Annotated in this window: 106 protein-coding genes, 2 tRNA genes, 2 pseudogenes and 1 riboswitch (2 of these 111 only partly in view); of the genes and pseudogenes, 70 read left to right on the top strand and 40 right to left on the bottom strand. The window is 57.5% G+C overall.

The features are described 5' to 3' along the window. Positions 1–1,160, top strand: partial view of a glycosyltransferase family 4 protein gene (locus RYA97_RS15170; protein ID WP_005746186.1) — the 3' portion only. It extends 61 nt beyond the left edge of the window; 1,160 of the gene's 1,221 nt are visible here — the last part of the coding sequence; its start codon lies off the left edge, out of view; its stop codon occupies positions 1,158–1,160. Here RYA97_RS15170 and RYA97_RS15165 read toward each other — a convergent pair. The 3 genes from RYA97_RS15165 to RYA97_RS15155 all read right to left on the bottom strand — a co-directional run bounded on the left by RYA97_RS15165 (position 1,129) and on the right by RYA97_RS15155 (position 3,523). Then, positions 1,129–2,232 carry an NADH:flavin oxidoreductase gene (locus RYA97_RS15165; RefSeq protein ID WP_117139493.1) on the bottom strand — a complete coding sequence of 368 codons (1,104 nt, stop codon included), beginning with the start codon at positions 2,230–2,232 and terminating at the stop codon, positions 1,129–1,131. The two genes, RYA97_RS15170 and RYA97_RS15165, sit on opposite strands and share 32 nt — an antisense overlap. 184 nt (positions 2,233–2,416) lie before the next feature. Beyond that, positions 2,417–2,905: a glutathione peroxidase gene (locus RYA97_RS15160; RefSeq protein ID WP_002552206.1), complete on the bottom strand. Its 489-nt coding sequence runs from the start codon at positions 2,903–2,905 to the stop codon at positions 2,417–2,419. A 132-nt stretch (positions 2,906–3,037) separates the two neighbouring features. Continuing rightward, positions 3,038–3,523, bottom strand: a complete 486-nt coding sequence (locus tag RYA97_RS15155; protein ID WP_002552205.1) for a peptidylprolyl isomerase — start codon at positions 3,521–3,523, stop codon at positions 3,038–3,040. A gap of 14 nt (positions 3,524–3,537) precedes the next feature. Here RYA97_RS15155 and RYA97_RS15150 point away from each other — a divergent pair, with 14 nt between their 5' ends. From RYA97_RS15150 to RYA97_RS15140, 3 genes are all read left to right on the top strand, one after another. Beyond that, complete coding sequence (locus RYA97_RS15150) at positions 3,538–3,843, top strand: DUF3565 domain-containing protein (RefSeq protein WP_005733216.1); 306 nt, start codon at positions 3,538–3,540, stop codon at positions 3,841–3,843. A 77-nt stretch (positions 3,844–3,920) separates the two neighbouring features. Continuing rightward, a complete protein-coding gene (gene pta, locus RYA97_RS15145; protein WP_002552203.1) occupies positions 3,921–6,011 on the top strand; it encodes a phosphate acetyltransferase in 2,091 nt (696 codons plus the stop codon). Positions 6,012–6,074: 63 nt separating this feature from the next. Continuing rightward, positions 6,075–6,986, top strand: a complete 912-nt coding sequence (locus RYA97_RS15140; RefSeq protein WP_005778018.1) for an acyltransferase — start codon at positions 6,075–6,077, stop codon at positions 6,984–6,986. A 150-nt stretch (positions 6,987–7,136) separates the two neighbouring features. On the opposite strand, the gene RYA97_RS15135 is transcribed toward RYA97_RS15140, so the two are convergent. From RYA97_RS15135 to rutR, 6 genes are all read right to left on the bottom strand, one after another. After that, entirely contained in the window at positions 7,137–7,826 is a 690-nt protein-coding gene (locus RYA97_RS15135) for an OmpA family protein (RefSeq protein ID WP_005733218.1), read from the bottom strand. Between the two features lie 113 nt (positions 7,827–7,939). Beyond that, positions 7,940–8,866, bottom strand: coding sequence for an ABC transporter permease (locus RYA97_RS15130; protein WP_044294090.1), 927 nt, complete (start codon positions 8,864–8,866; stop codon positions 7,940–7,942). Next, positions 8,866–9,981, bottom strand: coding sequence for an ABC transporter permease (locus tag RYA97_RS15125; RefSeq protein WP_117139492.1), 1,116 nt, complete (start codon positions 9,979–9,981; stop codon positions 8,866–8,868). Before RYA97_RS15125 ends, RYA97_RS15130 begins: the two co-directional genes overlap by 1 nt. Beyond that, the gene (locus RYA97_RS15120; protein WP_117139491.1) at positions 9,974–11,485 is read right to left on the bottom strand and encodes an ABC transporter ATP-binding protein; all 1,512 of its coding nucleotides are present in this window, start codon (positions 11,483–11,485) and stop codon (positions 9,974–9,976) included. Before RYA97_RS15120 ends, RYA97_RS15125 begins: the two co-directional genes overlap by 8 nt. After that, positions 11,482–12,573 (bottom strand): BMP family ABC transporter substrate-binding protein, encoded by a 1,092-nt coding sequence (locus tag RYA97_RS15115; RefSeq protein ID WP_004659938.1) that lies wholly within the window; start codon positions 12,571–12,573, stop codon positions 11,482–11,484. The genes RYA97_RS15120 and RYA97_RS15115 overlap by 4 nt, the downstream gene beginning before the upstream one ends. A gap of 221 nt (positions 12,574–12,794) precedes the next feature. After that, a complete protein-coding gene (rutR, locus tag RYA97_RS15110; protein ID WP_005752985.1) occupies positions 12,795–13,523 on the bottom strand; it encodes a pyrimidine utilization regulatory protein R in 729 nt (242 codons plus the stop codon). A 270-nt stretch (positions 13,524–13,793) separates the two neighbouring features. Between rutR and rutA the strand changes: the two genes are divergently transcribed. The 6 genes from rutA (at position 13,794) to RYA97_RS15080 (ending at position 18,848) form a co-directional block, all read left to right on the top strand. Further along, positions 13,794–14,876 (top strand): pyrimidine utilization protein A, encoded by a 1,083-nt coding sequence (gene rutA / locus RYA97_RS15105; protein WP_002552196.1) that lies wholly within the window; start codon positions 13,794–13,796, stop codon positions 14,874–14,876. Continuing rightward, the gene (rutB, locus tag RYA97_RS15100) at positions 14,876–15,613 is read left to right on the top strand and encodes a pyrimidine utilization protein B (RefSeq protein ID WP_044294096.1); all 738 of its coding nucleotides are present in this window, start codon (positions 14,876–14,878) and stop codon (positions 15,611–15,613) included. Before rutA ends, rutB begins: the two co-directional genes overlap by 1 nt. 10 nt (positions 15,614–15,623) lie before the next feature. After that, the gene (gene rutC, locus RYA97_RS15095) at positions 15,624–16,007 is read left to right on the top strand and encodes a pyrimidine utilization protein C (protein ID WP_002552194.1); all 384 of its coding nucleotides are present in this window, start codon (positions 15,624–15,626) and stop codon (positions 16,005–16,007) included. Between the two features lie 44 nt (positions 16,008–16,051). Continuing rightward, entirely contained in the window at positions 16,052–16,831 is a 780-nt protein-coding gene (gene rutD / locus RYA97_RS15090; RefSeq protein WP_044294100.1) for a pyrimidine utilization protein D, read from the top strand. A 13-nt stretch (positions 16,832–16,844) separates the two neighbouring features. Continuing rightward, entirely contained in the window at positions 16,845–17,381 is a 537-nt protein-coding gene (gene rutF, locus RYA97_RS15085) for an NADH-dependent FMN reductase RutF (protein ID WP_044294102.1), read from the top strand. Positions 17,382–17,666: 285 nt separating this feature from the next. Further along, positions 17,667–18,848, top strand: coding sequence for an HD-GYP domain-containing protein (locus RYA97_RS15080; protein WP_010192903.1), 1,182 nt, complete (start codon positions 17,667–17,669; stop codon positions 18,846–18,848). 24 nt (positions 18,849–18,872) lie between these two features. Here RYA97_RS15080 and RYA97_RS15075 read toward each other — a convergent pair whose 3' ends face one another. The 5 genes from RYA97_RS15075 to RYA97_RS15055 form a co-directional block, all read right to left on the bottom strand. Beyond that, the gene (locus RYA97_RS15075) at positions 18,873–21,602 is read right to left on the bottom strand and encodes a LuxR C-terminal-related transcriptional regulator (protein ID WP_046832677.1); all 2,730 of its coding nucleotides are present in this window, start codon (positions 21,600–21,602) and stop codon (positions 18,873–18,875) included. Positions 21,603–21,811: 209 nt separating this feature from the next. After that, positions 21,812–23,176 (bottom strand): DUF1329 domain-containing protein, encoded by a 1,365-nt coding sequence (locus tag RYA97_RS15070; RefSeq protein ID WP_005746200.1) that lies wholly within the window; start codon positions 23,174–23,176, stop codon positions 21,812–21,814. A gap of 28 nt (positions 23,177–23,204) precedes the next feature. After that, positions 23,205–25,142 (bottom strand): DUF1302 domain-containing protein, encoded by a 1,938-nt coding sequence (locus RYA97_RS15065; protein ID WP_005778004.1) that lies wholly within the window; start codon positions 25,140–25,142, stop codon positions 23,205–23,207. A 311-nt stretch (positions 25,143–25,453) separates the two neighbouring features. Next, positions 25,454–27,136, bottom strand: coding sequence for a fatty acid--CoA ligase (locus RYA97_RS15060; RefSeq protein WP_004663926.1), 1,683 nt, complete (start codon positions 27,134–27,136; stop codon positions 25,454–25,456). Between the two features lie 168 nt (positions 27,137–27,304). Further along, positions 27,305–27,937, bottom strand: a complete 633-nt coding sequence (locus RYA97_RS15055) for a LysE family translocator (RefSeq protein ID WP_002552186.1) — start codon at positions 27,935–27,937, stop codon at positions 27,305–27,307. Between the two features lie 319 nt (positions 27,938–28,256). Here RYA97_RS15055 and RYA97_RS15050 point away from each other — a divergent pair, with 319 nt between their 5' ends. Together RYA97_RS15050 and RYA97_RS15045 are read left to right on the top strand one after the other, a co-directional pair. Further along, a complete protein-coding gene (locus tag RYA97_RS15050; RefSeq protein ID WP_002552185.1) occupies positions 28,257–29,255 on the top strand; it encodes a class I SAM-dependent methyltransferase in 999 nt (332 codons plus the stop codon). A 39-nt stretch (positions 29,256–29,294) separates the two neighbouring features. Then, positions 29,295–29,488, top strand: a riboswitch (yybP-ykoY riboswitch). A 13-nt stretch (positions 29,489–29,501) separates the two neighbouring features. Beyond that, the gene (locus tag RYA97_RS15045; RefSeq protein ID WP_002552184.1) at positions 29,502–30,086 is read left to right on the top strand and encodes a TMEM165/GDT1 family protein; all 585 of its coding nucleotides are present in this window, start codon (positions 29,502–29,504) and stop codon (positions 30,084–30,086) included. A gap of 51 nt (positions 30,087–30,137) precedes the next feature. Here the strand turns inward: RYA97_RS15045 and RYA97_RS15040 are convergent, their stop codons facing one another. The 4 genes from RYA97_RS15040 to RYA97_RS15025 all read right to left on the bottom strand — a co-directional run bounded on the left by RYA97_RS15040 (position 30,138) and on the right by RYA97_RS15025 (position 32,240). Beyond that, positions 30,138–30,956, bottom strand: a complete 819-nt coding sequence (locus RYA97_RS15040; RefSeq protein ID WP_004663924.1) for a M48 family metallopeptidase — start codon at positions 30,954–30,956, stop codon at positions 30,138–30,140. Between the two features lie 182 nt (positions 30,957–31,138). Then, the gene (locus RYA97_RS15035) at positions 31,139–31,768 is read right to left on the bottom strand and encodes an SOS response-associated peptidase (RefSeq protein WP_044294108.1); all 630 of its coding nucleotides are present in this window, start codon (positions 31,766–31,768) and stop codon (positions 31,139–31,141) included. A 29-nt stretch (positions 31,769–31,797) separates the two neighbouring features. Then, positions 31,798–32,058, bottom strand: coding sequence for a DUF2007 domain-containing protein (locus RYA97_RS15030; RefSeq protein ID WP_002552182.1), 261 nt, complete (start codon positions 32,056–32,058; stop codon positions 31,798–31,800). Next, the gene (locus RYA97_RS15025) at positions 32,058–32,240 is read right to left on the bottom strand and encodes a CPXCG motif-containing cysteine-rich protein (RefSeq protein ID WP_002552181.1); all 183 of its coding nucleotides are present in this window, start codon (positions 32,238–32,240) and stop codon (positions 32,058–32,060) included. Before RYA97_RS15025 ends, RYA97_RS15030 begins: the two co-directional genes overlap by 1 nt. A gap of 106 nt (positions 32,241–32,346) precedes the next feature. On the opposite strand from RYA97_RS15025, the gene RYA97_RS15020 reads away from it, so the two are divergent. Together RYA97_RS15020 and RYA97_RS15015 are read left to right on the top strand one after the other, a co-directional pair. After that, entirely contained in the window at positions 32,347–33,510 is a 1,164-nt protein-coding gene (locus RYA97_RS15020; RefSeq protein ID WP_010192881.1) for a 1-acyl-sn-glycerol-3-phosphate acyltransferase, read from the top strand. Between the two features lie 280 nt (positions 33,511–33,790). After that, positions 33,791–33,997 (top strand): hypothetical protein, encoded by a 207-nt coding sequence (locus tag RYA97_RS15015; RefSeq protein ID WP_002552179.1) that lies wholly within the window; start codon positions 33,791–33,793, stop codon positions 33,995–33,997. 89 nt (positions 33,998–34,086) lie between these two features. On the opposite strand, the gene RYA97_RS15010 is transcribed toward RYA97_RS15015, so the two are convergent. Continuing rightward, positions 34,087–34,668, bottom strand: a complete 582-nt coding sequence (locus RYA97_RS15010; RefSeq protein ID WP_002552178.1) for a YajG family lipoprotein — start codon at positions 34,666–34,668, stop codon at positions 34,087–34,089. A 228-nt stretch (positions 34,669–34,896) separates the two neighbouring features. On the opposite strand from RYA97_RS15010, the gene RYA97_RS15005 reads away from it, so the two are divergent. Both RYA97_RS15005 and mqo read left to right on the top strand, forming a co-directional pair. After that, on the top strand, positions 34,897–35,130 hold the full coding sequence (locus RYA97_RS15005) for a hypothetical protein (protein WP_004659896.1): 234 nt from the start codon (positions 34,897–34,899) through the stop codon (positions 35,128–35,130). Between the two features lie 721 nt (positions 35,131–35,851). Beyond that, positions 35,852–37,360 carry a malate dehydrogenase (quinone) gene (gene mqo, locus RYA97_RS15000; RefSeq protein ID WP_117139489.1) on the top strand — a complete coding sequence of 503 codons (1,509 nt, stop codon included), beginning with the start codon at positions 35,852–35,854 and terminating at the stop codon, positions 37,358–37,360. Between the two features lie 102 nt (positions 37,361–37,462). Here mqo and RYA97_RS14995 read toward each other — a convergent pair whose 3' ends face one another. Continuing rightward, complete coding sequence (locus RYA97_RS14995) at positions 37,463–38,359, bottom strand: homocysteine S-methyltransferase family protein (protein WP_054083671.1); 897 nt, start codon at positions 38,357–38,359, stop codon at positions 37,463–37,465. 111 nt (positions 38,360–38,470) lie between these two features. Between RYA97_RS14995 and RYA97_RS14990 the strand changes: the two genes are divergently transcribed. Both RYA97_RS14990 and RYA97_RS14985 read left to right on the top strand, forming a co-directional pair. Continuing rightward, on the top strand, positions 38,471–39,292 hold the full coding sequence (locus RYA97_RS14990; RefSeq protein ID WP_002552174.1) for an ABC transporter substrate-binding protein: 822 nt from the start codon (positions 38,471–38,473) through the stop codon (positions 39,290–39,292). After that, complete coding sequence (locus tag RYA97_RS14985; protein WP_057405219.1) at positions 39,289–40,122, top strand: amino acid ABC transporter permease; 834 nt, start codon at positions 39,289–39,291, stop codon at positions 40,120–40,122. Before RYA97_RS14990 ends, RYA97_RS14985 begins: the two co-directional genes overlap by 4 nt. A 158-nt stretch (positions 40,123–40,280) precedes the next feature. Here RYA97_RS14985 and RYA97_RS14980 read toward each other — a convergent pair whose 3' ends face one another. The 3 genes from RYA97_RS14980 to RYA97_RS14970 form a co-directional block, all read right to left on the bottom strand. Further along, complete coding sequence (locus RYA97_RS14980) at positions 40,281–40,568, bottom strand: PA4642 family protein (RefSeq protein ID WP_002552173.1); 288 nt, start codon at positions 40,566–40,568, stop codon at positions 40,281–40,283. 66 nt (positions 40,569–40,634) lie between these two features. Next, a complete protein-coding gene (locus RYA97_RS14975) occupies positions 40,635–41,138 on the bottom strand; it encodes a hypothetical protein (RefSeq protein ID WP_005746210.1) in 504 nt (167 codons plus the stop codon). 66 nt (positions 41,139–41,204) lie between these two features. After that, positions 41,205–41,762, bottom strand: coding sequence for a hypoxanthine-guanine phosphoribosyltransferase (locus tag RYA97_RS14970; RefSeq protein WP_002552171.1), 558 nt, complete (start codon positions 41,760–41,762; stop codon positions 41,205–41,207). A 207-nt stretch (positions 41,763–41,969) separates the two neighbouring features. Here RYA97_RS14970 and upp point away from each other — a divergent pair, with 207 nt between their 5' ends. Next, positions 41,970–42,608, top strand: coding sequence for a uracil phosphoribosyltransferase (gene upp, locus RYA97_RS14965; protein ID WP_002552170.1), 639 nt, complete (start codon positions 41,970–41,972; stop codon positions 42,606–42,608). A gap of 4 nt (positions 42,609–42,612) precedes the next feature. Beyond that, positions 42,613–43,890, top strand: a complete 1,278-nt coding sequence (locus RYA97_RS14960; protein ID WP_002552169.1) for a uracil-xanthine permease family protein — start codon at positions 42,613–42,615, stop codon at positions 43,888–43,890. Between the two features lie 188 nt (positions 43,891–44,078). Here RYA97_RS14960 and hemH read toward each other — a convergent pair whose 3' ends face one another. Further along, on the bottom strand, positions 44,079–45,101 hold the full coding sequence (gene hemH, locus RYA97_RS14955) for a ferrochelatase (protein ID WP_004660393.1): 1,023 nt from the start codon (positions 45,099–45,101) through the stop codon (positions 44,079–44,081). A gap of 22 nt (positions 45,102–45,123) precedes the next feature. Continuing rightward, the gene (locus tag RYA97_RS14950; RefSeq protein WP_002552166.1) at positions 45,124–46,026 is read right to left on the bottom strand and encodes a TIGR01777 family oxidoreductase; all 903 of its coding nucleotides are present in this window, start codon (positions 46,024–46,026) and stop codon (positions 45,124–45,126) included. A 288-nt stretch (positions 46,027–46,314) separates the two neighbouring features. Between RYA97_RS14950 and RYA97_RS14945 the strand changes: the two genes are divergently transcribed. The 12 genes from RYA97_RS14945 (at position 46,315) to RYA97_RS14890 (ending at position 56,376) form a co-directional block, all read left to right on the top strand. Further along, entirely contained in the window at positions 46,315–47,301 is a 987-nt protein-coding gene (locus tag RYA97_RS14945; protein ID WP_004660400.1) for an NAD(P)/FAD-dependent oxidoreductase, read from the top strand. Then, the gene (locus RYA97_RS14940; protein ID WP_044294115.1) at positions 47,298–47,513 is read left to right on the top strand and encodes a TIGR02450 family Trp-rich protein; all 216 of its coding nucleotides are present in this window, start codon (positions 47,298–47,300) and stop codon (positions 47,511–47,513) included. The genes RYA97_RS14945 and RYA97_RS14940 overlap by 4 nt, the downstream gene beginning before the upstream one ends. Positions 47,514–47,746: 233 nt before the next feature. Then, complete coding sequence (locus tag RYA97_RS14935; RefSeq protein ID WP_004663916.1) at positions 47,747–48,703, top strand: YbgA family protein; 957 nt, start codon at positions 47,747–47,749, stop codon at positions 48,701–48,703. Positions 48,704–48,706: 3 nt separating this feature from the next. After that, on the top strand, positions 48,707–49,609 hold the full coding sequence (locus RYA97_RS14930) for a MerR family transcriptional regulator (RefSeq protein ID WP_005733601.1): 903 nt from the start codon (positions 48,707–48,709) through the stop codon (positions 49,607–49,609). Between the two features lie 9 nt (positions 49,610–49,618). Continuing rightward, positions 49,619–51,067, top strand: coding sequence for a deoxyribodipyrimidine photo-lyase (gene phrB, locus RYA97_RS14925; RefSeq protein ID WP_057405220.1), 1,449 nt, complete (start codon positions 49,619–49,621; stop codon positions 51,065–51,067). Further along, a complete protein-coding gene (locus RYA97_RS14920) occupies positions 51,060–51,482 on the top strand; it encodes a nuclear transport factor 2 family protein (protein WP_005746214.1) in 423 nt (140 codons plus the stop codon). Before phrB ends, RYA97_RS14920 begins: the two co-directional genes overlap by 8 nt. Beyond that, positions 51,479–52,267, top strand: coding sequence for an SDR family NAD(P)-dependent oxidoreductase (locus tag RYA97_RS14915; RefSeq protein ID WP_044294119.1), 789 nt, complete (start codon positions 51,479–51,481; stop codon positions 52,265–52,267). Before RYA97_RS14920 ends, RYA97_RS14915 begins: the two co-directional genes overlap by 4 nt. After that, positions 52,264–53,511, top strand: coding sequence for an NAD(P)/FAD-dependent oxidoreductase (locus RYA97_RS14910; RefSeq protein ID WP_005746217.1), 1,248 nt, complete (start codon positions 52,264–52,266; stop codon positions 53,509–53,511). The genes RYA97_RS14915 and RYA97_RS14910 overlap by 4 nt, the downstream gene beginning before the upstream one ends. Beyond that, positions 53,508–54,308: a DUF1365 domain-containing protein gene (locus RYA97_RS14905; RefSeq protein WP_316892630.1), complete on the top strand. Its 801-nt coding sequence runs from the start codon at positions 53,508–53,510 to the stop codon at positions 54,306–54,308. Before RYA97_RS14910 ends, RYA97_RS14905 begins: the two co-directional genes overlap by 4 nt. After that, positions 54,295–55,563 carry an SAM-dependent methyltransferase gene (locus tag RYA97_RS14900; protein ID WP_005746219.1) on the top strand — a complete coding sequence of 423 codons (1,269 nt, stop codon included), beginning with the start codon at positions 54,295–54,297 and terminating at the stop codon, positions 55,561–55,563. The genes RYA97_RS14905 and RYA97_RS14900 overlap by 14 nt, the downstream gene beginning before the upstream one ends. After that, positions 55,556–56,065 (top strand): DUF2878 domain-containing protein, encoded by a 510-nt coding sequence (locus RYA97_RS14895; protein WP_002552155.1) that lies wholly within the window; start codon positions 55,556–55,558, stop codon positions 56,063–56,065. Before RYA97_RS14900 ends, RYA97_RS14895 begins: the two co-directional genes overlap by 8 nt. Next, positions 56,020–56,376, top strand: coding sequence for a YkgJ family cysteine cluster protein (locus tag RYA97_RS14890; protein WP_044294123.1), 357 nt, complete (start codon positions 56,020–56,022; stop codon positions 56,374–56,376). Before RYA97_RS14895 ends, RYA97_RS14890 begins: the two co-directional genes overlap by 46 nt. A 441-nt stretch (positions 56,377–56,817) precedes the next feature. On the opposite strand, the gene RYA97_RS14885 is transcribed toward RYA97_RS14890, so the two are convergent. The 6 genes from RYA97_RS14885 to hemA all read right to left on the bottom strand — a co-directional run bounded on the left by RYA97_RS14885 (position 56,818) and on the right by hemA (position 62,217). Next, complete coding sequence (locus tag RYA97_RS14885; RefSeq protein ID WP_002552154.1) at positions 56,818–57,336, bottom strand: acyloxyacyl hydrolase; 519 nt, start codon at positions 57,334–57,336, stop codon at positions 56,818–56,820. Positions 57,337–57,454: 118 nt separating this feature from the next. Next, entirely contained in the window at positions 57,455–58,270 is an 816-nt protein-coding gene (gene murI / locus RYA97_RS14880; protein ID WP_002552153.1) for a glutamate racemase, read from the bottom strand. Further along, positions 58,263–59,033 carry a molybdopterin-synthase adenylyltransferase MoeB gene (locus RYA97_RS14875; protein ID WP_162266881.1) on the bottom strand — a complete coding sequence of 257 codons (771 nt, stop codon included), beginning with the start codon at positions 59,031–59,033 and terminating at the stop codon, positions 58,263–58,265. The genes murI and RYA97_RS14875 overlap by 8 nt, the downstream gene beginning before the upstream one ends. Beyond that, on the bottom strand, positions 59,027–59,860 hold the full coding sequence (gene prmC, locus RYA97_RS14870; protein ID WP_005746222.1) for a peptide chain release factor N(5)-glutamine methyltransferase: 834 nt from the start codon (positions 59,858–59,860) through the stop codon (positions 59,027–59,029). The genes RYA97_RS14875 and prmC overlap by 7 nt, the downstream gene beginning before the upstream one ends. After that, entirely contained in the window at positions 59,861–60,943 is a 1,083-nt protein-coding gene (gene prfA, locus RYA97_RS14865) for a peptide chain release factor 1 (RefSeq protein WP_002552150.1), read from the bottom strand. Continuing rightward, positions 60,940–62,217 carry a glutamyl-tRNA reductase gene (gene hemA / locus RYA97_RS14860; protein WP_002552149.1) on the bottom strand — a complete coding sequence of 426 codons (1,278 nt, stop codon included), beginning with the start codon at positions 62,215–62,217 and terminating at the stop codon, positions 60,940–60,942. Before hemA ends, prfA begins: the two co-directional genes overlap by 4 nt. Positions 62,218–62,443: 226 nt before the next feature. Between hemA and RYA97_RS14855 the strand changes: the two genes are divergently transcribed. The 23 genes from RYA97_RS14855 to RYA97_RS14745 all read left to right on the top strand — a co-directional run bounded on the left by RYA97_RS14855 (position 62,444) and on the right by RYA97_RS14745 (position 89,204). Continuing rightward, positions 62,444–64,171 carry a tetratricopeptide repeat protein gene (locus tag RYA97_RS14855; protein WP_316892627.1) on the top strand — a complete coding sequence of 576 codons (1,728 nt, stop codon included), beginning with the start codon at positions 62,444–62,446 and terminating at the stop codon, positions 64,169–64,171. A gap of 4 nt (positions 64,172–64,175) precedes the next feature. Then, positions 64,176–64,793, top strand: a complete 618-nt coding sequence (lolB, locus tag RYA97_RS14850; protein ID WP_316892626.1) for a lipoprotein insertase outer membrane protein LolB — start codon at positions 64,176–64,178, stop codon at positions 64,791–64,793. A 20-nt stretch (positions 64,794–64,813) separates the two neighbouring features. Next, positions 64,814–65,662 (top strand): 4-(cytidine 5'-diphospho)-2-C-methyl-D-erythritol kinase, encoded by an 849-nt coding sequence (gene ispE / locus RYA97_RS14845; protein ID WP_044294212.1) that lies wholly within the window; start codon positions 64,814–64,816, stop codon positions 65,660–65,662. Between the two features lie 37 nt (positions 65,663–65,699). Beyond that, positions 65,700–65,774 (top strand) — tRNA-Gln (locus tag RYA97_RS14840). 45 nt (positions 65,775–65,819) lie between these two features. After that, the gene (locus RYA97_RS14835; protein WP_002552145.1) at positions 65,820–66,761 is read left to right on the top strand and encodes a ribose-phosphate pyrophosphokinase; all 942 of its coding nucleotides are present in this window, start codon (positions 65,820–65,822) and stop codon (positions 66,759–66,761) included. Positions 66,762–66,885: 124 nt separating this feature from the next. After that, positions 66,886–67,497 (top strand): 50S ribosomal protein L25/general stress protein Ctc, encoded by a 612-nt coding sequence (locus tag RYA97_RS14830; protein ID WP_002552144.1) that lies wholly within the window; start codon positions 66,886–66,888, stop codon positions 67,495–67,497. A 164-nt stretch (positions 67,498–67,661) separates the two neighbouring features. Continuing rightward, positions 67,662–68,246: an aminoacyl-tRNA hydrolase gene (gene pth / locus RYA97_RS14825; protein ID WP_003317127.1), complete on the top strand. Its 585-nt coding sequence runs from the start codon at positions 67,662–67,664 to the stop codon at positions 68,244–68,246. A 21-nt stretch (positions 68,247–68,267) separates the two neighbouring features. Then, complete coding sequence (gene ychF / locus RYA97_RS14820) at positions 68,268–69,368, top strand: redox-regulated ATPase YchF (protein ID WP_044294126.1); 1,101 nt, start codon at positions 68,268–68,270, stop codon at positions 69,366–69,368. Between the two features lie 305 nt (positions 69,369–69,673). Further along, complete coding sequence (gene rfbB, locus RYA97_RS14815) at positions 69,674–70,747, top strand: dTDP-glucose 4,6-dehydratase (protein WP_316892622.1); 1,074 nt, start codon at positions 69,674–69,676, stop codon at positions 70,745–70,747. Beyond that, positions 70,747–71,652, top strand: a complete 906-nt coding sequence (gene rfbD / locus RYA97_RS14810) for a dTDP-4-dehydrorhamnose reductase (RefSeq protein WP_044294130.1) — start codon at positions 70,747–70,749, stop codon at positions 71,650–71,652. The genes rfbB and rfbD overlap by 1 nt, the downstream gene beginning before the upstream one ends. After that, positions 71,649–72,539 carry a glucose-1-phosphate thymidylyltransferase RfbA gene (rfbA, locus tag RYA97_RS14805; protein WP_057424274.1) on the top strand — a complete coding sequence of 297 codons (891 nt, stop codon included), beginning with the start codon at positions 71,649–71,651 and terminating at the stop codon, positions 72,537–72,539. Before rfbD ends, rfbA begins: the two co-directional genes overlap by 4 nt. A gap of 41 nt (positions 72,540–72,580) precedes the next feature. Beyond that, complete coding sequence (locus RYA97_RS14800; RefSeq protein ID WP_044294133.1) at positions 72,581–73,492, top strand: glycosyltransferase family 2 protein; 912 nt, start codon at positions 72,581–72,583, stop codon at positions 73,490–73,492. Positions 73,493–74,183: 691 nt separating this feature from the next. Next, positions 74,184–74,729 carry a dTDP-4-dehydrorhamnose 3,5-epimerase gene (gene rfbC, locus RYA97_RS14795; RefSeq protein WP_316892620.1) on the top strand — a complete coding sequence of 182 codons (546 nt, stop codon included), beginning with the start codon at positions 74,184–74,186 and terminating at the stop codon, positions 74,727–74,729. Beyond that, entirely contained in the window at positions 74,729–75,556 is an 828-nt protein-coding gene (locus tag RYA97_RS14790) for an ABC transporter permease (protein WP_003365652.1), read from the top strand. The genes rfbC and RYA97_RS14790 overlap by 1 nt, the downstream gene beginning before the upstream one ends. Continuing rightward, positions 75,546–76,910: an ABC transporter ATP-binding protein gene (locus RYA97_RS14785; RefSeq protein WP_044294140.1), complete on the top strand. Its 1,365-nt coding sequence runs from the start codon at positions 75,546–75,548 to the stop codon at positions 76,908–76,910. The genes RYA97_RS14790 and RYA97_RS14785 overlap by 11 nt, the downstream gene beginning before the upstream one ends. Continuing rightward, positions 76,903–81,534, top strand: coding sequence for a glycosyltransferase (locus RYA97_RS14780; protein WP_316892617.1), 4,632 nt, complete (start codon positions 76,903–76,905; stop codon positions 81,532–81,534). Before RYA97_RS14785 ends, RYA97_RS14780 begins: the two co-directional genes overlap by 8 nt. 63 nt (positions 81,535–81,597) lie before the next feature. Further along, positions 81,598–83,475 carry a glycosyltransferase family 39 protein gene (locus tag RYA97_RS14775; protein WP_316892615.1) on the top strand — a complete coding sequence of 626 codons (1,878 nt, stop codon included), beginning with the start codon at positions 81,598–81,600 and terminating at the stop codon, positions 83,473–83,475. A 14-nt stretch (positions 83,476–83,489) separates the two neighbouring features. Next, on the top strand, positions 83,490–84,593 hold the full coding sequence (locus RYA97_RS14770) for a DegT/DnrJ/EryC1/StrS family aminotransferase (RefSeq protein ID WP_031596082.1): 1,104 nt from the start codon (positions 83,490–83,492) through the stop codon (positions 84,591–84,593). Then, entirely contained in the window at positions 84,590–85,540 is a 951-nt protein-coding gene (locus RYA97_RS14765) for a glycosyltransferase family 2 protein (RefSeq protein WP_316892612.1), read from the top strand. The genes RYA97_RS14770 and RYA97_RS14765 overlap by 4 nt, the downstream gene beginning before the upstream one ends. After that, the gene (locus RYA97_RS14760; RefSeq protein WP_044294149.1) at positions 85,527–86,477 is read left to right on the top strand and encodes a WxcM-like domain-containing protein; all 951 of its coding nucleotides are present in this window, start codon (positions 85,527–85,529) and stop codon (positions 86,475–86,477) included. The genes RYA97_RS14765 and RYA97_RS14760 overlap by 14 nt, the downstream gene beginning before the upstream one ends. Before the next feature lie 7 nt (positions 86,478–86,484). Next, on the top strand, positions 86,485–86,886 hold the full coding sequence (locus RYA97_RS14755) for a GtrA family protein (protein ID WP_044294150.1): 402 nt from the start codon (positions 86,485–86,487) through the stop codon (positions 86,884–86,886). Between the two features lie 211 nt (positions 86,887–87,097). Beyond that, positions 87,098–87,577 carry a hypothetical protein gene (locus tag RYA97_RS14750; RefSeq protein WP_002552121.1) on the top strand — a complete coding sequence of 160 codons (480 nt, stop codon included), beginning with the start codon at positions 87,098–87,100 and terminating at the stop codon, positions 87,575–87,577. Between the two features lie 52 nt (positions 87,578–87,629). Beyond that, positions 87,630–89,204: a membrane protein gene (locus RYA97_RS14745; protein ID WP_002552120.1), complete on the top strand. Its 1,575-nt coding sequence runs from the start codon at positions 87,630–87,632 to the stop codon at positions 89,202–89,204. Positions 89,205–89,277: 73 nt separating this feature from the next. Here the strand turns inward: RYA97_RS14745 and RYA97_RS14740 are convergent, their stop codons facing one another. Both RYA97_RS14740 and RYA97_RS26555 read right to left on the bottom strand, forming a co-directional pair. After that, a complete protein-coding gene (locus RYA97_RS14740) occupies positions 89,278–90,279 on the bottom strand; it encodes a glycosyltransferase family 2 protein (RefSeq protein ID WP_410478506.1) in 1,002 nt (333 codons plus the stop codon). Positions 90,280–90,455: 176 nt separating this feature from the next. Next, positions 90,456–91,481, bottom strand: a complete 1,026-nt coding sequence (locus tag RYA97_RS26555) for a methyl-accepting chemotaxis protein (RefSeq protein WP_371875229.1) — start codon at positions 91,479–91,481, stop codon at positions 90,456–90,458. A 1,370-nt stretch (positions 91,482–92,851) separates the two neighbouring features. Here RYA97_RS26555 and RYA97_RS14730 point away from each other — a divergent pair. Then, entirely contained in the window at positions 92,852–93,973 is a 1,122-nt protein-coding gene (locus RYA97_RS14730; RefSeq protein ID WP_316892606.1) for a J domain-containing protein, read from the top strand. A 117-nt stretch (positions 93,974–94,090) separates the two neighbouring features. Continuing rightward, a tRNA-Met gene (locus tag RYA97_RS14725) sits at positions 94,091–94,167 on the top strand. Between the two features lie 214 nt (positions 94,168–94,381). On the opposite strand, the gene RYA97_RS14720 is transcribed toward RYA97_RS14725, so the two are convergent. After that, positions 94,382–96,466 carry an ATP-binding protein gene (locus tag RYA97_RS14720; protein ID WP_316892604.1) on the bottom strand — a complete coding sequence of 695 codons (2,085 nt, stop codon included), beginning with the start codon at positions 96,464–96,466 and terminating at the stop codon, positions 94,382–94,384. Continuing rightward, entirely contained in the window at positions 96,456–98,003 is a 1,548-nt protein-coding gene (locus tag RYA97_RS14715; protein WP_410478505.1) for an ATPase domain-containing protein, read from the bottom strand. Before RYA97_RS14715 ends, RYA97_RS14720 begins: the two co-directional genes overlap by 11 nt. A 268-nt stretch (positions 98,004–98,271) precedes the next feature. Here RYA97_RS14715 and RYA97_RS14710 point away from each other — a divergent pair, with 268 nt between their 5' ends. Next, positions 98,272–98,535 (top strand): hypothetical protein, encoded by a 264-nt coding sequence (locus RYA97_RS14710; protein ID WP_005747060.1) that lies wholly within the window; start codon positions 98,272–98,274, stop codon positions 98,533–98,535. A 77-nt stretch (positions 98,536–98,612) separates the two neighbouring features. Here RYA97_RS14710 and RYA97_RS26550 read toward each other — a convergent pair whose 3' ends face one another. Further along, a complete protein-coding gene (locus RYA97_RS26550) occupies positions 98,613–99,401 on the bottom strand; it encodes a methyl-accepting chemotaxis protein (protein ID WP_371875228.1) in 789 nt (262 codons plus the stop codon). 117 nt (positions 99,402–99,518) lie between these two features. After that, positions 99,519–100,493, bottom strand: a pseudogene (locus RYA97_RS26545) (cache domain-containing protein); the annotation flags it as partial. A gap of 326 nt (positions 100,494–100,819) precedes the next feature. Here RYA97_RS26545 and RYA97_RS26540 point away from each other — a divergent pair. Together RYA97_RS26540 and RYA97_RS26535 are read left to right on the top strand one after the other, a co-directional pair. After that, positions 100,820–101,890 (top strand): annotated as a pseudogene (locus RYA97_RS26540) (methyl-accepting chemotaxis protein); the annotation flags it as partial. A 39-nt stretch (positions 101,891–101,929) separates the two neighbouring features. Beyond that, positions 101,930–102,793 (top strand): methyl-accepting chemotaxis protein, encoded by an 864-nt coding sequence (locus RYA97_RS26535; protein ID WP_371217771.1) that lies wholly within the window; start codon positions 101,930–101,932, stop codon positions 102,791–102,793. 138 nt (positions 102,794–102,931) lie between these two features. Here RYA97_RS26535 and RYA97_RS14695 read toward each other — a convergent pair whose 3' ends face one another. Beyond that, on the bottom strand, positions 102,932–103,696 hold the full coding sequence (locus RYA97_RS14695; RefSeq protein ID WP_005777922.1) for an SDR family NAD(P)-dependent oxidoreductase: 765 nt from the start codon (positions 103,694–103,696) through the stop codon (positions 102,932–102,934). Between the two features lie 465 nt (positions 103,697–104,161). Between RYA97_RS14695 and RYA97_RS14690 the strand changes: the two genes are divergently transcribed. From RYA97_RS14690 to RYA97_RS14655, 8 genes are all read left to right on the top strand, one after another. Beyond that, positions 104,162–105,430 (top strand): OprD family porin, encoded by a 1,269-nt coding sequence (locus RYA97_RS14690; RefSeq protein WP_010192718.1) that lies wholly within the window; start codon positions 104,162–104,164, stop codon positions 105,428–105,430. A gap of 191 nt (positions 105,431–105,621) precedes the next feature. Next, positions 105,622–106,449: an NAD-dependent epimerase/dehydratase family protein gene (locus tag RYA97_RS14685; RefSeq protein ID WP_005777917.1), complete on the top strand. Its 828-nt coding sequence runs from the start codon at positions 105,622–105,624 to the stop codon at positions 106,447–106,449. 56 nt (positions 106,450–106,505) lie between these two features. Next, positions 106,506–107,390, top strand: a complete 885-nt coding sequence (locus tag RYA97_RS14680; protein ID WP_016980933.1) for a glucurono-1,5-lactonase — start codon at positions 106,506–106,508, stop codon at positions 107,388–107,390. A gap of 56 nt (positions 107,391–107,446) precedes the next feature. Next, positions 107,447–108,472, top strand: a complete 1,026-nt coding sequence (locus RYA97_RS14675) for a TRAP transporter substrate-binding protein (RefSeq protein WP_002556154.1) — start codon at positions 107,447–107,449, stop codon at positions 108,470–108,472. A 62-nt stretch (positions 108,473–108,534) separates the two neighbouring features. Beyond that, the gene (locus RYA97_RS14670) at positions 108,535–109,062 is read left to right on the top strand and encodes a TRAP transporter small permease (protein ID WP_002556153.1); all 528 of its coding nucleotides are present in this window, start codon (positions 108,535–108,537) and stop codon (positions 109,060–109,062) included. Then, complete coding sequence (locus tag RYA97_RS14665) at positions 109,063–110,343, top strand: TRAP transporter large permease (protein ID WP_005746510.1); 1,281 nt, start codon at positions 109,063–109,065, stop codon at positions 110,341–110,343. 82 nt (positions 110,344–110,425) lie between these two features. After that, complete coding sequence (locus RYA97_RS14660) at positions 110,426–111,409, top strand: EamA family transporter (RefSeq protein ID WP_005777914.1); 984 nt, start codon at positions 110,426–110,428, stop codon at positions 111,407–111,409. After that, positions 111,384–112,253, top strand: a complete 870-nt coding sequence (locus tag RYA97_RS14655; RefSeq protein ID WP_010192706.1) for an aldose 1-epimerase — start codon at positions 111,384–111,386, stop codon at positions 112,251–112,253. The genes RYA97_RS14660 and RYA97_RS14655 overlap by 26 nt, the downstream gene beginning before the upstream one ends. Before the next feature lie 33 nt (positions 112,254–112,286). Here RYA97_RS14655 and RYA97_RS14650 read toward each other — a convergent pair whose 3' ends face one another. Continuing rightward, entirely contained in the window at positions 112,287–112,856 is a 570-nt protein-coding gene (locus RYA97_RS14650; protein ID WP_162181468.1) for a hypothetical protein, read from the bottom strand. Positions 112,857–113,190: 334 nt separating this feature from the next. On the opposite strand from RYA97_RS14650, the gene RYA97_RS14645 reads away from it, so the two are divergent. Continuing rightward, entirely contained in the window at positions 113,191–113,703 is a 513-nt protein-coding gene (locus tag RYA97_RS14645) for a sigma-70 family RNA polymerase sigma factor (RefSeq protein WP_004642487.1), read from the top strand. Continuing rightward, on the top strand, positions 113,703–114,365 hold the full coding sequence (locus RYA97_RS14640; RefSeq protein ID WP_005733971.1) for a ChrR family anti-sigma-E factor: 663 nt from the start codon (positions 113,703–113,705) through the stop codon (positions 114,363–114,365). The genes RYA97_RS14645 and RYA97_RS14640 overlap by 1 nt, the downstream gene beginning before the upstream one ends. Positions 114,366–114,386: 21 nt before the next feature. Here RYA97_RS14640 and aroA read toward each other — a convergent pair whose 3' ends face one another. Continuing rightward, positions 114,387–114,850 carry the end of a 3-phosphoshikimate 1-carboxyvinyltransferase gene (gene aroA / locus RYA97_RS14635; protein WP_005746506.1) on the bottom strand. 793 nt of this gene lie beyond the right edge of the window, so only the last 464 of its 1,257 coding nucleotides appear in the window; its start codon lies off the right edge, out of view; its stop codon occupies positions 114,387–114,389.

The raw sequence follows: 114,850 nt of genomic DNA, 5'->3' as shown, positions 1-114,850 counted from the left end.
TTGCCAATACCCTAGGGCGTCTTTGTGAAGGGTTGCGGTTGCGCGGGCACCGGGTCGAGCTGGTTCGGCCGCGCCAGAATGACGAGACCCATGCAGGTGCCGCAGAAGACCTGTTGCTGTGCCGGGGCTGGCCGATACCGGGCTATCCAGGGTTGCAATGGGGCCAGTCTTCGATGCACAAACTGCTGCGCCGCTGGCAGCGGCGTCGACCGGATGTGTTGTACATCGCCACTGAAGGTCCGCTGGGGCTGTCGGCGCTACGGGCAGCACGGCGTCTGGGTATAGCGGTGATCAGCGGCTTTCACACCAACTTTCCACAGTACACGCAGCAATACGGCATGGGTTTTATCACCCGGCTGCTGACACACTACCTGCGCTGGTTCCACAATCGCTCGCGCATGACGCTGGTGCCGAGCATCAGCCAGAAGATGGAACTGGAGCGGCGCGGCTTTGAAAGAATCGAGTTGTTGTCTCGCGGCGTGGACAGCCAGATGTTCAACCCGTCCAGGCGTTCGCAGGCTCTGCGCGAAAGCTGGGGCCTGCAAGCGGGTGATATCGGCGTCATACACGTCGGCCGCCTGGCACCCGAGAAAAACCTGGGCCTGCTCAAAGCCAGCTTCGAAACGCTCAAGGACAGTTACCCGCAACGTAATATCAAACTGATTGTTGTCGGCGATGGGCCTCAGCGCCAGCAGCTTGAGCAGCAGATTCCGGATGCGATCTTCTGCGGCACTCAACGCGGTGAAGTGCTGGCCATGCACTATGCCTCGGCAGATATGTTTCTGTTCCCCAGCCTGACCGAAACGTTCGGCAACGTGGTCCTTGAAGCGCTGGCCTCAGGGCTGGGTGTGGTTGCTTACGACGAAGCCGCTGCCGGGCAGCATATTCGTCATGGCCACAATGGGGCCTTGGCCATGCCGGGTGACGAGGCGGCGTTCATCGACGCAGCACGCTGGTTGCTGGAAGACAGCGAAACGTTGCGCAGGGTGCGCCTCAATGCCCGTCAACACGCCAGTCGCCAGGGCTGGACGGCGATCATCGATCAGTTCGAACGACAACTGCGTGAGGCCTGCCCTGGCGAAAAACCTGTAAATGCCAAAGAGACCAGGCAGGTGGCTACCAAGAAGATCAGACCAGTGTCGTCAGTGCCTCTCGACTGAATGGCAGGATGTCATGCTCGCGCCCCTCACGCACTTTCAATGCCCAGTCCGGGTCGACCAGCAAGGCACGTCCCACCGCAACCAGATCAAACTCGTCGTTGCCCAGCCGCTTCAGCAGATTTTCCAGGCTGGCCGGCTGTGCGACCTTATCGGTGTTGACCATGAACTGCAGAAACTCACCGTCCAGCCCGACACTGCCGACGGTAATGGTCGGTTTGCCGGTCAGTTTGCGCGTCCAGCCTGCGAGGTTCAGGTCAGAGCCTTCAAACTCGGATTCCCAGAAACGACGCGTAGAGCAATGGAAGATATCCACTCCGGCGTCAGCCAGCGGTTGCAGGAATTCGCCCAACGCCTCGGGCGTCTGCACCAGACGTGCGGTGTAATCCTGCTGTTTCCATTGTGAGAAACGGAAGATGATCGGATAGTCCGCCCCTACCGCGACGCGCACTGCCTTGATCAGCTCGATGGCAAACCGCGAACGGTTGGCCAGGCTGCCACCGTACTCGTCACTGCGCTGATTGCTGCCCTCCCAGAAGAACTGATCAATCAGATAACCGTGGGCCCCATGAATTTCGACACCGTCCATGCCAATCGCCTTGGCATCGACAGCAGCCTGAGCAAAAGCGGCCACAACATCATCAATGTCCTGTTTGCTCATGCCATGCACCAGCACTTGACCGTCCTTGACCTTCTCCATCGGCCCATAGGCAGGCACGCTACCGTCCGGCTCGGTACCGGGACGACGAACCGCACCTACGTGCCAGAGTTGCGGGACGATCTTGCCACCCTCTGCGTGCACCGCCTCAACAACCTTGCGCCAGCCCGCCAGTGGCGCATCACCAAAAAACTGCGGAACGTTCGGGTAGCCGTTGGAAGCCTTGTGGTTGACCGTCGTTCCTTCGGTGATAATCAGCCCGACACCTGCCGCCGCCCGACGCCGGTAGTACTCGATCACCTTTGAGTTGGGTACATGTCCCGGCGAGAACGAACGGGTCATGGGTGCCATCACCACCCGCGACGACAATTCCAGGCTGCCCAGACGGAAAGGCGTAAACAAGGCTTCTACCGACATGCGAAACTCCGGAAAAATGGTCGATTGCACTACGGCGACAAGCGCCGGATCAGGCGCGCAGAATATCGCTGGGCATCAGCGCTGGCCCAGTACTATTGATTTGGCTGATTTGAGTGCAAAAGCCGCCAAGGCGCAAGACAGCCGGGCAAGCACACGCTAACCCGGTGCTACCTCGACGAGGTGATCAGCTTTGTGCCAAGGCTTTTTCAATGGCCTGAATCACTGCGGGATCATCCGGTGCAGTACGCGGAGAGAAACGCGCGCTCACGCCACCGTTCTTGCCGACCAGAAACTTTTCGAAATTCCAGGTGATATCCCCGGGAAACTCGGCGCCTTCGCCAGCCAGCAGGCGATAAAGCGAATGCCGGTCAGGGCCATTGACGTCGAGTTTTTCACCCAGCGTAAAGGTCACGCCGTAATTGAGTTCGCAAAATTCGGCGATCTCTTTTTCGCTGCCCGGTTCCTGCCCGGCAAACTGGTTGCACGGCAGCCCGAGAATCTCCAGGCCCTTGTCCTTGTATTGCTGATAGAGGTTTTCAAGTGCTGCGTATTGCGGTGTCAGCCCGCATTTGGACGCGACGTTGACCACCAGAACCACTTTGTTCTTGAAACCCGCCATCGGCAGTTCCTGACCACCCAGCGCTTTCAATTTGATGTCGTGAAAAGCACTCATGAGAACCCCTTTTGAAACAAGTAACCCAAAGCCACAACCTGAAAAAAGGCACCGTGACCGCACGCGTAACGAAAGTCGTCATCGCAGAACAGCCAGGGCGCCTTTTCAGTGACCTGAGCTTAGCAGCACAAATCAGTGTTGATGACCGCCTTCACCGTGAACATGGCCGTGAGCCATTTCTTCTTCACTGGCGTCGCGGATAGCCACAACCTTTACGTCGAAGTTCAGGCGCTGGCCCGCGAGCGGGTGGTTGCCGTCAACAGTAACGTCATCGCCGTCCAGATCGCGGATGGTCACGATCTGCATGCCGCCGTCCGGACCGGATGCGTGGAACTGCATGCCGACTTCGAGTTTGTCGACACCTTCGAACATGCTGGCGCTCAGGGTGCTGACCAGTTCGGCGGAGTATTCACCATAGGCATCTTCCGGCTCGACGGCTACCTTCAGCTCGTCACCGACGTCCTTGCCTTCCAGCGCCTTTTCCAGGCCCGGGATGATGTTGCCTGCACCTTGCAGGTAAACCAGCGGCGCACCACCGGCAGAGCTGTCGATGACCTCACCAGCGTCGTTGGTCAGGGTATAGTCAATGGAGACAGCCTTATTGGCGGCGATCGGCATGGGGACAAGACCTTTTGCTTAAGATTGAAGAACGAGCAAGTTTAACCAAGCAATCGCCCGAAAGCGAACGCAACTCTGACAAACGGCCCAGAATGGAAGGTTCAACTGTTATCAACTTGCAACAGGATCAAGAAGGGCACTGGATTGCCGTGCTGTCCTGCGGCCACACTCAGCACCTGCGCCATCAGCCGCCATGGCAGTCGCGAGCCTGGGTTCTTGACCCGATAAAACGCCAACAGATGACAGGTCAGGCCTTTCGCTGCGGCTGGTGTGCTAACGCCGCAGATAACGATAGTCTTGCCGCAGAGAAATCGCGTTAGACGATTTCCGGACTTTTTTGGTCAGCAGCTGTTCCCTATGTGCTGCGACCCTTGCACTGCTCAATCGAGAAGCCAGTATGCAGACTTTTTTTATCGCCCCCACTGACTTCGGCGTGGGGTTGACCTCTATCAGCCTGGGCCTGGTGCGCACACTGGAGCGCGCAGGCTTGAAAGTAGGTTTTTTCAAACCGATTGCCCAGCCGCACCCCGGCGATCTGGGCCCCGAGCGCTCGACTGAACTGATGGCCCGCACCCACGGCCTGAAGCCGCCCAAGCCTCTGGGGCTGGCGCATGTCGAGCGCATGCTCGGCGATGGTCAACTGGATGAACTGCTCGAAGAGATCATCAATCTTTATCAACAGGCAGCTGTCGGCAAGGACGTGCTGGTGGTCGAAGGCATGGTCCCGACCCGCAGCGCGAGCTATGCCGCGCGGGTCAATCTGCATCTGGCCAAGAGCCTGGATGCTGACGTCATTCTGGTCTCTGCCCCGGAAAACGAAGTGCTTGCCGAGCTGTCGGGCAGGGTCGAATTGCAGGCCCAGCTGTTTGGTGGCCCCAAGGACCCGAAGGTGCTGGGCGTGATACTCAACAAGGTGCGCACCGAAGAGAGCATGGAAGTCTTCTCCTCTCGCCTGAAAGAGCACTCTCCACTGCTGCGCAGTGGCGATTTCCGACTGCTGGGCTGCATTCCCTATCGTGCTGAACTCAATGCCCCGCGCACTCGTGATGTGGCCGAACTGCTAGGCGCGCAGGTACTCAACGCAGGCGATTACGATCAGCGGCGCATGTCCAGAATCATTATCTGTGCCCGAACGGTGCTCAATACCGTTCCACTGCTCAAGCCGGGCGTGCTGGTCGTGACGCCGGGCGACCGTGACGACATCATTCTGGCAGTGAGCCTGGCGGCAATAAATGGCGTACCGCTGGCGGGCCTGTTGCTGACCAGCGATACCGTGCCCGACCCGCGCATCATGGAACTGTGCCGAGGTGCATTCCAGGCCGGTCTGCCTGTGCTGTCGGTCAGCAGCGGTTCCTATGACACGGCAAACCGGCTCAATCAGTTAAACAAGGAAATCCCCATCGATGACCGCGAGCGCGCGGAAAACATCACCGATTTCGTGGCCGGCCATCTGGACGCCGGCTGGCTGCACCAGCGTTGCGGAACACCCCGCGAGCTGCGCCTGTCGCCTGCCGTGTTTCGCTATCAACTGATCCAGCGAGCGCAGGCAGCCAACAAGCGTATTGTCCTGCCCGAAGGCAACGAACCGCTGACCATTCAGGCGGCGGCCATCTGCCAGGCGCGCGGTATCGCCCGTTGTGTGTTACTGGCCAGACCCGAGGAAGTTCAGGCCGTGGCTCAGGCACACGGTATCGAGCTGCCACCGGGGCTGGAGATTCTTGACCCGGAGCTGATTCGCGAGCGCTATGTTGCGCCGATGGTGGAACTGCGCAAAAACAAAAGCCTGAACGCGCCCATGGCCGAGCAACAGCTCGAAGACCCGGTGGTTATCGGCACCGTAATGCTGGCGCTGGACGAAGTCGACGGGCTGGTATCGGGTGTCATTCACTCCACCGCCAACACCATCCGGCCTGCCCTGCAACTGATCAAGACCGCGCCGGGCTGCACGCTGGTGTCTTCGGTATTTTTCATGCTGTTCCCCGAGCAGGTGCTGATGTACGGCGACTGCATCATGAACCCGCATCCGAGTGCCAGCGAGCTGTCCGAGATCGCCTTGCAAAGCGCCGACTCAGCCACTGCGTTCGGCATTTCGCCACGGGTAGCGATGATCAGCTATTCCAGCGGCAACTCGGCCAGCGGCGAAGAAGTGGAGAAGGTCCGCGAAGCAACGCAACTGGCACGGGAAACCCGGCGCGATCTATTGATCGACGGGCCGCTGCAGTATGATGCGGCCGCCAACGAACATGTCGCCCGACAGCTGGCTCCGGACAGCCCGGTGGCAGGACGTGCCAACGTGTTCGTGTTCCCGGACCTCAATACTGGCAATACCACTTACAAGGCGGTGCAACGCAGTGCCGACTGTGTAAGCCTTGGCCCGATGCTGCAAGGCCTGCGCAAGCCGGTGAACGACCTGCCACGTGGCGCACAGGTGGATGACATCGTCTATACCATCGCACTGACGGCGATACAGGCCGACACGCTGTCCTGATACCTACTCATGATGCCGCAGACCCATCTGCGGCTTCCGACAACTTCCGGAGCCATCTCCTTCATGGATTTCCTGCCTGCCCCGTTGCGCGGCGTCATCGCATCGCTGTTATTGGCGCTGAACACCATCGTCTGTTGCACGGTGCTGTTCGCGGTCACGATCCTCAAGATCTGCCTGCCTTTCTCTGCGGCACAGCGCTTTACCGACTGGCTGATGAGCCACATCCATGAAACCTGGATCGGCAACAACAATGCCTGGATCAAGCTGCTCTGCCACACCCGCTGGCACCTGAGCGGGCTGGAAGGGCTCGATTACAAACACTCGTATCTGGTCACCAGCAATCACCAGAGCTGGGTCGACATCATGGTCTTGCAATACGTGCTCAACCGGCGCATTCGTCCGTTGAAATTCTTCCTCAAGCAGGAGTTGATCTGGGTCCCGATCATCGGTCTGGCGTGGTGGGCGTTGGGTTTTCCGTTCATGAAGCGTTACTCCAAGGCGTACCTTGCGAAACACCCGGAAAAGAAAGGCAAGGATCTGGAAACCACCCGCCGCACCTGCGCGAAGTTTCGTCACAACCCGGTGGGGATTTTCAACTTCGCAGAAGGCACGCGCTTCACCGCTGGCAAACACGCGCAGCAGAACTCGCCCTTCCGCCACTTGCTCAAACCCAAGGCTGGCGGCATTGCCTTCGTGCTCGATGCGATGGGCGAACAGCTGGAGTCGATCATCAACGTGACCATCCACTACCCGGGCGGGCAACCCGGCTACTGGGACCTGTTGTGCGGCAATGTGAGGGAAGTGGTTGCCCACTTCGAAGAGATCAAAATCCCGCAGCAGTTTCTCGGCAGGAACTACGACCAGGACGGCGAGTACCGCCTGGAATTCCAGCAGTGGATCAATGCGCTATGGGAACAGAAAGACCGGCTGCTGGACAGCTTGCATGAGCAGTATCCAGCACAGCCGCGAGCGTGAGGCACGATAATATCCCTATCGTGCGACGCTCCGCGTCGGCATGCCTTTCAGGACGCTCTGCGTCCTCTTGCGACGCAGAGCATTGCGAACTGCAGTTCACTGGAGCGTAAGGAACGAGAAACCAATATCGTGCCAACGCAACGTTGTTGATCAGTACTGCTGACCCGGAATCGGCTTGAGGTTTACCTCGACACGGCGGTTCTGGGCGCGGCCATTGACATCGGCGTTGCTGGCAATCGGTTGGTCGGGGCCCGCGCCGCGCACTGACAGGTGCGATTGATCAACGCCCTGCGAAGTCAGGTACGTCGCAACGCTTTGTGCGCGCTGCTGCGACAGGTCCATGTTGTGCTGGCGGCTGCCGGTGCTGTCGGTGTAACCGACGATTTCAATGTTGTTCTGGTTGAACTGCTTGAGTGAATTCGCCAGGTTGTTGAGCGGCGAATAGAAGCTGCTGGCGATTGCCGAAGAGTCCGTTGCGAACGTTATGTTACCCGGCATGATCAGTTTGATCTGGTCACCCTGACGCTGCACCTCGACGCCAGTATTGGCCATGCTCGCGCGCAATGCTGCTTCCTGCTTGTCTGCGTAATAGCCATACCCCGCCGATGCAGCGCCCGCAACGGCAGCACCAATCAATGCGCCCTTGCCACGATGATTGTGGTCGATGGCGGCACCTGCTACTGCACCGGCCAATGCGCCGAGTCCGCCGTACTTGGCTGTTTTGCTCATGCCACCGGAGCTTTGCGCTTGGCCTTGATTGTCATAGGGATTGGATGTTGCACAGCCCGACAGCATGGCTACGGCGGTGGCAACAATGATCAAACGACGCGAGGTAAACATTCAGGAGCTCCTGGTTTTGACGAACGCTGGTAACCGGATTAGAGCATGCCAGCTGTCAAAAATTCCTTAACCCCTGCTGAACCGCCCGTATTACGGCGCTTGACGTGTTTTGCTCAGCGTCGTTCCTCACGAATATAAGGCTCGCCCAACGCACCCGGCTGACTGCTGGATTGACGCTTGCCGCTTGCCACCCAGACCATCACCAACAACGTGACCGCGTAGGGCGTCATCAAGACGAAATACTGAGGCAGGCGCACCCCCGTGGCCGCCAATTGCGGAATCAGCGCCTCGATGCCACCGAACAGCAAAGCACCGGCCAACGCACGCCAGGGCGACCAGCGCGCGAAGATCACCAGCGAAACCGCAATCCAGCCGCGTCCGCCTGTCATGTCCGCGATCCACATCTTGGTACTGAGTACGGCAATGAAGCCGCCCGCCAGCCCCATCAATGCAGAACCGGCGACAATTGCCGCCAAGCGGTAACCCAACACAGAAATGCCTGCGGCATCGGCGGCCTGCGGGTTCTCGCCAACCGCCCGCAAACGCAGCCCGGTTCGGGAGCGGTCAAGCAGCCAGACCACCGCAATGAAAATCACCACGGTCAAATACACCAGTGGGTTCTGAACAAACACCCTGCCTACCACCGGCAGCTCGGACAAAGGCCATAGTTCCAACGCCTGCAAGCCGCTGACTGGCCGGTTGGTCCAGCCAAGCAGCGTACCCAGCAGACCGGTCAAACCCTGACAGAAGAACACCAGCGCCAGGCCGGCAATCACCTGATTGATCCGCAGCACCAACACCATCAGCGCAAACAGCAACGAAACCAGGCCTGCCGCCACCATCGACGCCAGCAGCGAAAGACCAGGCGAGCCCAGGCTCAACTGCATACCGATGCCCGCCAACGCGCCGACCAGCATCAGCCCCTCGACGCCCAGCGCCAGTACACCGCTGCGCTCGATGAGGATCAGGCCCAGTGCGGCCAGCGCAAACGGCACGGCGAAATCCGGTGCGCTGCCCAACCAGTGGGAAATAAGCTCCATCAACATTCTCCTGCCTGAATGCGCCGCAGGCGATGGCGGATGAAAAAGTCCGACGACGCGACGCAGATCACCAGGATTGCCTGGATCAGTTGCACCATCGAAAACGGAATCTGATAGAACACCTGCAGGTTGCGCCCGGCCACGAACAGCATGGCGATCAGCAGCGCGACCACGGTAGCGGCCACTGGGTTATTGCGGGCCAGAAAGGCGATGAGAATCCCGGAAAAACCGTAGCCCTGATAGAACGACTGGGTAAGGCGCCCTTCCTGCCCGGACGTCACAACGAAACCTGCGAGCCCTGCCAGTGCACCTGAAAGCAGCACAGTGCCGATAATCATCTTGCGCACCGGCACACCCACAGCCCCGGCGACCTTCGGGTTGGCATCGACGAAGCGCAGGTACAGCCCGGCCCGCGAGACGCCGACAAACCACAGAGTCAGGCCGGTGACCAACAGCGCCAGGGGGATCGCTGCGTTATACCCCGCAAACAGATCAGGCAAACGCTCAAAGCTTTGAAACGCAGGCGAGTAGGGAAAGTTGTCTCGCGGGTCCTTCCAACTGCCATAAACCAGATGCAGAAGGAAGTTGGCGGCGATGTAATTGAGCATCAGGGTCGAGATGATCTCGTTGACCTGCCACTTTAGCTTCAACAGTACCGGCCCCAGGCTCCACAGCAACCCGCAGATCACAGCCGCCGCCATCATTAGCGGCAGGCGCAGAACTTCCGGCCCCACCTGGAACAGCGAAATCGCCGTGGTACCAATCGCTCCCCAGATCATCTGGCCCTCCAGCCCCAGGTTCCAGAAGCGCGCACGAAACGCCATGCACCCGGCCAGGCCGACCATAATCATCGGCGACGCCTGAAACAGCACAGCCTTGAAGTTTTGGGCATCGAACACCGTTTGAACGACGAATTCGTTGAGCAACTCGTCAGCAGGCACCCCGGCAAGAATCAGGATAGTGGTACAGATCGCCAGGCCGACCAGCAACGCCAAGGCTATGATCAGCGCCTGCAAGGGCCAGCCAGTCTGCTGACGAAGTTCCAGCGTGTAGCGGCGCGACAGCAACGGTTGGCGTACTGGAGCAGTCTGTTGCAATGCAGTTGTGTCACTCATGGCTCACCATCGCTTTGCCGATAGCCTGACGGTCAGCGGGGTAATCGAACTCGGCGACGACACGCCCGCCGTTCATTACGCCGATACGGTCAGCCAGGCTCAATACTTCGTCCAGGTCTTCGCTGATCACCAGCACCGCAGCGCCTGCATCGCGTGCCGCGCGCAGGCGGGCATGCACTGCCTGTGTGGCACGCACGTCCAGGCCACGGCTCGGGCTATGCACCAGCACCAATTGCGGGTCGCGGCTGAATTCACGGGCGATCACCAGTTTCTGTGCGTTGCCGCCCGACAGCAGTGCAGCTTTCTGATCGAGAGAGCGCACGCCCTGCACATCGAAGTCCGCCACCGCGCTTTGCGCGTCCTGTTTCAGGCGCTTGTAGCCCAGACGCCAGAAAGAACCGTATTGCCCGCTATGGATGTTGCCGATGCCGAAGTTCTCGGCCACCGACAGCGACCCGGCCAGCGCCGCGCCGTAGCGGTCCGCCGGGATGGAAGCGATGCGCAGTTGCCGACGCTGATCAGCCGACGCACTGCGCAGGTCGCCAAAAGAGGCCATGTGGATTTCGCCCTCGGTGGCCTGCGGCAGCCCCATCAATGCGTTGGCCAGTTCGGCCTGACCATTGCCGCCAACGCCTGCAATACCGTAGATCTGCCCGGCGTGCAGGGTCATGTTCACGCCGTTGAGTGCGCCGCTGCCGACGCTGCGCAAATCGCGTACCTGTAAACGCACCTCACCAGGCGTTGCGCAATGATGTTCTGCGACCGGCACCGACTCGCCCACGGTCAGTTGCACCAGTTGCTCGACACTCACCTTCTGCGGGTCAACAGTCTGCACGGTGCGCCCGCCGCGCATCACGGTCACACGGTCGGCATAGCGTTTGACGTCGGCCATCTTGTGCGTCACCAGAATCACCGCAGCGCCCTGCCGCGCAAAGGCCTGAACGGTCAGCAGCAAACGTTCGGCCTCCTGATCGGTCAGGACTGCGGTCGGCTCATCAAGGATCAGAATGCGCGCACCGGCCAGCAGCACCTTGAGAATCTCGACGCGCTGCTGCTCGGCGACCGACAGGCTGTCGACGGTCCGGGCCGGGTCAATCGCAAACCCCAGTTCGTCCGCCTTGCTGACAATCTCTTGCTCCAGCGCACGCAGACGCTTTCGATAGCTGCCTTCGCCCGGTTGCTCGGGCAGTGCCAACAGAATGTTCTGCGCCACTGTAAAGGGCTTCACCAGCTTGAAGTGCTGGTGAACCATGCCAATCCGGTAACGGCTGGCGTCCCTGGGCCCCTGAAGCCGAACCGGGTTGTCGTCCAGCAGCAGCGTGCCGGTTTCCGGTGCGTACAGCCCGGCTGCAATGTTCATCAGCGATGACTTGCCTGCACCGTTCTCGCCCAGCAACGCATGCACTTCGCCCCAACAGGCGGTGAAATCGGCATCGATCAGCGCCTTGAAGCCATCGAACGATTTACTGATGCCGGTGAGTTGCAGCGCGTTGACCTGACTCATTGCTGAGTCTTCACGCCTTCGACAAACCAGTCCATCTTCCACAGATCCGGGTCAGACAATTGCTGACCGGCCGCAACCCGCTCCTTGCCGTCACGGTCCGCCAGCGGTCCGCTGTAGATGATTTTCCTGCCTGCCAGCAGTTCGTCACGCTCGGCCATGATCTTCTTGCGATTGTCTTCCGAAATGATCGGGTCTTTGCTCAGCGTGATATCGGTGCCGCCCTGCTGCATCGACAGCAGTGCACCGTTGGCGGGCGGGGTCCAGTTGCCCGCGATGACCTTTTTGAGCTCTGGCCCCAGGAAGCGGTCCCAGACCCACAACGAGGAACAGACGGTTGCCTTGGGGGCAAACTCGCTCAGATCCCGATGGTGGCCGGTGCCATGAATGCCGCGCTCCTGAGCGACGATCTGCGGTGTCGGGCTGTCGACGTGCTGGCCGACCACATCGACGCCGTTGTCGATCAATGCCATGGTTGCCGCGCGCTCCTTGACCGGGTCATTCCAGGCGCCGGTATAAACCACAGTGACGGTGGCTTTCGGATTGATCTGCCGGGCACCCAGTTCGTAGGCGTTGATGGTCCAGTTGACCTGGCCGAACGGGTTGGCGGCGACGAAGCCCAGCTTGCCGGTTTTCGACGCAGCACCAGCGGCCATGCCGCACAGGTACTGGCTCTCGTAGGTACGGCCATAAAACGATTCGAGGTTGGCCGCGTTGGTGGTGCCCGAGCCGTTCAGGAACGCGACATCAGGGTATTTTTTGGCCAGCGCAAGGAAGGTGTCTGAGTAACCGAATGCAGTGCCGACGATGATGTTGGCACCGCGTGCGATGAGTCGGTCGACCACGGGGGTAATGGCAGCGGCGTTCTCGGGCACGCTTTCCACGAACTGGATTTTTGTGTCCAGATCCTTCTCAAGCTTCACGCGCGCCTCATCGAATGCCTGAGTCCAGCCGCCGTCATTGCGCGGGCTGATGTAGACCATGGCGATTTTCGCAGGTCCCTTCAGGGTCAAGCCCTCGGCCTGAGCGAAGCCGGCGGCCCCGAACGCTACAGCCGCACACAATGTCCCGGGCAACAGTTTCTTGTACATAGACGTTTTCCTGAGGGTAATGGCCGATGAGGGCAGCACGTGGCCGACTCTCAGGCCGTAGCAGCATCCATGCCACTACCGGGAAAACGCTATGGAACAACGGCATGACTCGATTTCACCGCGCAGAACAGATCAAATGGTCTGAATCAGAGCACTTGGTTTGTGCATGACCTGCATTCACTGCGCGTCCAGGGTGCGCGTGTCGGGGCCCGCGCAATTTTTCAGGCAGTACGCGGCAGGATGCCGTCCAGGATCATGCTGCGCAGGCTCGCCAGCACTTCTTCGAAAAACACCGGGTCGTCCAGCGTCTTGCCGGTAACGGCCTCGACCTGAGTGCGGAAATCGGCGTAATGCTGAGTGGTCGCCCACAGGGTGAAAATCAGATGGTGCGGGTTGATCGGGGCCAACTGGCCGCTGTCGATCCAGTGCTGAATGACTGCCACCTTGGCCTGCACCGTGTCGCGCAACGGGTGCTGCAACTCGCCCTGAATCAGCGGCGCGCCCTGCATCACTTCCATACAGAACAGCCGTGATTCGGCCGGGTGATCACGGGACATTTCCAGTTTGGCCTTGATGTAGGCGCCGATAGCCTGCACCGGCTCCTTGTCGGCAGTGAAATGCACCAGCGGGCTCAGCCAGACTTCAAGCAACTGACGCAGTACGTTGAGGTACAGATCATCCTTGCTGCTGAAGTAATACAGCAGGTTGGTCTTGGAAACATCCGCCAGGCTCGCGACCTGGTCCAGGCTGCTGCCGTGCACGCCATAGCGGGAAAATATCTCCAGCGCCGCATCGAGAATCAGCGTGCGCTTGCCTTCCATCAGGCGCATGCGCCGCTTCAGTGAAGTAGCGCTGGGCTCGCGAGTGGTCTTGACCACGGTTTCGGGCTTGACCTTGCGTCCGCGCTTGCTCGCGGGCTCCGTCACAGGAGGTTTCTTGTTCACGCACATCCATCCAGTGATGCCGAAATGAGCGGGCATCTTAACGGGCGCAGCTGTTTTGTCGATATGGGTTACCCAGCCGGTCGACTCTGCCCCATCTGCGTGCGCCCTGCACAAACCAAGTGCTCTGATTCAGACCAAATGGTCTGCAAAAAATGAGTTTTATTTGTAAGCAATTGAATAAAAACAATAAAAATTTATGGCCCACTTAATGCAATGGCGAATTAAGAGATGAATCAAGTGCTCTGGCACGCATCGACCAACGCAGAGAGGCCTTATATGGACATCGGTATCTTCATCCCCATCGGCAACAACGGCTGGCTGATTTCCAGCAACGCACCGCAGTACATGCCGACTTTCGAGCTGAACAAACAGATCGTGCAGACGGCCGAGGGCTACGGTTTCGACTTTGCGTTATCGATGATCAAACTGCGCGGCTTCGGCGGCAAGACAGAGTTCTGGGAGCACAACCTGGAGTCCTTCACGCTGATGGCGGGGCTGGCGGCAGTGACCAGCAAGATCCAGCTGTTCGCCACCGTGGCCACTCTGACCATTCCACCTGCCATCGCTGCACGCATGGCCTCGACCATCGATTCGATCTCCAATGGCCGCTTCGGGATCAACCTGGTCACCGGCTGGCAGAAACCCGAATACGAGCAGATGGGCCTGTGGCCCGGCGATGAGTTCTTCCATACCCGCTATGAATACCTGGCCGAATACGCCCAGGTTCTGCGCGACCTGTGGGCCACCGGCAGCAGTGATTTCAAGGGCGAGCATTTCAGCATGCAGGACTGCCGCGTCAGCCCTCGTCCAAAGGCTGACATGAAGCTGATCTGCGCCGGTCAAAGCGAAGCAGGCATGGCTTTCTCAGCGCAGTACGCCGATTACAACTTCTGCTTCGGCAAGGGCGTGAACACCCCTACTGCGTTTGCGCCCACCGCACAGAAACTGATCGAAGCCAACGAAAAGACCGGCCGCAACGTTACCTCCTGCGTGCTGTTCATGATCATCGCCGACGATACCGATGAAGCGGCAAGGGCTCGCTGGGAGCACATCAAGGACGGAGCCGACGAAGAGGCCATCGCCTGGTTGAGCGAGAAGGGCTCGGCGGATAAGAGCGCCGGTTCGAACCTGCGGCAGATGGCCGACCCGACCTCGGCGGTCAACATCAACATGGGCACGCTGGTCGGCTCTTGGGCCACTGTGGCGCGAATGCTTGATGAAGTCGCCAGTGTGCCGGGGACTCAGGGCGTGATGCTGACCTTCGATGACTTCGTGAAAGGCGTCGAGGATTTCGGCGAGAAAATCCAGCCGCTGATGACCAGTCGCAAGCACATCGCGCAGCTCAAGGAGGTGGTCTGATGAATGCTTCGGCAACTGTCGCAGGCGTCGACCTGCCGGACGGGCAACCCGCCCGTGTGCTGCCCGCCCGTCCCGAGCCGCTGCGCATGAAACCCGGCGAAACAGCGCTGGTGGTCGTCGACATGCAGAACGCCTACGCATCGCTGGGGGGTTATCTGGACCTTGCCGGGTTCGATGTCAGCAGCACCGGGCCGGTTATCGCCAATATCAACAAGGCCTGTGCCGCAGCGCGTGCAGCAGGCATCCCGGTGATCTTTTTCCAGAATGGCTGGGACCCGGCCTATGTCGAGGCGGGAGGGCCCGGCTCGCCGAACTGGCATAAGTCCAATGCACTGAAAACCATGCGCAAGCGCCCGGAGCTCGAAGGGCAACTGCTGGCCAAAGGCGGATGGGACTATCAACTGGTCGATGAACTCAAGCCACAGCCTGGCGACATTGTGGTGCCGAAAATCCGTTACAGCGGCTTCTTCAATTCCAGTTTCGACAGCGTGTTACGCAGCCGCGGCATTCGCAACCTGGTATTCACCGGCATCGCCACCAATGTGTGCGTTGAATCCACCCTGCGTGACGGTTTCCACTTGGAGTACTTCGGCGTAGTGCTGGCCGATGCAACCCATCAGGCAGGCCCCGACTTCGCTCAGCAAGCTGCGCTATTCAACATCGAAACCTTCTTCGGCTGGGTTTCCAGCGTCGATGACTTCTGCACCACCTTCAGCCCTGTCGGGCAACCCTCGTGAGGACATACGCATGACCAAGAAAGCGATTATTCCTGCTGGCACCACCAAGCCCATTGCTCCGTTTGTGCCGGGCTCCATGGCCGATGGCGTGCTCTACGTTTCGGGCACGTTACCGTTCGACAAGGACAACAACGTGGTGCACGTCGGCGATGCGACCGCCCAGACCCGTCATGTGCTGGAAACCATCAAAAGCGTGGTCGAAACCGCTGGCGGGACAATGGACGATGTCACCTTTAACATGATCATGATTCGCGACTGGGCCGATTACGCCAAGGTCAACGAGGTGTACGCCGAATACTTCGCGGGCGAGAAACCGGCCCGTTACTGCATCCAGTGCGGTCTGGTAAAGCCCGAGGCGCTGATCGAAATCGCCAGCATCGCCCACATCGGCTGAGCACTGACTTAAAAACCGACCTGAAGCCCACCCGGAGAACGTGCATGTTTCATGAAATTCATCGATGTCAGCATGCCGATGCGCCCCTGTTGGTGCTCAGTTCCGGGTTGGGCGGATCCAGCCGTTACTGGGCGGATGACCTGGCGGCGCTGACCCGCGACCATGACGTACTGGTCTACGATCACGCCGGGACTGGACGCAGCCCTGCGGATTTGCCGGCAGACTATTCGATCCGCCATATGGCCATGGAATTGCTGACCCTGCTCGACTCGCTCGGTATCCAGCGTTGCCATTTCATAGGCCATGCGCTGGGCGGGCTGGTGGGCCTGGAGATTGCGCTGTTGCGCCCCGAATTTTTGCAAAGTCAGGTGCTGATCAATGCGTGGAGCAGCCCCAACCCACACAGCGCGCGCTGCTTTTCAGTGCGCAAAAAACTGCTGTTGAACAGCGGGCCGGACGCCTACGTGCAAGCGCAGGCACTGTTTCTGTACCCGGCAGACTGGATCGCCGCCAACGGTGCCCGGCTGGCCGATGACGAGGCCCATGCGCTGGCGCATTTTCCCGACACCGACAACCTGCTGCGACGTATTCATGCACTGCAAACCTTCGACGTGGAGGCCAGTCTGGCTCGTATCCAGACGCCGACCCTGCTGATTGCCAACCGCGACGACATGCTGGTGCCCTGGCAACAATCGCAACATCTGGCCGAGGCACTGCCCAACGCCAGGCTGGTGCTGCTGGAATATGGCGGCCACGCCTCGAACATCACCGACCCATTGCCCTTCCAACGCACCCTGCTCGACTTTCTCAACGCACAGACCTGAAAGGACTCATCCCATGCATGCCGACTCTGAAGCCCTTGCCACCCTCCCCGCTGACCCGGTCAGCCAGCTGGCGTTTCGCGATGCAATGTCCAGCCTCGCCGCAGCCGTCAACGTCATCACCACCGATGGCCCCGGCGGCCGCGCCGGTTTTACTGCGACAGCGGTCTGCAGCGTGACCGATCAGCCTCCCACGCTACTGGTTTGTATCAATCGCAGCGCCTCGGTGTATGAAACCTTCATCGAGAACGGCCTGTTATGCGTCAACACACTGGGCAACGGTCAGCAGGACTTGTCCAACCTGTTCGGTGGCAAGCGCTCACAGCAGGAGCGTTTTGACGGTGGCCAGTGGGAAAGCGGGGTGACGGGTGCGCCGATACTGAACAGCGCCAAACTGGCCCTCGACTGCAGGGTGACCCAATCCGTCAGCGTCGGCACACATGACATTCTCTTTTGCCAGGTGCTGGATATAAGGGATCAGGGTGAGTCAGACGCCTTGGTGTACTTTGCCCGTCAGTATCATCACTTGCCAGGTGCGGCACCGGCTGCCTGAAAATACTTTTCAGCACTTGAACGCGTCAGGAAATCTACACTGCGCCTGTTTTGCACAGGGCACTGCGGGCTGCCTGACGGGTTGCTGACACAACAAATAGACAAGATTTTTTCGCAGGCAGCGCCCTATACTGGCACCTTGAGATCAGGATGATCCTTGCAGTCAATGAGGTGAAATCATGTCGATCGGTAGCTCTTGCACTCTGCTGGCCTCATCTGGCAGTTGGCCGTCTGCTTTCTTCGCTTGCCCGTTGCCTGCCGTGCCAACACACCCGGGTGACTGAGCATGCTGAAAAAAATCCCTGTCGCTGAGCTTGCCCTTGGCATGCACATCCATAAAATCTGTCGCCGCTGGACCGACGATCCATTCTGGATAGGCTTGGTCGAAGTCATGCTTGATGACGTCGAGGTGCTCAAGCGCATCCAGCAATCGGGCACCCGGGAAGTCTGGATCGAAACCGGCAAAAGCCGTGTACTGGCACCCCAAACAGCACCAGCACCCTCCATACATGACACCGCACCAGCCAGTCTGGACAAGGAAGTCCTGCGCGCCCGGGCCATTTGCGGTAGAGCCAGAAACGCCGTCATGGCCATGTTTACCGAAGCCCGCATGGGCCAGGCGATGGATGTCGACAACGTGCAGTTGCTGGTGGAAGAAATCTCCAGTTCGATCCTGCGCCACCCGCATGCGCTGATCAGCCTGTCACGCTTGAAAACGTCCGACGAGTACACCTACATGCATTCGGTGGCGGTCTGCGCGCTGATGGTTGCGCTCGCCAGACGCATGGGCCTGCCTGATGATCAGGTGCGCGAAGCGGGTGTGGCCGGGCTGATGCACGATGTCGGCAAAATGATGATTGCTCCGCAAGTGCTCAATAAACCGGGCCGCCTCACCCATGACGAATTCGAGATCATGAAGGCTCACCCCGAACTGGGTCTGAAGATACTCAAGGAAAATCAGCCCGTGGCGGCGACGGTAATGGATGTGTGCTTGCACCACCATGAGAAGGTCGACGGCTCGGGCTATCCCCACGGCCTGAAAGGCGACCAGATCAGCATATTTGCGCGCATGGGCGCAGTCTGCGATGTGTATGACGCCATTACCTCCGACCGCCCCTACAAAAAGGGCTGGGGCGTTGCCCATTCGATTCGCGAGATGGCTTCATGGAAAGGCCATTTTGATGATGTGGTGTTTCAAAGCTTCGTCAAGACCGTGGGCATATACCCGACCGGTACGCTGGTGCGTCTGGAAAGCGGGCGTCTCGGCGTTGTGGTCGAGCAAAGTGATGCGTCGCTGTTGAAACCGAGGGTGAAGGTCTTCATGTCGGCACGGACCGGCAAGACGTTCGCCGCGCAGATCATAGATCTGGGCAGTTTTGCCGACCCGGACGTGATCGTCAAAATCGAAACGCCGACCGACTGGGGGCTGGAAGAGGTTGATACGCTGTGGGCGGGCAGCCCGGCCTGATCAGTTGATGAGTCGCCCTGCTGGCTAACCCAGCAAGCCCAGTACCTTTGCCCTCGCCACCGCCTGGGTACGCCGCTCGACGCCCAGTTTGCTGTTGATGTGGCTGGCGTGAGTCTTGACGGTGTGCAGGGAAATGAACAGTTGCTCGCTGATCTCCTGGTTGGAACAGCCCTGTGCAATCAAATGCAGTACGCCCAGCTCACGCACACTCAGGCAGTCGCTGCCATGCGCAGGTTCGAGTGTCGGCGTGCAGGAGGCCGGGAGTTCTTCCAGCAAGGCATCGCGAACCTTGCAGGATGGCAGTTGCAGCAGTTGCTCATGCAGCCACTGGGAATGCTCGCCCAGCAGCGTTTTGAAGGGAATAAGAGCCCCTCCGGCCGCTGACTGCAGGCTGCGCAGCAGCAGCTCTCGCGCTTCGTCGCGACGCGTCTGGCTCAGCAGCAGACCTATCTGCTGAGTCATCGCGATAAGCCCGAGCAGTGGCGCGCCCACCTCCCGGGCATGCCGCTCCAGCGCCTGCAAACGTTGCTCGCTGGCAACATCATCACCCTGCAGTCGATCCAGCACCGCACGCTGCAATTCGATGTGTTGTGGCAGTTGCGGATGACACTCGGGGGCCGCAGCGCCCGGCTCGCCGTTGTAGGACTGAGTCAGGCGCAACAACCAGGCTTCGGCGAGGTCCATGCGCCCTTGCAGCAGCCACAATTCGCATTTCACCAGAGTCACCATCGCCAGATAGTAGATCGGTGGCACATCCCAGATGTGCATCAAACGTTCGACCTCGGCGAGTTCGGCGAAAGCCTCGGCAAACCGGCCGGCGCAGCCCTCCATGGTGGCAATCACGCAGTGGCCGATCAGCACACTGATGTCGCGACAGGCGCGCGCTTCGGCCAGCCCGGCCAGCAATAAAACCCGTCCTTGGTCCACTTGCAGGCGCAGGGTCAGCAAATAGCCTTCATACAGCGTCAGGCGCGCGCGAACTGCGTACAAGCGCACGGTGGACAACCCTTTGAGGCGCTGCTGCCCTCGGCGTACCTCATCAAGCGCACGCAGAATTTCGCCTCGAGCCTGCAAGACCCTGGCGCGATCGTAATGCGCCAGCGCTTCGAACAGTGGATTGGCAACCCGCTGTGCCAGCTCCAGCGCATCACGATTCAACACGCGGGCGCGCCACAGATCACCATTGGCAACCGCAAGGTTGGCCAGCGTCGACAGGCAGACAAGCCGTTGGCCATAGCGTTTTTCCGGCAAGGTCAGCAGGGCTTCAGTGCAATAGCGTTCGGTCTTTTCACTGTCTCCACGGCCACGCGCGATGATGCCGCTGAGCGCCAGCCACTGGGCGAGCATGGATTTTTGCGCAGTCGCCGAGGGCGCTGGCAGGAACCGGCTCAATTGATTGGCCAGTTCCTCGGCGGCGTCCAGTTGGCAGGCCAGCCCCAGCGCCCAGGCGTAGAGCACAATCAAGCGTGGCGTGCTGGTCAACAGATCATCCGGCAAGTCCATCTTCCAGCGCAGCAACATGCCGACATTCTGCTCGGCCAGCAATTGCTCTTCAGAGAGGCTCTGCACCAGATTGGCGGCCACATCCAGATGCCCGGCGCGCAATGCCTGTTCCACCGCTTCATCCAGCTGGCCCTGAGTGCTGAACCAGCGACAGGCGTTAAGGTGCAGCCGGGTCGGTTGCGCGCCGCCAGCCTGACGCGCGCGCAACAGATCGGAAAACAGATGATGATAGCGAAACCAGTGGCCCTGCTCGTCCAGCGGCACCAAAAAGACCTGATGCGCCTGTAGATAACGGATCATCTCGACGCTGTCATGGCTGTCCCGCGCGGCGTCGCACAGCCCGGCGCAAAAACGCTCAAGACACGCAGTGTCATAAAGAAACGCCTGAACATCGGCCGGCAGGCAGTCGATCACCTCTTCAAGCAGGTACTCGCGAATCAGCACCTCACTGCCGCGCAGCGCCTGCGACAAAGCGCTTTCATCACCCGCTTCAGACGCTGCCAGCAACCAGAATCGCAACCCGGCCACCCAGCCTTCGCTACGCTGAATCAGGTTTTGCAGCACCTCACTGTCGAGCGAGCTGCTATGGCGGTCCAGCACTGCCATTGATTCCGCGTGCGTCAGGCGCAGATCCTGCTCGTTGATTTCCAGCAACTGGCGCGTCAGACGCAGGCGTGCCAGGTGCCAGTCCGGGCGCTGTCGGCTGGTCACCATGACCACCAGCCCAACCGGCAAATGATTGAGAAAAAACTGCAGGCAGCGGTCAAGCACCGGGCCTTGGGCCAGATGATAATCATCCAGCACCAACAGCAGCGGTTTGCTCAGCATCAGGTGCATGGCCAGTTCGTCGAGCAGACCGTCGAGCCATTCCTCGAACGCGAACGGCTGATGGCGCTGACGCATTTTCAGCAGGCTCATTGCCTGCGTGCCCAGTTGCGGGAAAAACTGCTGCAGGCTGCCCAGCAAACGCTCCAGAAAACGACCCGGGTCGCTGTCCCGCGCGCTCAGCCCCAGCCATACGTTCTGCCATTTGTCCGGCAAGCCCTGACAGAACTCGACGGCCAGCGAACTCTTGCCAAACCCGGCCGGGGCGCATACCAGCAGCAGCCTGCCGCTCAGCCCGTCCTCGAGGCGTTGGCACAGGCGGGAACGAGGGACGTAACCCTCAGGGAGTGGCGGGCGAAAAAATCGCCCCTCCAACGCAGGAATCGCGCTGTCTGCGAACCCTTGCATTCGGGACAGATCAGTCATGGCCGGCTCGTGTGAAAATCGTTGTCGCGGCATAGCGGTGTTCGGAGACTAGCGGGTAAATCGCCTCTTTTGAAAGGTCATCACGGAAAAGACTGTAACAAAATTCCTACAGCTTATAAGACCATGTCCTCTACGTGAAAAAGCCCCATTAAAGGGGCTTTTCAAGCACATGGCCATGACATTGATTTACAGCGTGTATCGGTCAGGTATCAACGAACCCCTTCCTGACGCAGCGCGTTGGGGGTGAAGTCGCTGGTGCCGGCAGTGAAGCCGAACTCATACGCCCTCTTCTCTTCGTTTTTCATGCCCAGTGCCACGTAGCGACCGGATTGCAGGTCGTACAGGGTTTCAATCGCGTACCAAGGCACTTGTTTGTCGTAGTAGTTTTCCGAGTGTGCCTCGGCAACGCGCCACAGCTGGCCACGGCCGTCATAGTGGTCGATAACGGCGGCCTGCCAGGTGTCTTCGTCGATGAAGAAGTCACGTTTGGCGTAGATATGACGCTGACCTTCCTTGAGGGTGGCGGTCACGTGCCAGACGCGACGCAGCTCATAGCGGGTCAAGTCCTGGTTGATATGGCCAGCCTTGATGATGTCAGCGTACTTGAGCGTCGGATCGTCCAGCTTGTGGCTGTTGGAGGCGATGTACATTTCCTGCTTGCCGATCAGTTTCCAGTCATAGCGATCAGGCGCACCGTTGTACATGTCCAGGTTGTCGGAAGTACGCAGACCATCCGACGCGGTGCCCGGCCCGTCATACGAAACCTGCGGCGCACGCCTTACACGGCGCTGACCGGCGTTATACAGCCATGCCGAGCGCGGTTCGGCGACCTGATCCAGGGTTTCATGCACCAGCAGCACACCGCCCGCCAGACGTGCTGGGGCGGTCACCTCCTGTTTGAAGTAGAACAGGATGTTGCCCGGGTTTTTCGGATCGAAATCCCTCATCTTGTCGCGAAACACGAATTGATCGGAGAAATACACCAGGCTGTACGAGCCATTGGGCTGCGGCGTGGCCTGGGTAACCAGACGCTTGACGCTGCCGCCCCGGTAACGGGTGATGTGGTTCCAGATAACCTCGACGCCACTGGCCGGGATCGGAAACGGGATGGCCGTATCGAAGTTTTCCAGACCGCTGCCGCCACCGACCAGTTTGGTGGTCGTCGCGTTCTTTTTGATGGCGGCAAACACTTCATCCGGCACGGTGGCACCGCGATGGGTCGGGTAGACCGGAATCCGGTAGCTGTCCGGATAACGTTTGAACATCGCGTACTGGCCCGGCGCGAGTTTGTCCTTGTACTGCTCTACATTGGCCGCGGTGATGGTAAACAACGGCTTTTCGCTGGCATACGGGTTGGCGAGGAACCCTTTGCTGTCTACCGCTCCGGCATTTTTCGGCAGCGGGCTCCAGGCAGGGATGGTGTTGGCCGCATTGCCGGCCTTTTCAGCGCCCATCGGCGTCAGCGAGGTACCCAGCTTTGCCGCTTCGGAGGCGGAGACCGCCGCCATCACGCTGGTCGCCAGCAACGACATGCCCAGAACCCCGGCTTGCAACAGACTTTTTGTTATTTTCATATTCATCGTCATCCTGAAAACCATGCTCTTAGAAGTTCATGCCAAAGCTGAGCGCCACGAAATCCCGGTCATCAACCGTGGTGTACTTGCCATCAAAGAAGTTGGTGTAGGAAAGGTTCGCGGTGTAGGTGTTCTGGTACTCGGCATCGAGCCCCAGGCTGACGGCCTTGCGTCCCTCTTCGAAGTTGCCGCCAGGGCCCGGCGAATAGCCTTTGACGTCGTGCGACCAGGCCACGCTCGGCTTGAGGTTGACCCCGGCAAACACACTGTTGTAATCCCAGATGGCACGGGCGCGGTAGCCCCAGGAGTTGGCCGTGGTAAAGCCGTCGTCTTCGCAATAACGGGTCAGGTTGTTCTGCTCGGCACCGGTGAGCGTGCCTGCGTTGAGCGTCGCGCATTGGCCGCCAGGCAGCGGTCCAGGACCGTACACAGGGTCACGGCCGTAGCGAATTTTGGAAGTGCTTTCCAGGCCACCCACGTGGGTCCAGCCCACTTCACCGACCACCGTCAGACGCTCTGCGCCCATGACCTGGTCGAAGAACTGTGTGAACGTGGTTTGCAACTGAGTGATTTCCTTGCGGCGATAACCGGGCTGATCGGTATTGGGCTGCCCGCTCAGCAGCGAAACGTTGGGGTTGAGCGGCGAAATACCCGAATACAGGATGTCGGTGGTGTTGACCTGAATCGGTGCATTCGGGCGGTAGCTGATCTCGCCGCTCCACGCGGTGCCGGTAGGCAAGGTGGTCGAGAAGCTCAGACCGTACAGACGGATGTCTTCCGGGTATTCGACGTAGTAACTGGAGTTGCCTGCCACGACAACCGGCAGTAGCGTGGGTGCGAGTCGCGTCGCCGTTGCTGCCGGTATACCGTTACGGACCAGCGAGCCCACCAGGCCTTGAGGGCTGAACGAAGCAGCCGAGCCGCCGCGTCCGCTGAAGATCGGCGCACGGCTGTGGTAATTCATCATGTAGGCACCGAACTCGGTATCCAGCGGCTCAAAGTTGTAACGCAAGGCAAAGCCGAACTGGCCACTGTCACGCGCATCGCGGTCAGGCCCACGGCGCACCACAGCGCCCTCATCCGGGTTACCGAACACTACGCCCTGCTGCGACAACGAGTTGAACACCGCGCCGCGTGCGCCTGCTGGCAAACCGGCAGCCGTCAGCGAACTGTTCAGGCCGCTGCGGCTGCGCAATACCGCGAGGTTGTTGTTGCAGCCATCGGCGATCACGTCCGGCTGCGAGAAGAAGGTGCCGCAGTTGTCGACGACAGTCTGGTCCCATTCAAGCTGGTAGAAGCCCTCGGCAGACAGGTTGTCGGTCAGGCTTTGCGACAGGTAGAACATGTTGACCGGGATCAGGCCTTCCTTGATTTCAGAGCCTGGACGCCGAAAGGCCGAGACATCGACTGGGTTGACGCTGTTGATGCCCCCCTGAATGAAAGTGCTTTCACCCCAACTGATAACCTGCTTGCCGAAGCGCACCGCACCCGGCTGATCGGCAATCGAATAGTTGTGGTAGACAAACGCATCCAGCAACTGAAACCCGGACGACTTGGCGCCCTCTTTGCGGCCCGAGTCGCTGATGTCCTTGAACTCGCGGTTTTCATCCTTGAGCTCAAAGTCGTACCAGTATTTGCCACGCAGGAACACGCCGGTATCGCCGTACTTGAGTTCCAGGTCATGGATGCCCTTGAAAATCTTCGAAAACGTCTCCCCACGTTTGAAGTTCAAGTGGCCGTCATCGGAGGTCTGCGACAGACCACGCCCGCCATTGTTGGCACCGATCAGGTTTTTATTGGGGTTTGCAGTCGACCAGCTGGCACCTACCGACAGCGATGAGTCGAAACTGCCTTCGATCTCACCGACGTTGAAGGTCACGCCAAAGGCCGGGCCGGCGAGCGAGGAAGCAAGGCTGACGGCCAGAGGCAGCCTGGCCCGACGCCAGAATGGGGGTGTGCTTGTCATCGACGCTACTCCTTGTGTTTTATTGTTATGGCAGTGGGAAAATCCAAAAACGACTCTGTCTTCGAATCACTACACACAGCCAGCTCCGCTCTTGCTCATTCCCTGTGCTGACTATAGCCAGCACGCCCTGACGCTAGATCCCTCTAAAGTGTGATTTGCAGGACCAACGCCTCTGGCCCGCCCGTTTCCGGAAGGCCGCTAAAAAACCTGTGGCAGGGAGAATGGATTAAATTGGAAATTTGGCAAGTCGCAGAACAGGACCTGCGACGCAGACACTTGCCGCGCCCGACGGGCGCGGCAAGCAGACGGTGTCAGAGCGTGGAAAGGAACGTGCTGTTGCTGTTCTGCCATTCCACAATGTCCAGACGCATGCGCTTCTTGTCTAGCTTGCCGACGCTGGTCTTGGGAATTTCAGTAACAAGCGCGATCTGGCTGGGAATTGCCCACTTGTTGATGTGACCTTGCTCGACGAACGGTTTTAGATGCTCCTTCAAGCCCTTGGCATCAAGCTGATGGCCGTCGCGAATCACCAGCAAGGCAAAAGGCCGCTCACCCCATTGCGGGTCGGCGATACCGACCACAGCCACTTCGCGCACAGCCGGATGCCGGCTGCACAGGTCTTCAAGCTCCAGCGAGGAAATCCATTCGCCACCGGTCTTGATCACATCCTTGATGCGGTCGCGAATATCGATGAAGCCCATATCGTCCAGCGTTGCCACATCGCCAGTGTGCAGCCAGCCGCCCGCCCACAACTCAGCACCTTTCTCAGGCTCGCGGAAATAGCTTTCGGTCAGCCAGGGCGCACGCAGGACCAGCTCACCCTGGGTTTCGCCATCGGCCGGAAGGAAGTTGCCTTGCTGATCGACGATGGCTGCTTCTACCAGCATGCCAGGCACACCGGCCTTGATGCGGTAGGTAATCTGCTCGTCTTCGCTGCTGGCCTTCAGTTCGTCGTTGATGTGCGCGACAGAAATCAGTGGCCCGGTTTCAGACATGCCATACGCGGCGCTGAGCTGGATGCCTCTGGCCTTGGCAGCCTGATACAGGCTGCGGTTCAGCGAGCTGCCGCCAATGATGATTTTCCAGCCGCCAAAGTCCGCATCCTGAGCAGACTTGGCGTTAAGCAGCATCTGCAGGATGGTCGGCACGCAATGGGAGAAGGTCACTTTCTCCTTGCGCCAAAGCTCTACCAGCAATTCGGGCTCATAGCGGCCGGGATACACCTGTTTCAGGCCCTGCATGGTCGCCACATAGGGAACGCCCCAGGCATGCACATGGAACATCGGTGTGATCGGCATGTAGACGTCATCGTTGCCCAACTGCCGCGGACTTTCGACGCATCCCAGGATGGCCGCCACACCCATGGTGTGCAGTACCAACTGGCGATGCGTGAAATAGACGCCTTTAGGGTTGCCCGTGGTGCCTGTGGTGTAAAACGTGGTCGCGACCGAGTTCTCGTCGAAATCCTCGAAAGCGTACTCGGGGCTGGCTGCCGCCAGCAGGGTCTCGTACTCGCCGACGAGGTTTGGCAGGTCGGCGGTCTTGTCGGGCAGGTCCGTCAGCAACAGGGTCTTTTCAACGGTGGTCAAATGTCCGGACATCGCCTGATACAGGCCCGTGAAGTCGCTGTTTATCAATACGAGCCGGTCATCGGCATGATTGATGGTGTAGGCGATCTGCTCGGGCGATAGCCGCACGTTGACGGTGTGGATCACTGCACCAATCATCGGGATCGCGAACATGCATTCCAGATAGCGATGGCTGTCCCAGTCCATGACCGCCACGGTGTCGCCAGCTTTCACGCCTGCCGCCGTGAGAACGTTGGCCAGGCGGCAGATGCGCTCGTTGAGGGTCGGGTAGGTATAGCGAACGGAGTCGCGGTAAATAATTTCACGCGTCTTTTCATAACGACTGCCGGACGACAGCAGGCGCTTGATCAACAGAGGGTACTGGTAAGCGCCATCGGCGGGCGCAAGAACGCGAGTCTGTAACATATGAGTCCCTCTTCAAAGTCCACAGGCGGAGCTCGAAATATGGACTCTAGAGCCCCCGCCTGCCAGTGAAATCAGTAAAAGGGATGATTTTTCGAAGCGCCTCTCGCTGTCTGCAAGAGGCACTCATACTCGGTATACGCTCGGTAAAAGCGTTGTTGAATGCAGGCTTCAGTGCACTTCAGTGAACGCCAGTTTGATACCCAGCGCGACCAGAACTCCGCCCATGGCCCGATCAAACCAGTGGCCCATGCGCGCAAAACCCGCGCGTACCCGCGCCTGGCTGAACAGCCGCGCCACCAGGCAGAACCACGCGGCCGTCGCCACTGCGAGGTAGACCCCATAGCCGCCCTGCACCAGCAGCGGCGTGTGCGGATTAATCACTACGGTGAACAGCGATAGGAAAAACAGCGTTGCCTTGGGGTTAAGGCCGTTGGTGACGAAACCGCTGATGTAGGCACTCTTTGCTGTGCGCTCGCCCGGGATTGCCTTTATAGCGGCATCGCCCGTCGCAGCCGCCGGCCTGGCGCGCAGGGCCTTGATACCGATGTACAGCAGGTATGCAGCTGCCGCCCATTTCAGCGCGTTGAACAGCACGATGGACTGGGAAACGATAATCCCGATACCCAGCAGCGAATAGCCCACATGAAGAAAGATGGCCGAGCCGACGCCAAGCGCTGACCAGGTACCGGCCTTGCGCCCATGCGTGACGCTTTCACGCACCACCACCGCGAAGTCCGGACCGGGGCTAGCGACGGCCAGCAGGTGGATCAGCGCAACGGTAAGAAATTCTGCCCAATACATGTGGGACCTCCTGGAGGATTGACGTCAGACCCGGCAGATTACGCTGTCTGATGTCTGCGCAACAGTTACTGGCAACGATCACCTCAACTATCGTGCGGCGCTCCGCGTCGCATGCCGTTCCGGACGGCTCCGCGTCCTCTTGACGACGCAGAGCGTCGAGACCTGCATTCCCACGCTGGAGCGTGCGGAACGATCATCTCAACTGTCGTACGATCATCTCGAATATCGTGCGGCGCTCCGCGTCGCATGCCGTTCCGGACGCTCCGCGTCCTCCTGACCCATATCCTGTTAGACTGCGCGCTTTTTCAGGAGCCATTCCATGGACCCGCGCAGTGAAGTGTTACTCCGTCAGGCCGAGCTGTTTCAGGGCTCGCTGTTGCTGGTCGGGCTGCCCGCCGATGACCTGCTCGGAAAACTGCCGGACGCGCGTGGATGGTGCTGGCATGCCGGTGATCAGGCCGCGCTGGATGCGCGGTTCGAGGGCCGTGTGGATTTCGGCGTTGAAGCGCCAGAGGCCGCCTTCGAAGCCGCCGTGCTGTTCCTGCCCAAAGCCCGCGACCTGACCGATTACCTGCTCAACGCCCTGGCCTCACGCCTGGCCGGGCGCGAGTTGTTTCTGGTCGGCGAGAAACGTGGCGGTATCGAAGCGGCTGCAAAGCAACTGAGCCCCTTCGGCCGCGCGCGCAAGCTAGACAGTGCCCGCCACTGCCAGCTCTGGCAGGTCACTGTCGAGAACGCACCACAAGCCGTTACGCTGGAAAGCCTCGCCAGGCCCTACCAGATCGACCTGCAGGACGGCCCGCTCACAGTCGTCAGCCTGCCCGGCGTTTTCAGCCATGGCCGACTTGATCGTGGTTCGGCGCTTTTGCTGGAAAACATCGACAAGCTGCCGAGCGGCAACCTGCTCGACTTCGGCTGTGGTGCCGGCGTACTCGGTGCAGCGGTCAAGCGTCGCTACCCACACAACGACGTCATCATGCTGGACGTGGATGCGTTCGCAACCGCAAGTTCGCGCCTGACCCTCGCCGCCAATGGCCTGCAAGCCCAGGTTCTGACCGGTGACGGAATCGACGCAGCGCCAATGGGTTTGAACACGATTCTCAGCAACCCGCCGTTCCATGTGGGGGTTCATACCGACTACATGGCAACGGAAAACCTGCTGAGAAAAGCACGCCAACATCTTAAATCAGGCGGCGAACTACGCCTTGTCGCGAATAACTTTCTGCGTTATCAGCCACTGATCGAAGAGCACGTCGGGCAATGTGAAGTCAGGGCTCAGGGCAGCGGTTTTAAAATCTACAGCGCCAAACGCTCCTGAAATAAGCACTTGCCGAAACGTTTTTGCGGAGGCAGAATCCGCTCCGTCCTAGGGGAGTAGTCTCCCACGAGCGCCATGCTCGTCCGGCACGTATCAACATACTTGGTCCTCAGACCATGGTACGTGCGACCCGGAATCCGCTCAGACGGATCGGTGGTTTGACAAGACCTATGACACGAACACCTTACCCGGGGCGGGGAGGTCGTACGTGTCATAGCCGTGTCGACCCGCCCCTTAGGAAACCTGATGCTGGAATCATTCTTAATCCCTACCGCTGTGGTTGCGCTCGCCGAAATCGGTGACAAGACGCAATTGCTCGCACTCATTCTCGCCGCACGCTTTCGCAAACCCTGGCCGATCATTGCGGGCATTGTCGCCGCAACGCTGGCCAACCACGCGGCAGCAGGCGCTGTAGGTGCATGGTTCAGCAGCTTCCTGTCAGACGCAGTGCTGCACTGGATCCTCGCGGCCAGCTTTACGGCGACGGCGCTGTGGACACTGGTTCCAGACAAGATGGACGATGACGAAGCCAGCACGGCACGTAAATTCGGCCCGTTCATGACTACGTTGATCACCTTCTTCATCGCCGAAATCGGTGACAAGACGCAGATCGCCACAGTCATGCTGGCAGCGCAGTATTCCTACCTGTGGCTGGTTATTCTCGGCACCACGGTGGGCATGCTGCTGGCCAACGTGCCGGTGGTGCTGGCGGGCAATTTTGCCGCCGAGAAATTGCCATTGACCCTGATTCGCCGCTTGGCTGCCTGTGCGTTTTTCGTGCTGGCACTGGTGGCGGTGTACAAGGCAATGCAGGTCAGCGGCTGGGTTTGATGCATTCCCGTGGCGTTGCAAGACGCGCAACGCCACGGGTGTTTCAGCCGATCAGGATTTGGGGGCTGCCTGATACAGCGGCATCACTTTGGGAATCGCGGCCTGCAGCGAAGCAATACGACTCTGCGATGCCGGGTGAGTACTCATGAACTCTGGCTGCGAACCCCCGGAGTTCTGAGTCATTTTCTGCCACAGGGTAATGGCCGCATTCGGGTTGTAACCCGCACGCGCAGCCAGCTCCAGGCCAATCAGGTCGGCTTCGTTTTCATTACTGCGGCTATTGGGCAGTGTCAGGCTGTAATTGACCACAGTGTCGGCCAACGCCAGGCTGTCTTGCCCAAGCCCCAGAAAGGCACCCGCCCCCTGTTTGGCCATCGCCACACCGTAAGCCTTGGACATCGCCTCACGCCCGTGCTCACGCAAGGCATGTGCGATCTCGTGTCCCATGACCGCAGCGATTTCATCGTCGCTCAGCTTGAGGGTGTCGATCAGACCGGTGTAAACGAAGATCTTGCCGCCCGGACCACAGTTGGCGTTCAGTTCGTCACTTTTGATCAGGTTGACTTCCCACTGCCACTGAGCCGAATCAGGACGCAGTTTCGGGGCCTGGGCGATCAGCCGATCAGCGATTGCGTGAACACGTTTGGCGTTGGCGCTGGTGGTATCCAGCACACCTTTGCTGGTCGCTTCGCCGACGGTCTGCTGATAGGACTGGGCGTACATTTTGTTGACTTCATCGGTGGAGAGCATGCTGAACATGTACTGCTTGCGCTCCACACCAACCGAGTCACCACTGGTGGTATTGACTGCCTGACACCCGCCGAGCAGCAACGCAGCGCTCAAGGCACAGAGGGCAAATGACTGACGCATGGTGAATCTCCTTGTTTGTGAAACGGCCATTGCGGGGCAGATCTCTGCGCCAGATGCCGGCCAACTGGCATCTTGGTCTTTGAGAGAGGTGGATGGTTCCCGCACGTATGTCCAGTTTGTATCAGATGCGCTTCAAGGCGGATATCGGATTTGTCTGATTCATCGGTCTTATCCCTGCCCGTCTAACTCAATGGCGTCAGACATTCAGGTGCATTGAGCTTCGGATCGTTGACCAGATTGGCCAGTGGTCGCTCTCGCAATGCGGTCTGCGGAGCTGCCAGCAACGCTTGCAGGGTCGGCAGCGGTGTGTCGGTAGCCAGCCAGGCTTTCTGGCCGATGGCATCCAGAATCAGCGGGCGACGCTGAGTCGCAGCCGCCTGCGTGACCACCGCCACGCTCAGGTAAGTATGCCCCTGCACCGGATAGGCTTCCCAGATGGCGGCGAAAAACAGCGCGGCGCCCTCCCCCGGCGTCAGCCAGAACGGACGCTTGCGCAGCGTGCCGCGCCACTCGTAAAAGCCGTTGGCGGGCAGCAGGCAGCGGCGATGGGTAAAGGCGTCACGAAACATGGGTTGCTCGGCCACGGTTTCGGCGCGTGCATGGGCGGGTGTTTTCGACAGATCGGTGAGCCAGGCCGGGGTCAAACCCCAACGCGCACGCACCAGCTCGATCCCGCCCTCGTTTTCAGCGGCACGCATGATCAACACCCAGTCGGCTGGCGAAATGTTCCATTGCGCCTGCTGGTCGGCGGGAAAACCGGGCAAGGCGGCAAAGGCAGGGGTCCAGCGAAACAGGGCGAAGCGTCCACACATGGGGGCTAATCAGACTCTATTGAAGGTGCTCAGCACACCAGTACATCGGGAAAGTCGTCCGGCTCATCGCCAGACAAGGGCGAAGCGCTATTGTACGCAGTGATCAGCTCGCGTGCCTGTTCGACCTGTGCGTCGTCGACCTTGAGCGCCAGAAGCCCCAGCCCCGGCAGCTCGCCCATCGCACCGAGCAGGTCGCGACCGGCCAGATGCGCCTCGATGCCTTCGCTGGCGAGCATCGCCAGCAGCAACTCGGCCTCCATGAGGTTCTCGGGCTCGTAGATCTTTTGCATCACTCGTTCTCGCTGCGAACATCCAGGTTCCAGTCTTCGCCGTCGGTCTGCAGATCGAAAATGATCGGGCGGCAACAGACCGGACAGTCTTCAATGTACTGTTGATCGCCACCGGACAGGTCCAGTACGGCCTCGACAGGTTCGCCGCAATAAGGGCAGTCGTAACTCTGTAATTCCTGCATCACGGTCTCCGGGATCAGTTATGCGTATAATTGCCCCATTCTTCAGAAGGCTGTTTTAACAAGTACGTCTTCTTTTTACCCTATCCGATTCCAACAAGAGAGCATGATGGGCGAATTTGATGCCATCCGACCGTACAACGATGCAGAAGTCCCCGCCGTCTTGGCACGCCTGCTGAGCGACAAAGCCTTTCTCGCAATTCTGACCCGATTCCGTTTTCCCCGCCTGGCGGGCGCATTCGGCTGGCTGCTGCAGCCGACCCTGGCGCGCAAGCTGCGTCGCGAGTTTGCCGGTATCGACTCGGTCGCCACGCTGCAGGACAAAGTCGAATATTACGTCGACCACACCATTGAGCGCGCCACGGACGGAGTCACCTACACCGGCGTCGAGCAGCTCAAGTCCGGTTGTGCCTATCTGTTTCTGGCCAACCACCGCGATATCGTCATGGACCCGGCGTTCGTCAACTATGCCGTGTACCACGCAGGCCTGCCAACTCCGCGCATTGCCATTGGCGACAACCTGCTGCAGAAGCCGTTTGTCAGCGATCTGATGCGCCTGAACAAGAGCTTCATCGTTCACCGTTCGATTATAGGGCGGCGCGAGAAAATGGCGGCTTACCAATTGCTGTCGGCGTATATCAACCACTCGATCACCAAGGATTGCCAGTCCATCTGGATCGCCCAGGCCGAAGGCCGCGCGAAGGATGGTGACGACCGCACCGAGTCGGCGATCCTCAAGATGTTCCACATGAGCCGCAAGGATGAACCGTTTGGCGACGTGATTCGTTCGCTGAACCTGATCCCGGTGTCGATCAGCTATGAGTACGATCCGTGCGACAGCGCCAAAGCGCGCGAGCTGTACATTCGTGCGACCACCGGCTCATACACCAAGACGCCGGGCGAAGACGACGTGAGCATTGCATTGGGCATCACTGGCTATAAAGGTCGCGTGCATGTGAACTTCGCGCCGCCGATCACCGAGCACTTTGAGGACACCAAGCAGCTGGCTATCGAAATGGACCGGCAGATTCTAGGCGGCTATCGTCTGTTCCCGGTGCATTACCTGGCGTACGCGCAATGGAGCGACGCCGACCCGAGCCTCGACGTACCGCCAGCGTCCGCAGTGTTTGCGGCCGACGAACTCGAACGCGCCAAAGATGAATGGGAAGGTCGCCTGGCAGGCGTGCCGACCGAGCATCGCCCTTACCTGATTCAGCAGTACGCGACACCGGTACGCAACCAATATCGGGTCAAGGCCGGGTTGGCGCTTTAAGAACCGGAACGTCTATCGTGCCCATGCTCCGCGTGGGTACGCCGTTCTGGACGCTCGTCAGCGCGCCGTGACGCAGAGCGTCACCCAAGGCATTCCTACGCTGGAGCGTGAGGAACGATAGGTGTACGGGAGAGCACGTATCATGTCCGTGCTCCGCATATTCATGCAGCCCCCGAAACATCCCGCATGACAATTCGCTGCCGCTGTCACCCAAGCGTAACGTGACACCCTCATTGTGTGGCTCCTCGAGAAACGGACTTCCCTCTTTTTGGAGCTTGTCATGCTGCACGCAAAAAATCAGGATCGCCTTTACCTCATCGCCCAGAGCGATGAACAGCAGGAGTTGATCGACGGTCTGGCCTTCAACGTTCAGGACCGCCACTGGCTGGTCTATTGTGCACTGGGCGGGCACGTTCATCATGACCTGCCGGATATGGATCAGAACACCGGTTTCAGTTTTCTGGATTTTTATCAGCAGGCGGCTTGAGCCTGACCACGGCCTCACGGCCTATACCGAATAAAGCAAAAAGCCCGGCCCCTTCAACAAGGGCCGGGCTTTTTGTCTAGCGCTGAAGCTTACTGCGCCAGGGTCGAACCGATGGTCGGGTCCTGGAAGACGCGGGTCAGTGCATCGCTCAACACGTCACTCACCAGCTTGGTGTTGGTTTCCTGGTTCGGAGCCATGCCGAAACGCTGATCCAGCGATGCTGCGTAACGGCCACTGTAGCTGCGACCGTTATTACGTACGTCAGCGCGGAATGTCGAGCTGATGGTGGCTTCAGTCACGTACAGACCTTCTTTGGGCGACTGGTACTTCAAGTCTGCCAGGGTCACGGTCAACTGCGGAGCGTTGCCACCCTGAGTCGGCGTAAAGCCCAACAGGCGTACTGCCGCCTCGGCCTGAGCCTGGAGCTTGGGAACGATATCCGCACCGTTGACGCTGATGGCGCTGGTTTCCGGGTACATACCGCCACGCGTGCCCAGCGTCGGGCCAGGACGGCCATCGACTACGCGCACCACCACAGGCTGACCACGTCCTACGGCCGCAAGCTGTGCGTTGAGCTTGGGAGTGGGGCTGAGTTGTTGCGGACTGTGGGCACAGCCCACCAGGGTCAAACTGCTTACAGCAAGCAAACCGAACAAAATGCGACGCAGCATGCTCATTTCTCCATGGGCCAGACACTGAATGTGCCGCAGTATAGCGGCCAGCAACAGCCGCTAACCAGAGGGCGCTGACCGTTAAGCCTCGGACATTCGGCACGTCTCGGGGTTCAGGCAGCAGCTCAGGCAATGATTCGTGCAGCGCAGTGTAATCAGGGCGTCACATCCAGTCGGCAGACTCGCCCTCATCGCACAGACGCTCATCCACGTCACAGGAGCTGCGCCATGAATCTGTTCCGGTCTTTGTTCACCACACGCCACCAGCATCGCCATTACGCACGCATTGATCAGACGGGCATCTGCCGCGCATTCAAGCATTGTGCGCAACGCCCGTCTGGCGTCGAATGGGTGGAAGTGAACGAGCAACGACTTGCCTGGCTGAACCAGCCACTGCCCGCCAGCGCCCGAGTGGCGCAGCGTAGCGCGCGTTCAACGCGCGGCCAGCTGCTCACCGCCTGACCCGACAGCGAATAAAAGTCATTTAAAGCGATCAATTCCTGCCATTTCATCGCTATAATCTCCCCCCGATTATAAGGACGTCTCCTGATCGGGCCTCGCAGCATTGCTAATCGCCGTATTAGCGCCTTCGTACTGCCCACAGAGAGCCGCCCATACAGGTCATGTGCGCACGAGTGTGCTCGATGAAAGGTGAAGAATGCTCGAATCGTATCGAACCTTTCTCGCCCGCCAGCGCCTCACTCTTGGTGCCCCTGACCTGCCAGCGCTGTCATCGCAGCCATTTTGAGGTTTGGTTCACGTTCCCAAAAGGACGTGAAAAACGGGTTTCACTACTTCACAAGAGTGTGGCGAGCAAATGAATAGGTACGCGTTTGTAAATGCACCATCAGCCTCTGAACCGGCTCTCTTGAACAGGACTGACCGCGACTGCGCCTCCATGACCGGAGCCTGACGCCATCGACAGGAGCCCATCGGGCGATGGGCTCTCTGACGATGGTCGAATGGCCTTGCAGGCCTGGAAATGCGTTCATGAAACATTGATGAACCATGACCGGGCCTGACCGGGACCTGCGCTTTAGATGCGGAAAATTGCGAAGAATCGGTCAGGCGATCCTGGCCAGGAAAGCGAGGGCACCCTTTTGATCCAGACCCCGAACACCTGGCAACCAGCCTCAGGATCGTATGCCGTCAATTTGGTGCTGCAGATTTTGGAGACGCGTTAATGGCGCATAACGAAGCAGTCGACGTAGTACTGGTCGGAGCGGGCATCATGAGTGCCACTCTGGCGGTATTGCTCAAGGAGCTCGACCCCGGCCTCAAGCTGGAAGTCGTTGAGCTGATGGACTCCGGTGCTGCGGAGAGTTCCAACCCGTGGAACAACGCCGGTACCGGCCACGCTGGTCTGTGCGAGCTGAACTACACGCCGCCTGCGGCTGATGGCTCCATCGACATCAAGAAAGCGGTGCACATCAACACCCAGTTCGAAGTCTCGAAACAGTTCTGGGCTTACCTGGCGCGCAAAGGCACCTTCGGTTCAGCCCGTTCCTTCATCAATCCGGTCCCGCACCTGAGCTTTGTGCAAGGCGAAAACGGCATCTCGTTCCTCAAGACCCGTTTTGAAGCCATGAGCAAGCATCACGCCTTCTCGTCGATGGAATACACCGAAGACAAGGCAAAGCTGGCCGAGTGGATGCCGCTGATGATGCCTGGGCGGCCTGCTGATGAAAGAATTGCCGCAACACGCATGATGAACGGCACCGACGTCAATTTTGGCGCACTGACCAATCAACTGCTCAGCCATCTGTCCAGCGCTCCGGGCACGCAGATCAAGTACCGCAGCCGGGTCACCAACCTGACCCGCAACGGCGCAGGCTGGACAGTGAGCGTCAAGGACGTGAATGGCGGCGGCACACGTGAGATAGATGCCAAATTCGTATTCCTCGGTGCAGGTGGCGCAGCATTGCCGCTGCTGCAACTGTCGGGCATCGAAGAGAGCAAGGGTTTTGGTGGCTTCCCGGTGAGCGGCCAGTGGCTGCGTTGCGACAACCCGGAAGTGGTCAAACACCATCAGGCCAAGGTCTATAGCCAGGCAGCCGTGGGTTCGCCGCCCATGTCGGTGCCGCACCTGGACACCCGCGTCGTCGACGGTAAGAAGTCCCTGCTGTTCGGACCGTATGCCGGCTTCACCACCAAGTTCCTCAAGCACGGTTCGTTTCTCGACCTGCCGTTATCGGTACGCGTCGCCAACATCAAACCGATGCTGGCAGTGGCCCGTGACAACATGGACCTGACCAAGTACCTGGTCAGCGAAGTGATGCAATCGATGGAGCAACGCCTGGAATCGCTGCGCCGCTTCTATCCGGAAGCGAAAGCCGAAGACTGGCGTCTCGAAATTGCCGGCCAGCGGGTGCAGATCATCAAGAAAGATGCAAAAAAAGGCGGCGTGCTGCAATTCGGTACCGAGCTGGTGTCCGCAAAGGACGGCTCACTGGCCGCCCTGCTGGGTGCTTCGCCGGGGGCTTCTGTCACCGTGTCGATCATGCTGGAACTGCTGGAACGCTGCTTCCCGGAGAAAACCCGAACCGAGTGGGCTGCCAAACTCGACGAGATTTTCCCGGCTCGGGAAAAGATCCTCGAAACCGACGCGCAGTTGTATAACCGCATCAGCGCCCAGAATGACGAGGCGCTGGAGCTGATCGAGAAAAGCAGTCAGGAACAGAGTTTCGCCTGAGCTGATTGCGGTGCCATGAGAGCCCTGCGCATCTGACACGCTGTATAAACAAAAAGCCCCGTGGCTCTGCCGAGTCACGGGGCTTTTTGTTGCGAATGTCAGTCAGAGGCTTTTGGACAATACAGCGATGTGCTCCGGACCAATTCCGCAGCAGCCGCCGATGTGTGTGGCACCGCGCGTTACCCAATCTGCCGCCCACTGTTGATAACCCTGCGGGTCAAGGTCTTCGCGCAGCTCATCCAGACCGTCGTTGGCCTTGGCGTCCTTGGGTTGCGGCGGGAAAGCGTTGGCGTAGGCACCAATGGCAATGTCGACGTTCAGGGCTTTGAACACCTCACGCGCCGCATCGATTGCACCGCCGATCACCTCTGGCTGGCTGCAATTGAACAGCAGCGTCGCCACGCCCATCCCGGCGGCAGCCTTTGCCGCGTCGGCAACGGGCTCGCCTGAACGCAAACGCGGCACCTCATCGGTGTCTTCATCCTGAAGGGTAAACGACAACCAGAACGGTTTGCCGTCATTGGGCAGCCCGGCGCGGATGGTTTGCGCTTCAAGAATGCAGCTTTGCGTCTCGGCCAGCCACAGATCGACATACGGCGACAAGCCGGCCACCAGCGGCCTCAGGACATCGGCGGCCAGCTCCGGCTTGTACAGGTCAGGGCGATAGGAGCCGAACAATGGAGGAATGGAACCTGCCACCTGTGCACGTCCGCCAGAAGCGTCGGCCGACTCACGCGCCAGTTGCCCGGCCAGCGCAGCCAATGCCTGACCTTCACGGGCAAAGCGCTCTTCACCAATATGGAAAGGCACGACGGCATAGCTGTTACTGGTGATGACCTGAGCACCACTTTCGATGTAAGCGGCGTGTACCGCACTGACGGCCTCAGGTGCCTCGCTCAATGCCAGAGCCGACCATTCAGGCTGGCGAAACGGGGCACCGCGACGCTGCAGTTCACGGCCCATGCCGCCATCAAGAATTACAGTTGTGCCTTGCGTCATATGTGATCTGCTTATATGTATATGAAAAAAACTCATTATGAGTCAGTCTTGTATAACGTATTTAATACGGCCCTTTAATCAAACTACAAACACTTTTTTCAGGGGATATCTGTGAATTATCGCGCTCTGCTGGGCATTGGCCTGGTCACTCTGGCTGCCTCCACTCAAGCCCTGGCCGGTGCCACGCTGGATCGCGTGCAGAAAAACAAAGAGCTGGTCAACGTCCTGATGGAAAGTTACCCGCCCTTCTCTTTCCTGAATGACAAGAACGAACTGGACGGTTTCGACGTGGATGTCGCCAAGGCCGTGGCGCAAAAGCTGGGCGTCAAGTTGCGCCTCGAAACGCCCTCCTGGGATGTCATCGCCGCAGGCCACTGGAGCGGCCGTTACGACATCTGCGTATGCTCGATGACCCCGAGCAAGGCACGCGCTGAAGTCTTCAACTTCCCGGTCGAGTATTACGCATCGCCTGCGGTGATTGTGGTCAACGCCTCGGATGATCGCATTCATTCGGCCAAAGACCTGAGCGGCAAGAAAGTCGGCCTGACCAGCGCCTCAAGCTACGAAAGCTACCTGAACAAGAATCTGGTCATCGATGGTGCGGAAGACAAGCCACTGCAGTACCCGTTCGACGACGTGCAGATTGCCCCGTACGACAACGACAATGTGGCGTTTCAAGACCTGGGGCTGGGCGCTGGCAAGCGGCTGGACGCCATACTGACCAATCTGGTGACGGCAAAACCGCGTCTGGACCAGGACAAGCGCTTCAAGCTGGCAGGCGAAACGCTGTACGAAGAACCCAACTCCGTGGCCATCGAAAAGGACGACCCGGAATGGGACGCCAAGGTTCGCGAAGTGTTCGCCGAACTCAAGAAAGACGGCACGCTGAGCAAGCTGTCGCAAAAGTGGATCGGTGCTGATATCAGCAAATGACTTCTTTCCAGCCCCAGCGCCCACCCGAGCAGGCTGATCAAGGCCTGCTCAAGCGAGTTTTCGGTTTCCGTACGCGGCTGTACCTGACCTGGCTGGTCATGTTCGCGCTGTTCGCCGGCTTCTTTCTGAGTTTCGATCTGAAGCTGTCGATCATCCTCGACAAACTGCCGAATCTGATCGGGCTGCATCTGGCCCCCAACGGCTTTCTGCAGGGCGCGGCGCTGACATTGTTCGTGTCAGTGTGCTCGATCGTGGTCTCGGTGGCGCTCGGCTTTGTCACGGCACTCGCGCGGCTTTCCAGCAGCGCGGTGGCGTTCGGCATCGCCAGCTTTTACGCCTCGTTCTTTCGCGGCACGCCGCTGCTGATCCAGATTCTGCTGATCTATCTCGGCTTGCCGCAACTGGGCATCGTGCCCGGCGCCATCACGGCGGGGGTTATTGCGCTGTCGCTCAACTACGGGGCTTACCTGAGCGAGATTTTTCGCGCTGGAATCATCGGCGTCGCAGCCGGACAGCGAGAAGCCGCACTGGCCCTGGCATTGCGCTCTGCGCAGATATTCTGGCGCGTCACCCTGCCCCAGGCCATGCGCACGATCATTCCGCCGACCACCAACCAGTTCATCTCCATGCTCAAGGATTCGTCACTGATTTCAGTGATGGGCGTCTGGGAGGTGATGTTTCTGGCCCAGTCGTATGGCCGCTCCAGCTATCGATACATCGAAATGCTGACCACCGCAGCGGTGCTGTACTGGATCATGTCGATCGGCCTGGAGCTGTTGCAGTCCAGGCTGGAACGGCATTACGGCAAGGCGTATCAGGCGCGCAAATAGGGCTGAAACGTTGGTTGATTAACTGATAATACATATTACTGTGGGAGCGAGCTTGCTCGCGAAGAGGCGCGTCATTCACAAAGGATTTATCGTCCGAAATAAAGCCTTTGCGAACAAGTTCGCTCCCACCTGAAAAGCGTTTCAGCCAAATTCAGGTTTCAACTACGGGCTTTTTCGATCAGTTCGATGTATTCATCGGCGTTGCGCTGATCCTTGATCAGGGCAATGAAGTCGTTGCCGTGCTCGTCCTTGCCATCAAAGTCGTGGCCCGCTTCCCTGAAAAAAACCAGAAAGCGCTCAAAATCGTTGATGCGCAGCCCACGGTAGGCCTTGATCAGTTTGTGCAGCGACGGCGAGGTAGCATCATAGGGCTCGAAGTCGAGGAACAGTTTGATCTGCTCATCGCCGATCTCATCGCCAATCAGCTGCTTCTTATCTTTACGCATTACAGGCTCCAGCAGGTCGCAGACACTTTCACGGGCGGGCAGTTTACCCCTCGGCAAGCACAGCGCTCAACGCGCACGTGCAGAGGTGGTATGCAAATCGGCCCAGATATGCCCGTTGGCGTAACTGAGGAACTGGCAATAAACCTTCTCGTTGCGCAGCAAGTCGACCAGCACGCGGTACTGGGCCAATGGGTAATAAAGCGTCAGGGTGCTGGTTGGCTCGTCGTAGGTCGGTTTTTTCAGGCTTTTGCTGTCGCCACCATCAAAGTGCACAAGCACTTGAGAAATGGACGCGCCCTTGTTCAGCGACTTGCCTTTGAGGCGCAACGACAGCGGGGAAGTAACCGGAATCGGCTGCTGGCTGGATTGCCGCTGGTTACCGGCAACGATGGTGTACTCGGTGACACGCATCAACTGTTGCTGCTCGGGCGCACCCTCACGCAGGCTCAGGTCATCAGGCGGCAGATATTGCTCATGCATCGGGCTGGCCGATACCGGCGCAGCAGGTGCAGCAACTGCCAGACCAGACAACAGCACCAACACAAAAGCGCCGGGAATCAGTAGCTTCATTGAGGGTTTCCAGATAATTGCGAATCGACAACCGCTCCTTTTTGCAGAAGCGGTCGTCAGAATGCCTTACATCCCTTTGACGGCATAGATGCCGGCAGCATTACGCCAGTAGCCTTTGTAGTCCATACCGAAACCGAAGATGTAACGGTCGATGCATGGCAGGCCTACGTAGTCGGCTTTCAGGTCCGGGCGGGCCTTGCGGTCGTGGTCTTTATCGATCAGCACGGCAGTGTGCACAGCGCGGGCACCGGCGTGTTTGCAGAAGTCGATGATGGCGCCCAGGGTGTGACCTTCATCGAGGATGTCGTCGATGATCAGCACGTCACGGTCGATGAACGATACTTCGGGTTTGGCTTTCCAGAACAGATCGCCGCCAGTGGTTTCGTTGCGATAGCGTGTTGCGTGCAGGTAGGACGCTTCCAGCGGGAAGTTCAGATGAGTCAGCAGCTTGCCAGAGAAAATCAGGCCGCCATTCATCACGCAGAACACAACCGGGTTGCGTTCGGCCAGTTCGGCATTGATCTGCGCGCCGACGCGGGCAATGGCAGCATCCACTTCGGCCTCGGTGTACAGGCAGTCGGCTTCGCGCATGATTTGACGGATATGCTCGAGATCAGCGGACATGACGCTCTCCAGGTAAGGCAGTTTGAGAAAAGCGGGCAAAGGTACGCATCCGTTCAAGCCAGAGCAAGTGATTCTGGACTAACGTTGCGAGTGTCTTGCAAAAGCCGCGAACGTCGAAGCTTCGTAACGATACTGCACGTGCTTTAAGACAGTAACAGCTGAATAGATTAACCTAGACCGATTTTTGCCCCGCTGGAGCCTTTCCCCATGCCTATTCGTGAGATCCGTCACCCACTGATCCGCCACAAACTCGGCCTTATGCGCCGTGCCGACATCAGCACCAAGAATTTTCGTGAGCTGGCTCAGGAAGTCGGCGCACTGCTGACCTACGAAGCCACCGCCGACCTGACCCTGGAAAACTACGACATTCAGGGCTGGGCCGGTACGGTTTCAGTCGAGAAAATCGCGGGCAAGAAAATCACTGTCGTGCCGATCCTGCGCGCCGGTATCGGCATGCTCGACGGCGTCCTCAGCCTGATTCCGGGTGCCAAGGTCAGCGCGGTCGGCGTGGCCCGCAACGAAGAAACTCTGCAAGCGCATACCTATCTGGAAAAGCTGGTGCCGGAAATCGACGAGCGCCTGGCAATGATCATCGATCCGATGCTGGCCACCGGCAGCTCGATGGTCGCCACCATTGACCTGCTGAAGAAGGCTGGCTGCAAGGAAATCCGCGCGATGGTTCTGGTCGCGGCACCTGAAGGCATCGCGGCCGTAGAGAAGGCACACCCGGACGTGATGATCTACACCGCCTCCATCGACGAGCGTCTGAACGAACACGGTTACATCATTCCGGGCCTGGGCGATGCCGGTGACAAGATTTTCGGCACCAAACAGAAGGACGCGTAACCCGATGACGCAGCAGGAGTTCAACGATCCACTGTGGCGCACGATTCTTTCCGGCGCGCAAATGCTGTTCGTGGCCTTTGGCGCACTGGTATTGATGCCGCTGATCACCGGGCTCGATCCAAACGTGGCGCTGTTTACGGCAGGCCTTGGCACATTGCTGTTCCAGATTGTCACCGGGCGTCAGGTGCCGGTGTTTCTGGCCTCGAGCTTTGCGTTCATCACCCCGATCATCCTCGCCAAGGGCCAGTTCGGTCTGGCCGCGACCATGGGTGGCGTGATGGCGGCAGGCTTCGTCTACACCTTTCTCGGTCTGGCGGTGAAGATCAAGGGCACAGGTTTCATCGACCGGCTGCTGCCTCCGGTGGTGATAGGGCCGGTGATTATTTCCATCGGTCTGGCCATGGCCCCGATTGCGGCCAACATGGCGATGGGCAAGACCGGCGACGGCGTAGTGCTGATTCCTTATCAGACCGCCATGCTGATTTCGATGCCCGCGTTGCTCACGACTCTGATCGTGGCGGTGTTCGGCAAAGGCATTTTCCGTCTGGTGCCAATTATCTCAGGTGTGCTGGTGGGCTTTGCGCTGTCGTTCTACTTTGGCGTGGTCGACACTAAAAAGATTGCTGACGCGGCCTGGCTGGCACTGCCGCACTTCACCGCACCGGAATTCAATTGGCAGGCGATTCTGTTCATCGTCCCGGTTGCTCTGGCCCCGGCCATCGAGCACATCGGCGGCGTGATCGCAGTCGGCAGTGTGACCGGACGCGACTACCTGAAAAAGCCGGGCCTGCATCGCACGCTGTTCGGTGATGGCATCGCCACGACAGCGGCAGGCCTGTTTGGCGGCCCGCCCAACACCACTTACGCCGAAGTGACCGGCGCAGTGATGCTGACCAAGAACTACAACCCGCAGATCATGATCTGGGCGTCGTTCTTCGCCATAACACTGGCATTCATCGGCAAGTTCGGTGCGTTGCTGCAGAGTATTCCGGTGCCGGTAATGGGCGGGATTCTGTGCCTGCTGTTCGGTTCGATTGCAGCGGTGGGGATGAACACGCTGATCCGCCACAAGATCGACCTGGCCGAAGCACGCAACCTGGTCATCGTCTCGGTGACGCTGGTATTCGGGATCGGCGGCGTACTGATCGGCACCGGCAACGGTCCGAACGACTTTGGCCTGAAGGGCATCGCCCTGTGCGCCATCACCGCGATCATCCTCAATCTGGTCCTGCCGGGACATGACAGCTGGAAGCGCAACAAGCCGGATGATCAGTTGCTGTAATGGCTGGAGCGTGAGGCACGATAGTTTGACTATCGTGCGACGCTCCGCGTCGGCATGCCGTTCTGGACGCTTCGCGTCCGATTTTGAAGCTGTGGCGCTGCACAGACCTGTGACGCAGAGCGTCACCCAAGGCATTCCCACGCTGGAGCGTGAGGAACGATAGTTCTGCGACTATTGCGTGCGGCGCATCACAGCATCAGCGGTGCGCGCTCGCATAGTCTGTTCAGCTCTTTCGCCCAGTTGGGGTCGTCGTTCAGGCACGGCACCAGCACCAGTTCCTCTCCCCCCGCTTCCTTGAACTGCTCGGCACCACGGTCGCCGATCTCTTCCAGGGTCTCTATGCAGTCAGCCACGAATGCCGGGCACATGACCAGCAGCCTTTTCACGCCCTGCGCAGCCAGTTCGTCGAGACGCGCCTCGGTGTAGGGTTCGATCCACTTGGCACGCCCCAGACGTGACTGAAACGACACAGACCATTTGCCGTCAGGAATGCCCATGCGCTTGGCGAACGCCGCCGCCGATTGTATGCACTGGGCGCGGTAGCAGGTGGCAAGTACTTCGGCAGGCGCGGTCATGCAGCAATCGTCCTTGAGGCAGTGCTTGCCGGTCGGGTCGAGCTTGTGCAGATGCCGCTCGGGCAAACCATGAAAACTCAACAACAAGTGGTCGTAAGGTTGTTCCAGATGCGGCCTCACGCTCTCCACCAGCGCACTCAGGTATTCAGGCTGATCGTAGAACGGCTGCAAAACCGAGAACTGCATCTTCAACGATTTGGCGCGCACCACGCGCTTGGCCTCTTCAATCACAGTGGTCACTGTGCTGTCGGCAAACTGTGGATAGAGCGGCGCCAGAGTGACTTTCTTGAAGCCCTGCTCTGACAGGCGCGTCAGCACCGTTTCGATAGACGGCTCGCCATAGCGCATCGCCAGCTCGACCGGCCCGTGCGACCACTCTTTTTTCATCGCCTGCTGCAGGCGCTTGCTCAGCACCACCAGCGGCGAACCTTCATCCCACCAGATGGACGCATAGGCATGCGCGGACTGCTCTGGTCGTTTGATCAGAATCAGCGAGACCAGCAGCCTGCGAACGGGCCACGGCAGGTCGATCACATAAGGATCCATCAGGAACTGGTTCAGATAGCTGCGCACATCTGCCACTTGAGTAGAAGCAGGCGAACCCAGATTGACCAGCAACAAAGCGTGATCGGTCATGCAACATCCTATTTCAAAGCGTTCAGTGGCGACCCAGCAAATCTTGCAGGGCAGTGTCGAGTTCGGTGTACTTGAATGTGAAACCGGCTTTCTGCAAACGCTCTGGCCGGGCACGCTGACCACCGAGCAGCAGCACCGAAAGCTCGCCCAGCAATACTTTCAGGGCCAGCGCAGGCATAGGCATGAATGCCGGTCTATGCAGAATACCTGCCAGTGCCTTGGCAAACTGACGATTGCGCACCGGTGATGGCGCACAAACATTATAAGGACCCTTTGCTTCATTCAGATTCAACAGAAAATCAATCGCCGCAATTTGATCGTCAATATGAACCCAGGGCATCCACTGCCTGCCATTGCCAATAGGCCCGCCCATGCCGAATTTGAAGGGCGGCAACAGGCGTTGCAGGAAGCCGGCGCGGTCCGACAGCACCAGCCCGGTACGGATCAGCACCACGCGCACACCCAGCGACTCGGCACGTTGCGCGGTTTCTTCCCAGGCGTTGCACAGCTGACTGGCAAAATCTTCTTTGGCAGGCAGTGAAGTTTCATCGATTTCACGCTCGCCGCTGTCGCCGTACCAGCCGACCGCAGAACCGGAAATCATCAGCGCAGGTTTTTGCGAGCGGGTGCCCAGCCAGGTCAGCAGTTGTTCGGTCAGCCCGATGCGGCTGTCCCACAGCAGCAGGCGACGCTTGCGGGTCCAGGGGCGATCCGCAATAGGCGCGCCCGCCAGATTGACGATTGCATCCACCGGCTGCGCACCCAGCTCATCAAGGCTGGCAATGCCACGCACCGAGGCGCCGCATAGCTCGGCGACATCGGCGGGTTTTCGGCTCCATACCGTCAGTTCATGGCCCTGAGCAGACCAGAAACGGCAGAGCGCTCGTCCTATCAAACCAGTACCACCGGTCAGCAATATGTGCATGGCAGATAACCTCGCGTGGCGTACGTGACAATTGAGTAGTCTTATTTTTACCAGTGACGATCTCCGTGACGCTTGTCCGGAAAACGAAACTGTCAGTTGAACCATAGGCCACAGCTTAATGGAGCGCAGCCATGAGGCCCTTGCCTTTATGGCTGCCCCGTTCGACCCTCAAAGCAGCAATGTGACTCAACAGGCAAATTCCAAAACCACTGCAAGTTATACCAAAGAAGAAGATTGTACAGGTTTTAACTACGGCGTAGTCTGTACAGACAAGGTAACGAGGCCCCTATGACTGTCCCTATCGCAATCATCGGTACCGGTATCGCCGGACTCTCAGCAGCCCAGGCGCTTACATCCGCCGGGCATCAGGTGCACCTTTTCGACAAAAGCCGCGGCAGCGGCGGTCGAATGTCCAGCAAGCGCAGCGACGCAGGTTCGCTGGACATGGGTGCACAATATTTCACCGCTCGTGACCGGCGTTTCGCCACCGCCGTGAAGCAATGGCAGGCTCAAGGGCATGTCGCCGAGTGGACGCCCTTGCTCTACAACTTTCACGGCGGCAGGCTCAGCCCATCGCCGGATGAGCAGGTGCGCTGGGTGGGCGAGCCAGGCATGAGCGCCATCACCCGGGCCATGCGCGGCGACTTGCCAGTGTCATTCTCGTGCCGCATCACCGATGTGTTTCGCGGGGAGCAGCACTGGAACCTACTTGATGCCGAAGGCGAAAACCACGGCCCTTTCAGCCATGTGATCATCGCCACCCCGGCGCCGCAGGCCACTGCTCTGCTGGCTGCCGCACCGAAGCTGGCAAGTGTCGTGGCAGGCGTCAAGATGGACCCGACCTGGGCAGTGGCCCTGGCCTTCGAAACACCCTTGCAAACGCCCATGCAGGGTTGCTTCGTGCAGGACAGCCCGCTTGACTGGCTGGCCCGCAACCGCAGCAAACCGGGGCGCGACGACACGCTCGATAGCTGGGTCCTGCACGCCACCAGCCAATGGAGTCGGCAGAACCTCGACGCTTCCAGAGAACAGGTTATCGAACACTTGCACGGCGCATTTGCGGAATTGATCGATTGCGCCATGCCCGCGCCGGTATTCAGCCTGGCGCACCGCTGGCTGTATGCACGACCTGCCGGCTCTCATGAATGGGGCGCGCTGTCGGATGCCGACCTGGGCATTTATGTCTGTGGCGACTGGTGCCTGTCGGGTCGCGTCGAAGGCGCCTGGCTGAGTGGCCAGGAAGCGGCACGCCGACTGCTGGAACACCTGCAATGAATCAGATCAACCCTCGCAAACTGCTGCTGTCGAAATGGACCGCAGCCACCCCGCTCAACCGGGAAAAACATTTTCTGGTGACTGAGCTGTTCAAGGATGAAGAAGGCACTGTGCTGGAAATCGCACTGCAGGCCGTGCTGACCCAGCGCAGCGAACGACTGCCGTGGCAGGTGCTGCAGCAGGCGGATACATGGCGGATGGGCTGGAAGTAGCGGGTTTGCCCGGATTCAGATGATTATCGTGCCGATGCTCCGCGTCGGCACGCAGTTCGTGACGCTCTGCGTCACAGGATGCGTGCGAACGCAGCTTTGGCACTGGCCAGTTCAGAGCAGTCTTCAAAACCCTCTACAAAGAATTTGACTTGTACACCTATCCCCCTATGATGAAGACAAGTTGTACAGCGCGAACTATCTGTACAAGTCTTCTGTAGAGGTGACCGATGCCAATGTCCGCAATCGAAAAACCCAAGCTCGGCATCAGTGCCTGCCTGATGGGTGCCGAGGTTCGTTTCAATGGCGGCCACAAGGAGTCCCATCTGTGCACGCGGGCACTGAGCAAGTATTTTGATTTCGTCCAGGCGTGCCCCGAGGTCGCTATCGGCATGGGCATCCCGCGCGAGCCGATCAGGCTGGTGGGCGACGCGGAAAACCCCAAGGCGCTGGGCACCGTCAATCGTGAGCTGGACGTTACCGAGGCGCTCGCCAATTACGGCATACAGATGGCCGAGGAGCTGGGTGATATCTGTGGTTACATTTTCATGCAGAAATCCCCGTCCTGCGGCCTGGAGCGAGTCAAGGTCTACCGCGAAAACGGCGCCCCGGTAGACGGTGGCGGTCGTGGTATCTACGCGCAGGCCTTTTGCGAGCGCCACCCCAACCTTCCGGTCGAGGAAGACGGGCGTCTGAATGACGCTGTGCTGCGGGAAAATTTCGTGACCCGCGTGTTTGCCTATGCCGCCTGGCAGCAATTGTTGAAAGACGGCGTCACCCGGCGTGCACTGACCGAATTTCACTCGCGCTACAAATACCAGCTGATGGCCAATGACCCGGTGCAATACAAGGCACTGGGCAAAATGCTTGGCAGCATGGGCCGCACCGACCCGAACGAAATCGCACCGCTGTATTTCAGCGAGCTGATGGCGGCGCTGAAGAAGTGCGCAACGCGTCGCACTCATACCAACGTCCTGCAACACCTGTGCGGCTACTTGAAACAAACCATCAGTGCCGAGGACAAGCAGGAAATTCAGGAAGTGATCAGCCAGTATCACCAGGGCATCGTCCCCCTGATCGTACCGCTGACCCTGCTCAAGCATCACTTTCGCCAACATCCGGATCCGTATGTAGCGCTGCAGGTGTACATGCAGCCCCATCCGGAAAACCTCAGCCTGCGTAATGCGATTTGACTCATGAATGAAACAGACACAGAGGTGCCGGGCGACTGGCTGCCTATACGCGAGGTCGCAAGGCAGACAGGCGTCAACGCCGTTACCTTGCGCGCCTGGGAACGCCGTTACGGACTGATCGTTCCGCACCGCACCGCCAAAGGCCATCGGCTGTATTCGGACGAGCATGTGCAGCGCGTCATGAAGATTCTGACCTGGCTCAACCGTGGCGTCTCCGTGAGCCAGGTCAAAGGCCTGATCGATGACAACCGTCAGGACGCCCTGCCGCCGACCAACGACTGGGACGCCTTGCGTCAGACCCTGCTGGTGGCGATCGGCGAGTTGGCTGAACGCCGGGTTGATGACGTGTTCAATCAGGCGATGTCGCTGTACCCGCCACGCACATTGTGCGAACAGCTGCTGTTGCCGCTGCTTGCCGAACTGGAGCAGCGCTGGCAAGGCAAGTTCGGCGCACAGCTGGAGCGCACTTTTTTCTACTCTTGGCTACGCAGCAAGTTTGGCGCGCGAATCTATCACAACAATCGCCAGCTCAATGGCAGCCCTTTGCTGCTGGTCAATCAGTCCGATCTGCCGCTGGAACCACACCTGTGGCTCGCGGCCTGGCTGGTGAGCAGTGCCGACTGCCCGGTCGAGGTGTTCGACTGGCCATTGCCGGTCGGTGAGCTGGCGCTGGCCGCGGAATACCTTAAGCCACGTGGCATATTGCTCTACTCCAGCAAAGCCCTGAATGTGGCCCAACTACCCCGCTTGCTGGCCAATATCACCTGCCCCGTGGTGCTGAGCGGACCAACGGTGCAGATCCATAACGCCGAGCTGCTCGTACAGGCTAGCGAGATAGCTGGACTGACCCTTGCCCACGACGCACTCGGCGCGCAGATAGAGCTGGGCAAGCTCGGACTTATCTAAGGACTTCTCATGCAACTGATCTGGCTGCGTAGCGACCTGCGCGTTCACGATAATACTGCCCTGACCGCTGCCATGGAGCGCGGTCCGACGCTGGCGGTTTACCTGCTCAGCCCGGCACAGTGGCGCAGCCACGACGATGCTGACTGCAAGGTGGATTTCTGGCTGCGTAATCTGTTCGAGCTGGAAAAGGCACTGGGCGCGCTGAACGTACCGCTGTTGATTCGCGAGGCCGATACCTGGGATCAGGCACCTGAAGTGCTGTCGACACTGTGCACGCAGCTCAAGGTCGAAGGCCTGCACCTCAATCAGGAATACGGCATCAACGAAACATGCCGTGATCAGGCGGTGCAGAAGGCGCTGGAAAAAGCCGGTGTGCAGGTCACCAGTTACCTTGATCAGCTGTTGTTCAAGCCGGGCAGCATACTGACCAAGACCGGCAATTATTTCCAGGTGTTCACTCAGTTCAAGAAAGTCTGCTACAACCGGATGCACCAGGCCATGCCGCAGCCGGTGCGCACACCCAAAGCGCAGCAATCACTGTCGATCAAGAGCGATTCGATCCCTGATCAGGTCGAGGGCTTTGCCACGCCCTCGAAAGCATTACGTGACCTGTGGCCAGCAGGCGAGGCCGAAGCCAGGCGGCGCATGGCGACCTTCGCCGACGCGCAAATCAGTTACTACAAGACCGAACGCGACTTTCCCGCCAAACCCGGCACCAGTCAGCTGTCAGCGTATCTGGCGGCAGGGGTGATTTCGCCGCGCCAGTGCCTGCATGCGGCGCTGGGCAGCAACCAGGGGGAATTCGAGACCGGCGACGTTGGCACTGTGACCTGGATCAACGAGCTATTATGGCGAGAGTTTTATAAACACACGCTGGTCGGCTACCCTCGTGTATCACGGCATCGTGCCTTCCGCCCGGAAACCGAGGCGTTGAAGTGGCGCGATGCCCCCGAAGAACTGCTGGCGTGGCAAGAGGCGCGTACCGGTCTGCCGATTATTGACGCAGCGATGCGCCAGTTGCTGGAAACCGGATGGATGCACAATCGGCTAAGGATGGTCGTTGCGATGTTCCTCACCAAAAACCTGTTGATCGACTGGCGCGAGGGCGAGCGCTTTTTCATGCGCCACCTGATCGACGGCGACCTGGCGTCGAACAATGGTGGCTGGCAGTGGAGCTCGTCCACCGGCACCGACTCGGCGCCCTACTTCCGTATTTTCAATCCGTTGTCGCAGTCGGAACGCTTCGACCCAGAAGGCGTGTTCATCAAACGCTGGCTGCCGGAGCTCGCCGATCTGAATAAAAAGCAGATTCATGACCCCGCGTCCATCGGCGGCCTGTTTGGCGCTGCCGACTACCCGAAACCTATCGTCGATCTGAGCAAAAGCCGCGCCCGCGCCCTGACAGCGTTCAAAGCGCTTCCGGCCCGCCAACCCGCTGCGGGAATCGAACATGACTGATTTCCTGCATCGCTTCGCCGAAGGTTTTGCCGCGCTGAACAAGGACAACCTTGATCAGATCGCCGAGCTGTACAGCGACGACGTGTCGTTCAGCGACCCGATGCATGACATCCATGGCCTTGCAGCCATGCGACGTTATTTCGACGAGCTGTATGCCAACGTCCAGGATCTGCACTTCGACTTTCATGCCTTCGATGAAGTGCGCCCCGGCGAGGGCTATCTGGTCTGGACCATGAGCTATTCGCACCCGCGCCTGGCTGGCGGCCGGACGATTCGTGTCGAAGGCTGTTCGCACCTGAAGTGGCACGACAAGGTTTATCGACACCGGGATTACTTCGATGCCGGTGCATTGCTCTACGAACATCTGCCCATCATGGGTCGAGTCATCCATTGGCTGAAGAAGAGGTTGGGATGAGCACTCCTGTTGCACGACGCATCTGGTTGACCGGAGCTAGCAGCGGCATTGGTCTGGCGCTGGCCAAAGAACTGCTCAACGCAGGACATCGGCTGGCGTTGACCGCCCGTACGCTTGAACCGCTGCAGAACCTGGCGACTGTTTACCCGACCCAGGTGCTGCTGGTGACAGGCGACATCACCGAGCCTGCGCAGGTCAAGGCCATGGCCGACCTGATCGCGCAGCAATGGGGCGCGCTGGACACCGCCATCTTCAACGCGGGTACCTGTGAATACATCGACGTGCGGCAGTTCGAAGCGGCAATGGTCGAGCGCGTGGTGCGCACCAACCTGCTGGCCAGCAGTTATTGCATCGAGCAAGCACTGCCGCTGTTACGCAAGGGGCATCAGCCGCACCTGGTCGGCGTGGCCAGTGCGGTGACCTACCTGGCGCTACCTCGCGCAGAAGCCTATGGCGCCTCGAAAGCCGGCCTGCGTTATCTGTTCGAAGCGCTGCGTCTGGACCTGGCCAGCGAGAACATCGACGTGACCGTGGTCAGCCCAGGATTCGTCGACACGCCCCTGACTCAGAAAAATGATTTCCCCATGCCGATGCGCTGGCCTGTCGAGAAGGCCGCCAAACATATCGCCAGCAAACTGGGGCGCAACAAACGCCCACTGGATATCGCGTTCCCGGCGCTGTTCATTTTCAGCATGCGCGCGCTGGCAATGCTCCCGGCACGCGCCAGACTGGCCCTCGGCAAACGTATGGCGCGGACCGAGTCGTCGAATAAGGATGCGCAATGAAAATCGCCGTCATTGGTAGCGGGATCGCTGGCCTGACCAGTGCCTACCTGCTCAACCGCGCGCATGAGGTGACAGTGTTTGAGTCCTCCGACTGGGTCGGCGGGCACACTCATACGGTGGACGTGCAGGTCGAAGGCCGGGCTTACGCCATTGACACCGGTTTCATTGTATTCAACGACTGGACCTACCCCAATTTCATTCGCCTGCTGAGTCAGCTGGGTGTTGGCTTCAAGCCCGCCGAAATGAGCTTTTCGGTGCATGATCCGCGCACTGGCGTGGAATATAACGGCAACAACCTTAACAGTCTGTTCGCCCAACGCAGCAACCTGCTGTCGCCCAGGTTCTGGGGCATGCTGCGCGATATCCTGCGTTTCAATCGTCAATCGGTCGACGACCTGGAAAACCAGCGTATCGCGGCCGACACCACGTTGGGCGAGTACCTGAAGAGCGGCGGCTACGGGCAGCGTTTCATCGATCATTACATCGTGCCCATGGGCGCGGCCATCTGGTCGATGTCGCTGGCCGACATGCTCGGCTTTCCCCTGCAGTTCTTCGTGCGCTTTTTCAAGAATCACGGCCTGCTCTCGGTCACCCATCGGCCGCAATGGTGCGTGATCGAAGGTGGCTCCAGAAGTTATGTCGAACCGTTGACGGCGTCGTTCCGCGAGCGGATTCGTCTGTCATGCCCGGTTACACGGGTCGAGCGCGACAGCGACGGTGTGACGCTACACAGCGCCATGGGCAGCGAACGCTTCGACAAGGTGGTGTTTGCCTGCCACAGCGATCAGGCCCTGGCCCTGCTGGCTGAGCCGTCAAGTGCCGAGCAGTCGGTGCTCGGCGCACTGCGCTATGCCGAAAACGACGTGGTGCTGCACACCGATACACGACTGCTGCCCGAGCGCAAACTGGCCTGGGCCAGCTGGAACTACAGGCTCGGCGGCAGCGAACAGCAATCGGCAGCCGTCACTTATGACATGAACATCCTGCAAGGGATCGACAGCGACACAACCTTTTGCGTCAGCCTCAACCAGACCGCTGCCATCGACCCGACAAAAATCCTCGGCCGCTACCGTTACGCGCACCCGCAATACAGCCTTGATGCAATCGCCGCGCAAGCGCGCTGGGAAGAAATCAATGGCGTCGACCACACGTCGTACTGCGGCGCGTACTGGGCCAACGGCTTTCACGAAGACGGCGTGGTCAGCGGCTTGCGTGTCGCCCAGGCGTTTGGTGAAACGCTGTGAACAGCGCGCTCTACAGTGGCTGGATCAGCCACCGGCGATTTGCGCCGCGTGCCCATGAGTTCACCTATCGGATAGGCCTGCTTTATCTGGATCTGGATGAACAGGACAGCGTGCTGGGGCTTTCGCCACTGGCTGGCAGCAAGCGTTTCGCGCCCTTCTCGTTCCGCGAACGTGACTACCTGCCAGCGCTGACCGGGCAAGGCATGAGCCTCATAGAGGCGGTCCGCGAGCAGGTTGGCAAAGCGCTGGGCCGCGTACCATCAGGTCGTGTCTGCCTGCTGACCCAGGCACGTAGCTGGGGCTTGTCGTTCAATCCGGTAAGCTTTTTCTACTGCCATGAGGCAGACGGCACACTGGCAGGCATTCTCTGTGAAGTCACCAACACACCGTGGGGCGAACGCTACAGCTATGTACTGCCCGCTACGGGTGAAGGGCATCAGTATTTCGCAGTGGCCAAGGCCTTTCACGTTTCACCGTTTTTGCCGCGTGACCTCGAATACCGCATGAGTTTCAGCCAGCCCGCCGAGCGGATTGGTGTGCACATGGCTGACTGGCAAGGCGAACTGAAAATGTTCGATGCCACGCTCAACCTGACCCGCCAGAACCTCAGCCGCCAGACGCTGCATCGTTACCTGATCACTTACCCGTGGATGACCGCCAAAACCTGTCTGGCGATTTACTGGCAGGCGATGCGTCTGCTGGTCAAGCGCATCCCCATTTTTTCTCATCAGGCCGCCGACGGCGAGTACCGTGCTGCCGCCGCTCAAACCAAGGACTCACGCCATGAAAAGCAGTAGCAGTAGTTTTTCTGCCAATCTGGGCACCAATGGTCTGACGGCCAATATCCTGCGCCGAGGTGTGTTACGGCAATTAGCAGGACTGCGCAACGGCCAGTTGGTGGTTATCGAACGGGGTGAGCGCCATGTGTTCGGCAAGAACAACGCGCTGATTCAGGCTGAAATCCACATTCTTGATTCGGCAGCCTGGGGCATGGTTGCCAGCAACGGCTCCATCGGCGCTGGCGAGGCGTTTATTCACGGCTACTGGACTACCCCGGACCTGACGGCAGTGGTGCGGGTATTTGTCAGCAATCTGGATGTGCTGGATGCAATGGAAGGCGGCGTGGCTCGCCTGACCCGTCCGTTCATTCATGCCCTGCACTGGCTAAATCGCAATACACGCGAAGGCTCGCAGAAAAACATCGCTGCCCATTACGACCTGGGCAACACGCTGTTCGAGCAGTTTCTCGACCCGACGATGATGTACTCCGCCGCACAGTTCCTCAGCGAAGACGACACGCTGGAACAGGCGCAGTTGAATAAACTGGAACGCATCTGTCAGAAGCTGGCCCTGAAACCTGAAGATCACCTGCTGGAAATCGGCACAGGCTGGGGCAGCATGGCTATTTATGCTGCGCAGCATTACGGCTGCCGAGTGACCACCACGACCCTGTCCAGAGAACAGTTCGCCTACACCGAGCAACGCCTGATCGAACTGGGCCTGCAGGAACGCGTCACGCTGCTGCTGACCGACTACCGGGACCTGACCGGTGAATATGACAAGCTGGTGTCCATCGAGATGATCGAAGCGGTCGGCCACCGTTTTCTGCCGACGTACTTCAAGCAATGCGCGAACCTGCTCAAAAGCAACGGCATGATGCTGCTGCAGGCGATCACCATCCGCGAGCAGCGTTATGCTCAGGCCAAACGCAATGTGGACTTCATCCAGCGCTACATCTTCCCCGGTGGTGCTCTGCCCTCGGTGGCGAAGATGCTGGACATTGTCGGCAGCGATACCGACATGAACCTGCTGCACATGGAAGATTTCGGCCTGCACTACGCGCGCACGCTGCGCCTGTGGCACGACAACTTCAAACACGCGCACGGCAAACTGGCCGAACTGGGTTACGACGAACACTTCCTGCGCCTTTGGGAGTTCTATCTGTGCTACTGCGAAGGCGGCTTTCTGGAGCGGACCATCGGTACGGCGCAGTTGCTCCTGGCCAAACCCGATGCCCTGCGCGAACCCTTGCTTGGGCGCTTCAATGCTTAAATCAATCGCCAACGCGCTGCTCTTTCAGATCGGCTGGTTCGCCTGCGTATTGGGCGGTAACAGTTACTGGCTGCTGATTGCAGTCGGCGTGCTGGCGGTGCATTTTCTGTGGACCAGCTCATGGGCAGCGGAAGGCCGGCTGATCCTGACGGTTACGTTAATCGGGATCGTGCTCGACAGTGCCTTGATGACACTCGGCGTTTTCGACTTTGGCAGCGGCGGCTACCTGCTGCCGCTGTGGCTGGCGGTATTGTGGGCGGTGCTGGGCACGACGCTCAATCATTGCCTGGCGTGGACCGCAAAGCCGCTATGGCGCGCCGCCGTGCTGGGCGCTATTGGCGGCCCGATGTCGTACTATGCCGGCTCACAACTGGCTCAGGTCCACCTTCCTCTCGGAGTGTGGCCTGGCATGCTGGTGCTGGGGCTGGTCTGGGCGGGGCTGTTTCCCTTGCTGCAATGGCTGGCAGCACGCGCAGCCAGACAATCGGGAGAAACGCTCTGAACGCTACGCTCATTCCGCTCGCAGACATTCACAGCGAAACGGAAGTCACCTGCTCGACCTGCGCAGCTTGCTGTTGCCAACTGGAAGTGATGCTCATCACCGACACGGGCGTGCCTGAGCGCTACATTGATACCGACGAGTGGGGTGGCGAGGTCATGCTGCGTCTGGACGACGGCTGGTGTGCAGCACTGGATCGCAACACCATGATGTGCACGATCTACGAGAAACGCCCGCTGATCTGCCGTGAGTTCGAAGCCGGAGCAGAAGACTGCCTGAACGAACGCAAAGGGATTGCGACGGCTTATCTGTAATAAATACTGCTGACTTGACGTTCATTATCGTTCCCACGCTCCGCGTGGTAATGCAGTTCGTGACGCTCCGCGTCACCCAGCAGTTCTGCGACTTCAGGTGGATTGAGGTTCGACTCAGGTCACCTTTTCGCCCCTCGGCGAGTTACTTTGATGAGACCAAAGTAACCAAAGCCTTTCGCTCCTGTTTCCGGCCCGACTTCGTCGGGTTCCTTCGCCCTGTCACTGATCCGGGGGCCGCCGCAACGGGCCATCCTTGGCCCGGTGCGGCTTGCTCGGCGTCCTGCCTCGCATCCCCCAGATCAGCGTCAGAACTCAGCCGTCACTAACGTCGCACTCTGCGTTGTCAGTGCCATCGCGATAAAAAAGCATTTTATGCGCAATGGCTTTGTACAGGGCATTACGTTGTGCTGCAGCGAAGCGTTCGCACGAATGCCAGTCAAATCAGAACGGCATCTTGTAGTGCAGTGCGTAGCTTTCTATACCGTCGTTCGGCTCTTTGATGCCGGCGTTGGAATAGTGAGTCGCGCGGATGCCGACTTCATGCCCGCCCGCGAAGCGCAGACCAAAACCAATGCGGTCTTCGAAGTTGAAGGCAGAACCGAACTTGCGATCTTCAACCTGGGTGTTGGAGAACACCGAGACGCCGATACCGGCTTCTACGTAAGGCTTGACGTTGCCGTTGCCGAACTCGTAGACCAGAACCGGGGAGAACGACAGGCTGTGGTTATCCTTGTAGTCCTTGCCATCCCAATAGGTGTAAGCGCCATCCCAATAGCCGGTCAAACGGCCGATGTCGCTTTGCAGCCAGGTTTTATCCCAATCGAACTGCACGCCCAGACGATAAGTCATGGTCGACTCGCCGGTCTGACCGACCGAAAACTCAACACCATCAGCCTGCGCGATTGAAGCTTGCCCTGCCAAAGCGGCCGCAATCACGGCCAGGCAAAAGAGTCTCTTCATGAGAAACGTCCTAAATATATTAAATTGTACGAAAAGTGTTGGAATTCATCAGCCGCTTTTATAGAAGCCGCGGAGGCGACGTTAGTTCACCCCAAAAGCGCCTTTTTTCACGTTTTTTTTACAAACGGAAGCTTCTCACATTGCCAGGACTTTGCGACAAAAAAGGTAGGATTTTTCTGAAATTGTCCGGAATGTCACTAGACCAATACACAGTATCTCGCGCGTCGCCAGTGGCAAGAAGGCTGGAACGCGACAAAAGACGCTGTAACTGACGCGCTACCGCAGCCCCGGTGTCGATCAGGGTGACCGATTCGGGAAGCATCTCCCGCAACAAAGGTTTGAGAAACGGGTAGTGAGTACAGCCCAGAATGATCGTGTCACAGCGCGCTGCCAGCAGCGGCTCGACATAATGCAGCAGCAATTGACGGATTTGCGGACTGAGCAGATCACCGGTTTCGATCAGTTCGACCAGCCCTGGGCACGGCTGGGTCACGACCCGAACATCGTTGGCAAATCGGTCCAGCAACGCCGCAAAGCGGGCGCTTTGTAGCGTTCCGGTAGTCGCCAGCACACCGACAACACCGCTGCGGGTCGCCTCGGCAGCAGGTTTGACAGCAGGCTCCATGCCCACAATCGGCCAGTCCGGGTAGCGTTGACGAATGTGCGCCACACCCGCCGCCGTCGCGGTGTTGCAGGCGACGACCAGTGCCTTGGCACCCTGCTCGCGGAAGAATCCCGCAATTGTCAGGCACCGTTCGGTAATGAATTCAGGGGTCTTTTCGCCATAAGGAATATGCCCGCAGTCCGCTAGATACAGCAGTGACTCGCTGGGCAGCAACTGGCGGATTTCATTGAGCACTGAAAGGCCACCGACCCCGGAATCGAAGATTGCGACAGGCGCATCGCTGGCATGGCTCATCTGCATGTCAGGCATGTTCGCTCTGCCCGCTTGCTGCACTGCAAACGCTGCACGCCGGGTCGCGCTTGACTTTCAGTTCACGAAAACGGGTACTCAAGGCATCAATCAATAACAGTCGCCCGACCATTGGCTCGCCAAAACCGGCCAGCAGCTTCAAGGCTTCGAGTGCTTGCAGGCTGCCAACCAGGCCAACCAGCGGCCCGATGACACCGGCCTCGCTGCAGGTCAGTTCGGCTTCGCTGCCGTGACCGTACAGGCAGTGATAACACGGGCTGTCCGCACGACGCGGATCGAACACCGACAACTGCCCTTCAAGCCGAATGGCAGCACCGCTGACCAACGGCTTGCCGGCAGCGACACAGGTGGCATTCACCGCTTCGCGGGTGGCGAAATTATCCGAGCAATCCAGCACCAGATCGACAGCCTGCACCGCCGCCTCCAGTGAGTCGGTATCCAGCGCTGAGCGATGAGCGACGAGAGTGATCTCGGGATTGATCGCCTTGAGCCGGGCCAGAGCCGAATCTACCTTGGCCTGTCCGATGCTCTGGGTATCATGAATGATCTGGCGTTGCAGGTTGGTCAGGTCGACGTGATCAAAATCCGCCAGATGCAGTTCACCGACCCCTGCGGCGGCCAGATAAAGGGCCACCGGCGAACCAAGCCCGCCGACGCCGACGATCAGCGCGCGACTTTGCTTGAGGCGCAGCTGGCCGTCGATATCAACGTGTTGCAGCAGAATCTGGCGACTGTAGCGCAGCAGCTCCTGATCACTCAGCACGGCTTGCATCCGAACGTGATGCGCTCGTGCTCACCCAGATCACGACGCGTCTGGATGCGCTCGAAACCATGACGGATCAACAGTTCGCGCACCGCCGGGCCTTGATCGTAACCGTGCTCCAGCAGCAGCCAGCCATCGGCGCTGAGGTGCACCGGCGCGTCGGCAATGATCGTGCGCAAATCGTCCAGCCCGTCGGAACCGGCAGTCAACGCGCTGCTCGGCTCGAAACGTACATCACCGGCCGACAGATGCGGATCAGCGTCGGCGATGTACGGCGGGTTACTGATGATCAGATCAAACTGCTGCCCTTCCAGAGCACTGAACCAGTGGCTGTTGAGCACTTGGGCGTTATCCAGTTGCAGACGCTGGCGGTTGCGTTCGGCCAGCGCCACCGCTTCAGGCACACGGTCGACCGCTGTGACTTTCCATTGTTGGCGCTCGTTGGCCAGCGCCAGCGCAATCGCCCCAGTGCCGGTGCCCAGGTCAAGCACCTTGGCGGGCGCGAACGCAGGCACCAGTTCCAGCGCTGCCTCGACCAGCATTTCGGTCTCTGGCCGCGGGATCAAGGTATGCGGCGCTACTTCCAGATCAAGCTTCCAGAAACCTTGCTGACCGAGAATGTAAGCCACCGGTTCGCCCGTGCGTCGACGCTGCAAATAACCTGCAAAGGCCAGCGCAGCCTCGGTGCTGACAATGCGCTCAGGCCAGGTGTGCAGAAAGCTGCGCGGTTTGCCCAGCGCTGCCGCCAGCAGCAGCTCTATGTCGAGCCGCGCGGTCGGTGAATCGGGAAGCTCGGCGCTTCTTAACAAACTTGCGATGATGGTCATTTACTCACCCAGTGCCGCAAGTTGATCAGCCTGATATTCAGCGAGTAGCGGCTCTATCACTGCATCGACCCCGCCCGCCAGAACTTCATCCAGCGAATACAGCGTCAGGTTCACGCGGTGATCCGTCACTCGCCCTTGAGGGAAATTATACGTACGAATACGCTCGGAACGATCACCCGACCCCACGAGCAGCTTGCGCTCGCTGGCGATGGCGTTGGCCGCCGCGCTGGTCTGCTGATCATTCAGTTTGGCAGATAGCCAGGACATTGCCCGGGCCCTGTTCTTGTGCTGCGAACGCTCTTCCTGGCATTCGACGACAATACCCGATGGCAAGTGGGTAATGCGGATCGCCGAGTCGGTTTTGTTGACGTGCTGACCACCGGCCCCTGAGGAGCGATAGGTGTCGACACGCAGGTCGGCCGGGTTGATCTCGATCGCCTGTTGCTCGTCAGGCTCCGGCAGCACTGCAACCGTACAGGCAGACGTGTGGATGCGACCCTGCGACTCGGTCTCGGGCACGCGCTGCACACGGTGCGCGCCGGACTCGAATTTCAGCTTGCCGTAGACGCTGTCACCCTCGACGCGCGCAATGACTTCCTTGTAGCCGCCATGCTCGCCTTCGTTTTCGGACAGAATTTCCACCCGCCAGCCACGCCGCTCGGCGTAACGCGAGTACATGCGAAACAGGTCGCCGGAGAAGATCGCGGCTTCATCACCGCCGGTGCCCGCACGGATCTCCAGAAACACGTTGCGGCCGTCGTTCGGGTCCTTGGGCAACAACATGCGCTGCAATTGCGCTTCCAGCTCGACCAGTTGCTGTTTTGTTTCGCGAACTTCCTCGACGGCCATTTCGCGCATGTCCGGGTCGCTGTCCTTGAGCAGCGCCTGCGCGCCCTCCAGATCACCCTGCACCCTGATCAGCTGTTGGTAAAGCGCAACGACCGGCTCCACTTCGGCGTACTCACGGGAATAGGCGCGAAAGCGTGTCTGATCGCTGATCACTTCGGCATCGCCGAGCAGCGCGGTCAGTTCCTCGAAACGGTCGCTGAGGACATCCAGCTTATTGAGCAGTGAAGCTTTCATTGCGGGGTTTTATCCGTCGAGCCCTCACCGAGGGCAAAAAGTTCCTGGGCCATGGCCAGCGCATCGACGCGACCTTCGGCAGACAGCTTCTTGAGCTGCACGCTGGGTGCGTGCAGCAATTTGTTGGTCAGACCGCGTGCCAGCTGGATCAATACGTCCTCGGCATTACTGCCGTTGGCCAGCATACGTTGCGCCTTGCTCAGTTCTTCGTCACGCAGCCGTTCGCTTTGCTGACGATAGGCGCGCAACACATCGACCGCCGCCAGTTCACGCAGCCGCGACATGAAGTCTTCGGCACCCACGCTGACCAGCTGCTCGGCAGCCAGTGCAGCCCCCTGGCGACTCTTGAGATTTTCTGCCACCACTTCGTGCAGATCATCAACGCTGTACAGGTAAACGTCGTCCAGTTCGCCGACTTCAGGCTCGATATCCCGCGGTACGGCAATATCGACCATGAAAATCGGTTTGTGCTTGCGCAGTTTCAGCGCACTTTCCACGGCCCCCTTGCCCAGGATCGGCAACTGGCTGGCGGTGGAGCTGATCACGATATCGCTGTTGACCAGCTCGGCCGGGATATCCGACAGCAACACCGCATGGGCACCGAACTCGGCAGCCAGCATGCTGGCGCGCTCCAGCGTACGGTTGGCAACCACGATACGCTTGACGCCCAGGTCATGCAGATGCCGGGCGACCAGAGTAATGGTCTCGCCCGCACCGATCAACAAGGCCTGACTGCGTTGCAGGTCACTGAAAATCTGTTTGGCCAGACTGACCGCGGCGAAGGCCACGGACACCGGGTTTTCACCAATTGCAGTGTCTGTACGCACCTGTTTGGCAGCGCTGAACGTGGCCTGAAACAGACGTCCCAGTAACGGCCCGACCGTTCCGGCCTCGCGCGCAACGGCATACGCAGACTTCATCTGGCCGAGAATCTGCGGCTCGCCGAGCACCAGGGAGTCGAGCCCTGAGGCGACACGCATCATGTGTCGCACGGCGGCATCGTCCTCGTGGACGTAAGCGCTGGCGCGCAGTTCTTCCAGGCTGAGGTGATGGTAATTGGCAAGCCAAGCAAGAATGCTGTCCGCACCGAGATGCTCGTGCTCGATGTACAACTCGCTGCGATTACAGGTTGAAAGAATCGCAGCCTCGCGACTTTCGGTCAGGTGGCAAAGCTGCTGCAACGCCTCCACCAACTGTTCCGGGGTAAATGCCACGCGCTCGCGAACGTCGACCGAGGCGGTCTTATGATTGATACCGAGTGCAAGGAAGGCCATTCAGGGTCGCAGGTGGTGACGTGAAGCCGGTAATTGTCCTACTTCAATAAGCTCAGAACAACCACCACATATTATTGTCCCACTACAATCGATCGTCGCAGCCTGCGTTTTCGGGCTCGCGACACTGCAAACACACGCATTGCATCAGTTTTTCCGACGGCTGTGGGTTTTGCCAACAGCCTTGTGTCATGATGCTCCCACCGCAGGTAAGCCGCCCTTCTTATATATGAATAGATCCTCCGCGTTGTTCCTTGCTCTTGCCTTTCTAGGCGGCTGCCAGTCAATGGCCCCCGTCTCGTCACAGCCCGTGCCCGCTCAGAAAGACGCCCCTCCCGCGCCTGAAGCCAAGCCGAAGGTCTATGGTTCGTTCACTCAGGACACCCTGGTCAGCCTGTTGAGCGCGGAGCTGGCCGGCCAGCGCAACCGCTTCGACATCGCTCTGGATAACTACGTGACCCAGGCGATCAAGACTCAGGACCCGGGGGTCTCCGAACGCGCCTATCAGATCGCCGAATACATGGGCGCTGATCAGTCTGCGCTGGAAACCGCGCTGATCTGGGCAAGAAACGCACCGACCGACCTTGAAGCGCAACGCGCCGCAGCCATTCAACTGGCGCGCGCCGGACGTTACGACGACTCTCTGGTGTACATGGAGAGAGTCCTGCAGGGTCAGGGCGACACGCACTTCGACTTTCTGGCACTGTCCGCGGCCGAAACCGATCCGGACACCCGCAACGGCCTGCTCAAAAGTTTTGATCGGTTGCTGGGCAAATACCCGAACAACAGCCAGCTGATTTTCGGCAAAGCGCTGTTGCTTCAGCAGAATGGTGACGCCGAACAGTCGTTGAAGCTGCTGGAAGACAACCCGCCCAAAGAAGGCGAAATCGCGCCCATCCTGCTGCATGCCCGTCTGCTGCAAAGCATGAACCGGGGCAAGGAAGCGGTGCCCCTGCTTGAGAAAAGCATCAAGAAATACCCGGACGACAAACGCCTGCGCCTGACGTATGCGCGCATGCTCGTTGAGCAAAACCGTATGGAAGACGCCAAAGTGCAGTTTTCCGCTCTTTTGCAGCAATATCCGGACGATGACGAACTGCGCTTCTCGCTGGCTCTGGTGTGCCTTGAAGCCAAGGCCTGGGACGAAGCGGCTGGCTACCTGGAAGAACTGATCGCCCGTGGTGCACACGTCGATTCAGCGCATTTGAATCTGGGTCGCATCCACGAAGAACGTGAGGACCCGCAAAGCGCGCTCAACGAATACGCTCAGGTCGGACCGGGCCCGGACTTCCTGGCGGCTCAATTGCGCCAGGCGGATATTCTGGTCAGCAATGGCAACGGCGCAGAAGCGGCCAAACGCCTGGCTGAAGCACGTGCCGAAGAGCCCGATTACGCCATTCAGCTGTACCTGATCGAGGCCGAAACCCTGACCAGCAATGATCAATTGGATCGCGGCTGGCAGGTGCTGAACACGGCACTCAAGCAATACCCGGACGACGCCAACCTGCTCTATACCCGCGCCATGCTGGCTGAAAAGCGCAATGATCTGGCGCAGATGGAAAAAGACCTGCGCAGCATCATCAAGCGCGAGCCGGAAAACGCCATGGCGCTGAATGCACTGGGCTACACCCTCTCCGATCGCACCACGCGTTACGCCGAAGCCCGCGAACTGATCGAGAAAGCCCATCAGATCAGCCCCGACGATCCGGCAGTTCTCGACAGCCTTGGCTGGGTGAATTACCGCATGGGCAATCTGGACGCCGCCGAACGCTACCTGCGCCAGGCGCTCGAACGCTTCCCTGACCACGAAGTAGCCGCACATCTGGGCGAAGTACTCTGGGCCAAAGGCGAACAGCGCGAAGCCCGGAAAGTATGGGCCAAGGCCCTGGAACAACAACCCGACAGCACCGTCCTGCGCAGCACACTGCGACGCTTGACCGGTTCAGAGACCCTTTGACGTTATGTTTTTGCGCCACGTAATCGTATTCAGCCTCATCGCCCTGCTCACCGGCTGTGCCGGTCTCGCTTCCCGCGAAGCCGTTCAGGGCAAGGGCGACCCCGCGCAATGGCGCGAACACAAACAGCAACTGAGCAGCCTTGATGGCTGGCAGATCAACGGGAAGGTCGGTATTCGTGCGCCGAAGGACTCCGGCAGCGGCACCCTGTTCTGGCTGCAGCGTCAGGATTACTACGATATCCGCTTGTCCGGTCCGCTCGGCCGTGGCGCAGCACGACTGACCGGCAGGCCCGGCGCTGTCGCGCTTGAAGTCGCCAACCAAGGCCGCTACGAAGCCACAACGCCGGAAACACTGCTTCAGGATCAACTGGGCTGGAAACTGCCGGTTTCCCACCTCGTATGGTGGGTGCGTGGCTTGCCGGCACCGGACAGCAAAAGTAGCGTGACACTCGATGGTGATAGCCGTCTGGCCAGCCTTGAACAGGACGGCTGGCAGGTGGAATACCTCAGTTATGTCGAACAGAATGGCTATTGGCTGCCCGAACGCGTCAAGCTGCACGGCCAGGACCTCGATGTCACGCTGGTCATCAAGGACTGGCAGCCTCGCAAACTGGGGCAATGACCATGACTGCATTACAGGATATGGCCACACCCCAGCTGGTTTTGCCTGCCCCGGCAAAGCTGAACCTGATGCTGCACATTCTGGGACGCCGCCCGGACGGCTACCATGAGCTGCAAACCCTGTTTCAGTTTCTCGATTATGGTGACGAACTGGGCTTTACCGTTCGCCAGGACGGCGAAATTTGTCTGCAGACCGATGTACCCGGCGTCCCGCATGACAGCAACCTGATCGTCAAAGCCGCCCGCGCGCTGCAAAAACAGTCCGGTTGCACACTGGGCATGGATATCTGGCTGGAAAAACGCTTGCCCATGGGCGGCGGCATCGGCGGCGGCAGCTCGGATGCAGCCACCACACTGCTGGCGCTGAATCATTTATGGCAGCTTGGCTGGGATGAAGATCGTCTGGCGCAACTGGGCCTGACCCTAGGCGCCGATGTACCGGTTTTTGTCCGTGGACACGCCGCATTTGCTGAGGGTGTCGGGGAAATTCTCACCCCGGTTGACCCCGAAGAACCCTGGTATTTGGTGCTCGTTCCGCAAGTCGCTGTAAGTACAGCAGAAATTTTTTCAGATCCGTTGTTGACACGCGACACGCCGCCCATTAAAGTGCGCCCCGTTCCCAAGGGAAACAGTCGAAATGACTGTAAGGCGGTTGTAGAGAGGCGTTACCCAGAAGTACGTAACGCTTTGAATTTGTTAGGTAATTTTACCGAAGCAAAATTAACCGGAACTGGAAGTTGTGTGTTTGGGGCCTTCCCAAACAAAGCTGAAGCTGATAAAGTCTCGGCCCTTCTTACAGAGACCCTTACGGGGTTCGTAGCGAAAGGAAGTAACATTTCGATGTTGCATCGCAAGCTGCAAATTCTGTAACAGGAATTGAGTGCCAGGCACTCGATTGATTCAATACAGGGGCGTCGCCAAGCGGTAAGGCAGCAGGTTTTGATCCTGCCATGCGTTGGTTCGAATCCAGCCGCCCCTGCCATTTTCTATACTCATCCAGGTTACCCTCAGCCTCTAGGTACTGCGCGTGTCCAAGATGATGGTCTTTACGGGGAATGCCAACCCCGATCTCGCTCGGCGTGTAGTACGTCAGCTGCATATCCCACTCGGTGATGTTTCTGTCGGAAAATTTTCCGACGGCGAAATCAGTACTGAGATTAATGAAAACGTCCGCGGTAAAGACGTCTTCATCATTCAGCCGACTTGCGCACCAACGAACGATAACCTGATGGAACTGGTTGTGATGGCTGATGCCTTCCGCCGCTCCTCAGCGTCCCGAATCACTGCTGTGATTCCCTACTTTGGTTATGCCCGCCAGGATCGCCGTCCGCGCTCCGCACGTGTTGCCATCAGCGCGAAAGTTGTTGCTGACATGCTCACCGTGGTGGGAATCGACCGTGTTCTCACGGTTGATCTTCATGCTGACCAGATCCAGGGTTTCTTCGATATTCCGGTAGATAACATCTACGGCTCCCCCGTTCTGGTGGATGACATCGAAGACCAGCGCTTTGAAAACCTGATGATCGTTTCCCCGGATATCGGCGGCGTCGTGCGTGCACGTGCTGTTGCCAAATCCCTGGGCGTCGATCTCGGTATCATCGACAAACGCCGTGAGAAAGCCAATCACTCTGAAGTGATGCATATCATCGGTGATGTCGAAGGGCGTACCTGTATTCTGGTCGATGACATGGTCGACACCGCTGGCACCCTGTGCCACGCGGCCAAGGCCTTGAAAGAGCATGGCGCAGCCAAGGTCTTTGCCTACTGCACACACCCTGTGCTGTCGGGCCGGGCGATCGAAAACATTGAAAATTCCGTGCTGGACGAACTGGTGGTCACTAACACCATCCCGTTGTCCGCAGCAGCACAAGCCTGCAGCCGTATCCGTCAACTGGATATTGCGCCGGTAGTCGCCGAAGCGGTTCGCCGCATCAGCAATGAAGAATCGATCAGCGCGATGTTCCGTTAACTGACATCACGCAGACGAAAAGCGCCCCGCCCTGACATCCGGTCAGGGCGGGGCTTTTTTGCCCATACCGCCCAAGCGCTGGTCGCAAACGCAACGGCGGATGTGGTTAATTTGGAGATACAACATGAACGAATTTACCCTGAATGCAGAACAGCGTTCCGACCTGGGGAAAGGTGCGAGCCGCCGCCTGCGTCGTCTCGCCAGCCTGGTTCCAGCTGTAGTCTACGGTGGCGACAAAGCCCCTGAGTCCATCAGCATGCTGGCCAAGGAAGTTGCCAAACTGCTCGAAAACGATGCGGCCTACAGCCACATCATCGAGCTGAACGTTGGCGGCCAGAAGCAGAACGTCATCATCAAGGCGCTGCAACGTCACCCGGCCAAAGGCCACGTGATGCACGCTGACTTCGTGCGCGTTATTGCCGGCCAGAAACTGACCGCAATCGTGCCGATCCACTTCCTGAACGAAGAAGCTCCAGTCAAGAAAGGCGGCGAGATCTCGCACACTACCACTGAACTGGAAGTGACCTGCCTGCCTAAAGACCTGCCTGAGTTCATCGAAGTTGATCTGGGCGCGCTGGAAGTAGGCGACAACGTTCACCTGTCCGAGCTGAAAGCACCTAAAGGTGTCGAGTTCGTTGCCTTGGCACACGGTACTGACCTGGCAATCGCCAACGTCCACGCACCGCGCATCGTCAAAGACGAAGCAGAAGAAGGTGAAGAAGGCGCAGCCGAGTAATTCATTACTTGGTAACGTCGGAGTTGCTCAGGAAACATCGCGAGCGATAGCAGGCAAAGCGGGCGAGATCGCTGAGTTTACATCATGGTAAATGAGCAGTTTTCGCCCACATTGCCGCTGTCGTCAGCGGTTTAACCCTCAACTCCAAAGGAAGAGCCCCTGTCGTGACCGCCATACAACTGATCGTGGGCCTGGGAAATCCAGGCGCTGAATACGAACAGACCCGGCATAACGCAGGGGCTTTTTTTGTTGAGCGTATTGCTGCGGCGCAGCGAGTCAATCTCGTTCCCGAGCGCAAATTCTTTGGCCTGACCGGGCGTTTTACGCATCAAGGTCAGGATGTTCGTCTGCTGATCCCCACCACCTATATGAACCGTAGCGGCCAGGCCGTCGCGGCACTCGCCGGTTTCTACCGTATTCCGGTTGAGTCGATTCTGGTGGCGCATGACGAGCTGGACCTGCCTCCGGGCGTTGCCAAACTCAAAGTGGGTGGCGGCCATGGCGGTCATAACGGTCTGCGCGACATCATCGCGCAGCTCGGCAACCAGAACACATTTCATCGCTTGCGGCTTGGCATCGGCCACCCGGGCGATGCCAGCAAGGTATCCGGCTTTGTCCTGGGTCGAGCGCCACGCGCCGAACAGGAAAAACTGGACGCCAGTATCGACTTTGCCCTCGGCGTGCTGCCGGATATCTTCGCCGGTGAATGGAACCGGGCGATGAAAAACCTGCACAGCCAGAAGGCCTGACATCACTCGAGGGGAAACACCATGGGATTCAATTGCGGCATCGTCGGCCTGCCTAACGTCGGCAAGTCCACCCTGTTCAACGCCCTGACCAAATCTGGTATTGCGGCCGAGAACTTCCCCTTCTGCACCATTGAACCGAACAGCGGCATCGTGCCGATGCCTGACCCGCGCCTGGCGGCCCTGGCAGCCATCGTCAACCCGAAACGCATCCTGCCGACCACCATGGAGTTCGTCGACATCGCAGGCCTGGTGGCAGGCGCTTCGAAAGGCGAAGGCCTGGGCAACAAGTTCCTCGCCAACATCCGCGAGACCGACGCCATCGCTCACGTGGTGCGCTGCTTTGAAGACGAGAACGTGATTCACGTCTCCAACAGCGTCGACCCCAAGCGCGACATCGAGATCATCGATCTGGAACTGATCTTCGCTGACCTCGACAGCTGCGAGAAGCAACTGCAAAAGGTCACGCGCAATGCCAAGGGCGGTGACAAGGACGCAGTGGTCCAGAAAGGCCTGCTTGAACAACTGATCGCCCACTTCAGCGAAGGCAAGCCAGCACGCAGCCTGATGAAGAGCATGAGCAACGACGAGAAGACCACCATCCGTGGCTTCCACCTGCTGACCACCAAGCCGGTCATGTACATCGCCAACGTTGCCGAAGACGGTTTCGAGAACAACCCGCTGCTGGACGTGGTCCGCGCCATCGCCGAAGAAGAAGGCGCAATGCTGGTGCCGGTCTGCAACAAGATCGAAGCCGAAATCGCCGAACTGGATGACGGTGAAGAAAAAGACATGTTCCTCGAAGCGCTGGGCCTCGAAGAACCCGGCCTGAACCGCGTCATTCGCGCTGGCTACGAAATGCTGCACCTGCAGACCTACTTCACCGCAGGTGTCGAAGAAGTCCGCGCCTGGACCGTTCGCGTCGGTGCCACCGCACCACAGGCCGCAGGTGTCATCCACACCGACTTTGAAAAAGGCTTTATTCGTGCCGAAGTCGTGGCCTATGACGACTTCATCCAGTTCAAGGGTGAAGCCGGTGCCAAGGAAGCGGGTAAATGGCGTCTGGAAGGCAAGGAATACATCGTCAAGGATGGTGATGTGATGCATTTCAGGTTTAACGTGTAGGCCATAGGCAGCGTCCAGCGGGATCTCGGCAAGTGCAGATTCCTCTATCACGAAAGCCCCATTATGTGGGGCTTTCGCGTTTCAGGCATTGGCACCGTCGGTTGGCTACACGATTGCAGACGCCCTCAAATTATTTGATGGGGATGTCTATTTTTCTATGTAAAATGTCGTTTTTTTACCGCCGCTCATTTACGTCATTTAAACATTCATGTTTAACGCAGGCAGATGTTTCAAGACGGCGACTGATCAGCGATTGTTTCCACGGACCGGGCAGAGCCTTGTCATAACCCAAGGTAGATACTCTTTTGAAGATCTTAGTAACAGGCGGTGCTGGTTTCATAGGTTCGGCAGTGATTCGGCACATCATTGCCAATACAGCCGACTCAGTCGTCAATGTCGACAAACTGACGTACGCAGGCAATCTTGAATCACTTCAGTCGGCCGATCAAAGCGAGCGTTATGCCTTTGAGCACGTGGACATCTGCAACCGTGAAGACCTGGACCGGGTTTTCAAAGAGCACCAGCCCGACGCCGTGATGCACTTGGCAGCCGAATCGCACGTAGACCGCTCCATCACGGGTCCGTCGGAGTTCATCCAGACCAATATCATAGGCACCTATGTACTGCTTGAAGCAGCACGCGGCTACTGGAGCCAGCTGGACGAAGTGCGCAAAGCCAGCTTCCGCTTTCACCACATCTCGACTGACGAAGTGTATGGCGACCTGGAAGGCCCGGAAGATCTCTTCACCGAGACAACGCCTTACCAGCCAAGCTCGCCCTACTCGGCCAGCAAGGCCAGCTCCGACCACCTGGTACGCGCCTGGAGCCGCACCTATGGCCTGCCGACCCTGGTAACCAACTGCTCGAACAACTACGGTCCATGCCATTTCCCGGAGAAGCTGATCCCACTGATCATCCTCAACGCACTGGAAGGCAAGCCGCTGCCTATCTATGGAAAAGGCGATCAGGTTCGTGACTGGCTCTATGTCGAAGACCATGCCCGCGCACTGTACAAAGTTTTGACCGAAGGCGAGATCGGCGAGACCTACAACATTGGTGGCCACAACGAGAAACAGAACATCGAGGTGGTCAACACCGTTTGCGCGCTGCTCGACCAACTGCGCCCGGATTCAGTCCATCGTCCGCACGCCAGCCTGATCACTTACGTTCAGGACCGCCCGGGCCACGACCTGCGCTACGCTATCGATGCCAGCAAGATTCAGCGCGAGCTGGGCTGGACGCCGGAAGAAAGCTTCGAATCGGGTATTCGCAAAACAGTACAGTGGTACCTCGATAATCCTGAATGGGTTGCTCATGTAAAGAGCGGAAGCTACCAGCAATGGATCGACAAGAACTACACAGCGCGCGCCGATAAATGATGAAAATTCTTCTGCTGGGCAAAAATGGCCAGGTGGGTTGGGAGTTGCAACGTTCACTCGCTGTAGTGGGTGAAGTAGTTGCTCTTGACCGCCATACCGTATCGACGGCCTATGGCGACCTTTGTGGCGATCTGTCTGACCTGGAAAGCCTGCGCAATACCATTCGCAGCGTCAAACCTCAGGTTATCGTCAACGCCGCAGCCTATACCGCTGTCGACAAGGCCGAAACCGAGCGTGAGCTCGCGCACAGGGTCAATGCCTTGGCCAGTCAGGTCCTGGCAGAAGAAGCTCGCACGCTGGACGCGCTATTGGTTCATTACTCGACCGACTATGTGTTCGACGGTTCGGGCAACACCGCATGGAAAGAAAGCGATGTCGTGTCGCCGGTCAATTATTACGGCGCAACCAAACTTGAAGGCGAGCAACTTATAGCTGCCTCAGGCTGCAAGCACCTGATCTTCCGAACCAGCTGGGTTTACGCGGCACGTGGTAACAACTTTGCCAAAACCATGTTGCGCCTCGCGAAAGATCGCCCAACGCTCAATGTGATCGCCGATCAGATTGGAGCGCCTACAGGTGCAGAGTTGCTGGCCGACATAGCGACGGCTGCCCTGCTTCAAACGCTGGCCAAGCCGGAGCTGTGTGGCATCTACAACCTGGCACCTGCCGGCGAAGTGTCATGGCATGCCTACGCGCAGTATGTGATTGATTTCGCCCGTGCCAACGGGGAACCCCTGGCGGTAGAAACGATCAATCCCATTGGCACGATCGAATACCCTACACCCGCGCAACGCCCTCTGAATTCGCGTCTGAACACAGAAAAGCTGCGCCACAATTTTTCTCTGCACCTGCCTGACTGGCAAAGTGGTGTAGCCCGAATGCTCATGGAAACTCTGAACAAATGACCACCATTAATCGTAAAGGCATCATCCTGGCTGGCGGCTCGGGCACTCGTCTGCACCCGCTTACCCTTGGCGTATCCAAGCAGATGCTGCCTATCTACGACAAGCCGATGATTTTCTATCCTCTGTCAGTGCTGATGCTGGCAGGTATGCGTGAAGTCCTGATCATCTCAACGCCAGAAGACTTGCCGAGCTTCCGCAAGCTGCTGGGTGACGGCAGCCAATATGGCATTCAGCTCACCTACGCAGAGCAACCAACGCCTGATGGCCTGGCACAAGCATTCATCATCGGCGAAGAGTTCATCGGTGAAGATCCTTGCTGCCTGATCCTGGGCGACAACATCTTTTACGGTCAGCACTTCTCCGACAACCTGCGCTCGGCCAGCCAACAGTCCAGCGGCGCTACTGTCTTCGGTTACCACGTTTCCGACCCTGAGCGCTTTGGCGTTGTAGAGTTCGACGAAACCGGTCGCGCCTTGAGCATTGAAGAAAAGCCTGCAGCGCCGAAGTCGAGCTATGCCGTAACCGGCCTGTACTTCTACGACAATCAGGTTGTCGAAATCGCGAAGAATATCAAGCCTTCCGAGCGCGGCGAGCTGGAAATCACTGACGTGAACCGTGCTTACCTCGAACAAAAGAGCCTGACCGTAGAGATTCTCGGTCGTGGCTTCGCTTGGCTCGACACCGGGACCCACGAGTCGCTGCTGGAAGCGAGCCATTTCGTACACACCATCGAGCAGCGTCAGGGCTGGAAAGTTGCCTGCCTGGAAGAGATCGCTTACACCAACGGCTGGATTACGGCCGCTCAGTTGGGTGAACAGGCTCAGAAGCTGAAGAAGACCGGGTATGGCCAGTATCTGCAGAAGTTGCTGGATCTGGGCTCGTTCTAAGACTGCAAACCTCTATCCCATACCGCAAGGCTGCGAACAGTATGTCATCTGTTTTTCCCAAGGTAGCCGTGCTATTGGCAGCCTATAACGGTATGGCGTGGATAGAGGCGCAACTTGATTCAATCCTGACGCAGACAAACGTCTGCGTCAGCGTGTTCATCAGTGTCGATACCTCCACGGACGGCACTGAAGCATGGTGTGCCGACTACGCTCAGCACCACGCGAACGTCACCCTGCTCCCGCCCGCCGGACAATTTGGCGGAGCGTCACGCAACTTCTTTCGCTTGATCCGGGATGTCGACTTCTCGACATTCGATTACATAGCGTTCTCTGATCAGGATGATATCTGGGATCGGGACAAGCTTCAGCGCGCCGTAGCGGCTTTGGCGCCGGGTCATCATGATGCCTATTCAAGCAATGTCACCGCATTCTGGCCGGATGGGCAGCGCGTACTGCTGGACAAGGCTCAGCCTCAGGTTCAATGGGACTATCTGTTCGAAGCTGCCGGTCCCGGCTGCACCTATGTGATGAATCGCCGGCTTGCAGATGCCTTCAAGTCATCCCTCCTTTCCCACTGGGATGCAGCTCAGGCTGTGAGTCTGCATGACTGGTACTGTTACGCATTTGCCCGCAGTCACGGCTTCCGATGGCATATCGATCCGGTTTCCAGCATGGACTACCGTCAACATGCCAACAATCAGGTTGGAGCCAATACCGGACTTGCTCCACTCATCAGTCGACTGAAAAAAATTGCTGACGGCTGGTGGGCCGGACAGGTATTGCTGATTGGCCAGTTGATCGGAGACAGCCCATTGCATCCTGCGGGAAAGCACGTGAGTACGCGGCTGTCGTTCCTGAAGCTCGCGTTCAAGGCACCGCAATGCCGCAGGAGACCGAGAGACAAGATCCTCTTCATTATCGCGTGCCTTACAGCAATGCTAAGCAAGCGTTGACCGTCAATTAGCCACTCGTATCCTATCTGGCCCAGCCAGAGCGATATAGCCTGATTAAACCAGTGATCAGGCATCGCAACCTTCTGAAAATACTGGTTTTCAACATCTGTGCCCAAAGCAAGAGAGGTCGTTAGCCGCCGCGTGGCCGGGTATCGTTCACAGCATTGAAACCACTTAATTTCGCAGGACACCGAATGTTCTCCAGGGGCGGCTTATGTTAATGTGCAGACCTTTGTTTTCGGTATCAAAAGCGCAAAGAAGGCAGTGTAACCGGGGTGAAAGGAACCAGCCTCGGAACGTGGGGTCACTTGTACCGCCCAACCAAGGATGACAAGGCTCCAGTCACCCATACGGCCATGAGCTCAGATACCGGACGCGCTTCAATTCGTAAAACCGTCCTGCCATGAAGACCTTGTGTTGCTCATCGTCGGAACCTACGTCGGAAAACTACAAATAGACGATACATGCCCCGCGCGCCCCAGTCATAACAGAACTACCCCCTTATCCAGCGCAGACATTTCCGCTCAGGTGGACGGTCTATGACGCACACGACGCCCATGAGCCTCGATATCGTAAAACGCGTTTTAATGGCGCAATCAAATTTCAGGGCGCAGGCTTTTTTCAACATACGCCTGCCCCAGCCAGGGCCTTATGAGCAGACCCTGATGAGCATCCCGGAGATACGTTACCTATGAATGCAACACGCCTCGCCATTCCAGACGTCATCGTATTTGAGCCCAAGGTTTTCGGAGACGATCGCGGTTTTTTCTTTGAAAGCTTCAACCAGAAGGCATTCGAAGAGGTCGTTGGGCGCTCTGTAACGTTCGTTCAGGACAACCACTCGCGTTCGGTGAAGGGCGTTCTTCGCGGTTTGCATTACCAAATTCAACAGCCACAGGGCAAGCTGGTCCGAGTCACCGTCGGAGAAGTCTTTGACGTTGCGGTCGACCTGCGCAAGAGCTCCCCGACCTTCGGCAAATGGGTGGGACTGCATCTTACCGCCGAAAACAAAAAACAACTGTGGATTCCGGAAGGCTTTGCCCACGGCTTCGTCGTAATGTCCGAAAGCGCCGAGTTCCTTTACAAGACCACCGATTATTGGGCGCCTGAACATGAGCGCAGCCTTGCCTGGAACGACGTCACCGTGGGCATAGACTGGCCATTCAGCGAAGCGCCCTCCCTGTCCGCCAAAGATCAGAAAGCCGTCGTATTCGAAGACGCCGAGGTGTTCGCTTAATGAACCCTCATAAAACTCCTTCTGCGGGCCCTTTGCGGCTAGTCAGCAGTCTATGGACCAACCGCTCATTGATCTCGCAAATGACCAAGCGAGAAGTCATTGGGCGCTACCGTGGCTCGGTGATGGGCCTGGCGTGGTCATTCTTTAATCCGGTATTGATGCTGGCGGTATATACCTTCGTGTTCTCTGAAATCTTCAGCGCGCGTTGGGTCGGAGTCGATACCGGCAAAGGCGGCTTCGCTATTCTGCTGTTCGTCGGGATGATCGTGCATGGCTTGTTTGCAGAGTGTGCGAACAGAGCACCTTCTTTGGTGATGAGTAACAGCAATTACGTCAAGAAGGTGGTGTTTCCTCTGGAGATTTTGCCGGTTATCACCTTGGGTTCAGCGCTCTTCCACAGTTGCATCAGCCTTATTGTGCTGGTGATCGCACAACTGTTGATCTCGCACACGCTTTTCTGGACGGCGCTGTTGTTTCCGCTGATTCTGGTGCCGCTCATTCTCGGCACACTGGGTATCAGCTGGTTTCTCGCATCCCTGGGTGTGTACTTGCGCGACGTCGCGCAGGTCATTACGGTTCTGACAACCGTTCTGCTGTTTCTGTCGCCGGTTCTTTACCCGGTGGCGGCGCTTCCTGAAGTCTATCGCCCTTGGCTGCAGATGAACCCGCTTACCTACATTATCGAAGAGAGCCGTAGCGTACTGCTGTTCGGCAACCTCCCGCATTGGGACAGCCTGGGTATCGCCATCGTGATTGGCGCGGTAATTGCTGTCATGGGGTTCTGGTTTTTCCAAAAAACACGTAAAGGATTCGCTGATGTCATCTGATCAACCGGTTATCAGCGTACAAAACGTCTCGAAGTGTTTTTACACGTATGACAAGCCCCACGACCGCTTGAAACAAGCCTTGGTACCTAGAATTCAGCGCTGGTCAGGGCAGCCGACCACTACCTATGGCAAGGAGTTCTGGGCCCTGCGCGACGTCAGCTTCGACGTCGGCAAAGGCGAAACAGTTGGTATCGTCGGCCGCAATGGTTCAGGCAAGTCAACCTTGCTGCAGATCATCTGCGGAACATTGAACCCGACTGTCGGCGAGATTCATACGCGCGGCCGGGTCGCGGCCCTGCTGGAGCTCGGTTCGGGCTTCAACCCCGAGTTTACCGGCCGTGAAAACGTTTATCTGAACGCTGCTGTACTTGGGCTGACGCGTGACGAAGTAGACGAGCGCTTTGACGCGATCGCCGGCTTTGCCGATATTGGCGAGTTCCTTGATCAGCCGGTCAAATCCTACTCAAGCGGCATGGCCGTGCGCCTGGCATTTGCGGTCCAGGCTCAGGTCGACCCGGAAATCCTTGTCGTGGACGAAGCACTTTCCGTTGGCGATGCACGATTTCAGGCCAAGTGCTTCGAGCGCCTCAGGCAGTTGAAAGAAAATGGCACCAGCATCCTGCTCGTCACGCACTCCAGCGAGCAAGTGGTCACCCACTGTAATCGCGCGATTTTGCTGGAAAAGAGCAGGATCGAGATGATTGGCGAATCGCGCCCGGTCATCAATCGCTACACGGACCTTCTGTTCGGGCGTGAGAAGAGCCCTATCACCGACAAGAGTCTGGACCTCGCCGAAGCAGAGCGGGTGGAAACCGCACCCGTCGAAGCCGACAAGATAGCGCTGCGTTTTGATGAAGACGTGTACGCCAGCAGGCCTGGTTACAACCCTCATGAGTACCGTTGGGGGGATGGCGCTGCAACACTGCTCGACTTCCATATGAATGCATCGGGAAGGGAGTTTCCCAACAGCGTTGAATCGGGCGAGGAAATCGTTCTTGATCTGGCCCTGCAATTCAATCGTACAGTGGTCAACCCGATTATCGGCTTTACAATCAAGACCAAAGAGGGTGTCACCGTATACGGCACCAACTCTTACATGCAGGATTGCGAGGGCACAGGCCTGATAGGCAGCGCTGGCAAACAGGCAAAAGCGCGAGTGAAATTCAGAAACGCGCTGGCGACCGGTGATTACTTCATTTCCATCGGCATCGCCTCTCGGCAAAGCGAAGACATCGTGCCTCACGACCGGCGCTATGATTCGATACATTTCGTTGTAGAACCCACTCCAAAGCTTCTGGGTTTGATAGACCTGGGTGCCTCTATGGAAATTGAACCGGTACGTGTTGATGTTTGAGCTTGATAGATATGGCTACCTCCGTGATACAGACACATCTGTATGGGTGCGGACTGATTATCAGGGCATTGCCTACAGTGACGGCGATAGCTCGGAAAATGAGCTGGCGAAGATCGTTCGTGACGCAAGCGATGTCTCCGTGCTGTCGAGCGAGCTTCCGCACTACTGTACCGACTGGCCAAAGCTCTATCACCTTAGTTCCACCCGCGGAAATATCTTTCGCCCGTTCGAGCATCTTCTGAAAGGTAAATCAGTTCTCGAAATCGGCGCGGGTTGCGGTGCGATCAGCCGCTACCTCGGCGAAGCGGGTGCTGACGTGCTCGCGCTGGAAGGTAGCCCACGCCGAGCTGCAATCGCGGCGAGCAGAACACGTGATCTGGATAACGTCACGGTGCTTGCTGAACGATTCGATGACCTGAAGATTGATCAGCAATTTGACGTAGTAACGCTCATCGGCGTACTCGAATACGCCAGCATGTTCAGCAATGATGAAGATCCTGCACTGGGAATGCTGAAACGAGTTAAAAAGCTGCTCAAACCTGACGGACATCTGTTTATTGCCATTGAGAACCAACTTGGCCTCAAATATTTTGCCGGCGCGCCAGAGGATCACGTGGGTGTTGCTATGTACGGCATTGAGGGCCGGTATGTAGGCCGCCAACCTAAGACATTTGGCCGCAAAGGTCTGGATGAGTTAATAGCCCTCGCTGGCTTTGCATCATCAAGCTTTCTATCTCCTTATCCGGACTACAAGATCCCCAATTCTCTGATCACAGAAAACGGTTTCAAAGCCAATAATTTCGACGCTGCTGCATTGGCCTGCCAGAACACTCGGAAAGATCCACAGTTACCCTCGAACACCACATTTAATCTTGAAAAAGCCTGGCCGGTGGTGATCGAGAATCATCTGGGCATGGACCTCGCGAATTCGTTTATGGTCGTCGCTTCATGCCAGCCGTACGACGCAGTCCCCAGCAATGTCCTAGCGTATCACTACAGTACAGGGCGCAATGCAGAGTACTGCAAGGCAGCGGTTTTCGTCGACACCCCTGCAGGCATTGAAGTTCAATACCAACGTCTCAGCACTATTGAAGCAGCAGACGGCCTGGATGACCCATTCAGATTCATCCTTCCTGCAGCGCATGGCTACGCAAAAGGCAATTTGCTCAGCCTGCAATTTCTTGAAGCCTCAACAACCGAAGACTGGACAGTTGAAACGTTTACCCCTTTTCTGAAGACCTATCTAAACTGCCTAAGCCATCTCTTGGCTACTGAAGGCGGTACTACCGAACTGGACAGTGTAAACGTTCGTTTACCTGGCCATTATATTGACGCAGTTGCACAAAACATCATTATTGACAGTGAAGGCAACCCACATCTCATAGATATCGAATGGGAAATGAAGGAAGGCGTCGAACTCGGTCATCTGCTAATGAGGGGCCTGCTGCTTCTGATAGCGAATAAAGTACCCTTTCACCCAAGCACGACCATGATCAACAGGCGTGATTTTATTGTTGAGTTGATTGGCAGTACGGGCCTTGAGATCACCGAACAAGAGCTGAACCGCTATGCGCTACTGGAGGCCATGTTCCAAGAAAAAGTCACCGGTCGCGAAGCTGCGAGCTTTCTTAATTGGTCACCAGAAGCGACCATTCAAAAAATGGGATCCTTGGGAGACAAAACGCCTAGAGTGGCGACGCTCTATATAGGTGATGCGGCGGGCGGCTTCAGAGAAGAGCGGACGATAAGTCAATTTGTACACAATGGGCGCCAGACCTTAGTGTTCACAGTTCCAGCGACCTACGGATGCGCGGCACTTCGTTTCGATCCAACCAATATTCGTCAATCCTTTTCGGTAGACGCAATTACTATCTATGACGCCAATTCCGAAGCATGGTCTTGGCGTGACAGTGCCAATGCACCTCTCGACTCTGCGGGCACGACCACATTCGTTAACGACGTGAACGACAGCACAATGTTTATGTCATTGGACGATGACCCGCACCTCGTGCTTCCCGTTGATCTCAATTCGCTATTAGCCGGGAAGTCGTTCAAAATACAGATCACGTTCACTTTATTCACGGAAGGTCAGGTCGCTGAGCGACTCCTTCAACAGGAAGAGGAGCTCAAGCTAGCGCTTGGGTCTATATCGGAATTGAATCTTAAAGACCGCTCAGCTTTAGACGCCGTCGAGGTAGCGAACCTTGCGATAGAGGAAAATCATCGCCTGGCTCTGGAAGAGCTCAAGGCTGAGAATCTGGCCGTGCAAAACAAGCATCTGTTAGCCCTCGAAGAGCTCGAAGCTGCGCACCAAGCGGCCAAGGAGCATCACAGATTGGCTCTTGAAGAGTTCGAAGCTGCACAGCTTGCCTCTCAAGAAAACCATCGAGTCGCGCTGGAGGAACGGGAGGCTGCAAATCTGGCGATTCAAGAAAACCACCGTATTGCTATGGAAAATCTTGAAGCGGCAAACCTTCAGATTCAGGCAGAGCACCGTCAGGCGTTAGCGGATATTGATGCCGCTACCCGAGAGGCGCAAGAGAAGCATAACGCCAAGTTAACAGAGCTTGAAATTGCGATTTTGGCAGCTCAGGAAAATCACCGTCTGGCGCTTGTAGACAAAGATACGCATGTTCACAACTTGAACCTGCATATCATCGCGATGCAATCTTCGTACAGTTGGAAAGCCACTGCCCCACTGAGGAAGATAACCAGGTCATTTTTCCGTGCAAAACGTCTGGCTGCATCGATTCCACTGATTGTTCAGCGAGGAGGCGGACTCTCCAGTACAGCAAAGAAGGCCTACCAAGTGTGGCGTCTCAGGGGACTCGCAGGTGTCATCGCACAGGCTCGCTGGGTTCAAGGTGAAGCTCAACATGCGTTCGTCGGAAGCGAGACGCGTGAAGTGCCTGATCGACACGATTATTCTCGATGGGTCCAATATTACGACACGTTGGGCGAAGTCGAAATCAATCGTATCAACGAGCACATGAATCGCTGGATTGAGTACCCGCTCATTTCCATCATCATGCCGGTGTATAACCCACCGCTGGATCTTCTTCGTGAAGCAGTGGACAGCGTGCGCTCGCAGCTCTATACCAATTGGGAACTATGCCTCGCTGACGATGCATCGACAAATCCTGCGGTAATCGAGTACCTGAAATCTTTGAAGGCGCAAGACAAGCGCATCAAAGTTGTTTTCCGTGGCAGCAATGGTCACATCTCGCAGGCCAGCAACTCGGCACTGGGCGTCGCTAAAGGTCTTTTTGTTGCGTTAATGGACAATGATGACCTTCTCCCTGCTCATGCGCTTTACTGGATTGCTCGCACCATTCGCGAAAACCCGGATGCAGGATTGATTTACTCGGACGAGGACAAGATTGACACCGAAGGCAACCGTAGCTCGCCCTATTTCAAGTCAGACTGGAACGAGTTCCTGTTTCGTTCGCAAAATATGATTTGTCACCTCGGAGCCTATCGTCGTGATCTCGTCAACGAGGTAGGGCAGTTCCGGGTAGGCTTCGAAGGTGCTCAGGATTATGACCTGGCCTTACGTTGCATAGAAAAACTCAAGCGCGAACAGATTATTCACATTCCTCGCGTGCTTTATCACTGGCGTATACACGCTGGCAGTACAGCGATGGCTGGCGACGAAAAACCTTATGCTGCATTGGCGGGCGTTAAAGCTCTAGATGAGCATTTGGAACGTCAAGGTCGGATTGGCTCGACAGAGTTGCTACCTACCGGCCAGTACCGGGTGCACTACAACCTGCCGACAACGCTGCCTCTTGTGACACTTGTCATACCGACAAGGAATGCTCACGCATTGGTCAAGCAGTGTATCGACAGCATCAAAAGCCTGACGACGTACAAAAATTACGAAATCATTCTGATTGATAACGGCTCTGACGATCCCGAATCGCTGGAGTACTTTGCTCAAATCGATCAGGAAGAAAATATTCGCGTACTTCGAGATGATGGACCGTTTAACTACTCTGCTCTCAATAACGGAGCTGTGCGTATCGCCAAAGGTGAGCTGATTGGTCTCATCAACAACGATATTGAGGTGATTACACCTGATTGGCTCAGCGAGATGGTGTCAATCGCGTTGCAGCCGAAGGTAGGAGCGGTAGGCGCAAGGCTTTGGTACCCAGACAACAGACTACAACATGGTGGTGTTGTGGTGGGCATAGGTGGTGTTGCCGGCCACGCACACAAGTATCTTCCAAAAGGTGCACATGGCTATTTCTGTAGAGCGGAGCTAATTCAGGAGTTCTCGGCGGTCACGGCCGCATGCCTGATCATTAAAAAGTCAATTTTTGATGAGGTAGGCGGGCTAGATGAGCAGCATTTGAAGATAGCATTCAATGATGTGGACTTCTGCTTACGGGTTCAGGAAGCTGGGTATCTCAACGTCTGGACACCTTTCTCTGAGTTGTACCACCATGAATCGGCGACGCGCGGTCTAGAGGACACGCCTCAGAAACAGGAACGATTTGGGCATGAGATTCGCTACATCAAAAATCGCTGGCCGAACATCCAGGTGGATTACGCCTATAGCCCCAACTTAACCCTTGATCACGAAGATTTCGGTCTGGCTTGGCCTCCTAGGTTCAAAAATTGATCGCAGTTGCCAAAAACACTCAATACAGCGCTGTGACATTTTCTGCAGCCTTAAGGGTCGCCCGTGTTTGAAACTAATCATTCAGATCATCAAACAGGCTGGTCCAGCACTCGCTACCAACGAGTGCTGGCCATTACCTATTTCATCCTTCTGGCGGTTTGGTCGGCGGGAATTGCCTTTAATGGTGCACCTGATGAGTCAACGCACTTCTTTTTGCTGGAATACCTGAAAACGTTCCATTCGCTGCCGGGCGCTACGGAGCCGGCTCAAGCGTTCACTGGAACGATCTCGGGATATACTTGGCAACATGGCGAGTTCTGGTACCACGGCCTGCCCTTCCCCCATGTCTTAGGCGCACTGGCTACTTCTTACGGCTTAGGCTGGATGTTACCTGGCGAACTGGGTTACCTGGCTGCAAGATGTTTTAACTGGATACTGGGCGCAGTATTTATTTGCGCCTTGTTCCGTATTGCGCATCGCGCTGGAATGCCAAAAAAAGCTGCAGCCCTTGCAGCGCTTGTTATAGCCCTTATTCCTCAGGTTTCTTTTGTCTTTTCATATTTCAACAGCGACGCATTCGGGCTGATGAGTGTGGCGCTGCTGATCAGTGCGCTTCTAGGCTTTTTGAAAGCACCCAGCAAGCTGGCCGCGCTGTACCTGGGCGGTGCAATCGGCCTGATGTTCCTGGCAAAGCTGTACTTGCTGCCCGCCTTGGTCTTCGTCGTGGTCATGCTTGTCGCACATCACCTTTGGGGTGGCAAGAGCCTGAGACCCCATCTCCCGACGATGGTAATCGTTGCGGCTATCGTTTCCGTGCCCATGCTGCTTGTCACCTTCATGAAGTATGGTGAGATATCAGGGATATCCGGTCAGATTGACTTCGTTGCCTTGCACAAGAACAACCCTGCTGCGGGTTTCGGAACCTGTTACATCGGGTGCTCCGGGCATCTGTTCAATATGGAAAATGTCCTTCCGTGGCTCAGCCTTACGCTAACGAGCTATTTTTCAACTACCGGTTGGATGAGCATATTTTTACCGTCGACCTATTATATGGGCGCGGCGCTATTATTTATTTTGCTCGTGACAGCAGCCATAATCCAGACGGCGCGCTTATATTCACGTGATAAGAGGCGGATATTTCTACTGAATTATCTGCTGCCACTGGTCATGATGTTGGGCTTATTCCCTTCGATCACCCTGCTCAGTCTGGTTGCATCGCAAAATTCTTTGCCTCAACCGCAAGGTCGGTATCTGTTCGTCACGATTCCGTTTCTGGCCTTGCTCATAGCATTTGCCACAATGAGCCACGCTCGCGCCAAAAACTCTGCGTCGTCTGCAAGAGATGTCAGGTCAAGCCGTTTTCACCTGAAATGGCTAATCGTAGTGGCGGCATGGATGGCGTGGACGAACATGGTTGCCTGGAATGAAAACACGCTGAGTTCAAAGAACATTCAGAAATCAGCCATTGGCAAAACAGTCACAGAAGCAGTTCTGGCAAGCGGTGCGGGTAGAAGTTCGAATACTGATACCCTGAGTGCCACGCAGTTGACAGAACGTTTGGCGGTTACCAACGGAGAGTTTTTCATCAAGACTCCGTTCGGACAGTCTGCCGCGGCGGGCACCATCGACGAAGTTAGAAAGACGTCTGACGGTTGGCTGCTGAGAGGCTGGAGTGTGCCACCGGCATCTGAAGGTTCGCCGGAATACGTCGTCGCTGTAGAGGGCGGAAAAGTTGTCGGTGCAATCAGGATAGAGATCAAGCGGCCAGATGTCGCCAGCGCGCTGTCTGACAAGACGGCCCTTCGCAGCGGCTATGAAGGCATTATTCCCGCAGTCTTGCCTCCCGACAAATGCGACCTGAAACTTTATACTGTCACCTCGACCTTCAAAATTTTTACAATGCCTGATGTCTGCGAATTCATCAGCCGTTTGTCTCACTGATCATGGAAATCCCAATGGAAAATATTCCGCTTTTCTCGGCCATCAAAGCTAACGCTGGACTTGATTTCGCCACGCCATTGAAGGCCGTGCTAGACAGCCACTGGTACGTTTTAGGCAATGAAGTAAAGCTGTTCGAAGAAGAATTCGCTGCCTACGTAGGCGTGCAACATTGCATCAGCGTGGCGAACGGCTCTGATGCACTGGAACTTGCCCTCAAGGGTCTGGGCGTTGACGTGGGTGACCATGTTGTCGCCGTAGCAAACGCCGGCTTCTACGGCAGCACCGCTATTCATGCAGTTGGCGCGACTCCTGTGTATGCGGATGTCGATCCAGCAACGTTGACTCTGTGCAAAAACTCTCTGGAAGCAGTGATTGCCAAGGAAAAGCCGGCGGCTATTATTGTCACGCACTTGTACGGCCAACTGGCAAACATTGAAGAGATTGTTAAGATCGCCTCTGCCGCCGGTATTCCTGTTCTTGAAGACTGCGCACAATCCCATGGCGCGCGACGCAATGGTAAGCAGGCTGGTAGCTTCGGCACAATTGCTTGCTTCAGCTTCTACCCGACTAAAAACCTGGGTGCTCTCGGTGACGGCGGCGCAGTGGTTACCGGTGATGACGCTCTTGCAGCACGCATTCGGCAGCTTCGCCAGTACGGCTGGGACCAGAAGTATCGCATTGCCATCCCGGGCGGTCGCAACAGCCGGCTCGACGAGATGCAAGCCGCAATTCTGCGCATCAAGTTGCCGCATCTGGATACTTGGAACGAGCAGCGTCGCTCGATCGCCAAGCGCTACAATGAAGCCTTCGCTGGGCTCGATATCGAACTTCCAGCCTCAGTATCGGAAGACTACGTTGCACATCTTTATGTGATTCGCGCGAAAAATCGGACTGCTCTGGCTGCTGCGCTCAAAGAGAAGTCCGTCAGCACTGATATCCACTATCCGATTGCCGACCATAAGCAGCCGGCTTACTCGGTGGTTCCGTCTGTGGCTCTGGACGTAACCGAGCGTACATGCGATACCGTCATCTCCCTGCCCTGCTTCCCTGGCCTCACCGATGAAGAAGTCAATCGCGTCATCGCTGCGGTCACTGCGCACTTTTCCAAGGAGATATGATTTTGCTGACGTTGGTCATTCCCGTCTATCGTAATGAGAGCAATCTGCCCGACCTGCTCGTTGCTGTGACGGCGCTTGATAAGCAGCTAGCACACGACCTGGAGGTCGTGTTCGTTGTGGACGGCAGCCCTGATCGCTGTTACGAAATACTCAGGAAACAACTGCCGTCACAATCGTTCAAGTCCAAGCTGATCCTGCTGTCCAGAAACTTTGGATCATTCATGGCGATCCGTACGGGTCTGCAGCATGGCACTGGCGACCGTTTTGCGGTAATGGCGGCAGATCTTCAGGAGCCGCCGGAACTGGTTCTGGAAATGAACAAGGTACTGATGCGCGGCGATATCGACGTTGTGGTTGGTGTACGTGAAGGTCGTCAGGACCCATGGGCAACACGTACGGCTTCAAAGATTTTCTGGGGCTTTTATCGTCGCTATGTCATTCCTGAAATCCCGCCAGGCGGCGTCGATATGTTCGCCTGCAACAAGGCTTTTCGGGATACTCTGCTGACCCTTGAAGAGCGTCACAGCTCTCTCATCGCACAGATATTCTGGATGGGCTATCGCCGCGAGGTAGTCACTTATACCCGACAGGAACGGGTCCACGGTACTTCTGCGTGGACATTGCGTAAAAAAGTCAATTACCTGATGGACAGCGTATTCTCCTTCACGGATATGCCTATACGTATATTGACCCGCGTCGGCGCGTTCGGCTCTACATTTGCGGCACTGTTCGGTGTATTCACACTGATCGCCAAGCTTGAAGGCAGGATTGAAGTACCCGGCTACGCAATGATCATGCTGGCCATTACCTTCCTCGGCTGTTTAAACCTGCTGGGATTGGGAATCGTCGGCTCTTATGCATGGCGCACATACGAAAATACAAAGAATAGACCCTTGGCTATCCCGATGCGGATCGAGGGATTTGGAGAAACACATGAGCAGCGGTAAGGATTTCTTTGTTCACAGCCACGCGCTGTGCGAGTCCGAGAATATCGGGAAAGATTCGCGGGTGTGGGCGTTCGCGCATATCCTGCCAGGCGCAAGCCTTGGTAGTGAGTGCAACGTCTGTGACAACGTTTTCATTGAGAACGACGTTATCATCGGCGATCGGGTGACGTTGAAATGCGGTGTACAGGTATGGGACGGCATCACCATTGAAGACGATGTCTTCATCGGCCCTAACGCCACATTTACCAATGACCTGTTCCCACGCAGCAAGGTCTATCCACAGAGTTTCGCCCGAACCATCATCAGAAAAGGTGCCTCACTGGGCGCTAACTGCACGATTCTTCCGGGTATCACCATCGGCATCAACGCCATGGTCGGTGCAGGCGCTGTAGTAACACGCTCTGTACCACCCAATGCGATAGTCGTGGGCAATCCGGCCAAGATCATTGGTTACGTGGACGCCAAACCTGTCAATGCCAGTAGCGAAACACGTCCGGAAAAAGCCGCGCCAGGCGTAACTGCCACGTCGGTGAAAAACGTTACCCTGCACACCATGAACGAAGTGGCAGATATTCGCGGTAGTCTGTCGGCGGGCGAATTCGAGCGATCGGTGCCCTTCAAGTCCGAGCGTTACTTTCTTGTGTACGATGTGCCGACTGCCGAGACCCGAGGCGAGCACGCGCACCGTCTCTGTCACCAGTTTCTGGTTGCCGTAAAGGGCTCTGTTCATGTTGTAGCGGATGATGGTGTCAATCGTGAAGAGTTTATTCTCGACAAGCCGAATCAGGGCATCCACCTGCCGCCGATGACGTGGGGTATTCAGTATCGCTACTCTCAGGATGCTGTGCTGTTAGTATTTGCTTCGCATTACTACGATGCGGGGGACTACATTCGTAATTACGAAGAATTTAAAACCCTTATCGCAAACGCTGAATAATGGCACGATGATGAATCAGGCTGTTTCAAAATTCTTAAAACAGGATTTTGCCCGATTCCTGATGTCAGGCGGTTTCAACACCGCCCTGACCTACGGACTCTATCTTTTTCTGTTAATGTTCCTATCCTACAACATAAGCTATACGATTTCTTATGTGTCTGGAATATTACTAGCCTACATTATGAATCGTTTTTTTGTGTTCAAGAGCCATCAGGGACTGCGTTCAGTCATTCTATTACCGCTTATATACGCTTTCCAGTATTGCTTGAGCCTGGCCATACTTTGGTGCTGGGTCGAACAACTTAAACTGGATGCAAGGTTGGCACCATTGGCAGCAATTGCACTGACACTTCCCGTTACGTTTATCCTTTCAAAACTTGCCTTTTCAGCCGGGCCCGCGTCACGATAGTGCAAGTCTTCTAAACGTAGATCCCACACACTCTGTATTTCACCTTGAAGAGCGTGCAATCCCATAAAACCTTGATGCGTCTACACTGCTGCCAATGCCCAAGGGAGAAGCACCAACTGCTTTGGATTGGCCGTTCAGGATTCGAGATGTGCAAAAAGTTGGCTCGTTTATAAACCCATACTCCAACCCCCTATATCGCTAAGGAAAAACCATGTACAAAACCCTTACGGCCATCTGTTTTCTTACCCTTCTATCAGCCATCATCTCTGGGTGTGATAAGAAATCGGATAATGCATCAAGCTCGCCAAATGCCAAAGTCACTCACTATTCATTCGACAAATGCAATATTGATTCGATCGCGGGAAAAACAGGGGCGAGCATCTACGTCAATCGAGAAGTGGTTGAATTTAATGGGTGGGCCTTCGACCCATTAAAAAATGAAGCCCCCAAAGAAATCAGGCTCCGCCTGACGGGCTACAAAGGCGCTCCCGACACGTTCAAAGACCCGATCATTATTGATCGTCCCGATTTGGTAAAGGCATTCAAAAACGATAAACTTCTGAAGTCCGGATTCTCATTCAAAGCAGACCTGTCTTCATTTGAATCAGGCGGCTACAGCGTGGTTTTAGAAATACCAGGAGAAAACTCGTCTAGCCTATGTCAATCTAAAGTCTTGCTCGTCATCAAATAACCAGAAAGCACTTCGCCTCCTTACGACAGCTATACCTTCAAGGCCGAAAACTATGGACAATGCAACAAAAGAGCGAACCCTAAACAGCTTTATGCTGCTATTGATATCGGCTACTTTTGTCGTGGGGAATTTTCTGTGGCAGGGCCATGATGGATTTAACCTTTGGGATGAAGGCTACCTGTGGTACGGCGCTCAACAGATCATCAAAGGAGAAGTACCAGTTCGAGATTTCATGGCCTATGACCCAGGTCGCTACTACTGGTCCGCGGGATTCTTTGCGCTTATGGGTGACACAGGCATCGTAGCCCTGCGTGCAGCCGTTGCAGTGTTTCAACTGCTAGGTGTCTATGCAGGGCTCTGGACAATTTCCATCGCGCTAAGATCTAACACGACAAGAAGACTTGCTTATCTGTGCATCGCGGCTATCACACTCATGGCCTGGATGTATCCGCGGCATAAGATCATTGACATGTCCCTCTCGATGATCATAGTCGCCAGCCTAACTTATCTGCTGTTGAGTCCTTACACAAAACGTTATTTTTTTCTCGGCGCCATCGTCGGCCTCGCTGCCGTGTTCGGCCGTAACCACGGTGTGTATGCCGCTGTGGCAAGTCTGATAGCCATGGGTTGGCTGGCAATTAAATCACCGACGCCCGAGAACCGCTTGACTGGCGCTGCGGCTTGGGCCGCGGGTGTAGTAGTTGGCTATCTTCCCGTATTAGCCATGTGCCTTTTTATACCAGGCTACTTTACAGCGTTTATCGATACGATTGTTTTCATGCTTGAGCAGGGTAATACGAACTTACCTCTTCCGATACCTTGGCCCTGGACGGTGGGTTTTGGTACTGCCGGAGTCGTCATCGAAACAAGATGGTTCCTGATCGGGCTGTGCTTCATGGGGTTGATAGTATTTGGAAGTGGTGCACTGGCGTGGGTATTCAAAGAACGAATCAAGGGGCGCGCTGTGCCTCCAGGACTTGTGGCCGTTGCCTGCGCAACGCTGCCTTATGCTCACTATGCCTTCGCCCGAGCAGACGTGGGGCATCTCGCACAGGGAATATACCCTTTACTCTTGGGTATCTTTATTACTCTAGGGACACTTCACTCAGAAACTTTAAAGTGGGCACTGGCCCTGCTTACGAGTGTCGTCAGTTTATTCATTCTTGCCGCTTGGCAACCCGGGGTCCTTGCTCGCACCCAAGACGGATGGACCTCGGTAGAGGTGTCCGGATCGAGCCTGTCCATGGACCCCAGCACGGCTGAAGCGGTACATCTTCTGAGGGATCTGACCGATCGCTATGCTCCAGCGGGCAGAAGCGTACTGGTGTTACCTTTCTGGCCGGGAGCTTATCCCTTGCTGGGGCGCGATGCGCCGCTCTGGGAAATTTACGCACTCTCGCCTCGAAGCGAGGCTTTTCAACGAGCTGAAATTCAACGCATAAAGAAGGCTGATCCCGGTTTCGCATTAGTCTTCAACATGGCGATGGATGGACGAGAAGAACTCAGATTCTCAAATTCGCATCGATGGATTGAAGAATACATTCACACCCATTTTGAAGCGGTCACGGATTCACCTAACTCGGCTTATCAGATATACAAGGCACCCGATAAAACAGAGGCTTACTGATTTACGTAAACGCCGAAACTCGTTCCGCTAACATTAAATGGTCGTAACGGCTGAGGGAGATTGTTATCCAGCCTCAAACTCTGTCCAGGCACACCGCCAGGATCAGGCTCAGATTGCCCTGCACAGTCTGCCGGTGAATTCCGGATTTTCGAAGCGTGTACACGCGCTTTAAAAAACGCTGCTTACGACCGTTTTCAAAATACTCCAGTACGTGCCGGCTTTCCTCAGTGAGTACACACTCCATGTCCTTGAGGATCGCCACATTGGCATCGTTCCACTTGGCAAATCGCCCCGAAAGCATTTTTCGAAATCGTATCAACCGTTCTCGAGTGCTCGCATTGGCCCCGATCAGGTTTCCGCGGTGTTGGCGATAGTAAAGGCAGGGGGCGGCGTCGTAGAACACTTGGCCGCCGCATCCTGTAACCAGAAGATACGTGAGCCAGTCATGGGCGATCAGGGGAGCGTGTTCAGGCAATTTGGCCAACAAACCACGGGTCGCCTGGTTGATCAGCATCGTATTGGCACCTGCCAGACTCTGAACCAAGGCATTTTTAAAAGACGGCGTTTTTTTGAACAGAGGAGAAACCCCGATGACCTTCAAGTCTGCATCGACCAGCCGGGTTCTGGAGCAGTAGAGCGCCGGTGTATCGGGCTTCAGTAGCTCAAGGTGCCCTACGCTTCTCTCCAGCTTGTCGCTGAACCAGACGTCATCCTGATCACTGAACGCGAAATAATCGGCTTTTATTTCAGAACGCTGAACCAGCGAGACAAAATTCTCTGCAAAGCCCATGCAAGGCCCGCTGAAAATGACCAGCCGCTCGCGCCCCCAGCGGGCCTGGTAGTCGGAAAGTATGCCAAGGGTGTCATCAGTCGATGCATCGTCGGAAACATAAACAACCCAGTTGCGAAAGGTCTGGGCGGAAAACGATTCAAGCTGCTCACGGAGGTACGCGGCCCCGTTGTAAGTGCACATCAATATAGCGACGCGAGGATGGCCTGACGACTCGGATAAACCTCGACGCTTTAGCGGGCTGACACCATCTGCCCTGTGTTTTTCGGTGAGCTGCGTTCTCAAGAAACCTTTCGCCTGCAAAATCCGCGCATTTTACGCCTTGTGTCGACTCCCGTCAGTCATCAAATGGTTGAATACATATCCGCTGATCCAACTTTTTAGATCACGGCCACAAAAACGGAAAAACCGGCTGGGTATGGCCACACCGGGTTTTCAGTCTAACGTGGCAAGCCGCGCAATCACCCCAATCGAAACCGCGCCGTATTGTCATTCAACGCCCGACTGCCCTGGCTCAGGGTATCCGCTGCCTGATTGACCGCTCGCGCACCTTCCAGCAAACGGCCGGCTGCCTGATCGACCTGCTGGATGTTGCTGCTGACCTCGTCGGCGGTCGATGCCTGTTCTTCCACGGCCGTCGATATTTGCGCCAGCGTATCGGTAACGCCCTGCACTGCCGTGGCGATTTCGCCCAGACGAACCCCCAGGCCGGTTACCGACTGCGCATCGTTGACGGCCTGTCCGCAGGCAGCTTCCATCAGGTTGACCGCCTGAGTCACGGTGGAGCGCAAGCTGTCAACCGTCCCGGCGATCTGAGCGGTCGAGGCCTGCGTGCGTTGCGACAGACTGCGCACTTCATCGGCAACCACCGCGAACCCGCGCCCTTGTTCACCTGCCCGCGCCGCTTCGATCGCCGCGTTGAGCGCCAGCAGGTTGGTCTGCTCGGCGATACCGCGAATAGCGTCCACCACCGATTGAATCTGTTGGCCCTGCTCGCTGACCCGGCCCAGGGCGGCGGCGGTTTCGGTCAGACGCTGATTGAGCTGCTGGATGCTATCGGTGGTGCGCTGGCTGTCCTGGCTGCTTTGCTCGGCAATACGCCGGGTATGCCTTGCGCTTTCAGATGCCTGCTCACAGCTTCTGGCCACACCTTGAGAAGTAGCGGCCAGCTCGGTTGCTGCCGCAGCGATCTGGCTGATCTGCTGTTGCTGGTCTTCGACCTCGGTCAGCGTCCCACTGGACTGAGCATTCAGCGTCAGCACTGCATCGCCGACACGCACGGTCTCCTGATTGACGCCCAGCAGGCTGTTACGCAGCTGCACAACCGCGACATTGAGCGCCCTGCTGATAGCGGCAAGCTCGTCACGCCCCTGCACGGCCACTTCGACACACAGATTGCCGTCACGCAGCGATTCAGCCAGCGTGGTAATGCCGCTGGCGCTGTTGCGAATAGAGGATTGCAGGCAGGCGAACAGATAGATGGCCATGATCACCAGAACACAGAAGATCACCGCCATCGGGATGAACTCCATATTGGAGGTTTCATGGTAGTAATCGAGACGGCCGTTGAGCGCATCAAGCGACTGCCTGCGCAGACCTGCCGTGCTGCCGGTCAAGGTGTCGATGCTCTTTTCAAACTCTTCCGGCTTGAGTTTGATGCTACCGCCGAAAACCCCGTCATCAATGACCTTCAGTTCGGTTTCCAGCACTTGTTTGACCGCAGCGTACTTGTCGGCCCAAGGCTGCAACTGTTCGGGGAGCTTGGATAACAGCAGGCTGGCAGCCTTCTGCATCTGATCTTTGGAATCATCGATACGACCGCGCAGATCGCGCATCTGCAAGCGGCTCTGCAGGCTGAACTGACCCGATGCCACCGACGTTTGCCCCACACTCGACAGGCGGCCGATACGCTCGATCAGGTCCGGTACTTGCTGGGTGGAAAGCTGCATGAGCATGTAGGTTTCAAGCCAGGGGTCGAGAATCAACCCGCTGTCCATTGCGATTTGCTCGCGCAGCGCCTGAACCAGGTTCAACACCGTCGTGAAGCGCTCATAACCATCGGGCCACCAGCCCACTGTACGCAATGACGCAGTGTCCAGACCAGTGACTGCCGCCTGAAGCGCCTTGAAACGGGTCATCGTGTCGGCGGGCGCGTTTTCGCGCTTCAATGCGGCATCAACGCCTTCCAGGGCTTTGCTGATACGCGGGATGCCTGCATCGACGTTGGCCATCGCAGCTTTCGCGGCAGGGGTCGGCTCGCGCAGAATGTCGGCAGCCTTCCAGCGAGCGGCATGGTCGCGCTGGGCAGCCAGTTCAATATTCAGATCATCAAGTGCCAGCAACTGACGCACGCCCGATTGCTCGCCGGAAATGACATCGAGCTTGTTGCTGTACTCCTTGGTGATGACCCATGCGCTGCCCGCCAGCGGCAACATGAACAGCAGGAACAAGACCTGAAACTTGCGAGCGAAACCAAAATGTCCCATCAGGCGCATGCCTGGTGACAAAAGACTGTTCATGTCCTGCGACTCCCCGTGAACACCTGCCGGATCTGAGCAAACAGAGGCGATGCTTTTTTTAAAAAAACGCTAACAGCAAAATGCCATGTTCTTGTTTCAATGGCGATACGTGTCGCCTCACATTGGTACGAAAAGCACGGCCGATGATGGGTTTTCGTACCCTATGGCGCAGCAATTGACGTACCGCCGACACTGAAGCAAGAACCGGACCGTACACGAGGCTGGGAACGTTCTTTCAGGGCAGCACAATATTCATCCCGAACAGGGCACTGGAAACGTAAACTTCGGCAAACCGATTGACCCCGTCTTAGCGCTCCCCTCGTCAAGGAGGTCTTGCCATGACCACACCGCCCGCCTCACCGCGTATCGTCGCGCAACCGTCCAGGCCTCAACTGAGCGCCGGTCAGAAGAAATTCAACACGTTGATGGAAAAGCTCGAAACCAAGCGCAAACTTCTGCAGCAATGGCTCGTTATTTCAACAACCTGCGAAAAGCTCTGGGTCGAAGAAGTGGTCCCGATGATCAGCGAGCAGGCCGAAAACGAAATTACCAAGCTGCGCCTGCTCGACGGGGCCTTCGATCAGTTCCGTCTGAGCAAGAAAGACAGAGCCACGTTGCTGGAAATCATCTGTGTCATGACGATGTCGCTCATGGGCGGCGAACACGATGAAGAACTGAAGCATCTCTACCTCAAATACACCGGCAGCGATTACGACGAGGATGAGCGCCTGCAAAAACAGTTGTTCAAGTCCTCGCTGGAAGAAGAGCTGGGCGTGGAACTGGGAGACGATGTCGACCTGAACTCCATAGATGATGTGACCCAGCACATTGAAGAGAAACTGCGCGAGCAGGCCGAACAGGCGCAAAGCACCCAACAGCCGAAGAAGCCCACTGCCAGCGAAATACGCCGTGAACAGGAAGAGGCGGAAGGCAGCCAGTCATTGCGCGAAATCTACCGCAAACTGGCCAGCGCCTTGCACCCGGACCGCGAGCAGGATGCCGATGAGCGCGAGCGGAAAACGGCGCTCATGCAACGGGTCAACGAAGCGTACGAAAATGACAACCTGCTGGCGCTGCTGCAAATGCAAATGGAGATCGAGCAGATCGACCAGACGCATATCGACAACATCACCGACAAACGCCTGAAGCACTTCAACCGTATCCTGAGCGAACAACTCAGAGAGCTGGAAGACGAGATCCACGACCGCAAAATGCTGATCCGGGAACAATTCCTGATGGACCCCTATGAGGACATCCGACCCAAGACGGTCAATGCAAAATGTGCGAAGCAGCTCAAGGCCATACGTGAACACCTCGACGACGCGCAGGATGAACTGGACGCACTGACTGACCCGAAAAGCCTTAAAGCCTGGCTCAGGGATCAGCGCGACATGGCTGAGATGTTGGAGCGGGTAGAAGAATTCGATGATCTGGAGTTGCTGGACACCCTGTTCCGGTAAAAGCCCGAAAAACGTGCCTTGCGCGAGGGCAGCCAGCTAACCGGTTGATCGCACGCAATTATTTTTCACAACAACGCTTGACACACATGCGTTCTCCGAGAATAATGCGCGCCACTTGGCTACATAGCTCAGTTGGTTAGAGCATAGCATTCATAATGCTGGGGTCCGGGGTTCAAGTCCCTGTGTAGCCACCAAGTACCGAATGACAGATTTCAGCTGAAGCCTGTCATTCAACAAGAAGCCCGCCTCGTGCGGGCTTTCTTGTTTCTGGCTTCCATCCGGGTCTACCCCCGACCATCGCTCCCGTGTATGCCCTCTCCAATGCTTCAATAAAAATTGACCCAGGAAGTGGGTAACAGGCTAACGACACAAGGCATATTCACCGACTACAGACGTATGCCGGAACGCCTACTCCAGAACCGCACTAACATCGCCTTCCAGCATGCTTGCCACCCTGATAGCAAGCGACTCCAGCGTGAAGGGCTTCGTCAGAAGCTGCATATAGGGGCCGAGAAAATCAGCCCTGGTCAACGCACCTTCCGCATACCCCGTGAGAAATAAAACCGGCAGACGCGGACTGAGTTGTTGGAGAATCTCGGCCAGTTGACGACCATTCATTCCTGGCAATCCGACATCCGTGAGCAGAAAGTCGACCTTTTCCAGGTCGTTAAAAACCCTCAAGGCCTCTTCACCGTCACGTGCGACGTGAACCCGGTATCCAAGCTCTTCGAGAACCTCTTGGTTGATCAAGCGCACAGAGTCGTCATCTTCGACCAGAAGAATAACCTGACCCTGACCCGTGCTGAATTCCGAGGACGTAAACGGTGGGTCCGATTCAACCTGCTTATATTTGGGCAAGCAGATTGAAACAGTCGTCCCGACTCCGGTTGTGCTTTCGATTGAAAGACGTCCATTGCTTTGATTCGCAAACCCGTAAACCATCGACAGTCCCAAGCCTGTGCCTTGACCAATAGGTTTGGTCGTGAAGAAGGGCTCGGTTACCTTGTCCAGCATATCCTTGGGGATACCATGCCCTGTGTCGCGCACCTGCACACATACATGCCGCAAAGGCTCGTCCTGAGCTTCCTGCTCCACGCATGTAGCAATGGTTAAACCACCGCCATGCGGCATGGCGTCTCTTGCGTTGATCACCAAGTTGAGTACGGCGTTCTCCAATTGGTTGGCGTCTGCAAAAACCCAGGGGTCTTCGGGGCTCAAATCGAACTTGATAATAATTTTTTCAGTGACGGTTTTCTGGAGCAGGTCGGCAAGAGCAGTGATGAGGTTATTGACCGATACTGCTTTTTCATCCAGGGACTGGCGTCGGGAGAATGCGAGCAATCTATCCGTGAGTGACGCGGCCCTTTGGGCTGAAATGAGTGCGGCGTCCATGAATCGCTCAACGCCTTCCAGTCGCCCACTGGCCATTCGGAGCTTGATCAGGTCGAGCGAGCCAATTACCCCGGTCAGCATGTTATTGAAGTCGTGGGCAATTCCGCCGGTCAATTGACCTACGGCTTCCATCTTCAAGGACTGTCGTAACTGCTCTTCGGCGCGGGCTCGCTCTTCACTCTCGGCCTTGAGCTGCTCAACAGCAGCGTTCAGCTCTTGCGTTCTGGCTTTGACTTGAATCTCTAACTCTTCATTGAACCTGCGCAAATTCAGCTCAGCCTGTTTTTCATCGTTGATATCAACGATGACGGAGGCCGCACCAATTATGTGGTGTTTTTCGTCATACAGAGGTACAGCACTGACACGCATCCATGATTCCCGACCTGCATCCCGGCGATGATAAAAGTCCACGCCGGTTGCCGCATCGCCTCTCAGAGCTCTGGCACCAGGAAACATGTCGGGCTCCAGGCGCTGACCTTGCGCATCGAGCCCTACCCACCGTGCAGCGCCATCTGTCTGTCTGGAAGGAATCACATTGTCCGGCACATATTGGCGATACAAGGGATTGCTCACCAGGGAGGTCCCTTGTGTGTCCATGAAGCACACTCCAACCGGAATATTTTCCAGCAGGATCTGCAACCGGGTTCTTTCTTCAGCCAATTGAGTGAGACTTTGCCGCATCTCGAACTGACGCTCACGGGCTCGCCAGGCCGCGGCAATCGCGCTCAATAACGAGGACGAGCTGAGAGGGCGCTCCAGGACGATCACATGTCCTGCCGATTTTGGCAGCCTGCGCCTGGCCATCTCGGTGTCTCGCCCAGAACGACCTTTATTCGACGCGAGCAGGATGACGGGGATCTCCGACCATCCCGGTTGCCGGTCCAAAGCGTTTCCGAAACTCAGCACATCCCCGGAAAGGCTCTCCTCCGTGAGTATCACCAGACCAGTGCTTTCACCCAGAGCGATTGAAAGCGAGGCCAGGTCGTGGTGAGCTTGAACGGGGTAAATATCGCCAAGCAGTTTACCGAGGCTGATTGCATCTCCCTTGAAGGGAGCCACAATCATCAGGGTTTTGCGTTCAAAGAATTGCTCAGTCGCCACGCTTGCGCTCTTCCATCAGCGGAAGGTTGGCACCGAAGTACTCTGGAGTACCCGTCAACACGCCGCGGAAATCGACTAATGGCGCACCGACACGAATACCCCTGGAATCAATCCGGAGTTCGCGAATCGCGTCCTCATGGGCTCCGGTGCGATGTTTCAGAACAGAGATGGCTTTGCGCAGACGCCCCTGCGCCTCGAAGAAACGAATGAGGATGACAGAGTCCGCGACATAGGAAATATTCAGGTTGGTTGACATCGACCCTACCAGCCCATGCTGGGGATTGATCAAGAACGTAACGACGCCCAGTTGGCTCAGGTATGAAAGCAACTCGTGCATCTGCAAGATCAATTGCTGTTCCTGTGGCATCGCCGCCATATAGCCGTTAAGGCTATCGACAACGATCATGGTACTGCCGCGCTCTTCGACCTCTGTGCGAACCCGCCACGCAAATTCCCCGGGAGAAATCTCGGCAGGATCGATTTGCTGGATGATCAACTGACCGCTCGATACGTGGCGACTTAACTCCATGCCCATGCTGTCTGCCCGGGAAATCAAAGTAGCAATGCGCTCATCGAATTCGTAGATGGTGCATTTTTCACCTCGTGCGCAGGCTGCCGCCAGATAGGCAAGGGTAACGGTGGTCTTTCCAGAGCCAGCAGGCCCTGTGACCAAGGTACTGGTTCCCCTGAGCGGACCACCGACCAACAAGTCGTCCAGCTCCTTGACACCGCTAGGCACAGGCTCCGCTTTGAATGGGACATGGTGAGTGGCCGCAATCAACCTCGGATACACCTCCAATCCGCCCCTGCGAATAGTGAAGTCGTGAAAGCCTGCGACAAAGTCAACGCCTCGTAACTTTTGCACCTGAAGTCGCCTGCGGGCGGCACCGAAATCCAGCGTCAGCCTCTCAAGCGTGATCACACCGTGGCATAAGCTATGCAGATGGTTATCGCGTTCCCCCGTGGAAGCCGTGAGATCGTCCACAAGCAGGACCGTGATATCCCGACCTGCAAAATATTGCTTGAGCGCCAACACTTGGCGACGATAACGCAGAGGATCCTGAGCCAGAAGCCGCATCTCGGAGAGGCTGTCGAATACTAGCCGCCTGGGCTGAAGTTTATCGACTCGCTGCTGAATAAGCTTGATGGTATCGCCCAGCTCCGCCTCCCACGGATGCAGAATAGACTGCTCGTACTCATCGCCCAGTACTTCCTCTGTTGAGGAAAACTCGAACAAATCAATGCCGTCCAATGACCAGCCATGTGAGTGAGCGACGCTTTCAAGCTCTTCGCTGGTTTCTGAAAGCGTGATGTACAACACGGACTCACCGGCCTTCACCCCATCGAGCAAGAACTGGAGACCCAGCGTTGTCTTGCCTGCTCCAGGTGTACCCTCGAGTAAATAAAGCCTGTTGTTCGGCAGACCACCCTTAAGGATCGAGTCAAATCCGGCATTGCCCGTCGAGACAATCGGACGAGGTAGAGTCATTTTAGCCTCAAGGGAGAATGTGAGAGTACGTGTAAGTGTAAGGCCCATCAGTATGGGGCCACCTTGAAAGCTGCGCCATTGGCAGATGAGCCGTTTCCAAAATAAATCAAACTTTGAAGGAGGGCTATTTCGTCGCTTGAAACCAATAGCATTGCCGAGGATGCAATGAAGCTACAGTCCGAATGTTTATGTGGACTGACGGTCCTTAAACTCCTTGGCTTGCGAAGCTGAATCACAGCCCTCAACGTCGTCTGTCTGGTCTATGCTGGAAATTGATGGTTCATGAAGGGCCAGCATTTTTCAAAAGGAGCAAAGCATGCGCAAACTCGTACTCTCAATGACTGCCGCTCTCTTCCTCGCTGGCGCTGTGGCGCCCGCGGCCTTTGCAGAGAGTGAGTTGGAAAAGGGCGTCCGACACGATAACCGTGAACTGGATAAGGGTGTTGATCATGACGCCAAAGAAGTGGACAAGGGCGTCAAGCATGATGCTGACGAGGTCGACAAAGGTGCAAAGCATGATGACAAGGAACGTCACAAGGCTGACAAGCATGTCGATAAAGAGGTTAAAAAAGATCTGTGAAAAAAAGCCTGCCATCGAGCAGGCTTTTATAGTCGGACCCCGTATAAAGGGTCCGACCTCTGTTACTGGATGTACGGTCAGATCTTGAAACTGTCGACCAGTTGCTTCAAACGACCGGCTTGTTGCGAAAGCGCGGCACAATCCTTGAGGGTTTCATTAAGGTTGGCCACACCTTGCTGATTAAGTGTGTTGATCTGGTTGATATCGATATTGAGTGTTTCCACAACCGCGGTCTGCTCTTCCGTGGCAGCGGCAACCGACTGGTTCATGCCATCGATATCACCAATGCGGCGCGTTACATCGCGCAGACGACTGCCCGCCTGATTGGCAACTTCGACACTTTCCTGACTCGACACCTGGCTTTCATTCATGTTGAGCACGGCATGCTGAGACCCGGTTTGCAGCCCGCCGATCATCTTGTGAATTTCATCAGCCGATGTCTGCGTGCGATGAGCAAGGTTGCGCACCTCGTCGGCAACCACGGCAAAACCACGTCCGGCTTCACCTGCACGGGCCGCTTCGATGGCAGCGTTGAGCGCCAGCAGGTTGGTTTGCTGCGAGATGCCTTTGATCACGTCCAGAATGTGGCCGATGTTGTCGGTACTGGCGTTAAGCTGCTCGATCTGCGTGCACGAGTCGCTGATTTTGGCGGACAACGTACTCATGGCGTGGATGGTTTTTTCGACCACCACCTGACCGTCTTCAGCCTGGGTGCGGGCCTCACTGGCCTGAATCGAAGCGTCCGAGGCGTTGCGGGCAATCTCCTGAGTGGCTGCGCCCAGTTCGTTGATCGCAGCGGCAACGCTGTTGGTACGGGCGCTCTGCTCGTCAAAGCCGACGATTGAAGAGTTGGAGGAATTGACCACTCGCTGCGACAGGTCATGCACCTGCAGTGTTGCGGAGGAGACCTCAGCGATGGACGCGTGCACGCGCTCCACGAACTGATTGAACGAGCCACCCAGCTCGGCAAACTCGTCCTTGCCCTGAATGCTTAGACGACGAGTCAGATCACCCTCGCCCTGGGCGATGTCCTGCATCGCACGACCCATGTCGGTCAGCGGCCGCATCAGCGCACGGATCAGCAGGCTCAACAGCAAGGCAATCACGGCCACCGCAATCAGTACGGCGACCATCGCCGAGCTGCGGAACTGGCTCAACGGTGCATAAGCCTTGTCCTTGTCGATCGACAGACCAATGTACCAGTCGGCCGAAGGCAGCCCGGTGATCGGGGTAAACGACAGCAACCTCTGCTGACCATTGAGCGTGACCTCACGCAGGCGCGCATCCAGACTGAGGGGCTGGCCCGGGTAGACGTCCTTGAGGTTTTTCATCACCTGTTCCTTGTCCGGGCTGACAATGATCTGCCCGTCCCCGCTGACCAGAAAGGCGTAACCGAGCCCGCCGAACTCCACCGAGTTGATGATCTTGACCAGCGTGTCCAGGCTCAGGTCACCGCCAGCCACGCCAGTTATCTGGCCTGCAGTCTTGACCGGGCTGGCGATAGTCACCACCAGGCCGCCCACGGAAGCCAGATAAGGCGGGCTGAGAATGGTTTTTCCGGCGTCGACGGTGGACTTGTACCAGGGCCGCTGACGTGGATCGTAGCCAGCCGGCATATCGACATTGGGCCGCTGGGTGAACACACCTTTGCTGTCACCGACGTAGGTGAACTGAAAGGTCGACACCAGCGAAGACTGCGACACCAGCCCGCTCAGGTCGGAATTGACCCCTTGGAAGGCTACGTTCTGGGTGAGGTTTTCCAGCACCAGAATGCGTCCGCTCAGCCAGTTCTGAACGCTGCTGGCCGTCAACTGACCCGCCTGGCCCACCGAGGACTCAAGGTTCTGATTGATGGTGGTGCGTTGCAGGTAGTCGTTGTACAGGGTGAACAAGGCAAAGGCCAACACCACAACACCGGCCGCAGCCAGAAGAATTTTATGACGAAACTTCAAATTCATGACAAGGCATCTCAACGTGACGGGAAGAAGGCTCAGATGCCAGAACAACTTGTGACGTAAAAATGTCACGCACTGCAAAAGCAATGAACCTGAAGCGGGTAAGGTTTCCACTGTCGCGAGCATAGACAATATTTTGCCGCACCCCATGAGAGGCGGCGCTCTATTTCAGTCTTTTCAGCGACTCTTTATAGCGGTGCATTGCCGTGAACGATAGGGCCTGAAAAAGTATTTCAAGCGTTTTGAAACTTTCTCTTTTTTTTATTTCAGCTTGGCCACCACCTGCCGATAGTGTCTGTATACCACCCCCTGCCCCTGACCTGTATGCCATGCCTTTCAGGGGCTCTACTGCTTTTAAATGGCTGTTGTTGGAGAATTCAATGAGTAGCTGGTTTGCAAACATCAGCGTCAATATGAAACTGGCCCTCGGTTTCGGTCTAGTACTTGTTTTTACTGCGATTCTTGCGCTGACTGGCTGGACCAGCATGAGCGGACTGATCAATCGCAGCAACTGGATGAGTGACATTACTTCGCTCAACTCCCAGTTGACCAAACTGCGTGTGACCCGTCTGCAATACATGGTCGCTGACGGCGACGAGAAAGTCGCAGAGACCGTTCAGGTCTCGCTGGACGGCTTCAAGAACTATCAGCAAAAGCTGCTGACCTCGTTCAAAAGTCCCGAAAACGTGAAAATGCTCGAGCAACTGGGAGTGGTGATCGCTGACTACCAGAAATCGCTGAACAACATGCGCGGCGGGTACAAGGCCAGCATTGTGGCGCGTGATGAGCTGAGCACGAATGCCGGCAAAAGCATTGATGTGTTTGAGCTGCTTCAGGCTGAAGTGAAAAAAATGGACCCTGCCGATGCCAATCGGTTCGAGCAATACCAGATCGTCACCGATGCAAAGGAAAACCTCAGGCTCGCGCGTTATGAGGTGCGTGGCTACACCACCAACCCTACGGCAGAAACTGAACAGACCGCCGTTGCAAGGCTGGATTCTGCCATCAAGGATCTGGACACGCTGAAAACGACGTTCAGCGGCACCCAGGCTGATCAGCTCAAGCAGCTGGAAACCTCGTTGGCCGCGTACCGCAAAGCCCTGCAGAGCTTCAAGGCCGCAACTGCCGACATCGCTCAGGCTCGTAAGGAGATGACCGTACAGGGCCAGGATATCGTCAAGATCAGCGAAGCCATGTACCAACTGCAACTGGATCGCCGCGATCAGGAAAGCGCACAGGCTCGCACCACGCAGATCACCTGTACGCTGCTGGCAATTATTCTGGGCATGATTGCAGCGGTGATCATCACCCGGCAGATTACCCGTCCATTGCAGGAAACTCTGGCAGTGGTCGACCGTATTGCATCAGGTGACCTGACCCAGACCCTGGCAGTCACTCGTCGTGACGAGTTGGGCGTTCTGCAGCAAGGCATTCAACGCATGGGCAGCACCTTGCGCGAGCTGATTGGCGGTATCCGCGACAGCGTTGTGCAGATTGCCAGTGCCGCCGAAGAGCTGTCAGCGGTTACCGAGCAGACCAGCGCCGGCGTCAACAGCCAGAAAGTCGAAACCGACCAGGTGGCCACCGCCATGCATGAGATGTCGGCAACGGTTGCAGAAGTGGCTCGTAACGCCGAACAGGCCTCGCAGGCAGCGTCCAACGCCGACCGCGAAGCGCGTGACGGTGACAAAGTCGTAGGCGAAGCGATTGTGCAGATCGAGCGTCTGGCCAACGAAGTGGGTCGCTCGGCCGATGCCATGAACCAGCTGGAGCAGGAAAGCGACAAGATCGGCAAGGTCATGGACGTCATCAAGGCTGTGGCCGAACAAACCAACCTGCTGGCCCTCAACGCAGCCATCGAAGCGGCCCGCGCCGGGGAAGCCGGGCGTGGTTTTGCCGTGGTTGCCGACGAAGTCCGCGGCCTGGCACAACGCACGCAGCAGTCCACAGTCGAGATTGAAACACTGGTTGCAGCCCTGCAAAGCGGCACGCGCCAGGTGTCCAGCATCATGCTCAGCAGCCGCGAACTGACCGTCAGCAGCGTACAGCTCAGCCGTCAAGCGGGTACATCGCTGGGCAGTATTACCCAGACGGTCTCCAACATTCAGGCAATGAACCAGCAGATCGCTGCCGCCGCCGAGGAGCAGAGTGCCGTAGCTGAGGAAATCAGCCGCAGCATCGTTAACGTCCGCGATGTGTCCGAGCAAACCGCCTCGGCCAGCGAAGAAACCGCTGCCTCCAGCGTCGAACTGGCACGCCTTGGCGGGCAGTTGCAAACGATGGTCAGCCACTTCCGGATCTGACCTCCCGTAGCAACCTTCAAGCCCGGCTTTTGCCGGGCTTGTTTGTTTCAGGCAGGTGTAAACACAGGTTTGCATTCAACGTAGCGAAGCAGCCCGGAACGTTTCCGGGCTGCGGGCATATGACTCTCGTCGACGGCATCAAGCTTGCGGCGGCTGTCCGTTGGACGCGGACAATCCGCCATCCACCGGCAAATTCACGCCGGTCACGAAGCGTGCGTCTTCACTTGCCAGAAAGGCGATTACATCGCCGACATCTTCAGCTTCACCTGGACGCCCCAGCGGGATGCGCTCCATGAATTTGGCCATCAGTGCCTTGTCGCCGAGCATGTCTTCAGTCAGTTCGCTGCGAGTCAGTGACGGGCAGACGGCGTTGACGCGCACACCGTCGGCACCGTGGTCCATCGCCAGCGCGCGGGTGAAATTGGTGATTGCGCCTTTGGCCGCGTTGTAGAAGCTCATGCCCCAGTCGCCGCCCAGGCCGGAAACCGACGAGACGTTGATGATGTTGCCTTTGCTGGCGATCAGCGCCGGCATGGCGGTACGGGTGCAATAGAACACGCCATCCAGATCCACTGACATCAGTTCTTTCCAGTCGTCTACGCCCAACTCCGTCACTTTGCCGGATTTGACGATACCGGCGTTGTTGACCAATACATCCAGACGGCCGAAATGCGTGGCGACTTCCTTGAACAGCGCTTCCACATCGCTGGGGTCCGCCACATCGGTAGCACGGACCAAATGCCCTCCGCCCGCCAGCTGCGTGGCCACTTTGTCGAGTTTGTCGCGATTACGGCCGACCAGTACAACGCTTGCACCTTCCTGGGCAAAACGCTTGGCGGTGGCTTCGCCGATCCCGGAACCAGCCCCGGTCACGACAACAACTTTCTGGGTGAAACGATTCATGCAGCAGCTCCAAAAAAATAATGGGGTTATGAGGTGGACTGCCCGGTTGCACACAGCGTTCAGTCCAAATCATTCACTGCCTTACGAGGGGTTAAAAATCAGGTGAATCGGTAAACCTCGACTAACAGCGCGTTGACAAACCGAGGCCGCGCTGCAAATATCACCGCGGTTGTACGACAACCTATAACGCCAAAAATAAAAACAAGACTGGGCCAACCATGAAAACTCTCGTCTGTACGTCTGCTCCACCGATTATCGAAGCCTCATCTGTTCCGACAGTTTCGCAGCACCCGACATCCTTTCAGATTCATAACATTCGCTGATACATGGCGAACGGTACTCGGCCGTCTGTCGGTCGAGGCCATGCCTGGCAACAGGCATCACGTAATCCTCAAAGGTGTCGGCTGCTGCTTGCGCGCGGCCAGAAAAGAGGACGGTTTCGATAAACAAGGGAGCAAAACAATAATGACATCTCACACTTCCCGCTCACGCATCCTGCTGGGTATTGGCGGCATGACACTGATTTTCCCGATGCTCGGCATGGCAGAGGGTTTCGTCGACGATACCAAAGCCACACTTACGCTGCGTAATGCGTACTTCAACCGCAACTTCACCAACCCGGCCTTTCCCAACAGCGCAGCTCCGCAGAGCAAAGCCGAGGAATGGACACAAAGCTTTATTCTCGACGCCAAGTCGGGCTTCACCCAGGGTGTGGTCGGTTTCGGGGTTGACGTGCTGGGCCTGTATTCGCTCAAGCTCGATGGTGGCAAAGGCACAGGGGGCACTCAGTTGCTGCCGATCCACAGCGACGGTCGCCCGGCCGATGATTTCGGCCGTCTCGGCGTTGCAGGCAAGGCGCGGGTTTCCAAAACCGAACTGAAAGTCGGTGAATGGATGCCGGTGCTGCCAATTCTGCGCTCCGATGACGGTCGTTCGTTGCCGCAGACTTTCCGCGGTGGCCAGGTGACGTCCAAGGAGATCGACGGCCTGACGCTGTATGGCGGGCAATTCCGCGGCAATAGCCCGCGCAACGATGCAAGCATGGAAGACATGTCGATGAACGGCCGAGGCGCTTTCACGTCCGATCGCTTCAACTTCGGCGGCGGCGAGTATGTCTTCAACGACAAGCGTACCCAGGTAGGTGTCTGGTACTCGGAGCTGCAGGACATCTACCAGCAGCAGTTTTTCAACCTGCTGCACAGCCAGCCGGTCGGCGACTGGACCCTGGGGGCCAACCTGGGTTACTTCATCGGCAAGGAAGACGGAAACAAACTGGCCGGCGATCTCGACAACAAGACCGCTTACGCATTGCTCTCGGCGCGCTATGGCGGCAGCACGTTCTATGTCGGCCTGCAAAAGCTCACCGGCGATACGGCGTGGATGCGCGTCAACGGCACCAGCGGCGGCACGCTGGCCAACGACAGTTACAACTCCAGCTACGACAACGCCAAGGAGAGGTCCTGGCAGTTACGCCATGACTATAACTTCGCAGTGCTCGGCGTACCCGGCCTGACCCTGATGAACCGCTATATCAGCGGCGACAATGTGCATACCGGCAACATCACCGACGGCAAGGAATGGGGACGAGAATCTGAACTGGCGTATACCGTACAAAGCGGTGCACTCAAGAACCTGAACGTCAAATGGCGCAACTCCAGCCTGCGTCGCGACTTCAGCACCAATGAGTTCGACGAGAACCGCGTGTTCATCAGCTACCCTATTTCGCTGCTGTGAAACCTGTGGCGAAGCCTGCCTGAAAGCCCATCTACAGGGGCAGGTTTTGCCTTGTTACAAATGTGTCTGCACAGGCGGGCACACAGGTCGTTTTTATACTTTGGCCGCGTTGACAATCAGCGTATGCGGTGCCGATAATTCGGCAAGTCATACGACAACAGATGACAAAAATAACAATCGGGACTTTTCTCATGGCATCGGCTCATACCACTCAAACTCCCTTCAATCGCCTCCTGCTGACCGGTGCGGCAGGTGGCTTGGGCAAGGTCTTGCGCGAAACACTGCGCCCCTACGCAAACGTGCTACGCCTGTCCGACATTGCCGAGATGGCACCGGCGGTAGATAACAGTGAAGAAGTTCAGGTCTGCGATCTGGCTGACAAGGACGCCGTATACCGCCTGATCGAAGGTGTGGACGCGATAGTGCACTTCGGCGGTGTGTCAGTCGAACGGCCGTTCGAGGAAATCCTTGGTGCCAACATCTGCGGTGTGTTCCACATCTATGAAGCGGCCCGTCGTCATGGCGTTAAACGCGTAATCTTCGCCAGTTCCAACCACGTGATCGGTTTCTACAAGCAGACCGAAACCATCGACGCGCACTCCCCGCGCCGCCCGGACAGCTACTACGGTCTGTCCAAGTCCTACGGCGAAGACATGGCCAGCTTCTACTTCGATCGTTACGGCATCCAAACCGTCAGCATCCGCATCGGCTCGTCGTTCCCTGAACCGCAGAACCGTCGAATGATGAGCACCTGGCTGAGCTTTGGCGACCTGACCCAGTTGATCGAGCGCTCCCTGTACACGCCAGACGTCGGTCATACAGTGGTCTACGGTGTTTCGGACAACAAAACCGTATGGTGGGACAACCGTTTCGCCAGCAAACTGGACTACACCCCCAAAGACAGCTCGGAAATTTTCCGCGCCAAGGTTGAAGCCCAACCGGAGCCTGCGGCTGACGACCCGGCGATGGTTTATCAGGGCGGTGCGTTTGTGGCCTCCGGCCCCTTCGGCGATCAATAAACACCCCCTTCCGACTACAGAACTCTGGTTGCAGAACGTTGGAGATACGACCTGTCATGGATGCCGAACTGATTGTAGATGCACAAAACGCCACTGGCGAAAGCCCGGTCTGGAGTGCACATGACCAAGCGTTGTACTGGGTGGATATTCCAAAGGGCACCTTACTGCGCTGGAGCTTCGCCGATGGCAGCATACGCAGCTGGAAAGCGCCGCAGATGCTGGCCTGCATCGCAGCCGACAGCCGCGGCGGCTGGATTGCGGGGATGGAAGACGGCATTTATCATCTGCAGCCCTGCGAAGACGGCAGCCTGATCAGTACTCTTCTGGCAAGCGTCGAACATGCACAGACAGGCATGCGCTTCAACGATGGCCGATGCGACCGGCAAGGACGCTTCTGGGCCGGCACCATGCTGATGGACATGGCAGCAGGCGCAGGGGTAGGTGCGATGTATCGCTACAGCACCGGGCAGAAGACACTCGATGCACATTTAAAGGACTTCATTGTCCCCAACGGCCTGGCGTTCAGCCCGGACGGCAAGACCATGTACCTGTCCGACTCGCATCCCAGCGTGCAGAAGATCTGGGCTTTCGATTACGACGCCGATAGCGGCACGCCGCACAACCGTCGCCTGTTCGTGGACATGAACCACCACCTGGGCCGCCCTGACGGTGCAGCAATCGACACCGATGGCTGCTACTGGATCTGCGGCAATGACGCGGGCCTGATCCACCGTTTTACGCCCAACGGAAAACTCGACCGCTCGCTGGTCGTGCCGGTTAAAAAACCGGCCATGTGCGCTTTTGGCGGCCCCAATCTCGATACCTTGTTCGTAACGTCCATTCGCCCGGGTGGCGATATCAGCGACCAGCCATTCGCCGGTGGTCTGTTCGCTTTGCGCCCTGGTGTCAAAGGCCTGAAGGAACCCGAGTTTCAGGGCTGACAGTGCCCAACGAAAATCCCATAGCTCGACCAAAAATAACAAAATCGGAGATATCCATGGATTTCAAACGCAAGCTTCTCATCGCTGCACTTCCGTTGGCCTTCTGCGTGTCAGGCATGGCTCAGGCAGAAGTCAAAATCAAGTTCGCCGAGGTTCACCCCGCAGGCTACGCGCCGGTCGTGGCGGAACAGAACATGGGCAAGAAACTCGAAGAGCAATCCAAGGGCGAGATTACCTTCAAGATGTACGCTGGCGGCGTGCTCGGCTCCGAGAAGGAAGTCGTTGAACAGGTCCAGAGTGGTGCCGTGCAGATGACCCGTGTCAGCCTGGGCATCGTCGGCCCGGTCGTGCCGGACGTCAACGTCTTCAACCTGCCGTTCGTGTTCCGTGATCAAGCGCACATGCGCACGATTATCGACGGCGAGATCGGCCAGGAAATTCTCGACAAGATCACCAACTCGCAATTCAACATGGTCGCACTGGCCTGGATGGATGGCGGCACCCGCAACCTGTACACGAAGAAACCGGTACGCCAGATTTCCGACCTCAAAGGCATGAAGATCCGTGTTCAGGGCAACCCGGTATTCATCGAAACCATCAACGACATGGGCGGTAACGGTATCGCCATGGCCACTGGCGAAATCTTCAGCGCCCTGCAAACCGGCGTAATCGATGGTGCGGAAAACAACCCGCCGACCTATTTCCAGCACAACCACTACCAGAACGCGAAGTTCTTCACGATTACCGAGCACTTGATTCTGCCCGAGCCCATCGTGATGGCGAAAGCCACCTGGGAGAAGCTCAAGCCGGAACAACAGGCGCTGGTGAAAAAGCTCGCGCGTGAAGCTCAGATGGAAGAGCGCGCGCTGTGGGACAAGTCTTCGGCCGACGCAGAAACCAAACTCAAGGCAGCAGGCGTGGAGTTCATCACCCTGACGCCGGAGCAGAAGAAAGCCTTCTACGACGCCACCCAGCCGGTGCGTGACAAATTCGGTGCGCCCTACAAGGATTTGATCAGCCGCATCGAAGCGGTCCAGACCAATCCGGCACTGGCTGCACCGAGCACCCAAGCGGCCCAATAAGCCTGTCCGATTATGCTGCGCGAATGAGTGAAAGCTCGTTCGCCGCCGCAGTGGTGAGCCCAATGAAAAATACGCTATTGCGCATCAACGACACGATTTATCGGGTCTGCATCGGCATTGCCGGTCTGTCGGTGCTGATCATGACCCTGATCATCCCGTGGGGCATCTTTGCCCGTTACATACTCGGCAGCGGCTCCAGCTGGCCGGAACCCACGGCCATTTTGCTGATGGTGGTATTTACCTTCTTCGGCGCTGCCGCCAGTTACCGCGCCGGTGCACATATGGCCGTTTCGATGGCCGTGGACCGTATGCCGCAACAGGTGCGTCGCAGCGCCTCGATGGTCGTGCAGATCCTGATGGCAATCGTGGCCCTGTTCATGATCTTCAAGGGCTTCAAGCTGTGCGCTACCACGTGGAATCAGTTTGTCGGCGAGCTACCGTTTCTGAGGGTCGGCATCACTTACCTGCCAATCCCCATCGGCGGCATCGTAACCCTGATTTTCGTATTGGAAAGACTGTTTCTGGGCGACCAGAGTCATCGCGCGGTGATGCGCTTCGATGTCATTGAAGAAAGCGAAGGTGCCGCATAAATGGACGCTTTTATACTGCTGGGCAGCTTCATCGCATTGATCCTCATCGGCATGCCTGTCGCCTATGCGCTGGGGCTTTCGGCCCTGATAGGCGCCTGGTGGATCGATATTCCAGCCGATGCGCTGATGATCCAGATTGCGGGCGGCGTGAACAAGTTTTCGCTGCTGGCGATTCCATTCTTCGTGCTGGCCGGGGCAATCATGGCCGAAGGCGGCATGTCACGACGGCTGGTCGCCTTTGCTGCTGTGCTGGTGGGTTTCGTGCGCGGTGGGCTGTCGCTGGTCAACATTGTGGCATCCACTTTCTTCGGCGCGATTTCGGGTTCCTCGGTGGCCGATACCGCTTCGGTAGGCTCAGTGCTGATCCCGGAAATGGAACGCAACGGCTATCCTCGGGACTTCTCGACGGCAGTGACCGTCAGCGGCTCGGTTCAGGCCTTGCTGACGCCACCCAGCCATAACTCGGTGCTCTATTCGCTGGCGGCAGGCGGTACGGTATCGATTGCTTCGCTGTTCATGGCCGGGATCATGCCGGGTCTGTTGCTCAGCGCAGTGATGATGGGCCTGTGCATGATTTTCGCGCGCAAGCGCAATTACCCCAAGGGTGAAGTGATTCCGCTGCGCAAGGCGCTGAAAATTGCCGGTGAAGCGCTCTGGGGCATGATGGCCATGGTCATCATTCTCGGCGGCATTCTGTCGGGTATTTTCACCGCCACCGAGTCGGCCGCCATTGCCGTGCTCTGGGCGTTCTTCGTCACCATGTTCATCTATCGCGACTACAAATGGCGCGATCTGCCCAAGCTGATGCACCGGGCCGCACGGACCATTTCCATCGTGATGATCCTCATCGGTTTTGCCGCCAGCTTCGGGTACATCCTGACGCTGATGGAAATCCCGATGAAGATCACCACGGCGTTCCTGACCCTTTCGGACAACCGCTACGTGATCCTGATGTGCATCAACGTCATGTTGCTGCTGCTGGGCACTGTGATGGACATGGCCCCGCTGATTCTGATCCTGACTCCGATCCTGTTGCCGGTCATCGTCGGTGTCGGCGTTGACCCAGTGCATTTCGGCATGATCATGCTGGTCAATCTGGGGATCGGGCTCATAACACCGCCGGTGGGTGCGGTGCTGTTCGTCGGTGCCGCGGTGGGCAAAGTCACTATCGAAGCCACCGTGAAAGCTTTGCTGCCGTTCTACGTCGCGCTGTTTTTGGTGTTGATGCTGGTCACCTACATTCCCGCCATCTCGTTGTGGCTGCCGAGCGTCGTGCTCTAACGTCATCAGTTGCAACGCTACCGGAGCGCTCAAACCGCTCCGGTATGCACCTCTGTTGTCCAGCCAAGGAGGCTGGTTGCGTATGTCTGCCCCTGCCCTGTTCCCCCGCCACATTGCCGTGCTGATCCTGGCATTGCTGGCCTGTTCGTTTGCCGGCAACCACATTGCGGCACGCATCGCTTTCGATCATGACACCGGCTTGCTGCTGGCCATTCTCTGCCGCTCCGGCGTGACCCTGCTGGTGCTGGTCAGTCTGGTGCTCTGGCAACGTGAAAAGCTCAGTCTTCCTGCCAGCACCTGGCGCTGGCAATTACTTCTGGGCTTGCTGATCGCGACTCAGAGTTTTTGCATTTATTCGGCGGTAGCACGTATTCCGGTGGCTCTGGCATTGCTGGTGGTCAACGTCTCGCCGATTCTGCTGGCGCTGTTGACCTGGGCACTGGGCGGCGCAAGGCCCACACGACGTGCCGCAGGCCTGATGGCGTTGATTCTGTTCGGCCTGACGCTGGCGCTGGATGTGCCGCAGCGGCTGTCGAACCCTGGCAGCAACGAACCGCAGTGGCTGGAAGGTATCGCCTATGCGTTTACCGCAGCGGTGGTGTTCGCCTTTGCGCTATGGATCACCGACAACAAACTGGCCAGCATGCGCGGCACTGTGCGCAGTATGCTGACCATGGTCGTGGTGTTCGCGGCGGCTGCGCTGGCCGGTGCCAGTGGCCTGTTGCCCGGTGGCGTGGATCTGCCGTCAAGCCGCATCGGCTGGACTGCGCTGGCCAGTCTGGTGGTGCTCTACGGGTTGGGCTTTTCGCTGCTGTTCATCTGCATGGCGCGGCTGGACATCGCCCGCAATGCGCCGGTGATGAACATCGAGCCGGTGGCGAGCCTGCTGTTCGGCTGGCTGATTCTTGATCAGTTACTCAGCAGCGGCCAGGTCATCGGCGGGCTGATCGTCGTCAGCGGTATCGTCCTGCTGACCTGGCGGCGCGCCACGCCATCTGCCTCTCAACCATCCAGCCCATCATCCAAGAAGGTTTTGCATCATGCCCGCGAACGTACTGACCCTTGAAGATGGCCTGACCCGCCTCACTCTGGCTCCCGACATCGGTGGCAGTATCGTCAACTGGACCGTATTGGCCAGCGGGCACCCCCTGCTGCGCCCGAGCGACGAACTGGCACTGGCTGCCGGTACACCTCGCCGACTGGCCTGCTACCCGCTGGCACCCTGGTCTAACCGGATAGGCAACGGCGGTTTCGACACGCCGGATGGCTGGCTCGCACTGGCCGCCAACAGCGCCAACGACCCATTGCCGATTCATGGCAGCGCCTGGCAACAGGTCTGGAGTGTTATCGAGCAGACCGCAGAGCAGGTCTGCCTGCAACTCGACAGCCAGACGCCGTTCGCCTACCGCGCGCAACTGCGCTACACCCTGCAAGACGGCAAGCTGAGCATCGAACTGACCACCACCCACCTGGAAAGTCGTGCCGCCTGGCACGGGCTGGGCTTGCACCCTTACCTGCCGCGCACGCCCCACACACGCTTGCAGGCCAAGGCTGCGCAGGTATGGATGTGCGACGACGCTGGCTTGCCTGCCGAGTTGCAGGACTTACCCGCCGAGTGGGACTTCCGGCACAGCAATACGCTGCCTGAAGCACGACTGGACAACGGTTTCACCGGCTGGGACGGCCACAGCATCATCAGCCAGCCGGACCTGGGCTATGAACTGCACTGTCAGGCCACTGGCAGCGACTACTTTCTGGTGTTCTGCCCACCGGGGTTGGGTTTCTTCTGCTTCGAGCCGGTCAGCCACCCGGTGAATGCCCATCATTTGCCTGGGCATCCTGGTTTGAAGCTGTTGCGGCAAGGCGAGTCGATGGAGTTGAGGGTCAGTCTGCACTACAAGCCCTTGTAGCAGGCTTTATGCGTGCATGCTCCATGCCTTTCGTTACGGGGTAATCAACAGTGTTGAAAGACCGCTGACGAGGGTAACGCCGGTGTCGGTGTCGCAGCTGTTGTCCAACGTTGACTGAAGATTGCCAAGTAAAAATGTACTTGTCGCATTGGCGCCTTTATAACGGCCATCCACAATTGTCCCGACACCAACAATGGTCGTGTTCAAAGTACCAATATTATTGATCGTCGCGTTGAATTTGTAAGTGCTGGTGACTCCATCGCTCCAGCTAATGACCCATGTTCTGCTGGACGTTGGTAGCAGTAACGACTTGCAGGAAAACGTAGACTGGAAGCTTTCGCTGGACGAAGCGCTGGTAACCAAAGGGAATGAGAGCGAAACACACGGGTTCCAACTGCTCGTCGTCGATACAACAATCGTCTTACTGGTGTTGGTCAATCCTGGCGACCAGTTTGTAGTATGGGTTCCTGTACAGGTAACCAGATTTACAGCCTCAGCCTGAGCTCGCCAAGGTGCAAAAAGAAGCCCCATACAAATGATAACCAGCAGTACACACGCCAGCTTGGCCAGCGTAGATGAAGCACGTGCAACGTGAGTGTCCATAATGGTCTCCCTGACCTTGATAGCATCCAGATCACAGGTTAAGCAGCCAGCTGCTCATAGCGCTACTGGCAGAAATGACAGCGACTGTCTGCATGACTGGCCCGTGGTCATTGTCATGGCAGCACCTGTAAAATTCCTCCACGCCGCTCGTCATATCCTGTGATCCACTCCCCATCCCGTTGCGTAACACCTCTGCATTGCGAACCAAAACCAGACAATGGTGATCAGAAGGTGGATCATGCGCACTACTGCCAGTCTCAGGACCTTCTGTCACTTGTCCCCCCCTCACAGCGAATCGACAATAACCCGACTTTGGATTGATGAAGTCGCCGCCGTGGCCCGCCAGAGGGACCGCGAAAGCTTCATGCGCATCTACGATCACTTCGCGCCGCGCCTGTTACGTTATCTGACCGGGCTGAATGTGCCTGAGGGGCAAGCCGAAGAATTGGTGCAGGAAGTGCTGCTCAAGCTGTGGCACAAGGCCGATTCCTTCGACCCGACCAAGGCCAGCTTGGGGACATGGCTGTTTCGCATCGCCCGCAACCTGTACATCGACAGCGTGCGCAAGGACCGCGGCTGGGTGCAGGTGCAGAATTCGCTGGAACAACTCGAGCGCCTGGAGGCCCCGGTAGATCGAACGCTCGATTACAGCCAGCGCCAGGAGCAACAACTGAACATTGCCATTCAGAACCTGCCCACCGATCAGGCCCGGGTATTGCGAATGTCTTATTTTGAAGCGCTCAGCCATCGGGAAATTTCCGAACGCCTTGGTATGCCACTGGGCACGGTGAAATCGTGCCTGCGCCTGGCGTTTCAAAAATTGCGTTCGCGGATAGAGGAATCATGATGAGCCCACGACATCATCCGGATGACGCGACGCTGGTCAGCTATGCAGCAGGGGCGCTGTCGCAGGTCCTTGCGGTGGTGACTGCGGCGCACCTTGAACGCTGTGCCGAGTGCCGTGCGCGACTCAGGCAAGCCGAAGAGATTGGCGGTGTATTGATGCAGCAGCACACCAGCAGCGTGGTGCCGCTCAAGGGCAGGTCAGCAATGCTGGCGCGCCTCGATGAACGGCAAACGGGCGCTGAGCCGGCAATGTATTCGACGCCGGCAGCCAATCAGGACCCGGACTTGCTGCCTGTCTGCATGCACGCGCATTTCGGTCGGCAACTGAGCACACTGAAGTGGAAGACACTGGTTCCTGGCGTGCAACGAGTACGTGCGCAAGGTATTGAACAAGGCAACCTGATGCTGCTGAAAATCGCTCCCGGCGTCAGCATGCCGGTGCACAGCCATGAAAGCGGCGAGATGACTATGGTGCTCAAGGGCGCGTATCACGACATACAGGGAGCGTTCGCGCTCAATGATGTGGCCGATCTGGACAGCCACATCCAGCACCAGCCCATCGCTTACCCTGACCGGGAATGCATCTGCGTACTGGCGACAGAATCAAGGCTGCGCTTTCACGGGCTGCTGGCGCGGATGATGCAGCCGTTCTTCGGGATCTGAAAAACGGCTCCATAGCTGCTCTCAGCGCTGAACACGCACCCCCAGCGAAGCCAGTGCATCCCAGTAACCCGGGTAGGTCTTGCCGACGCAATCGGGGTCGAGAATGCGAATACCGGCAATCTTCAAGCCTGCCAGCGCAAAACACATGGCGATGCGATGGTCGGAGTGGGTGTCAATCAATGCGTCTACCGTGGTGCCTGCCAGCGCCGGGTTGGCGTGCACCAGCAGATCGTCGCCCTCCTCTACAGCAAGGCCCGGCGCGATGGCACACAGGCCGTGGGACAATGCTGAAATACGGTCACATTCCTTGACCCGCAGATTGGCGATGCCGACAAAGCGCACTGGCTGACGGTTGAAGGCGGCGAGTACCGCCAGCGTCGGAATCGCGTCCTGCATTTGCGAACCGTCGATTACAGCAGGCATGTTCGGGAAGCTTGCGATGATCTGACTGGCCAGGGCATCAGGCTGAGTGAATGCGTCGCTCG

This window comes from Pseudomonas syringae group sp. 26L6, from assembly GCF_032587815.1.
Taxonomy (GTDB): domain Bacteria; phylum Pseudomonadota; class Gammaproteobacteria; order Pseudomonadales; family Pseudomonadaceae; genus Aquipseudomonas; species Aquipseudomonas amygdali.
Note: the sequence above shows the minus strand (reverse complement) of the source record. Positions and strands in the feature narration are given on the sequence as shown.

Excerpts from the sequence above, each read along its gene's own strand:
- RYA97_RS14765 (WP_316892612.1), top strand. The coding sequence starts at position 84,590 with ATGATTTTGCTGACGTTGGTCATTCCCGTCTATCGTAATGAGAGCAAT.
- RYA97_RS14920 (WP_005746214.1), top strand. The coding sequence starts at position 51,060 with ATGACTGATTTCCTGCATCGCTTCGCCGAAGGTTTTGCCGCGCTGAAC.
- RYA97_RS14940 (WP_044294115.1), top strand. The coding sequence starts at position 47,298 with ATGAATCAGATCAACCCTCGCAAACTGCTGCTGTCGAAATGGACCGCA.
- RYA97_RS15135 (WP_005733218.1), bottom strand. The coding sequence starts at position 7,826 with ATGTTTACCTCGCGTCGTTTGATCATTGTTGCCACCGCCGTAGCCATG.
- RYA97_RS14900 (WP_005746219.1), top strand. The coding sequence starts at position 54,295 with ATGAAAAGCAGTAGCAGTAGTTTTTCTGCCAATCTGGGCACCAATGGT.
- RYA97_RS14985 (WP_057405219.1), top strand. The coding sequence starts at position 39,289 with ATGACTTCTTTCCAGCCCCAGCGCCCACCCGAGCAGGCTGATCAAGGC.
- RYA97_RS14915 (WP_044294119.1), top strand. The coding sequence starts at position 51,479 with ATGAGCACTCCTGTTGCACGACGCATCTGGTTGACCGGAGCTAGCAGC.
- RYA97_RS14800 (WP_044294133.1), top strand. The coding sequence starts at position 72,581 with ATGTCATCTGTTTTTCCCAAGGTAGCCGTGCTATTGGCAGCCTATAAC.
- RYA97_RS14980 (WP_002552173.1), bottom strand. The coding sequence starts at position 40,568 with ATGCGTAAAGATAAGAAGCAGCTGATTGGCGATGAGATCGGCGATGAG.
- RYA97_RS15080 (WP_010192903.1), top strand. The coding sequence starts at position 17,667 with ATGCTGAAAAAAATCCCTGTCGCTGAGCTTGCCCTTGGCATGCACATC.
- RYA97_RS14650 (WP_162181468.1), bottom strand. The coding sequence starts at position 112,856 with ATGGACACTCACGTTGCACGTGCTTCATCTACGCTGGCCAAGCTGGCG.
- RYA97_RS14695 (WP_005777922.1), bottom strand. The coding sequence starts at position 103,696 with ATGAATCGTTTCACCCAGAAAGTTGTTGTCGTGACCGGGGCTGGTTCC.
- rfbC (WP_316892620.1), top strand. The coding sequence starts at position 74,184 with ATGAATGCAACACGCCTCGCCATTCCAGACGTCATCGTATTTGAGCCC.
- RYA97_RS14970 (WP_002552171.1), bottom strand. The coding sequence starts at position 41,762 with ATGTCCGCTGATCTCGAGCATATCCGTCAAATCATGCGCGAAGCCGAC.
- RYA97_RS14715 (WP_410478505.1), bottom strand. The coding sequence starts at position 98,003 with ATGGGCCTTACACTTACACGTACTCTCACATTCTCCCTTGAGGCTAAA.
- rutD (WP_044294100.1), top strand. The coding sequence starts at position 16,052 with ATGTTTCATGAAATTCATCGATGTCAGCATGCCGATGCGCCCCTGTTG.
- rfbD (WP_044294130.1), top strand. The coding sequence starts at position 70,747 with ATGAAAATTCTTCTGCTGGGCAAAAATGGCCAGGTGGGTTGGGAGTTG.
- RYA97_RS14675 (WP_002556154.1), top strand. The coding sequence starts at position 107,447 with ATGGATTTCAAACGCAAGCTTCTCATCGCTGCACTTCCGTTGGCCTTC.
- RYA97_RS26555 (WP_371875229.1), bottom strand. The coding sequence starts at position 91,481 with ATGGCCATCTATCTGTTCGCCTGCCTGCAATCCTCTATTCGCAACAGC.
- RYA97_RS14910 (WP_005746217.1), top strand. The coding sequence starts at position 52,264 with ATGAAAATCGCCGTCATTGGTAGCGGGATCGCTGGCCTGACCAGTGCC.
- rutR (WP_005752985.1), bottom strand. The coding sequence starts at position 13,523 with ATGTGCGTGAACAAGAAACCTCCTGTGACGGAGCCCGCGAGCAAGCGC.
- RYA97_RS14690 (WP_010192718.1), top strand. The coding sequence starts at position 104,162 with ATGACATCTCACACTTCCCGCTCACGCATCCTGCTGGGTATTGGCGGC.
- RYA97_RS15160 (WP_002552206.1), bottom strand. The coding sequence starts at position 2,905 with ATGAGTGCTTTTCACGACATCAAATTGAAAGCGCTGGGTGGTCAGGAA.
- RYA97_RS15155 (WP_002552205.1), bottom strand. The coding sequence starts at position 3,523 with ATGCCGATCGCCGCCAATAAGGCTGTCTCCATTGACTATACCCTGACC.
- RYA97_RS15115 (WP_004659938.1), bottom strand. The coding sequence starts at position 12,573 with ATGTACAAGAAACTGTTGCCCGGGACATTGTGTGCGGCTGTAGCGTTC.
- pta (WP_002552203.1), top strand. The coding sequence starts at position 3,921 with ATGCAGACTTTTTTTATCGCCCCCACTGACTTCGGCGTGGGGTTGACC.
- RYA97_RS14830 (WP_002552144.1), top strand. The coding sequence starts at position 66,886 with ATGAACGAATTTACCCTGAATGCAGAACAGCGTTCCGACCTGGGGAAA.
- RYA97_RS14885 (WP_002552154.1), bottom strand. The coding sequence starts at position 57,336 with ATGAAGAGACTCTTTTGCCTGGCCGTGATTGCGGCCGCTTTGGCAGGG.
- RYA97_RS14950 (WP_002552166.1), bottom strand. The coding sequence starts at position 46,026 with ATGCACATATTGCTGACCGGTGGTACTGGTTTGATAGGACGAGCGCTC.
- RYA97_RS14995 (WP_054083671.1), bottom strand. The coding sequence starts at position 38,359 with ATGACGCAAGGCACAACTGTAATTCTTGATGGCGGCATGGGCCGTGAA.
- RYA97_RS15060 (WP_004663926.1), bottom strand. The coding sequence starts at position 27,136 with ATGTTACAGACTCGCGTTCTTGCGCCCGCCGATGGCGCTTACCAGTAC.
- RYA97_RS14655 (WP_010192706.1), top strand. The coding sequence starts at position 111,384 with ATGCCCGCGAACGTACTGACCCTTGAAGATGGCCTGACCCGCCTCACT.
- ychF (WP_044294126.1), top strand. The coding sequence starts at position 68,268 with ATGGGATTCAATTGCGGCATCGTCGGCCTGCCTAACGTCGGCAAGTCC.
- RYA97_RS15010 (WP_002552178.1), bottom strand. The coding sequence starts at position 34,668 with ATGCTGCGTCGCATTTTGTTCGGTTTGCTTGCTGTAAGCAGTTTGACC.
- mqo (WP_117139489.1), top strand. The coding sequence starts at position 35,852 with ATGGCGCATAACGAAGCAGTCGACGTAGTACTGGTCGGAGCGGGCATC.
- RYA97_RS14790 (WP_003365652.1), top strand. The coding sequence starts at position 74,729 with ATGAACCCTCATAAAACTCCTTCTGCGGGCCCTTTGCGGCTAGTCAGC.
- rutA (WP_002552196.1), top strand. The coding sequence starts at position 13,794 with ATGGACATCGGTATCTTCATCCCCATCGGCAACAACGGCTGGCTGATT.
- RYA97_RS14730 (WP_316892606.1), top strand. The coding sequence starts at position 92,852 with ATGACCACACCGCCCGCCTCACCGCGTATCGTCGCGCAACCGTCCAGG.
- RYA97_RS14975 (WP_005746210.1), bottom strand. The coding sequence starts at position 41,138 with ATGAAGCTACTGATTCCCGGCGCTTTTGTGTTGGTGCTGTTGTCTGGT.
- ispE (WP_044294212.1), top strand. The coding sequence starts at position 64,814 with ATGGCCACACCCCAGCTGGTTTTGCCTGCCCCGGCAAAGCTGAACCTG.
- murI (WP_002552153.1), bottom strand. The coding sequence starts at position 58,270 with ATGCCTGACATGCAGATGAGCCATGCCAGCGATGCGCCTGTCGCAATC.
- RYA97_RS15165 (WP_117139493.1), bottom strand. The coding sequence starts at position 2,232 with ATGTCGGTAGAAGCCTTGTTTACGCCTTTCCGTCTGGGCAGCCTGGAA.
- RYA97_RS26535 (WP_371217771.1), top strand. The coding sequence starts at position 101,930 with ATGGGCAGCACCTTGCGCGAGCTGATTGGCGGTATCCGCGACAGCGTT.
- RYA97_RS14665 (WP_005746510.1), top strand. The coding sequence starts at position 109,063 with ATGGACGCTTTTATACTGCTGGGCAGCTTCATCGCATTGATCCTCATC.
- RYA97_RS15035 (WP_044294108.1), bottom strand. The coding sequence starts at position 31,768 with ATGTGTGGACGCTTCGCCCTGTTTCGCTGGACCCCTGCCTTTGCCGCC.
- hemH (WP_004660393.1), bottom strand. The coding sequence starts at position 45,101 with ATGACCGATCACGCTTTGTTGCTGGTCAATCTGGGTTCGCCTGCTTCT.
- RYA97_RS15040 (WP_004663924.1), bottom strand. The coding sequence starts at position 30,956 with ATGCGTCAGTCATTTGCCCTCTGTGCCTTGAGCGCTGCGTTGCTGCTC.
- RYA97_RS15045 (WP_002552184.1), top strand. The coding sequence starts at position 29,502 with ATGCTGGAATCATTCTTAATCCCTACCGCTGTGGTTGCGCTCGCCGAA.
- RYA97_RS14930 (WP_005733601.1), top strand. The coding sequence starts at position 48,707 with ATGAATGAAACAGACACAGAGGTGCCGGGCGACTGGCTGCCTATACGC.
- rutC (WP_002552194.1), top strand. The coding sequence starts at position 15,624 with ATGACCAAGAAAGCGATTATTCCTGCTGGCACCACCAAGCCCATTGCT.
- RYA97_RS14895 (WP_002552155.1), top strand. The coding sequence starts at position 55,556 with ATGCTTAAATCAATCGCCAACGCGCTGCTCTTTCAGATCGGCTGGTTC.
- RYA97_RS14770 (WP_031596082.1), top strand. The coding sequence starts at position 83,490 with ATGGAAAATATTCCGCTTTTCTCGGCCATCAAAGCTAACGCTGGACTT.
- RYA97_RS15015 (WP_002552179.1), top strand. The coding sequence starts at position 33,791 with ATGCTGCACGCAAAAAATCAGGATCGCCTTTACCTCATCGCCCAGAGC.
- RYA97_RS15125 (WP_117139492.1), bottom strand. The coding sequence starts at position 9,981 with ATGAGTGACACAACTGCATTGCAACAGACTGCTCCAGTACGCCAACCG.
- hemA (WP_002552149.1), bottom strand. The coding sequence starts at position 62,217 with ATGGCCTTCCTTGCACTCGGTATCAATCATAAGACCGCCTCGGTCGAC.
- upp (WP_002552170.1), top strand. The coding sequence starts at position 41,970 with ATGCCTATTCGTGAGATCCGTCACCCACTGATCCGCCACAAACTCGGC.
- RYA97_RS14960 (WP_002552169.1), top strand. The coding sequence starts at position 42,613 with ATGACGCAGCAGGAGTTCAACGATCCACTGTGGCGCACGATTCTTTCC.
- RYA97_RS14680 (WP_016980933.1), top strand. The coding sequence starts at position 106,506 with ATGGATGCCGAACTGATTGTAGATGCACAAAACGCCACTGGCGAAAGC.
- RYA97_RS14710 (WP_005747060.1), top strand. The coding sequence starts at position 98,272 with ATGCGCAAACTCGTACTCTCAATGACTGCCGCTCTCTTCCTCGCTGGC.
- RYA97_RS14945 (WP_004660400.1), top strand. The coding sequence starts at position 46,315 with ATGACTGTCCCTATCGCAATCATCGGTACCGGTATCGCCGGACTCTCA.
- RYA97_RS15025 (WP_002552181.1), bottom strand. The coding sequence starts at position 32,240 with ATGCAGGAATTACAGAGTTACGACTGCCCTTATTGCGGCGAACCTGTC.
- RYA97_RS15070 (WP_005746200.1), bottom strand. The coding sequence starts at position 23,176 with ATGAAAATAACAAAAAGTCTGTTGCAAGCCGGGGTTCTGGGCATGTCG.
- prmC (WP_005746222.1), bottom strand. The coding sequence starts at position 59,860 with ATGACCATCATCGCAAGTTTGTTAAGAAGCGCCGAGCTTCCCGATTCA.
- RYA97_RS14750 (WP_002552121.1), top strand. The coding sequence starts at position 87,098 with ATGTACAAAACCCTTACGGCCATCTGTTTTCTTACCCTTCTATCAGCC.
- RYA97_RS15140 (WP_005778018.1), top strand. The coding sequence starts at position 6,075 with ATGGATTTCCTGCCTGCCCCGTTGCGCGGCGTCATCGCATCGCTGTTA.
- RYA97_RS14760 (WP_044294149.1), top strand. The coding sequence starts at position 85,527 with ATGAGCAGCGGTAAGGATTTCTTTGTTCACAGCCACGCGCTGTGCGAG.
- RYA97_RS15005 (WP_004659896.1), top strand. The coding sequence starts at position 34,897 with ATGAATCTGTTCCGGTCTTTGTTCACCACACGCCACCAGCATCGCCAT.
- RYA97_RS15075 (WP_046832677.1), bottom strand. The coding sequence starts at position 21,602 with ATGACTGATCTGTCCCGAATGCAAGGGTTCGCAGACAGCGCGATTCCT.
- rutF (WP_044294102.1), top strand. The coding sequence starts at position 16,845 with ATGCATGCCGACTCTGAAGCCCTTGCCACCCTCCCCGCTGACCCGGTC.
- lolB (WP_316892626.1), top strand. The coding sequence starts at position 64,176 with ATGTTTTTGCGCCACGTAATCGTATTCAGCCTCATCGCCCTGCTCACC.
- RYA97_RS14685 (WP_005777917.1), top strand. The coding sequence starts at position 105,622 with ATGGCATCGGCTCATACCACTCAAACTCCCTTCAATCGCCTCCTGCTG.
- RYA97_RS14855 (WP_316892627.1), top strand. The coding sequence starts at position 62,444 with ATGAATAGATCCTCCGCGTTGTTCCTTGCTCTTGCCTTTCTAGGCGGC.
- RYA97_RS14755 (WP_044294150.1), top strand. The coding sequence starts at position 86,485 with ATGATGAATCAGGCTGTTTCAAAATTCTTAAAACAGGATTTTGCCCGA.
- RYA97_RS15120 (WP_117139491.1), bottom strand. The coding sequence starts at position 11,485 with ATGAGTCAGGTCAACGCGCTGCAACTCACCGGCATCAGTAAATCGTTC.
- RYA97_RS14780 (WP_316892617.1), top strand. The coding sequence starts at position 76,903 with ATGTTTGAGCTTGATAGATATGGCTACCTCCGTGATACAGACACATCT.
- RYA97_RS14745 (WP_002552120.1), top strand. The coding sequence starts at position 87,630 with ATGGACAATGCAACAAAAGAGCGAACCCTAAACAGCTTTATGCTGCTA.
- prfA (WP_002552150.1), bottom strand. The coding sequence starts at position 60,943 with ATGAAAGCTTCACTGCTCAATAAGCTGGATGTCCTCAGCGACCGTTTC.
- RYA97_RS14660 (WP_005777914.1), top strand. The coding sequence starts at position 110,426 with ATGTCTGCCCCTGCCCTGTTCCCCCGCCACATTGCCGTGCTGATCCTG.
- phrB (WP_057405220.1), top strand. The coding sequence starts at position 49,619 with ATGCAACTGATCTGGCTGCGTAGCGACCTGCGCGTTCACGATAATACT.
- rutB (WP_044294096.1), top strand. The coding sequence starts at position 14,876 with ATGAATGCTTCGGCAACTGTCGCAGGCGTCGACCTGCCGGACGGGCAA.
- RYA97_RS15065 (WP_005778004.1), bottom strand. The coding sequence starts at position 25,142 with ATGACAAGCACACCCCCATTCTGGCGTCGGGCCAGGCTGCCTCTGGCC.
- RYA97_RS14670 (WP_002556153.1), top strand. The coding sequence starts at position 108,535 with ATGAAAAATACGCTATTGCGCATCAACGACACGATTTATCGGGTCTGC.
- RYA97_RS15130 (WP_044294090.1), bottom strand. The coding sequence starts at position 8,866 with ATGGAGCTTATTTCCCACTGGTTGGGCAGCGCACCGGATTTCGCCGTG.
- RYA97_RS15020 (WP_010192881.1), top strand. The coding sequence starts at position 32,347 with ATGGGCGAATTTGATGCCATCCGACCGTACAACGATGCAGAAGTCCCC.
- RYA97_RS14785 (WP_044294140.1), top strand. The coding sequence starts at position 75,546 with ATGTCATCTGATCAACCGGTTATCAGCGTACAAAACGTCTCGAAGTGT.
- RYA97_RS15030 (WP_002552182.1), bottom strand. The coding sequence starts at position 32,058 with ATGCAAAAGATCTACGAGCCCGAGAACCTCATGGAGGCCGAGTTGCTG.
- rfbA (WP_057424274.1), top strand. The coding sequence starts at position 71,649 with ATGACCACCATTAATCGTAAAGGCATCATCCTGGCTGGCGGCTCGGGC.
- RYA97_RS14890 (WP_044294123.1), top strand. The coding sequence starts at position 56,020 with ATGGCTGGCAGCACGCGCAGCCAGACAATCGGGAGAAACGCTCTGAAC.
- RYA97_RS15055 (WP_002552186.1), bottom strand. The coding sequence starts at position 27,937 with ATGTATTGGGCAGAATTTCTTACCGTTGCGCTGATCCACCTGCTGGCC.
- RYA97_RS14935 (WP_004663916.1), top strand. The coding sequence starts at position 47,747 with ATGTCCGCAATCGAAAAACCCAAGCTCGGCATCAGTGCCTGCCTGATG.
- RYA97_RS15050 (WP_002552185.1), top strand. The coding sequence starts at position 28,257 with ATGGACCCGCGCAGTGAAGTGTTACTCCGTCAGGCCGAGCTGTTTCAG.
- RYA97_RS14640 (WP_005733971.1), top strand. The coding sequence starts at position 113,703 with ATGAGCCCACGACATCATCCGGATGACGCGACGCTGGTCAGCTATGCA.